At 73.4% G+C, this 113,155-nt stretch carries 104 protein-coding genes (1 of these 104 cut by a window edge); 36 read left to right on the top strand and 68 right to left on the bottom strand.

The window, feature by feature from the left end; genetic code table 11:
* Together ABD671_RS05340 and ABD671_RS05335 are read right to left on the bottom strand one after the other, a co-directional pair.
* Positions 1-32, bottom strand: the 5' end (the start) of a protein-coding gene (locus ABD671_RS05340) for a L,D-transpeptidase (RefSeq protein WP_344732215.1). 640 nt of this gene lie to the left of the window's left edge; the window shows 32 of its 672 coding nt (coding positions 1-32); its start codon is at positions 30-32; the stop codon falls past the left edge of the window.
* A gap of 1 nt (position 33) precedes the next feature.
* Complete coding sequence (locus ABD671_RS05335) at positions 34-822, bottom strand: ParA family protein (RefSeq protein WP_344732214.1); 789 nt, start codon at positions 820-822, stop codon at positions 34-36.
* A 60-nt stretch (positions 823-882) separates the two neighbouring features.
* Here ABD671_RS05335 and ABD671_RS05330 point away from each other — a divergent pair, with 60 nt between their 5' ends.
* Positions 883-1,665 (top strand): SDR family NAD(P)-dependent oxidoreductase, encoded by a 783-nt coding sequence (locus tag ABD671_RS05330; protein WP_344732213.1) that lies wholly within the window; start codon positions 883-885, stop codon positions 1,663-1,665.
* A gap of 18 nt (positions 1,666-1,683) precedes the next feature.
* Here the strand turns inward: ABD671_RS05330 and ABD671_RS05325 are convergent, their stop codons facing one another.
* From ABD671_RS05325 to ABD671_RS05295, 7 genes are all read right to left on the bottom strand, one after another.
* Positions 1,684-2,526 (bottom strand): PHP domain-containing protein, encoded by an 843-nt coding sequence (locus tag ABD671_RS05325; RefSeq protein ID WP_344732212.1) that lies wholly within the window; start codon positions 2,524-2,526, stop codon positions 1,684-1,686.
* Between the two features lie 25 nt (positions 2,527-2,551).
* Positions 2,552-3,229 carry a DUF6758 family protein gene (locus ABD671_RS05320; protein WP_344732211.1) on the bottom strand — a complete coding sequence of 226 codons (678 nt, stop codon included), beginning with the start codon at positions 3,227-3,229 and terminating at the stop codon, positions 2,552-2,554.
* Positions 3,230-3,261: 32 nt separating this feature from the next.
* Positions 3,262-3,822 carry a histidine phosphatase family protein gene (locus ABD671_RS05315; RefSeq protein WP_344732209.1) on the bottom strand — a complete coding sequence of 187 codons (561 nt, stop codon included), beginning with the start codon at positions 3,820-3,822 and terminating at the stop codon, positions 3,262-3,264.
* A 64-nt stretch (positions 3,823-3,886) separates the two neighbouring features.
* Positions 3,887-5,842 carry a CASTOR/POLLUX-related putative ion channel gene (locus ABD671_RS05310; RefSeq protein ID WP_344732208.1) on the bottom strand — a complete coding sequence of 652 codons (1,956 nt, stop codon included), beginning with the start codon at positions 5,840-5,842 and terminating at the stop codon, positions 3,887-3,889.
* Between the two features lie 135 nt (positions 5,843-5,977).
* A complete protein-coding gene (locus ABD671_RS05305) occupies positions 5,978-7,012 on the bottom strand; it encodes a MaoC family dehydratase (protein WP_344732207.1) in 1,035 nt (344 codons plus the stop codon).
* 35 nt (positions 7,013-7,047) lie between these two features.
* Entirely contained in the window at positions 7,048-7,371 is a 324-nt protein-coding gene (locus tag ABD671_RS05300) for a hypothetical protein (protein ID WP_344732206.1), read from the bottom strand.
* 3 nt (positions 7,372-7,374) lie between these two features.
* Positions 7,375-8,562, bottom strand: coding sequence for an acyl-CoA dehydrogenase family protein (locus tag ABD671_RS05295; RefSeq protein ID WP_344732205.1), 1,188 nt, complete (start codon positions 8,560-8,562; stop codon positions 7,375-7,377).
* 153 nt (positions 8,563-8,715) lie between these two features.
* Between ABD671_RS05295 and ABD671_RS05290 the strand changes: the two genes are divergently transcribed.
* A complete protein-coding gene (locus ABD671_RS05290) occupies positions 8,716-9,750 on the top strand; it encodes an endonuclease/exonuclease/phosphatase family protein (protein WP_344732204.1) in 1,035 nt (344 codons plus the stop codon).
* A 28-nt stretch (positions 9,751-9,778) separates the two neighbouring features.
* Here the strand turns inward: ABD671_RS05290 and ABD671_RS05285 are convergent, their stop codons facing one another.
* From ABD671_RS05285 to ABD671_RS05275, 3 genes are all read right to left on the bottom strand, one after another.
* Positions 9,779-10,891: a hypothetical protein gene (locus ABD671_RS05285; RefSeq protein WP_344732203.1), complete on the bottom strand. Its 1,113-nt coding sequence runs from the start codon at positions 10,889-10,891 to the stop codon at positions 9,779-9,781.
* 67 nt (positions 10,892-10,958) lie between these two features.
* A complete protein-coding gene (locus ABD671_RS05280; RefSeq protein ID WP_344732202.1) occupies positions 10,959-12,527 on the bottom strand; it encodes an endonuclease/exonuclease/phosphatase family protein in 1,569 nt (522 codons plus the stop codon).
* Positions 12,528-12,704: 177 nt separating this feature from the next.
* Complete coding sequence (locus ABD671_RS05275; protein WP_344732201.1) at positions 12,705-14,861, bottom strand: acyltransferase family protein; 2,157 nt, start codon at positions 14,859-14,861, stop codon at positions 12,705-12,707.
* Between the two features lie 45 nt (positions 14,862-14,906).
* Here ABD671_RS05275 and ABD671_RS05270 point away from each other — a divergent pair, with 45 nt between their 5' ends.
* Complete coding sequence (locus ABD671_RS05270) at positions 14,907-15,968, top strand: endonuclease/exonuclease/phosphatase family protein (protein ID WP_344732200.1); 1,062 nt, start codon at positions 14,907-14,909, stop codon at positions 15,966-15,968.
* On the opposite strand, the gene ABD671_RS05265 is transcribed toward ABD671_RS05270, so the two are convergent.
* The 4 genes from ABD671_RS05265 to ABD671_RS05250 are packed head-to-tail and all read right to left on the bottom strand — an operon-like array spanning position 15,915 to position 20,283.
* Positions 15,915-17,045, bottom strand: coding sequence for a hypothetical protein (locus ABD671_RS05265; protein WP_344732199.1), 1,131 nt, complete (start codon positions 17,043-17,045; stop codon positions 15,915-15,917). The genes ABD671_RS05270 and ABD671_RS05265 overlap by 54 nt on opposite strands.
* A complete protein-coding gene (locus ABD671_RS05260; protein ID WP_344732198.1) occupies positions 17,045-17,230 on the bottom strand; it encodes a DUF6752 domain-containing protein in 186 nt (61 codons plus the stop codon). The genes ABD671_RS05265 and ABD671_RS05260 overlap by 1 nt, the downstream gene beginning before the upstream one ends.
* Before the next feature lie 17 nt (positions 17,231-17,247).
* The gene (locus ABD671_RS22315) at positions 17,248-18,843 is read right to left on the bottom strand and encodes a methyltransferase domain-containing protein (protein ID WP_425574884.1); all 1,596 of its coding nucleotides are present in this window, start codon (positions 18,841-18,843) and stop codon (positions 17,248-17,250) included.
* A gap of 39 nt (positions 18,844-18,882) precedes the next feature.
* The gene (locus ABD671_RS05250; RefSeq protein ID WP_344732197.1) at positions 18,883-20,283 is read right to left on the bottom strand and encodes a phospholipase D-like domain-containing protein; all 1,401 of its coding nucleotides are present in this window, start codon (positions 20,281-20,283) and stop codon (positions 18,883-18,885) included.
* A 171-nt stretch (positions 20,284-20,454) separates the two neighbouring features.
* Here ABD671_RS05250 and ABD671_RS05245 point away from each other — a divergent pair, with 171 nt between their 5' ends.
* Positions 20,455-21,714, top strand: coding sequence for a magnesium transporter MgtE N-terminal domain-containing protein (locus ABD671_RS05245; protein WP_344732196.1), 1,260 nt, complete (start codon positions 20,455-20,457; stop codon positions 21,712-21,714).
* Positions 21,714-22,256, top strand: coding sequence for a DUF1003 domain-containing protein (locus ABD671_RS05240; RefSeq protein ID WP_344732195.1), 543 nt, complete (start codon positions 21,714-21,716; stop codon positions 22,254-22,256). Before ABD671_RS05245 ends, ABD671_RS05240 begins: the two co-directional genes overlap by 1 nt.
* A 27-nt stretch (positions 22,257-22,283) precedes the next feature.
* On the opposite strand, the gene ABD671_RS05235 is transcribed toward ABD671_RS05240, so the two are convergent.
* Entirely contained in the window at positions 22,284-23,387 is a 1,104-nt protein-coding gene (locus tag ABD671_RS05235; protein WP_344732194.1) for a hypothetical protein, read from the bottom strand.
* Positions 23,388-23,485: 98 nt separating this feature from the next.
* Here ABD671_RS05235 and ABD671_RS05230 point away from each other — a divergent pair, with 98 nt between their 5' ends.
* On the top strand, positions 23,486-24,643 hold the full coding sequence (locus tag ABD671_RS05230; protein WP_344732193.1) for an Mrp/NBP35 family ATP-binding protein: 1,158 nt from the start codon (positions 23,486-23,488) through the stop codon (positions 24,641-24,643).
* Between the two features lie 67 nt (positions 24,644-24,710).
* The gene (locus ABD671_RS05225) at positions 24,711-25,043 is read left to right on the top strand and encodes a sec-independent translocase (RefSeq protein WP_344732192.1); all 333 of its coding nucleotides are present in this window, start codon (positions 24,711-24,713) and stop codon (positions 25,041-25,043) included.
* A gap of 28 nt (positions 25,044-25,071) precedes the next feature.
* On the opposite strand, the gene ABD671_RS05220 is transcribed toward ABD671_RS05225, so the two are convergent.
* The gene (locus ABD671_RS05220) at positions 25,072-25,650 is read right to left on the bottom strand and encodes a hypothetical protein (RefSeq protein WP_344732191.1); all 579 of its coding nucleotides are present in this window, start codon (positions 25,648-25,650) and stop codon (positions 25,072-25,074) included.
* A 117-nt stretch (positions 25,651-25,767) separates the two neighbouring features.
* Between ABD671_RS05220 and ABD671_RS05215 the strand changes: the two genes are divergently transcribed.
* Both ABD671_RS05215 and ABD671_RS05210 read left to right on the top strand, forming a co-directional pair.
* The gene (locus tag ABD671_RS05215) at positions 25,768-26,625 is read left to right on the top strand and encodes a LysM peptidoglycan-binding domain-containing protein (RefSeq protein ID WP_344732190.1); all 858 of its coding nucleotides are present in this window, start codon (positions 25,768-25,770) and stop codon (positions 26,623-26,625) included.
* Complete coding sequence (locus ABD671_RS05210; protein WP_344732189.1) at positions 26,622-27,233, top strand: Rv3235 family protein; 612 nt, start codon at positions 26,622-26,624, stop codon at positions 27,231-27,233. Before ABD671_RS05215 ends, ABD671_RS05210 begins: the two co-directional genes overlap by 4 nt.
* A 92-nt stretch (positions 27,234-27,325) precedes the next feature.
* Here ABD671_RS05210 and secA read toward each other — a convergent pair whose 3' ends face one another.
* The 15 genes from secA to ABD671_RS05135 form a co-directional block, all read right to left on the bottom strand.
* The gene (gene secA / locus ABD671_RS05205) at positions 27,326-30,097 is read right to left on the bottom strand and encodes a preprotein translocase subunit SecA (protein ID WP_344732188.1); all 2,772 of its coding nucleotides are present in this window, start codon (positions 30,095-30,097) and stop codon (positions 27,326-27,328) included.
* Between the two features lie 63 nt (positions 30,098-30,160).
* Positions 30,161-31,387, bottom strand: a complete 1,227-nt coding sequence (locus ABD671_RS05200; protein ID WP_344732187.1) for a winged helix-turn-helix domain-containing protein — start codon at positions 31,385-31,387, stop codon at positions 30,161-30,163.
* 43 nt (positions 31,388-31,430) lie between these two features.
* Complete coding sequence (locus ABD671_RS05195) at positions 31,431-32,108, bottom strand: response regulator (protein WP_344732186.1); 678 nt, start codon at positions 32,106-32,108, stop codon at positions 31,431-31,433.
* A 141-nt stretch (positions 32,109-32,249) separates the two neighbouring features.
* Entirely contained in the window at positions 32,250-32,867 is a 618-nt protein-coding gene (gene hpf / locus ABD671_RS05190; protein WP_344732185.1) for a ribosome hibernation-promoting factor, HPF/YfiA family, read from the bottom strand.
* Between the two features lie 482 nt (positions 32,868-33,349).
* Positions 33,350-34,141, bottom strand: coding sequence for a ComF family protein (locus ABD671_RS05185; RefSeq protein ID WP_344732184.1), 792 nt, complete (start codon positions 34,139-34,141; stop codon positions 33,350-33,352).
* A gap of 81 nt (positions 34,142-34,222) precedes the next feature.
* Positions 34,223-35,995 carry an LpqB family beta-propeller domain-containing protein gene (locus tag ABD671_RS05180; RefSeq protein WP_344732183.1) on the bottom strand — a complete coding sequence of 591 codons (1,773 nt, stop codon included), beginning with the start codon at positions 35,993-35,995 and terminating at the stop codon, positions 34,223-34,225.
* Positions 35,992-37,698: an MtrAB system histidine kinase MtrB gene (mtrB, locus tag ABD671_RS05175; protein WP_344732182.1), complete on the bottom strand. Its 1,707-nt coding sequence runs from the start codon at positions 37,696-37,698 to the stop codon at positions 35,992-35,994. The genes ABD671_RS05180 and mtrB overlap by 4 nt, the downstream gene beginning before the upstream one ends.
* Positions 37,670-38,404 (bottom strand): MtrAB system response regulator MtrA, encoded by a 735-nt coding sequence (gene mtrA, locus ABD671_RS05170; RefSeq protein WP_425574882.1) that lies wholly within the window; start codon positions 38,402-38,404, stop codon positions 37,670-37,672. The genes mtrB and mtrA overlap by 29 nt, the downstream gene beginning before the upstream one ends.
* Positions 38,405-38,505: 101 nt before the next feature.
* Positions 38,506-39,966, bottom strand: coding sequence for an adenosylhomocysteinase (gene ahcY, locus ABD671_RS05165; protein ID WP_425574886.1), 1,461 nt, complete (start codon positions 39,964-39,966; stop codon positions 38,506-38,508).
* Between the two features lie 207 nt (positions 39,967-40,173).
* The gene (locus tag ABD671_RS05160; protein ID WP_344732179.1) at positions 40,174-41,118 is read right to left on the bottom strand and encodes a DUF808 domain-containing protein; all 945 of its coding nucleotides are present in this window, start codon (positions 41,116-41,118) and stop codon (positions 40,174-40,176) included.
* Between the two features lie 78 nt (positions 41,119-41,196).
* Positions 41,197-42,375, bottom strand: coding sequence for an acyltransferase family protein (locus ABD671_RS05155; RefSeq protein ID WP_344732178.1), 1,179 nt, complete (start codon positions 42,373-42,375; stop codon positions 41,197-41,199).
* A 117-nt stretch (positions 42,376-42,492) separates the two neighbouring features.
* Positions 42,493-43,533: a phosphoheptose isomerase family protein gene (locus ABD671_RS05150; RefSeq protein ID WP_344732177.1), complete on the bottom strand. Its 1,041-nt coding sequence runs from the start codon at positions 43,531-43,533 to the stop codon at positions 42,493-42,495.
* Positions 43,534-43,546: 13 nt separating this feature from the next.
* Positions 43,547-43,726: a Trm112 family protein gene (locus ABD671_RS05145; protein ID WP_425574881.1), complete on the bottom strand. Its 180-nt coding sequence runs from the start codon at positions 43,724-43,726 to the stop codon at positions 43,547-43,549.
* Positions 43,723-45,132, bottom strand: a complete 1,410-nt coding sequence (locus tag ABD671_RS05140; RefSeq protein ID WP_344732176.1) for a phosphomannomutase/phosphoglucomutase — start codon at positions 45,130-45,132, stop codon at positions 43,723-43,725. The genes ABD671_RS05145 and ABD671_RS05140 overlap by 4 nt, the downstream gene beginning before the upstream one ends.
* Before the next feature lie 87 nt (positions 45,133-45,219).
* On the bottom strand, positions 45,220-45,588 hold the full coding sequence (locus ABD671_RS05135; protein WP_344732175.1) for a DUF3499 domain-containing protein: 369 nt from the start codon (positions 45,586-45,588) through the stop codon (positions 45,220-45,222).
* Between the two features lie 49 nt (positions 45,589-45,637).
* Between ABD671_RS05135 and ABD671_RS05130 the strand changes: the two genes are divergently transcribed.
* The gene (locus ABD671_RS05130; protein ID WP_344732173.1) at positions 45,638-46,099 is read left to right on the top strand and encodes a metallopeptidase family protein; all 462 of its coding nucleotides are present in this window, start codon (positions 45,638-45,640) and stop codon (positions 46,097-46,099) included.
* A gap of 31 nt (positions 46,100-46,130) precedes the next feature.
* On the opposite strand, the gene ABD671_RS05125 is transcribed toward ABD671_RS05130, so the two are convergent.
* From ABD671_RS05125 to ABD671_RS05115, 3 genes are all read right to left on the bottom strand, one after another.
* Positions 46,131-47,543 carry a DUF5719 family protein gene (locus ABD671_RS05125; RefSeq protein ID WP_344732172.1) on the bottom strand — a complete coding sequence of 471 codons (1,413 nt, stop codon included), beginning with the start codon at positions 47,541-47,543 and terminating at the stop codon, positions 46,131-46,133.
* A complete protein-coding gene (locus ABD671_RS05120) occupies positions 47,540-50,581 on the bottom strand; it encodes a glycosyltransferase (protein ID WP_344732171.1) in 3,042 nt (1,013 codons plus the stop codon). Before ABD671_RS05120 ends, ABD671_RS05125 begins: the two co-directional genes overlap by 4 nt.
* Before the next feature lie 150 nt (positions 50,582-50,731).
* Positions 50,732-50,986, bottom strand: coding sequence for a WhiB family transcriptional regulator (locus tag ABD671_RS05115; protein WP_344732170.1), 255 nt, complete (start codon positions 50,984-50,986; stop codon positions 50,732-50,734).
* A gap of 214 nt (positions 50,987-51,200) precedes the next feature.
* Here ABD671_RS05115 and cofD point away from each other — a divergent pair, with 214 nt between their 5' ends.
* From cofD to ABD671_RS05095, 4 genes are read left to right on the top strand one after another with little or no spacing between them, the layout of a single operon-like run.
* Entirely contained in the window at positions 51,201-52,196 is a 996-nt protein-coding gene (gene cofD / locus ABD671_RS05110; protein WP_344732169.1) for a 2-phospho-L-lactate transferase, read from the top strand.
* Positions 52,196-53,212, top strand: coding sequence for a coenzyme F420-0:L-glutamate ligase (gene cofE / locus ABD671_RS05105; RefSeq protein WP_344732168.1), 1,017 nt, complete (start codon positions 52,196-52,198; stop codon positions 53,210-53,212). Before cofD ends, cofE begins: the two co-directional genes overlap by 1 nt.
* Before the next feature lie 46 nt (positions 53,213-53,258).
* A complete protein-coding gene (locus tag ABD671_RS05100; protein ID WP_344732167.1) occupies positions 53,259-54,017 on the top strand; it encodes a DUF3105 domain-containing protein in 759 nt (252 codons plus the stop codon).
* 22 nt (positions 54,018-54,039) lie between these two features.
* Positions 54,040-54,717, top strand: a complete 678-nt coding sequence (locus tag ABD671_RS05095; RefSeq protein ID WP_344732165.1) for a GntR family transcriptional regulator — start codon at positions 54,040-54,042, stop codon at positions 54,715-54,717.
* Positions 54,718-54,798: 81 nt separating this feature from the next.
* Here ABD671_RS05095 and ABD671_RS05090 read toward each other — a convergent pair whose 3' ends face one another.
* Genes ABD671_RS05090 through ABD671_RS05080 form a run of 3 tightly spaced genes read right to left on the bottom strand, consistent with a single transcriptional unit; the run spans position 54,799 to position 58,363 of the window.
* Complete coding sequence (locus ABD671_RS05090) at positions 54,799-55,605, bottom strand: N-acyl homoserine lactonase family protein (protein ID WP_344732164.1); 807 nt, start codon at positions 55,603-55,605, stop codon at positions 54,799-54,801.
* Complete coding sequence (locus tag ABD671_RS05085) at positions 55,602-56,501, bottom strand: NAD(P)-dependent oxidoreductase (protein ID WP_344732163.1); 900 nt, start codon at positions 56,499-56,501, stop codon at positions 55,602-55,604. The genes ABD671_RS05090 and ABD671_RS05085 overlap by 4 nt, the downstream gene beginning before the upstream one ends.
* A complete protein-coding gene (locus tag ABD671_RS05080; protein WP_344732162.1) occupies positions 56,498-58,363 on the bottom strand; it encodes a family 1 glycosylhydrolase in 1,866 nt (621 codons plus the stop codon). Before ABD671_RS05080 ends, ABD671_RS05085 begins: the two co-directional genes overlap by 4 nt.
* A 59-nt stretch (positions 58,364-58,422) precedes the next feature.
* On the opposite strand from ABD671_RS05080, the gene ABD671_RS05075 reads away from it, so the two are divergent.
* Positions 58,423-59,271, top strand: a complete 849-nt coding sequence (locus ABD671_RS05075) for an NAD-dependent epimerase/dehydratase family protein (RefSeq protein WP_344732161.1) — start codon at positions 58,423-58,425, stop codon at positions 59,269-59,271.
* 102 nt (positions 59,272-59,373) lie between these two features.
* A complete protein-coding gene (locus ABD671_RS05070) occupies positions 59,374-60,351 on the top strand; it encodes an aldo/keto reductase (protein WP_344732160.1) in 978 nt (325 codons plus the stop codon).
* Positions 60,352-60,473: 122 nt separating this feature from the next.
* On the opposite strand, the gene ABD671_RS05065 is transcribed toward ABD671_RS05070, so the two are convergent.
* Entirely contained in the window at positions 60,474-61,694 is a 1,221-nt protein-coding gene (locus tag ABD671_RS05065) for an alpha/beta hydrolase (RefSeq protein ID WP_344732159.1), read from the bottom strand.
* A 14-nt stretch (positions 61,695-61,708) separates the two neighbouring features.
* Positions 61,709-62,593 carry an alpha/beta hydrolase gene (locus ABD671_RS05060; RefSeq protein ID WP_344732158.1) on the bottom strand — a complete coding sequence of 295 codons (885 nt, stop codon included), beginning with the start codon at positions 62,591-62,593 and terminating at the stop codon, positions 61,709-61,711.
* Positions 62,594-62,707: 114 nt separating this feature from the next.
* Here ABD671_RS05060 and ABD671_RS05055 point away from each other — a divergent pair, with 114 nt between their 5' ends.
* A complete protein-coding gene (locus tag ABD671_RS05055) occupies positions 62,708-63,949 on the top strand; it encodes an ROK family protein (RefSeq protein ID WP_344732156.1) in 1,242 nt (413 codons plus the stop codon).
* On the opposite strand, the gene ABD671_RS05050 is transcribed toward ABD671_RS05055, so the two are convergent.
* The gene (locus ABD671_RS05050; protein ID WP_344732155.1) at positions 63,933-64,637 is read right to left on the bottom strand and encodes a hypothetical protein; all 705 of its coding nucleotides are present in this window, start codon (positions 64,635-64,637) and stop codon (positions 63,933-63,935) included. The two genes, ABD671_RS05055 and ABD671_RS05050, sit on opposite strands and share 17 nt — an antisense overlap.
* Positions 64,638-64,848: 211 nt before the next feature.
* Here ABD671_RS05050 and ABD671_RS05045 point away from each other — a divergent pair, with 211 nt between their 5' ends.
* From ABD671_RS05045 to ABD671_RS05035, 3 genes are all read left to right on the top strand, one after another.
* Positions 64,849-65,844, top strand: coding sequence for a sugar ABC transporter substrate-binding protein (locus tag ABD671_RS05045; protein ID WP_344732154.1), 996 nt, complete (start codon positions 64,849-64,851; stop codon positions 65,842-65,844).
* A gap of 112 nt (positions 65,845-65,956) precedes the next feature.
* Positions 65,957-66,949: an ABC transporter permease gene (locus tag ABD671_RS05040; RefSeq protein WP_344732152.1), complete on the top strand. Its 993-nt coding sequence runs from the start codon at positions 65,957-65,959 to the stop codon at positions 66,947-66,949.
* A gap of 9 nt (positions 66,950-66,958) precedes the next feature.
* Complete coding sequence (locus tag ABD671_RS05035; RefSeq protein WP_344732224.1) at positions 66,959-67,786, top strand: ATP-binding cassette domain-containing protein; 828 nt, start codon at positions 66,959-66,961, stop codon at positions 67,784-67,786.
* On the opposite strand, the gene ABD671_RS05030 is transcribed toward ABD671_RS05035, so the two are convergent.
* The 8 genes from ABD671_RS05030 to ABD671_RS04995 form a co-directional block, all read right to left on the bottom strand.
* On the bottom strand, positions 67,720-68,709 hold the full coding sequence (locus tag ABD671_RS05030; protein ID WP_344732151.1) for a LysR family transcriptional regulator: 990 nt from the start codon (positions 68,707-68,709) through the stop codon (positions 67,720-67,722). The two genes, ABD671_RS05035 and ABD671_RS05030, sit on opposite strands and share 67 nt — an antisense overlap.
* Entirely contained in the window at positions 68,706-69,197 is a 492-nt protein-coding gene (locus ABD671_RS05025; RefSeq protein WP_344732150.1) for a lipocalin-like domain-containing protein, read from the bottom strand. Before ABD671_RS05025 ends, ABD671_RS05030 begins: the two co-directional genes overlap by 4 nt.
* Positions 69,194-70,117: an alpha/beta fold hydrolase gene (locus ABD671_RS05020; RefSeq protein ID WP_344732149.1), complete on the bottom strand. Its 924-nt coding sequence runs from the start codon at positions 70,115-70,117 to the stop codon at positions 69,194-69,196. Before ABD671_RS05020 ends, ABD671_RS05025 begins: the two co-directional genes overlap by 4 nt.
* Complete coding sequence (locus ABD671_RS05015) at positions 70,114-71,112, bottom strand: VOC family protein (protein WP_344732148.1); 999 nt, start codon at positions 71,110-71,112, stop codon at positions 70,114-70,116. Before ABD671_RS05015 ends, ABD671_RS05020 begins: the two co-directional genes overlap by 4 nt.
* Positions 71,113-71,200: 88 nt before the next feature.
* Positions 71,201-72,166, bottom strand: coding sequence for a LysR substrate-binding domain-containing protein (locus ABD671_RS05010; RefSeq protein ID WP_344732147.1), 966 nt, complete (start codon positions 72,164-72,166; stop codon positions 71,201-71,203).
* Position 72,167: 1 nt separating this feature from the next.
* On the bottom strand, positions 72,168-73,073 hold the full coding sequence (locus ABD671_RS05005) for an alpha/beta hydrolase (protein WP_344732146.1): 906 nt from the start codon (positions 73,071-73,073) through the stop codon (positions 72,168-72,170).
* Between the two features lie 11 nt (positions 73,074-73,084).
* Entirely contained in the window at positions 73,085-73,597 is a 513-nt protein-coding gene (locus ABD671_RS05000; protein ID WP_344732145.1) for a MarR family winged helix-turn-helix transcriptional regulator, read from the bottom strand.
* A 71-nt stretch (positions 73,598-73,668) separates the two neighbouring features.
* Positions 73,669-75,219: a class I adenylate-forming enzyme family protein gene (locus ABD671_RS04995; RefSeq protein ID WP_344732144.1), complete on the bottom strand. Its 1,551-nt coding sequence runs from the start codon at positions 75,217-75,219 to the stop codon at positions 73,669-73,671.
* A gap of 92 nt (positions 75,220-75,311) precedes the next feature.
* On the opposite strand from ABD671_RS04995, the gene ABD671_RS04990 reads away from it, so the two are divergent.
* The 3 genes from ABD671_RS04990 to ABD671_RS04980 are packed head-to-tail and all read left to right on the top strand — an operon-like array spanning position 75,312 to position 77,810.
* Complete coding sequence (locus ABD671_RS04990; RefSeq protein WP_344732143.1) at positions 75,312-76,205, top strand: CoA transferase subunit A; 894 nt, start codon at positions 75,312-75,314, stop codon at positions 76,203-76,205.
* A gap of 55 nt (positions 76,206-76,260) precedes the next feature.
* Positions 76,261-77,091, top strand: coding sequence for a CoA-transferase (locus ABD671_RS04985; protein WP_344732142.1), 831 nt, complete (start codon positions 76,261-76,263; stop codon positions 77,089-77,091).
* Positions 77,088-77,810, top strand: coding sequence for an alpha/beta fold hydrolase (locus tag ABD671_RS04980; RefSeq protein WP_344732141.1), 723 nt, complete (start codon positions 77,088-77,090; stop codon positions 77,808-77,810). Before ABD671_RS04985 ends, ABD671_RS04980 begins: the two co-directional genes overlap by 4 nt.
* 40 nt (positions 77,811-77,850) lie before the next feature.
* Here ABD671_RS04980 and ABD671_RS04975 read toward each other — a convergent pair whose 3' ends face one another.
* Positions 77,851-78,861: a substrate-binding domain-containing protein gene (locus ABD671_RS04975; protein ID WP_344732140.1), complete on the bottom strand. Its 1,011-nt coding sequence runs from the start codon at positions 78,859-78,861 to the stop codon at positions 77,851-77,853.
* A gap of 169 nt (positions 78,862-79,030) precedes the next feature.
* Positions 79,031-79,798 (bottom strand): IclR family transcriptional regulator, encoded by a 768-nt coding sequence (locus tag ABD671_RS04970; RefSeq protein WP_344732139.1) that lies wholly within the window; start codon positions 79,796-79,798, stop codon positions 79,031-79,033.
* A gap of 142 nt (positions 79,799-79,940) precedes the next feature.
* Between ABD671_RS04970 and ABD671_RS04965 the strand changes: the two genes are divergently transcribed.
* From ABD671_RS04965 to dmpG, 3 genes are read left to right on the top strand one after another with little or no spacing between them, the layout of a single operon-like run.
* Positions 79,941-80,768, top strand: coding sequence for a 2-keto-4-pentenoate hydratase (locus tag ABD671_RS04965; protein ID WP_344732138.1), 828 nt, complete (start codon positions 79,941-79,943; stop codon positions 80,766-80,768).
* Entirely contained in the window at positions 80,765-81,754 is a 990-nt protein-coding gene (locus ABD671_RS04960) for an acetaldehyde dehydrogenase (acetylating) (protein ID WP_344732137.1), read from the top strand. Before ABD671_RS04965 ends, ABD671_RS04960 begins: the two co-directional genes overlap by 4 nt.
* Positions 81,751-82,776 carry a 4-hydroxy-2-oxovalerate aldolase gene (gene dmpG / locus ABD671_RS04955; protein WP_344732136.1) on the top strand — a complete coding sequence of 342 codons (1,026 nt, stop codon included), beginning with the start codon at positions 81,751-81,753 and terminating at the stop codon, positions 82,774-82,776. The genes ABD671_RS04960 and dmpG overlap by 4 nt, the downstream gene beginning before the upstream one ends.
* Positions 82,777-82,870: 94 nt before the next feature.
* Here dmpG and ABD671_RS04950 read toward each other — a convergent pair whose 3' ends face one another.
* Positions 82,871-83,962 carry a mannose-1-phosphate guanylyltransferase gene (locus ABD671_RS04950; RefSeq protein ID WP_344732135.1) on the bottom strand — a complete coding sequence of 364 codons (1,092 nt, stop codon included), beginning with the start codon at positions 83,960-83,962 and terminating at the stop codon, positions 82,871-82,873.
* A 52-nt stretch (positions 83,963-84,014) separates the two neighbouring features.
* Here ABD671_RS04950 and ABD671_RS04945 point away from each other — a divergent pair, with 52 nt between their 5' ends.
* Complete coding sequence (locus ABD671_RS04945; RefSeq protein WP_344732134.1) at positions 84,015-84,767, top strand: TIGR03089 family protein; 753 nt, start codon at positions 84,015-84,017, stop codon at positions 84,765-84,767.
* 30 nt (positions 84,768-84,797) lie between these two features.
* Here the strand turns inward: ABD671_RS04945 and ABD671_RS04940 are convergent, their stop codons facing one another.
* From ABD671_RS04940 to ABD671_RS04910, 7 genes are all read right to left on the bottom strand, one after another.
* The gene (locus tag ABD671_RS04940) at positions 84,798-87,749 is read right to left on the bottom strand and encodes an FG-GAP-like repeat-containing protein (RefSeq protein ID WP_344732133.1); all 2,952 of its coding nucleotides are present in this window, start codon (positions 87,747-87,749) and stop codon (positions 84,798-84,800) included.
* A 345-nt stretch (positions 87,750-88,094) separates the two neighbouring features.
* Positions 88,095-88,913, bottom strand: a complete 819-nt coding sequence (locus tag ABD671_RS04935; protein ID WP_344732132.1) for an ABC transporter ATP-binding protein — start codon at positions 88,911-88,913, stop codon at positions 88,095-88,097.
* Positions 88,910-89,842, bottom strand: coding sequence for an ABC transporter permease (locus tag ABD671_RS04930; RefSeq protein WP_344732131.1), 933 nt, complete (start codon positions 89,840-89,842; stop codon positions 88,910-88,912). The genes ABD671_RS04935 and ABD671_RS04930 overlap by 4 nt, the downstream gene beginning before the upstream one ends.
* Positions 89,839-91,872 (bottom strand): glycosyltransferase, encoded by a 2,034-nt coding sequence (locus tag ABD671_RS04925; RefSeq protein ID WP_344732130.1) that lies wholly within the window; start codon positions 91,870-91,872, stop codon positions 89,839-89,841. The genes ABD671_RS04930 and ABD671_RS04925 overlap by 4 nt, the downstream gene beginning before the upstream one ends.
* On the bottom strand, positions 91,869-93,071 hold the full coding sequence (glf, locus tag ABD671_RS04920; RefSeq protein ID WP_344732129.1) for a UDP-galactopyranose mutase: 1,203 nt from the start codon (positions 93,069-93,071) through the stop codon (positions 91,869-91,871). Before glf ends, ABD671_RS04925 begins: the two co-directional genes overlap by 4 nt.
* Before the next feature lie 6 nt (positions 93,072-93,077).
* Positions 93,078-93,980, bottom strand: a complete 903-nt coding sequence (locus ABD671_RS04915) for a glycosyltransferase family 2 protein (protein ID WP_344732128.1) — start codon at positions 93,978-93,980, stop codon at positions 93,078-93,080.
* Entirely contained in the window at positions 93,977-94,915 is a 939-nt protein-coding gene (locus tag ABD671_RS04910; RefSeq protein ID WP_344732127.1) for a glycosyltransferase, read from the bottom strand. The genes ABD671_RS04915 and ABD671_RS04910 overlap by 4 nt, the downstream gene beginning before the upstream one ends.
* A gap of 103 nt (positions 94,916-95,018) precedes the next feature.
* Here ABD671_RS04910 and ABD671_RS04905 point away from each other — a divergent pair, with 103 nt between their 5' ends.
* The gene (locus ABD671_RS04905) at positions 95,019-95,783 is read left to right on the top strand and encodes an NUDIX hydrolase (RefSeq protein WP_344732126.1); all 765 of its coding nucleotides are present in this window, start codon (positions 95,019-95,021) and stop codon (positions 95,781-95,783) included.
* A 166-nt stretch (positions 95,784-95,949) separates the two neighbouring features.
* Here ABD671_RS04905 and ABD671_RS04900 read toward each other — a convergent pair whose 3' ends face one another.
* Positions 95,950-96,870, bottom strand: coding sequence for an EamA family transporter (locus tag ABD671_RS04900; protein ID WP_344732125.1), 921 nt, complete (start codon positions 96,868-96,870; stop codon positions 95,950-95,952).
* A gap of 73 nt (positions 96,871-96,943) precedes the next feature.
* On the opposite strand from ABD671_RS04900, the gene ABD671_RS04895 reads away from it, so the two are divergent.
* Positions 96,944-97,921, top strand: a complete 978-nt coding sequence (locus tag ABD671_RS04895; protein WP_344732124.1) for a LysR family transcriptional regulator — start codon at positions 96,944-96,946, stop codon at positions 97,919-97,921.
* On the opposite strand, the gene ABD671_RS04890 is transcribed toward ABD671_RS04895, so the two are convergent.
* Positions 97,846-98,691 carry an NAD(P)H-binding protein gene (locus ABD671_RS04890; protein ID WP_344732123.1) on the bottom strand — a complete coding sequence of 282 codons (846 nt, stop codon included), beginning with the start codon at positions 98,689-98,691 and terminating at the stop codon, positions 97,846-97,848. The genes ABD671_RS04895 and ABD671_RS04890 overlap by 76 nt on opposite strands.
* 105 nt (positions 98,692-98,796) lie before the next feature.
* Here ABD671_RS04890 and ABD671_RS04885 point away from each other — a divergent pair, with 105 nt between their 5' ends.
* Positions 98,797-99,258, top strand: coding sequence for an Rrf2 family transcriptional regulator (locus tag ABD671_RS04885; protein WP_344732122.1), 462 nt, complete (start codon positions 98,797-98,799; stop codon positions 99,256-99,258).
* Between the two features lie 24 nt (positions 99,259-99,282).
* Here the strand turns inward: ABD671_RS04885 and ABD671_RS04880 are convergent, their stop codons facing one another.
* The 3 genes from ABD671_RS04880 to ABD671_RS04870 all read right to left on the bottom strand — a co-directional run bounded on the left by ABD671_RS04880 (position 99,283) and on the right by ABD671_RS04870 (position 102,510).
* Positions 99,283-100,230, bottom strand: coding sequence for a co-chaperone YbbN (locus ABD671_RS04880; protein WP_344732121.1), 948 nt, complete (start codon positions 100,228-100,230; stop codon positions 99,283-99,285).
* 88 nt (positions 100,231-100,318) lie between these two features.
* Complete coding sequence (gene meaB / locus ABD671_RS04875; RefSeq protein WP_344732120.1) at positions 100,319-101,269, bottom strand: methylmalonyl Co-A mutase-associated GTPase MeaB; 951 nt, start codon at positions 101,267-101,269, stop codon at positions 100,319-100,321.
* Positions 101,270-101,328: 59 nt separating this feature from the next.
* Entirely contained in the window at positions 101,329-102,510 is a 1,182-nt protein-coding gene (locus ABD671_RS04870) for an acetyl-CoA C-acetyltransferase (RefSeq protein WP_344732119.1), read from the bottom strand.
* Positions 102,511-102,792: 282 nt separating this feature from the next.
* Here ABD671_RS04870 and mce point away from each other — a divergent pair, with 282 nt between their 5' ends.
* The 4 genes from mce (at position 102,793) to ABD671_RS04850 (ending at position 107,401) form a co-directional block, all read left to right on the top strand.
* Positions 102,793-103,245, top strand: coding sequence for a methylmalonyl-CoA epimerase (mce, locus tag ABD671_RS04865; RefSeq protein ID WP_344732118.1), 453 nt, complete (start codon positions 102,793-102,795; stop codon positions 103,243-103,245).
* 120 nt (positions 103,246-103,365) lie between these two features.
* Positions 103,366-104,706, top strand: coding sequence for a crotonyl-CoA carboxylase/reductase (ccrA, locus tag ABD671_RS04860; protein WP_344732117.1), 1,341 nt, complete (start codon positions 103,366-103,368; stop codon positions 104,704-104,706).
* 290 nt (positions 104,707-104,996) lie between these two features.
* Positions 104,997-106,241 carry a coiled-coil domain-containing protein gene (locus ABD671_RS04855; RefSeq protein WP_344732116.1) on the top strand — a complete coding sequence of 415 codons (1,245 nt, stop codon included), beginning with the start codon at positions 104,997-104,999 and terminating at the stop codon, positions 106,239-106,241.
* Positions 106,238-107,401 (top strand): AI-2E family transporter, encoded by a 1,164-nt coding sequence (locus tag ABD671_RS04850; protein ID WP_344732115.1) that lies wholly within the window; start codon positions 106,238-106,240, stop codon positions 107,399-107,401. The genes ABD671_RS04855 and ABD671_RS04850 overlap by 4 nt, the downstream gene beginning before the upstream one ends.
* Positions 107,402-107,678: 277 nt before the next feature.
* Here ABD671_RS04850 and ABD671_RS04845 read toward each other — a convergent pair whose 3' ends face one another.
* A complete protein-coding gene (locus ABD671_RS04845; RefSeq protein WP_344732114.1) occupies positions 107,679-108,623 on the bottom strand; it encodes an EamA family transporter in 945 nt (314 codons plus the stop codon).
* Positions 108,624-108,718: 95 nt separating this feature from the next.
* Here ABD671_RS04845 and ABD671_RS04840 point away from each other — a divergent pair, with 95 nt between their 5' ends.
* Positions 108,719-109,255 (top strand): CGNR zinc finger domain-containing protein, encoded by a 537-nt coding sequence (locus ABD671_RS04840; RefSeq protein ID WP_344732112.1) that lies wholly within the window; start codon positions 108,719-108,721, stop codon positions 109,253-109,255.
* 40 nt (positions 109,256-109,295) lie between these two features.
* Here ABD671_RS04840 and ABD671_RS04835 read toward each other — a convergent pair whose 3' ends face one another.
* Both ABD671_RS04835 and ABD671_RS04830 read right to left on the bottom strand, forming a co-directional pair.
* Entirely contained in the window at positions 109,296-110,105 is an 810-nt protein-coding gene (locus tag ABD671_RS04835; protein WP_344732111.1) for an alpha/beta hydrolase, read from the bottom strand.
* 60 nt (positions 110,106-110,165) lie between these two features.
* Positions 110,166-111,029, bottom strand: coding sequence for an endo alpha-1,4 polygalactosaminidase (locus ABD671_RS04830; protein ID WP_344732110.1), 864 nt, complete (start codon positions 111,027-111,029; stop codon positions 110,166-110,168).
* 164 nt (positions 111,030-111,193) lie between these two features.
* On the opposite strand from ABD671_RS04830, the gene ABD671_RS04825 reads away from it, so the two are divergent.
* Positions 111,194-113,098 (top strand): S8 family serine peptidase, encoded by a 1,905-nt coding sequence (locus tag ABD671_RS04825; protein WP_344732109.1) that lies wholly within the window; start codon positions 111,194-111,196, stop codon positions 113,096-113,098.
* Positions 113,099-113,155: the final 57 nt, after the last annotated feature.

Below are 113,155 nucleotides of genomic sequence, written 5' to 3'. Positions count from 1 at the left end.
CGCGGCCGGACCTGCGCGCGGTGGCGGGCCACGTCAGCCGCGCTTCGCCGTGCCCGCGACCCGCGTGACGAGGTTGGCTGCGACCTCGCGGTAGGCCTGGGCGCCCTTGTTGCTGCGGCTGGTGGCCAGGATCGAGCGCCCCGCGGCCGGAGCCTCGGCGAACTTGATGGTCTTGGGGATCGGCGGTTCGACGACCTCGAGCTCGTAGGTCTCCGCGATCGTCTCCAGCACGGTGCGGGCGTGGTTGGTGCGGCCGTCGTAGAGGGTCGGGAGCACTCCCCAGACCTCCAGGCCCCGGTTGGTGAACCGGCGCACGTCGTGCACGGTGTCGAGCAGCTGACCGACGCCGCGGTGGCTGAGCGTCTCGCACTGCAACGGGATGAGGACGCCGGAGGCCGCGGTGAGGGCGGCGACGGTGAGCACGCCGAGGGACGGCGGGCAGTCGAGCAGCACCCAGTCGTAGGCGACGCCGTTCTCGGCGAGCTGCTCGAGCACGGTCTTCACCACGTGCTCGCGACCCGTGCGGGTGAGCAGGTCGGCCTCGGCGCGCGCCAGCTCGATGGTGGCCGGCAGCAGATCGACGCCGTCGTCGGTGGCGATGATGACCTCGGCGGGGTCGACGCCCTTGGTGAGCACGTGGTGCACGGAGATCTCGAGGTCCTCGGGGTCGATGCCGAGGGAGAACGTCAGACAGGCCTGCGGGTCGAGATCGACGAGCAGCACCGAGTGCCCCAGCTCGGCGAGCGCAGCACCGATCGAGGCGACGGACGTCGTCTTGGCGACGCCGCCCTTCTGGTTGGCGATCGCGAGTGTGGTGGTCATCGGAGCCCATCATGCCGGACGGTGGGCTGCCCGGCGCGGAGGTGCTGCTCTACTGGTCACATGGTCGATGCCTCCACCCCCGCCCGTCCCGTCGCCCTCGTCACCGGACCCACCGCCGGGATCGGGCTGTCCTTCGCCCGTCAGCTCGCCGCGCGCGGCCACGACCTCGTGCTCGTGGCCCGTGACGCGGCCCGCCTGGACGCCGTCGCGGCCGAGCTCGCCGACGCCTACGGGGTCGCGGTGGAGACCCTGCCGGCCGACCTCGCCGACCGCGACCAGATGCGTGTCGTCGAGGCCCGGCTCGCCGACCCCGACCGCCCAATCGAGGTGCTGGTCAACAACGCCGGCTTCGGGCTGAAGGAGCGGTTCCTCGACAACACCGCCGACCAGGAGACCGCGATGCTCGACGTGCTGGTGACCGCGGTGCTGCGGCTCACCCATGCCGCGTTGGGGCCGATGGCCGAGCGCGGTCACGGCGGGGTCGTCAACGTCTCCTCGGTCGCCTCCTTCCTCCCCCGCGGCACCTACAGCGCCGCCAAGGCCTACGTGAACCGCTTCGGGGAGTGGGCGGCCCACGAGTACCGCCCGCGGGGCGTCACGGTCACCACGCTGTGCCCCGGCTTCGTGCGCACCGAGTTCCACGAGCGCATGGGCGTGGCGGCCGACTCAGCGCCGTCCTGGCTGTGGCTCGACGCCGACGACCTGGTCCGCGAGGCGCTCGCGGACTTCGACGCCGGCAAGGTCTTCTCGATCCCGAGCGTGCGCTACCAGGCGATCACCACAGTCGCGCGGGTGGTGCCGACCGGCGTCCTGCAGCGGTTCCAGGCGCTCGGCCGCAAGTAGCGCGACGCCGGTACGCCGTCAACGCGGCGGCACGGGGACGGCGTCGAGCAGCCGCTCGAACTCCTCGGGTGCGGTGGTGTTGCAGCCGAGTTCGTGGGCGATCTTGCCCGTGCCGTGGTGGTCGCTGGAGCCGGTGATCACCAGCCCCAGGTCGCGGGCGATCGCCCGCAGCCGCCGGCGCTGGTCGGCGTCGTGGTCCTCGTGGTCGACCTCGAGGCCCACCAGACCGGCCTGTGCCAGCCCGGCCAGGCTGGCGGCGTCGGGGACGTCGTCGCGGCGGCGTCCCCACGCGTGGGCGAGCACGCTGACGCCGCCGGCCGAACGCACCGCCTCGATCACCCCGACCAGGGGTGCGGCGTGGCGCTCGACGTAGGCCGGACGGCCCGGGTTGAGGTAGCGCCGGAACGCCTCGGTGCGATCGCCGACCACGCCGAGGGCCACCAACGCGTCGGCGACGTGCGGGCGCCCGTGCGCGACGGCGTCGCCGGCCGCTGCATGGACGTCGTCCTCGGTCAGCGGGATGCCGAGCTCGCGCACCCGCGCGATGGTCGCGGGCAGGCGCGCACGGCGTCCGTCGAGGATCCGGTCGAGGTGCTCGCGCAACGCCGGGTGCTCGGGATCGGGCAGGTAGGCCAGCAGGTGGGCGCCGCGGCCCTCGTGCAACGCGCTGATCTCGATGCCGGGCACGAGCCGGACGCCGTACCGGTCGGCGGCCTCCTGCGCCTCGGCCCAGCCGGCCGCCGTGTCGTGGTCGGTGAGCCCGAGGACGTCGAGCCCGGCGGCGGCCGCCGCCTCCACCAGCTCCGCGGGCGACTGGGTGCCGTCGCTGGCCCGGGAGTGGGTATGGAGGTCGATCCGCACGGGTCAAGCCTAGGAGCCGCCGGACTCACCAGTGCGGGCCAGGTCCCCCGAAGGGCAGTTCGACCAGCGGCGGCCCCAGCCCGGAGACGTCGCGCAAGATCCAGTCGTCGCGCAGCAGCAGGATCGCCGAGGCCGGGCGGACGACGATCCACAGCCAGCGTCCCTCGATCTCCCCGGCCACGACCGACCGGTCGAGGTCGCCGGCCGCTCCCGCCACCGAGACCGGCCACAGCGGCACCGCCGCGCGGCCGGTGCGCACGCGCACGAGCGGCGCCTGCAGGCCCAGGCCCGGGCCGGGATCGGCGTGCTCCAGTCCGGCGCAGCGCGCGCCCAGGCCGGTACCCGCCTCCTCGACGACCAGGAGGAGGTCGACGGGCCCGTCGAGCTGACTGGTGCCCGACACGCAGGTGAGGGTGGCCGCCACCGGCGCGCCGTACCCGCCGACGGCGGCGAAGTCGGTGACCCGCCAGCCGGGGCTCAGCGGCCAGGGCAGGTAGGTCGGGAAGCCGGGCGTCGCGACGAGGTGGGCGGCGAAGGCGTCGTAGTCGATCTCGATGCCGCGGCGCAGCGCCGAGGTCAGTCCGTGCTCGGGGCACGACCACACGCCGTCGGCGGCGGCGACCGGCGCGGCGCAGCGCGGACACTGCGGGACGGGATCGACGAACCCACTCGGGTCGGGCTGCTCAGGCGGCTGCGGCGGCACGGGCTCTACCGTGGTCGGGCGGCTCGGGGCCGTCAAGCGTTCCAGCGACGGACGACCGGCTGTTCGCGGTGTCGTCCGAGCACGGAGACGGTCGAGGTGTCGAGGGCGAAGCAGGCACCCTGCTGCACCGGCAGGCCGAGCCAGCGTGCCGTCAACGCCGGCAGCGTGTGGCCGTGGGCGAACAGCAGCGCCCGGCCCGCGACGTCGTCGAGGCGGCGCAGGAGGCCGTCGAGCCGGGCGGTGACGGCGGCGGCGTCCTCACCGCCGGGGCAGGGGTGGGTCCAGACGGTCCAGTCCGGCACGGTGCGCCGGATCTCCTCGGTGGTCACGCCCTCGTAGTCGCCGTAGTCCCACTCGACCAGGGCCGGCTCGATGCCCGCGTCGGGGAAGCCGGCGAGCTCGGCGGTGTGCCGGGCGCGCTGCCGGGGACTGGTCAGGACGACGTCGAAGTCGACCGCGGCCAGCCGCGGGGCGAGCGCCCGCGCGCCGTCCTCGCCGACGGGCAGGAGCGGGAGGTCGGTCACCGAGGTGTGCTTGCCCGCCGTGCTCCACTCGGTCGCGCCGTGCCGCACCAGCCAGAGTTCCTCGGCCATGCCCGCCTCTCCCGCGCCGGTCGGTGCCGGCCCCCTCGGTGCCGGCACCGACCGCCGGATGCGGTCAGTCGTTGGCCAGCACCACGATCCTGTCACCCGGCTGCGGGGTGAGGGTCTGCGACTTGCCGGGATTGACCCGGACGCCGAACTCCGAGCCGTCCTCGGCCAGCGAGTCGGACTTCCAGCCCAGCGCCGTCTCGCCGCGGCGGCTGGCACCGGCCACGACCGTGGCCCAGGTGACCGGCTCGCCGGTGCGGACGTACCACTCGACGGGGCGCAGGTAGATCTCGGCGCCGTCGGCGCTCAACAACTCGCCGAAGACCAGCTCGAGGCGCTCGTCCTCGGACAGCTGGGTGACGATGAGGCTGACGATCTCGCCGCTGACGACGACGTCGTCGATGTCGGCGACCTGGGCGAGCACCCGGTTGCGGTCGTCCATCATCTCGCTGACCACCGCGGTCTGGTGCTCGAAGCCGGCGAGGATGTCGCGCACGTGGAGCAGGGTGACCAGGGTGCGGGCGTCGGCGGCCTGCGGCTCGAGGTCGTCGGAGTAGCAGAGCACGATCACCTGGTCGAGGCCGGGCACCACGTGGGTGTCGAGCACCTCGCGGTCGGTGGTCGAGGCGGCGACGACCTCGACGGCCAGGTTGCTCAGTGCGGGCACGCGCGGCTCGCCGTAGGTGGTGACGACGGTGAGGGTCGACCCGGGCTCGGCGTAGCGGTCGAGCTCGCGCAGCATGATGGGGGCCCGCTCGTTCCAGCCGAGCATCACCGCACGACCGGGGTGCGCGTCGGTGCCGACGGCCTCCCCGAACCGGGAGGCGTCGGGGACGACGGTCGAGCGAACGGGGTTCTCCAGGACGGCGTCGTCCTCGGCCACGACGATGAGGGTGCGCTCGCCCACAATCGCGTCGGGTGCCGGGTTGAGGGTGCTGCCGGTCTCGTCGACGAAGCCGATGACCGAGCCCGCCTCGTAGGCGAGCTGCGCCTCGGCGTAGGTGAGGTCGCCGAACCCGTGGTTCTCGGCGAAGTAGATCTCGTCGCCGTCGAAGTCGAACAGCTCGACGTAGACCGCCGCTGCGCCGGATTGGCGCGAGGTCTGCACCACGAGCTTGGCGACGGTCTCGCGGATGTCGAGCAGCGTGGTGCGCGAGGCGCCGACCAGCCGGGCGGCCTCGAGGTTGCGGGGGTTGCGGATCTCGGCCACGATCCGCGGCCCGTCCTCGCCCTCGTGGGTCAGGGCCAGCAGGGTCTTGATGACCTCGGCGTCGGGGTCCTCGCTCTCGGGCGCGAGCAGGATGACCGAGCGCGCGGTGCGGTGGCTGCTGACGGCGAGCTCGTCGACGTCCATGGGCGAGCCGGAGCGGCACACGATGCGGGTGCCGCGGGTGTCGGGCACCTTGGCGCGGATCTCCTCCTCCATCTCGACCTTGTCCTTGTCGGCGAGGATCACCACGACCGGACGACGGCGGCTCTCGTTGGCGATCGAGAGCTCGCGCAGGATGGTGAAGATCGAGTCCGACCAGCCGAGGACGACCGTGTGGTCGGACTCGAGGACAAGCGACCGGCCGCGCTGGAGTTCGGCGATCTTGGCGTCGATGCCGGCGGCGATCACGCCGATGAGGGCGCTGACGATGAACAGGCCGCCGATGGTCAGCGCCAGCATCGTGAGCAGGAAGCGCCAGGGGCCGGTGTCGCCGGCGACCGTGCCGGGGTCGAGCGCGTGCATCAGGGCACTGAACAGCTCCTTGCCGAAGCTGTCGCTGTCCTCCTCGCGCAGGTTGAGCACCGTGGTGATGACGGCGAACACCGAGATCAGCACCAGCGTGACCACGGTCAGCCAGGCGATGAGGGCAGGGGTGCCGCGCGACATGGAGTTGTCGAAGAGGTAGCGCGCCCGCGCCCGCCAGTCGGGGCGGGGCGGGGCACTGCGGGAGGACTGCGGCGAGTTCGCCGCGGCGGCCCGATCACCCATGGCCTTGGCGGTGCGTCGTCGCATCTGCTGACCGGTACGTCCCATGGGCGTCATGGTCGCGCACCGGACGGCGCGACGTCCGATACTCGCCCGAAATCTCCGGCAGGTTCTCAGGTGCCGAACACCCGAGAACCTGCCGGAGGTCGATCAGACCGCTGTGATCGCGGGATCAGCGCGGGATCAGCGCGGGATCAGGGCCCAGTAGTCGAGGTCGAGCAGGACGCCGTCGGCGTACTTCCCGTCGTCCCCGCGCAGGGTCATCGTCTCGTCGCGACCGCGGGTGGCGACCAGCCGCAACCGCAGCGCACCGACCCCGGGGGCGTCGGTCTCGACGGCGTCGAGCACCTCCGACCAGGCGTAGACGGTGTCGCCGGCGAAGGCCGGGGAGACGTGCGCTCCGGCGTTGATCGCGGCGATCAGCTGGACGTTCGCCAGGCCGTTGAACGACAGCGCCCGGGCCATCGAGATGATGTGGCCGCCGTAGATGAGCCGCTTGCCGTCGGGGCGCGCCTCGGTGTTGAAGTGCACCTTCGCGGTGTTCTGCCATAGGCGCGTGGCCATCATGTGCTCGCTGTCGGTCAGCGTGACGCCGTCGACGTGGTCGATGCGCTCCCCCACCGCGTAGTCGCCGAAGCGATGCGGTTCGCCGGCGGCGGCGAAGTCGTAGGCGGTGAAGTCCAGGCCCGCCGGGATCACCAGGTCGCTCGGGGCGACCACCGGGGCCAGCTCGGGGACGACCGTCTGCGGCGCGGGCGCCTCGGCGTCCCGCTTGTGCACCATCACCCAGCGCGCCCACTCCAGCGCGACCGCGCCGTGCTGGTCGGTGGCCGTCGAGCGCACGTAGACCACGCCGCTGCGGCCGTTGGAGTTCTGCTTGAGGCCGATGACCTCCGAGCGGGTGCGCAGCGTGTCGCCGGGCACGAGCGGGCGGTGGAAGCGGCACTCGGCGTAGCCGAGGTTGGCGACGGCGTTGAGCGAGACGTCGGGCACGGTCTTGCCGAAGGCGATGTGGAAGGCGATGAGCTCCTCGACCGGCGCCGGGCTCAGCCCGACCTGCGCGGCGAACGCGGCGGAGGACGGCAGCGCGAACCGGGTCGGGTAGAGCGCTCCGTAGAGGGCGCGGTCGCCCTCGGTGATCGTGCGCGGGGTGGCGTGCTCGATCACCTGCCCGACCGCGAAGTCCTCGAAGAAGTTGCCGGGGTTGGTCTTGCTCATGCGGGGGCCTCCGGGGCGGGGTGGGATGGAGCGGGTCAGCGGCCGGCGAGGCCGCGACCGGCCTGCACGCCCTTGAGGACGACGGCCGTGGCCTGCCCGGCGGACTTGCGCAGCGAGTCGCCGACCTGGGTGGTCAGCTGGCCGGTCAGCTGGGTGGTGAGCGCGGTGGTGGTGACGAAGGGCGCCACGAGCGCCTCGACCCGCGTGAGCAGGTCGTCGGCGCGGTCGAGGAGGGCCTCGAACCGGTCGAGGACGGCGTCGAAGGACGCCTCGGGCGCGGGCGAGGGGGCCGGGCGGGCCTCCGCCCCGGCCGGTGCGGCCGGGGCGGAGGGGACGCCGTAGGTGTGCTGGTCGCTCACGACTCAGAGCTTGTAGGTCGAGAGCAGCTGGCGACCGATGATCATCTTCTGGATCTCCGCGGTGCCCTCGCCGATGAGGAGGAAGGCGGCCTCGCGGTAGAGACGCTCGATCTCGTACTCCTTGGAGTAGCCGTAGCCGCCGTGGATGCGGAAGGAGGCCTCGACGACCTCGTTGCAGTACTCGGCGGCGAGGTACTTGGCCATGCCGGCCTCGACGTCGTTGCGCTCGCCCTTGTCCTTGATGCGGGCGGCCTTGACCATCATCGCGTGGGCGGCCTCGACCTTGGTGGCCATCTCGGCGAGCTTGAACATGATCGCCTGGTGCTGGGCGATCGGCTTGCCGAAGGTGGTGCGCTGCTGGGCGTACTGGGCGGCCAGCTCGAAGGCGCGGTTGGCCACGCCGGTGGCGCGGGCGGCGACGTTCACGCGGCCGACCTCGACGCCGTCCATCATCTGGTAGAAGCCCTTGCCGGGCACGCCGCCGAGGATCTGGTCGGCGGTGGTGCGGTGGCCCTCGAGCACCATCTCGGTGGTGTCGACGCCCTTGTAGCCCATCTTCTCGATCTTGCCCGGGATGGTGACGCCCTGGGCGGTCTCGCCGAAGCCGGGCTCCTTCTCGATGAGGAAGGTGGTCATGTTCTTGTAGACCGAGTCGGCGCCCTCGTCGGTCTTGGTGAGCAGCGCGGTGAGCGTGGAGGAGCCGCCGTTGGTCAGCCACATCTTCTGGCCGGTGATCTCGTAGCCCTCGGCGGTCTTGACGGCCTTGGTCGAGATGGCCGAGACGTCGGAGCCGGTGCCGGGCTCGGACATCGAGAACGAGCCGCGCACCTCGCCGACGGCCATGCGCGGCAGGTACTTCTGCTTCTGCTCCTCGGTGCCGTGGTGCATGAGCAGGTAGGCGACGATGAAGTGGGTGTTGATGACGCCGGAGACGCTCATCCAGCCGCGCGCGATCTCCTCGACCGCCAGCGCGTAGGTGAGCAGCGACTCGCCGAGGCCGCCGTACTCCTCGGGGATCATCAGGCCGAAGACGCCGAGCTCCTTGAGCCCGTCGACGATCGCCTGCGGGTACTCGTCCGCGTGCTCGAGCTCGGTGGCGACCGGGAGGATCTCCTTCTCCGTGAAGGCCCGCACGGCCTTGAGGATCTCGATCTGGTCGTCGGTGAGGCCGTCGGTCTGGCAGAGGCGCATCGGGCATCCTTCGGGGGTCGTGATGGTCGTCCATCACTTTATTACCGGCTGGTCACTTAGAACACAGCAGCAGCCCACCGGTGAGGACCATCACACCTACAATGGTCGAGCGGACGCCGAGCGGCGGCGTCCCGACCGAGGGGTGGGACACGGGTGCCGGACGGGCGTCGACGTCGCTGGTGGGCCGACCCGGTCACCGCACTCGCCCTCGTGATCGCGGGCCTCCTGGGTCTGGTCCTCTTCCTGCCCGACAGCGGCCCCGCGCCGGTCGACGCCAGCACCCGCGGCGGGCCGGCCGCCGTCGGCACCGTGCAGGAGGTGCTGCCGTCCGGGCCGCCGATCGCGCCGCGCGCCGGAACCCTGACCACCCGCTCCGGCGCGACCGCCACCGGCGGTCGCGCACGCCCCGCCACCGGACGCCGCGCGAACACCTGCGTCGCGGCCGGCCCGCGCATCGCGGTCGCGACCTTCAACATCCACTCCGGCTTCAACCGGGCGCACAACCGGGTCGAGATCGACCGCATCGCCGACGAGATCGCCGCGCTCCAGGCCGACGTCGTCCTGCTCCAGGAGGTCGACCGCAACCGCGCCTGGAACGGTCGCATCGACGAGCCCGGCATCCTCGCCGAGCGGCTGAGCATGTACTACGCCTTCGCCCCGAACGTGGTGCGGCCGGGCGACAGCCAGTACGGCACCGCGGTGCTCTCGAAGTTCCCGATCGTCGATCTCGACAACACCCTCCTCCCCCGCTTCCCCGACGCCCAGCAGCGTGGGCTCCTGCGCGTGCGCATCCAGCCCTACGGCACCACCGTCGACGTCTACAACACCCACCTCGAGGCGAGCTCGGCGGCCAACCGGCTGGCCCAGGCCCGGGTGATCCGCGACCTGCTGGCCTCCTCCACCGTGCCGACCATCCTCGGCGGCGACCTCAACGCCTACCCCGGCACCGACGTGATGGCGACCCTGCGCACGGTGCTGAGCGACAGCTGGGAGCGCGTCGGGGCCGGCGCGGGCTACACCCACCCCGCGTGGAGCCCCCGCGGACGCATCGACTACCTGCTCTACCGCGGCGACGTCACGCCGCTGGACTCGGTGGTCGTGCCGGGCGCGGTCTCCGACCACGCCGCCGTGCGGGGGCTGTTCCAGATCGGCTCCCAGACCGCGGTCTGCCTGCCGAACCTGGGCTGACCCTCCTATCGGCCCTATCGGCTGACGCTCACCTGCGCCGCAGGCGCGCGCCCAGACCCCGCAGGCGGGGTCGGCGGCCGCTCCCGGACCTCGCCGTGTCCCGGTCGAGTTCGCGGGTCAGCCGCTCGGTCACGATCGCGGTCAGGGCGGCCGTCGCTGCGGCCGCGACCTGCTCGTCGGTGACCAGCTGCTCGTCGGGAGCGAAGGACTCCGGCCGCGGCAGGAGGTCGTCGGCGTCGCCGACGACGTCGTAGCCGCCGGACCTCAGGTGCTCGACCTGGCGACGCGCGACGGCCTCGCACCAGTCCGCCTCCGAGGCCGGGAGCAGGATCCGCCGTCCCTCGGCCCCGCCGAGTATCCGGACCGCCAGCCAGCGCTTGCCGACGTTGCCGTAGGCGTCGCGCCGCTTGAGCTCGTCGGGGACCTGCTCGTTCACGCGACGCAGCACCTCGGCCTGCTCCAGGCGCAGTCCCCGGTTCGCGCGACCGGCCACCTCGGCGTCCAGGCGGGTCGGGTCGACCCCGAGCACCCGGCAGAACCGCGAGAGCAGCTCGTCGTGCGGCGCCCCGGCGGGCGGGACGGTGACGACGTGGATCCGCTCCGGCGGGATGTGCCGCGCCCAGCGGGTGAGGACGGCGACCAGGTCGACCTGCCGCCACACCCCACGGGATCGGCCCCGGGCGGCGGCGTCCTCGGTCGCGCGCAGACGCCGGAGGAGATCCGCGAGCTCGATCGAACGGCCCGACTGCAGCCCCTGCTGCCACAGCGACGGGATCTGCCGCGCGGCATCACGACAGGTCACGATCGCGTGGACCTCCCGGCCGCCCAGCGGGCCGAGCAGCCGTTCGATCTGCTCGTCGGTGCACGGCGAGAACGACTCCTCGCTGATGAGGACCCGCGAGCCCCGGGCGGCGTCCAGCCGAGCGGTCAGGCTGGGCAGGATCGCCCGGGCCTGCGGCGGGTCGAAGGGCTGGAGCCGGTCCCGCACGTCGAGCATCAGCTGGAAGGACTCCCCGCGCGAACCGGGCAGCATGTCGAGCCCCTGGGCCGCGAGCTCCTCCTCGTTGGCCCAGAAGATGGTCTGGAGGTAGGAGGTGCCGGTCTTCTGCAGGCCGATGTGGAGGTAGACCGGGGCGCTCACGGGCGTCAGCGTAGTGGCGGCCGGCAGGGTCCGACGCCAGAGCCCGCCGACTCGGCCGACCCCGCGGTCAGCCGCGCGCCGCGGCCGCAGCGGCCTGCTTGAACTGCTTGACCAGCGCCTTGTACCGCTGGGCGGAGACCGCGAGGTCGCCCTCGGCGGGCTCACGGGCGATGGTCGCATCGAGCGCCTTGTCGACGACCATGCTGAAGTTCTCGGTCAAGCCGGTGGCGCTGACCGCGAGGCCCGTCGACGGCAGGCCGCCGGCGGCGTAGGCGGTCGGCCGGAACAGCAGCCAGGACGGCGCTGCCGGGTCGCTGCCGAGCTGGGTCGCCAGATGCTGTTCGACGGCGGTCGGCTCGGCGCTGCCCGAGACCACCCGCACCCGCACACCGCGGGCGACCGCGCGCCGGATCTCCTTGCCGAGGTAGCGGTCGTCGATGCGCGCGCTGAGGATGCGGACCAGGGCACCTTCGGGCGCGGACTTCAGCGCCCGCAACGCGTTGCGCAGGACGGCGCGGCGCGCGAGGGTGACGGTCGAGAGCGGGTCGTTGACGGTGCGCGCCTGGGCGAAGGAGACGGCCGGGCCGGGGGTGGTGGTCACCGGGAGGCCGAGCACCGCGTGCACGATGTCGTGGTCGGAGTAGGCCTCCGTGGCCCCGTGCTCGATGAAGGTGAAGTCCGAGGCGGGATGCAGGAAGATGTAGTCGATCGTGGCGCCGAAGTGGTCGCCGGTCGGGAACCAGGTGCCGGCGATGTCGTAGGTCGGCGTCAGTCCGGCTGCGGTGAGCTCGTTGCGGGGGTACTTCGCCGACTTGTAGTGGCGGTTGAAGTCGCCGGCGACGATGACCGGGCCGGACGCCGAGAGCATCGCGGTCAACGCACCGAGGCGGGCCACCGAGGGGGCCATGAGGTTCTTGGTGTAGGAGTTCTCGGGTGCGAGGTGGGTGGCGACCATCGAGAGCGTCTGGCAGCCGTCGAGCGAGCGGACGGTCACCCAGTTGGCGTACCGCACGCCCCAGTCGACGTGCTGGCCCGGCTCCTTGCCGTAGGTGTCGCTGATCATGGTCGTGCCGCGGGCGATAGCCGTCCAGCGGGCCGCGTTCCAGACGACCGGGGCCTCGCCGGTGTACTTCCCCGGGGTGCGGAAGATCTCGTAGTCGCCGGGTGCGAGCACCGCGTCGCGCCGCAGCGGCACCTCGTTGAAGGCCACGAAGTCGGGCTGCTGCTTGAAGACCTTGCGCAGGTCGGCGGCGAACTTCTTGTCGGCCTCGCCGGACTTGATGTTGGCCTCGACCACGCGGATCGTGCCGCCCGGCGTCGGCGGTGTGGTGGTGGGCGGATCCGTGGGGCTGGCGGTCGGGCTGGCGGTCGGGCTGGCGGTGGGGCTGGACGTGGGGCTGGGGGTCGGGGACGCCGAGGCGGTGGCGCGGCCGCGTCCTGCCGTGGTGGCGGGCGGATCGGTGGGCGTCGGGGCCGGAGCCGCGCACGCCTCGCGGGCCGAACCGGCCTGGAGCACCAGGTCGCCCTCGCCGCCGAGCAGTCCGCGCTGGGCCGCCAGGGGAAGACCCGCCGCCAGGACCGCGAGCGCGAGACCGGTCTGCCAGGTGCGGCGTCGCGGGGCGGTGCGAGGTGACATGGGGGCGATCCTCCGGTGGTCGGGGCGAGGGGTCGGGACCGCGCGCGAGGCGTCGGGACCCGTCGTCCCACCCATCACATCAGTCCCATCTGCACCACGCCAGGTGTTCCGACGAACTACAGATCTGTAATTCGACGGCGTCCTCCGAGCGGGTCGGCGACGGCCCGTACCCGGCTCCTATCGGCCGGTGCGGGCACCCGGTGAAGCCGTCGGCTCGACCAATCCGAGGGCGGCGGCGAGCGAGGGCGCGAGGTGGACGGCGTACTCGGTGGTCATGTGCTCGGAGTCGCGCATCGGGATGAAGTCGCCGATCACCGCCGGGCACAGGCGGCGCACGCAGAACCAGTCCGAGGCGTCGAGCCACTGCGCACCCGCCGCCCGCGCGACCTCGGCGAAGGAGAGCTGCGCGTCGCGCTCGAAGCCGCCCGCCTGCTGGAGGCAGTCGCCGAGGGTGCGGGCCTGCCCCAGGCAGACCGCCTGCTCGCGCGGGAGGTGGGGGGTGTTGCCGAGCACCACGACCGATCCGGCAGCCGAGCGCAGCCGATCGAGCTCGGCGCGCAGCCCGCGCCCGAGGGCCGGGAGGAAGGCGGCCGCGCCGTCGCCGCGTCCGACGACGTCGCCGCCGTCGACGTCGACCACCGGCGAGAGCGGCGCGTTGCTCACGACCGCGAGGTCGGGACGCAGACGGTCGACCTGGTCGAGGGCCCAGTGGACGAAACCCTCGCAGGCCGGCCACGGACGGTCGGTCTCGGGATCGAGGCGGATGGCGAGGTTGGCCGGGCAGCCGGAGTAGACGAACGTGTAGACGCGGTAGCCCAGAGTGCGCCCCAGTTCGACGAACGCCGGGTTCCAGGCCCGGGCGTGGGAGTCGCCCAACAGCACGATCGTGCGGTCGGCGTCCGGGTCGCCCTGCGGGCACAGGCGGGTGGTGCCGGTGCGGTAGTCGCATGCCCCGAGGGGCGCGGTGTCGGAGCGGATGTCCAGCAACCCGGGCACCAGGCGACCCGGCACCGGATGCGCGTCGTCCGCAGCCTGCACCGACGCCTGCACGAGTGCCACGGCCGGATCGCCGCTGAGGTCGCCGCCCCGGTAGTCGGCGACCTGCACCGCCGGGTTGCCGGCGTTGCGATCGAGGCGGTGGTCGACCCACGCGTTCGCCGCGACGATCGCCAGGGCGAGCACGGCGACGCCCGCGGGGTAGAGGGCGACCGCGATGCTCGGCCGACGCCAGCGCCGACCGGTGCGGAAGGGCTGCTCGACCAGGTGGTAGGTCGCCCCGCTCAGCACGAGGACGACGGCCAGGGTGAGCGCGAGCATCGGGGCGTCAAGCTCGCCGAAGCGGGCACGGGCGATGCGCAGCACCGGGAAGTGCCACAGATAGAGCGAGAACGACCAGTCGCCGAGCACCTGCAGCGGTCGCAGGGCGAGCACGCGGGCCACGACGGTGCGGGAGCCGACCGGGTGCGATCCGGCGGCGAGCACGGCCACCGTGCCGGCAACCGGGATCGCCGCCAGCCACCCGGGCACCGGGGTGGCCGGCGTGAACACCAGGGCCGAGACGAGGACGGCGACCGCGCCGCCGAGCGCCACCAGCTGCCGAGGGACGCCGGGCCCCGGGACCTCGTGCGAGCCGGAGCCCGTCGTCCGGCCGTGCACCACCGCGGCGAGCAGCGCGCCCGCACCGAGCTCCCACGCGCGGGTCGCGGTGGAGAAGTAGGCGGTGTCCGGCGAGGCGTGGGTCGCCCAGACCGACCAGGCCAGGGACGCCGCCGAGAGCACCGCCAGCACGCCGACGACCCGGCGGCGCAGATCGCCTCCGCGCCGGCGCAGCGCGACCACGATCACCAGCAGGAGCAGCGGCCAGACGAGGTAGAACTGCTCCTCGACGGCCAGCGACCAGTAGTGCTGGAGCGGCGAGACCGGACGGTCGCTGGCGAAGTAGTCGGTCTGCACGCTGGCGAAGCGGATGTTCGCCGCGAAGAACCCGGCCCAGACGGCGTCCCGGAAGATCTCCGAGGCCCGCACCACCGGGAGGAACAGCGCCGAGGCGACCACAGTGGCGGCCAGGACGACGCTCGCCGCCGGGATGATGCGGCGGGCCCGGCGCGCGTAGAAGTCGAGCAGCCGCACCCGGCCGGTGCCCGCGGCCTCGCGCAGCAGCAGCCCGGTGATGAGGAACCCGGAGATGACGAAGAAGACATCGACGCCGAGGTAGCCGCCGCGCCACCCGGGCAGGCCGGCGTGATCGGCGATCACCAGACCGACCGCGACCGCGCGCAACCCCTGGACGTCGGCGCGCAGCCCCCGGGGTCGGGCGTCCTCGATCGGAGTCATCGGATGCCCTCCCGAGGCTTCGGCGGTTCAGTAGAGTGCACTTCCATGCCAGGACGACACCGCGACCCCCGCAGCATGCGCGCGGGCCGGAGTCTAACCGTCGCCGTCGTCCTCTCCCTCGTCCTCACCGCGCTCGTCGGCGGCGGGATCGCCCTGACCCGGGTCGACCTCCCCTCGATCGGCGGCGACGCCGTCACCGACCTCGCCGCGGCCCCGGCCGCTCCGAAGGCCGCTGCCACACCCGAGCCCGCCCGGATCGTGTCCGGCGTCCGTCTGCGGCCGACGCCGCAGGCCCTGCGTCGGGCCCGCATGGCCGCGCGCGCGGAGCGGCTCGCCTCCCTGCCGGTCACCTTCGTGCTCGCCACCTTCAACGTCCTCGGCTCCAACCACACCGCCCCCGGCGGTGACCGCAGGAAGTTCCCGCCGGCCTCGGCCCGCACCCCGCAGGCGGCAGCCCTCATCCGCCAGCACGGGGTGAGCGTGGTCGGCCTGCAGGAGGTCAAGCCCGACCAGCTGACGACGCTGCAGCGGCTCACCGGTTTCGCCGCCTACCCGGGCTTCGCGTTCGGCAGCAAGGAGACCGACAACTCCATCCTCTACGACACCAGCCGGTTCGAGTTCGTCTCCGGCACCTCCTTCCCCGTGGTGTTCGAGAGCCGGGCCCGCCCGCAGACCGTGCTGCGGCTGCGCGATCGCGCCACCGGCCGCGAGATGTACTTCGTGAACATGCACGTGTCGGCCGGCCACGACGCCCGCGACACCGCCAGCCGCATCGCGGGCCACCTCACCGGGGCCGAGCAGGTCAACCGCCTGATGGCCACCGGGCTGCCGGTCTTCCTGACCGGTGACATGAACGACCGCGCCGAGTTCTTCTGCCGCGTCATCCCGCGCACCGGCATGGTGGCGGCGGTCGGCGGCAGCACGGCGAACGGCTGCGCTCCCCCGGCCCGGATGCCGGTCGACTGGGTCGTCGCCTCTCCCGGAGTGAGCTTCAGCGACTACTGGCTCGACGAGACGCCGGTGAACCGCCGCATCAGCGACCACTTCCTGGTCTCAGCCCGCGCCACCGTTCCGCCGGCGGCCGAGGCGGACCCGACCGAGGACTGAGGCCGGCGCGCGCGGCCCGCCGTCGTCCTCACCACCCTCGACGTCGTCCGCCTCCACGGCGGCGCTCCCCCGGCGCGCGGCGCGCACGTCCTCGAGCAGCACGGCGATGACCTCCGCGCCCGCAGCGGCGATCTCGGCGTCGGTCACGCTGTCGGGCGTGCGCCGCGGCTCGATGACGGTCGGCACGCGGAGCAGCTCGGGATCGCCGACGACGTCGACCGGATGCTCGCGCAGGAAGCGGAGCGTCGCCTCGCCCCTGCGCCGGCAGTCCTCGATCTGGTCCGGGAGCGGCCAGAACCGCTCCCCTCCCCGGGGTACGAGCCGGTCGTCGGCGAGGAAGGAACGGATCCACACGCCGCGGTCGAGCGCGCTGGAGAAGCCGTGCAGGTGGTGGTTGACCCGTCGCAGGAGCTCGGCCTCGACCACGCCCATCGACTGGTTGGAGAACCCGGCGCTGGTGTCGAAGGCGGCGGCGTCCAGGCCGAGGAGGCCGGCGAAGCGGTGCCAGATCTCGTCGCGCGCCGCTCGCGGGTCGAGCGGGAGCACGTGGATGCGATCGGCGGCGACGGCCTTGCGCCACCGCCGCAGCACGAGCCGCAGGTCGAGGGTGCGCCAGTCCCAGATGTCCTCGGGCCGCGAGGACTCCGTGCGGCCGTACTCGGCCATCGGGGTGGTGCCGCGGTTCTTCAGGCTCTCCTGCCAGCTCGCGGTGAACAGGCCGAGCGGCTCGCGGGCGGTGATGACGACATGCACCTCGGCGGGCGCGAGGGCCTCCAGGACGGCGCGCGCCTGAGCGCCCGAGGCCGCTGCGAAGAACTCGTGGCTGATCAGGACGTCGCCGGTCGCGGCGGCGACGTCGTCGAGGATGCGGCGCCACGCCTCGTGCTCACGGTCGGGACGCGGTCGCTTGGGGGTCTCCCGGACGACGCGGCTGGCCCAGAGGTGGTCGCGCCGCTCGCGGCCCGGGAGCGTGAGCCCCTGGGCGGCCGCGACGTCCCGGTTGCTCCACACGATCGTCTGGAGATAGGTCGTCGCGGTCTTCGGCAGACCGATGTGGAGGAAGACCCGGCGGGCCATCACAGACCGTCCTGGAGGCGGGCGATCGCAGCCTCCACTCGCTCCTCGTCACGCTGCGCCATCGGGATGAGGAGCTCCTGCACGAGATCGGCCAGTTCGGCGAGGCGCACCTGGTGGCGCCGCAGTTCCGCGACCTCGGCCTCCAACCGCTCGATGCGCTCGGCCATCTCCCGCTTGCCCTGCATGCCACCGCCTCCGCCGATCAAGCCCACGACGCGATCACCCTTCCCACACTGAACGGGCGCGCGTTGCCGCGAGCACCCGCCTCGAACTCCTCGATCGAGGTGATCCTGCCACCGAACCGCTCCAGGCGACCCACCACCTGCTCAGCGCTCAGCGCCGTCAGGCCGGGCTCGGGCTCCCCGCGGCCGGTCCACCACTCGGCGTAGAGACGACCGCCGCCCCGCAGGGTCATGGCGGCGAAGCGGCCCAGGCCCGAGCGCCCGAAGGTGTCGGTGGCGTCGAGCAGATGCCGGGCATGGATGACCGTCGGGACGGGCGCGGCGTCCGAGGCGCGCGCCAGGCGGGCGCCCTCGCTCATCAGCGAACGCCACTCGTCGAGGTTGAGCGACCTCGCCTCGAAGGGCAGTTCCTCCTCGACCGCGATCCGGGCGGCGCGGGTCAGTGCCCGTGGCACGTAGTCGTAGGCGGTGACGGGGAAGCCCCGGCGGGCGAGCCAGATGGCGTCGCGTCCGCGGCCCGCGCCGACGTCGAGCACGCGGGTGCCGGGCTGCTCGCGCGCCGCGATCTCCTTGGCCAGCGACCTGCCCGTGGTGGTGCCGGGCTGACCCTTCTGCCCCGCCTGCCCCGCGCCGTAGCGCCGCTCCCACTCCTGGCGGTGCACCGCGAGCCCGCGGAACCACTGGTTGAGGGAGTCGCGGGTGCGCTCGGAGGTCTCGAACTTGAACGCGGGATCGGGCACGCGCCAGGAGGGGCCGTAGGTGGCCTCGAGGAGCCGCTCGGGGACGGCAGGCGCCGGGAAGCGGCGTCCGGCGAGCTCGCAGGTGCCCAGCGGGCGGATCCAGGACTCCTCGAACTCGGTGCCGATCTCGCCCATCAGGTAGAGGCGACCACCGTCGAGGAATCCACCGAACACGTCGAGACCGCGGACGCTGCCGTCGCCCTCGATGGCCGCGACCCGGAAGGCGGCGCCGCTGTAGCGGTAGGTGCCGAAGCCGGCGTCGACGACGGCCCGCTGCAGCCGGAAGGACTCGCGGACGACGTCGACCGGTGTGGTGTGGCGCGAGACGTAGCCGAGATCGGCATCGGAGTCGTGGCCGAGGAAGCGGCCCTCACGGACGGCTCCGAGCAGCGTGCCGTAGGCGGGGAACGCCTCCACCCCGGCGCGGGCGAGCACGTCGATCACCTGCTCCATCGTGTCGAGGAGCGGCTCGAGGTCGGCGGCCGTGCGCTCCCCGAAGACCGGCGAGAAGCGACCGGACTTGTCCAGCGCGATGTCCAGACCGCGCTTGTTGACGAACCGCACCCGCTCCCCCGGCTCCGGGTCGCCGAAGGTCAGCTCACCGTCGTGGAGCACCCGACCCGAGACATGCTCGCGCAGGACGATGCGGGTGGTGCCGCGCAGGTGCGGGCGCATGACCGCCGGCCAGGCGACGTGCCGCACCAGGCCGGTGCGGTCGGCGCGCTCGGTGTCGCGGCGCACCCAGAAGGACCAGATGCGCCGATCGTCGAACAGCGCGTCGACCACGGCGTCGGCACCCACGGCGAGCAGCCGGACGCCGTCCTGGTCGACACCGGTGACCCGGGCGATGCGGGCGCCCCGGGGCGAGGCCGTCACGGCCCGGTCCGTCCTTCGGCCGGCGACCCGGCCGGCGGCTCAGTCGAGGTCGACATGCGCGTAGGGGTCGATGAGACCGAGCTGGACCATCCGCTGGGTCCAGGGGCTCGCCGTGCGCCCGGCCGCTCCGCCCGTGGTGCTGCTGCCCGTGCCGGTCGCGTCGTAGCCCGCCGGCGGGTTGTCGAACCAGTAGTCGATGAAGCCCTGGTAGCGCAGCACCCGGTAGCGGGTGGTGAAGATGCCGGTGATCTCGTCGGAGTTCGTCGCCAGGTCGGAGGTGTTGGCCGAGCCGTTGAAGGCCAGGTACGCCGTCCGGTTCGAGCCCATCCGCCCGTTGATGGTCCACACCTTGAGGTGGAAGTAGTTGTCGAACTCGCCGTCGTCGTTGAAGTCCTGCACGAGGTGCTTCATCGGCACCGCACCCCGACCCGAGGGGTTGCGCAGGTAGCGGCGCACGTCGCCGCCCATGACCGTGTAGACGATGTGGACGTCGCACCCCTGCTCCCACAGCGCGCGCAGCTGGCGGGCGGCGGTCATGCCGCGCTTGCCGCGGATGACGTCGGGGCTGGTGCGGATGATGGTGCGGCCGTTGGCGTTGCCGGCGTCGACCGCACCGCGGCAGCGCACCTGGTCGAGCGCGTCGATGATCGGGTCGCTCACCCAGTCGGGGCCGTAGTTCGGCGACATGTAGATGCCGTACCCGCCGTCCTGCACCTGGGAGAAGGCGCGCTTGACCGGCGTGTCCTTCCACGCCTCGTCGAAGCGGTCCTGCATGAAGTCCCAGATGATCGGCCGGTCGACGTAGGTGAAGATCTCGTTCCACTGGTTGTTGGCCATGGCCGCGGTGAGGTTGGCCGAGCCCTGCATCACGACGCGGCGCGAGCTGCCGGTGTGGGAGAACAGGTAGTACTTCGAGTGCGCGGCTCCGCCGCGGCCGCGGCAGGAGTTCTGGCAGGTCTTGGCCGCGCTGCGCTGGGCGTACGGCTTGTTGCCGTTGTTCGCGCGCAGCTCGCGACGCAGACGGTTGAACGGGGGGTTGGGGGTCTCGTCGTTGGCGTTGGCCTGATCGATGAGCACCCGCACCACGGCTCCGCGCTTCTGCGCCGCCAGCAGGGCGTTGGTGGCTTCGTCGGTGAGGTAGTTCCAGGTCATGATCTGGATCGTCGAGCCGTTGCGGGCGTGCCGGATCGCCGCGAGGATCCGGTCGAGGATCGCGCGTCGGGAGTCCCGCCCGCCGGTCGGGTTGTTGAAGGTCACCCCCGGGCTCAGCGAGAAGCGCGTCGGCTGCGGCTTCGCGGCCGCTCGCTCGACAGCGCTGACACCCGCCGTCGCGGCAGGGCCGGAGGCGGAGGCGACCGGCGTCGCGGACGGCAGGAGGAGCGCCGGCGCGAGGACGGCGCCGACGAGGGCGGAGGCGAAAGCAGAGCGCCGGTGTTGCACGGAGTGGACTCCCTCGGTCGTGAGACGCGCGGCGGTCCCGGGAGGAGGTGCCACGGCCGATCGGGGTGCACCCCCGTGATGAGCCGTTGCAGGATACATGTCACCTTGCCCGGTTCGGCGCGCAGCACTGTGCACGCCGCCGCGGGTCGCGGCGGGGTAGCCTGCCTCCTCGTGAGCACCGCACCGGCTCGGGTCTACATCGCACGCCTGGTGGGACTCCCGGTGTTCGATCCGGTGGGCGACCAGGTCGGCAAGGTCCGCGACGTCGTCGCAGCGATCCGCAGCGAGGCCAACCAACCCCGCATCCTCGGCCTCGTGGTCGAGGTCTTCGGCCGTCGCCGGATCTTCGTGCCGATGACCCGCGTGACCGCGATCGACAGCGGGCAGGTGTACACGACCGGCCTGCTCAACATGCGGCGCTTCGAGCAGCGATCGACCGAGACCCTCGTGATCGGCGAACTCCTCGACCGCGAGGTGCGCATCCCCTCGACCGACGTCGGCGGCACCGTCTACGACATCGCCATGGAACAGGCGCGCAACCGCGACTGGGTGCTGTGCCGCGTCGCGGTGCAGGAGCCGGGCAAGGGGTTGCGGCGCCGCGGTCAGACCCACGTCGTCGAATGGCGCGACGTCACCGGCCTCACCGGACGCGACGGCGAGGGGACCCAGGGGGCGACCCACCTCGTCGCGGCGCTCAACGAGATGCGACCCGCCGATGCCGCGAGCATGATCCACGGACTGCCCGCCGAACGGCGCACCGCGGTGGCCGCCGCACTCGACGACGAGCGGCTCGCCGACGTCCTCGAGGAGCTGCCCGAGGAGGACCAGGTCGAGATCTTGGAGAAGCTCGACTCCGAACGCGCCGCCGACGTCCTGGAGGAGATGTCGCCCGACGACGCCGCCGACCTCATCGCCGAGCTCCCGCCGGAGACGGCTGCCGCGCTCCTGGAGCTCATGGAGCCCGAGGAGGCCGAGGACGTGCGGCGGCTGATGTCCTACGTCGAGGACACGGCGGGCGCGATGATGACCTCCGAGCCGGTGATCCTGGGCCCCGACGCCACCGTGGCCGACGCCCTGGCCCACGTGCGCAACCCCGAGCTGACCCCGGCGCTGGCGGCACTGGTCTACGTGTGCCGTCCGCCGCTGGAGACCCCGACCGGCCGCTTCCTCGGCGTCGCCCACATCCAGCGGCTCCTGCGCGAGCCGCCCTCGAGCCTCGTGGCCGGCGCGCTCGACGACTCCCTGGAGTCCCTGCGGCCCGAGGCGAGCATCGACGAGGTCGCCGCCCACCTGGCCACCTACAACCTGGTGGCGGCCCCGGTACTCGACGAGTCCGGTCGCCTGATCGGCGCGGTCACCGTCGACGACCTGCTCGACCACATGCTCCCGGAGAACTGGCGCGACCGGTCGACGCGAGGGGAGGCGCGCTGATGGCCGAGACCCGACGCGCCCGCCTCGACACGCCGCGCGAGCAGCGGCGTCCGCTGGTGCCGCGGCCCAGCTACGACTCCGACACCTTCGGGGTGTTCGCCGAGCAGTTCGCCCGCTTCATGGGCACCGCGAAGTTCCTCATCTACATGACGCTCTTCGTCGCCGCGTGGGTCGCCTGGAACCTCACCATGCCCGACGACCTGGCCTTCGACGCCTACCCCTTCATCTTCCTGACCCTGATGCTCAGCCTCCAGGCCTCCTACGCCGCGCCGCTCATCCTGCTCGCGCAGAACCGCCAGGAGACCCGCGACAAGGTGGTCGCCGAATCCGACCGCCAGGCCAACGCGCGCGCCCACGCCGACATGGAGTTCCTCGCCCGCGAGGTCGCCTCGCTGCGGATGGCGATCAACGACATGGCCACCCGCGACTACCTGCGCTCGGAGCTGCGCAGCCTGCTCGCCGAACTCGACGATCGGGCGATCGAGCGGGAGGGCGAGCGCCGCAGCGAGCTCGAACGGCCCGTCGAGCGCGCGAGCGACTGAGTCGGCCGCTGCCCCCCGACGACCGGGTCAGCTCCGGCGACGCCAGCCCCGGCGGCCGGCGTCGGAGCCGGCGTCGGTGTCCGACCGGGCGTCCGACCGGGTGTCCGACCCGGCGCTGGCGAGCCCGCGACCACCGGGCGAGGTGCCGTGGAAGAACGGCGCCTTCGGCCGGCCCGCGGCGGCTTCGAACCCGGCGGCCAGGACGTCGCCGGCCACCGGCTCGGGAACGCGCGCGGGGTCGCGCGGGCGGAGCGGGTCGGTCTCGACCAGCACGCCCAGGTCGTGCAGCGCCTCGGCGTCCTCGAGGAGGAAGCGCTCGTAGTAGGCCACGATCCGGCGTTCGAGCGCCGCGGGCTCCAGGCCCCGGTTGATGAGGGCGCGCATGGTCGCCGCCGTCGATCGGCGCTCGGCGCGGTAGGAGGCGCGGGGACCGGAGGCCACCATCGCCGTCCACTTCCGGGCGAACTCCTCGGCGGAGTAGGACTCGTAGTGGAACAGCTCGAAGGCCGTCTCGTCCTCGACCGGCTCGAGGCCGACGTGCGCGGCGTCGACGACCTTGTGCAGGGTGAGCCAGACCGGCGCCTCGATCCGGGCCGCGGACTTCCCCATGAGGTGGCCGCTCAGGTAGGCCTGGTTGGTCGGCTCCGCGATCAGCCCCAGACCGTGCAGCAGGTGGAGGTCGGCGTCGGGCAGCAACCGCTTGAACCAGGTCGGCTCGCCGTCCCACGACCGCCGGCTCACCGTCTCCCGGACGGCGAACCGCACAGCGGTCTGCGCGGACGACAGACCGTCGAGGACGCCGCGGTCGCAGCGCAGGATCTCGTCGCCGTCGATGTGGGCCACCCAGCCGCGCAGGCCGGCGTCGGCCAGCACCTGCTTGGCGAGGTTGGCGTTGGTGCACTGCCGCTCGTTGAGCTCGCGCGGCCGCTCCTCGCCCCACCAGTCGACGCCGGCACGCACGCCGGTGGCATGCGGGTGCTCGTCGAGGAAGGCGGCGACCTCCGCCTGACCCGCGCCCCGGGGCCGGTCGAGGAAGACCACCACGTGGTCGGCGCCGCCGGCGAGGTTGCCGGCGACATGGCGGCGGACGTGCTCGACGGTGTCCATGACCGTGCTGACCGCGATGAGCATGGCCCGACCCTAACGGCAGTGCCGCACCGCGCGCCGGTCTCGTCGCCCGCCGCCCGATCAGGGGCGAGCGCCCCTCACCGCCTAGACTTGGCAGCATCATGAGCGCACCCCTCCTCGACCAGGTGAACGCCGCACTGGCGACCGTCAACGACCCCGAGATCAAGCGACCGATCACCGAGCTCGGCATGGTCTCCTCGGTCGAGGTCGGGGGCGACGGCGTCGTCCGGCTCACGGTGCTGCTCACCGTCGCGGGCTGCCCGCTGAAGGACACCATCAACCGCGACGTCACCGCCGCCGTCGGCGGCGTGCCCGGGGTCACCGGGGTCGAGCTGCAGCTGGGCGTCATGGACGACCAGCAGCGCGCCGCCCTGCGCGAGACGCTCGGTCAGGGTGCCGCCCAGCGCGAGATCCCCTTCGCCCAGCCGGGCTCGCTCACCAAGGTCTACGCGATCGCCAGCGGCAAGGGCGGTGTCGGCAAGTCCTCGATCACCGTCAACCTCGCCCTCGCGCTCGCCGCCGAGGGACTCAAGGTCGGCGTCGTCGATGCCGACATCTACGGCCACTCGGTGCCGGCGATGCTCGGCGTGGCCGACAGCCGGCCCACCCAGGTCGACGACCTCATCATGCCGGTGCCCACGGCCTCCGGCGTCTCGGTCATCTCCATCGGCATGCTCAAGCCGCGCCGCGACCAGGTCGTCGCCTGGCGCGGCCCGATGCTCGACCGGGCGCTGGTGCAGATGCTCGCCGACGTCTATTGGGGCGACCTCGACGCCCTCGTCCTCGACCTGCCTCCGGGCACCGGCGACATCGCGATCTCGTTGGGCCAGCACCTGCCCGGCGCCGAGGTGATCGTCGTGACCACGCCGCAGGAGGCCGCGGCCGAGGTGGCCGAGCGCGCCGGCACGATGGCCTCGATGATGCACCAGCGCGTCATCGGCGTCATCGAGAACATGAGCCACCTGCTGCACACCAACCCCGACGGTTCCCAGCAGCGCCTGGAGATCTTCGGCAGCGGCGGCGGCGAGCGGGTCGCTGCGACCCTCTCCCAGCGCTTCGGCTACGACGTCCCCCTGCTGGGCAGCATCCCGATCGATGTCGCCCTGCGCGAGGGCGGCGACGCCGGCAAGCCGATCGTGGAGTCCGACCCGACGGCCCCGGCCGCCCAGGAGCTCACGGCCATCGCCCGCACGCTGGCCGGACGCGGCCGCGGCCTGGCCGGCATGCAGCTCGGACTCACCCCGAGCAACCGGTTCTGACTCCGGATCCCGACGGTTTCCGGCCCACCCGGCACGCCGCCACCGGCTCTCCCCTAGGCTTCGTCCCGTGTTCGGTATCGGCTTCCTGGAGCTCGGCGTCATCGGCGTCGTCGCGATGGTGGTCTTCGGCCCCGAGCGCCTGCCCGATGTGGCCCGCCAGGCCGCGCGCATGCTCAACCAGGCCCGCAAGATGGCGCAGTCGGCCCGCGACGAGCTGCGCAGCGAGCTCGGACCCGAGTACGCCGACCTCGAGCTGCGCGACCTCGACCCCCGCCAGATCGTGCGCAAGCACATCATCGAGGCGATGGAGGACATCGACGGCGAGGACGACGACGTCCCCGCAGGGCTCCAGCCGCTCCTCGAGGGCGAGCGTCCGCCCTACGACCTCGAGGCGACCTGAGCCTGGCATCACCGGTGCGCCGGAGCCGTCAGGCCTCGCTGCTCGCCACCGCGACGATCGCCGACGTCGGCACCAGCACCGTCTCGCGTGAGCGCAGCTCGACGAAGTCGGCGCCGATGCGGGTGAGGACGCCATCGAGCCGCCCGCCGTCGGAGCGGAAGAGCGCGCACGGCGTCCGGGAGGCCGAGAGCCGGCGCAGGAACGAGGCCCAGCCGAGCCGGGCCAGCGGCGACCAGGCCACCTCGGGCACCGCCCGGGGCGACGCCCCGCCGACGGCGCGCACCGCGGCGTAGGGCACCACCCAGTCGCGGTCGGCGCGGGCCAGGTGCAGCCATCCGGCGGCGGCCCGCTCGAGTCGGCCCGCGAGCCACCCCATGCCCAGGACGTCGACGGCGACCTCGGTACCGACCGAGGCGAGCAGCCTCCCCGCGAGCGTCACCTGGGCGTACTCGCTCTGCGCGCGGTCGAGCAGGTCGAGCCCGCGCTCGGCGTCGTAGAGGGCCTCCGCGTGGTGTTCCAGGTCGGTGAGCACGTCCCACAGCCGCGACCATCCGGACTCCGGGCCGCCGGGGCCGCCCGGACCGCTCGCGCCACCGACGTCGCTCATGGCGCTCGCCTGCCCGCTCAGCGGCGCGGGAAACCTGTGGAGCAACCGTTGACGACGGCCACATCGAGGCGTTGACTGAAGCAAACAGACGCAAACGACACGATCTCGGGGTTGTCCATGCGGATCCTTCGCTGCTGCACGGTGCTCATCGCCGCCACGGGGGCTGCTCTCCTCGCCGCCCGTGCGCTGGTGACCTCGCTCCCCCGCGACCCCGGCACCGCCGATCCCGTGAGCGCGGCGATCGTCCTGCTCGCGACCCTCGCCCTGCTCGCCTGCCTGGTGTGGCTGTGGCTGTGCGTCACCGCCGTCGCGATCGACGCCCTCCGCCGACGCCCTGTGGGCGGCCGCTGGAGCCGGCGTGCGCCGGCGGGTCTGCGCCGGGCCGTCCTGGCCCTGTGCGGCGTCGCGGTCGGTACTGGGCTCGGCCTGGGTCTGGCGGTGCCGGCCGGAGCCGCCTCCGGCGGCCCGGCCGCGGGCGACCCCGGCGACCCCGGGCGCCCCGGCCTGCCGGTGAGCGCGCAGGCCACCCCGGCCGCCGCCGTCGATCTCGACGGCCTGCCGCTGCCGGTGCTGCCGCGCACCCCGTCCTCCCACGGCGTCCCCCGCCCGTCGGCGGGCCCGCCGTCGGGCCCGTCGGCGGGCCCGCCATCGACGCCGTCCCGCACGCCCGCGGCCATCTCCCCGACCTCCCCGGCCTCCCCGCACCCCGCACCGACCACCGCCCCGACCACCGGCCCGTCCACCGCCCCGGCCGAGGTGCGCCCGGAGGGCGGCCGGCACCGGGTGCGCCCCGGCGAGAGCCTGTGGTCGATCGCGGCCGACCTCCTCGGCCCGAGCGCCGACGACGCCGCGATCGCCGCGGCATGGCCCGCGCTCTACCGGGCGAACGCCGCCCACATCGGCGCCGATCCCGACCTCCTCCTGCCCGGAACCGACCTCACCCTGCCCGCCTCTCTCGGAAGGACCCCGCGATGACCACCCGACAGCAGTTCGCCCGCACCGGCACCCGCACCGACGCCCCCACCGACCCCACCGTCGTCCCGACGACGGCTCCCGACCGGACCGCCGGGGGCCGGGTCGTCGCCCTGCGCCGTCCGGTGCCCTTCGCGCCGGTGCAGGGCACCCTCGCCCTCGATCTCGGCATCGAGGAGAGCCTGCGCACCGAGCTCGTCGACGCACGTCCGGCGCCGGTCATCACCCTCACCGACCTCGAGGGCGGCGAGGCGATGCGACGCCTCCAGCGCGACGGCGAGCGCTGGGCGCGCCGCTACCTCCAGGCCGCGGTCGAGATCGCAGGCGGGGCCCGCCCCTCCAGCCAGCTGCTGCGCTGGACGACGCGCGAGGTGCACGCCGACCTCGATCGTCGCGGGCAGCTGGTCGCCCGGGCCGCCGGACGTCACCCCGGCGAGCACGGCCGTGCGGCGCTGGCCCCTACGATCATGAGCCTGCACCCCCACACCGTGCGCCGCGGCGTGCTGGAGGTCGCCGCACGGGTGCGCTACGGCGAACGCTGCCGGGCGGTGGCGGCGCGCTTCGAGCTGCGCCAGGAGCGGTGGGTGTGCACGGCCCTGGAGTTCGCCTGATCCGGCCGCGCCGCACGGACGAGGAAAGGCCCCGGACCGATCGGTCCGGGGCCTTCCTGCGTCGTGACGCGTGTCGTGATCGCCGCGGCGGTTCAGCCGTTGACGCGGGCGGTCAGGCCGGTCGGACCGCCCTGCGCGCCGTGGCACTGCTTGAACTTCTTGCCCGAGCCGCACGGGCATTTCTCGTTGCGGCCGGTGCCGGCGAAGGGATCCTCCACGGCCTCGGTGCGCACCTCGGTCTGGCCGGACTCCGTCGGCGCCGAGTAGGCCAGCTGCTGCGGCGTGCTCGGCTGGTCGAGACCCTTCGCCTTGATCTGCGGGGCGCCCTCGAGGGACTCCTCGACCGGCACGATCCCCTCGGGCTCCTCCTCGACGGTCACCTCGAGGTTGAAGAGGAACCCGACGGTCTCCTCCTTGATGCCGTCCATCATCGCGGCGAACATGTCGAAGCCCTCGCGCTGGTACTCCACGAGCGGGTCGCGCTGGGAGTAGGCGCGCAGGTAGATGCCCTCGCGCAGGTAGTCCATCTCGTAGAGGTGCTCGCGCCACTTGCGGTCGAGGACCGAGAGCAGCACGCGGCGCTCGAGCTCGCGCATGACCTCCTCGCCCATCGTCGCCTCACGGGCGTCGTAAGCGGCGTGGGCGTCCTCCTGCAGCAGGGCGATGAGCTCGTCGCGCTCGATGCCCTCGCGCCCGCCCGCGGCCTCCTCGACCTGGGCGACGGTGTGGCTGACCGGCCATAGCTGGCGCAGGTCGGTCCACAGCTGGTCGAGGTCCCACTGCTCGGCGAAGTCCTGGGTGGCGCCGGTGACGTACCCGGTGACGACGTCGTCGATGAAGCCCCGCACCTGCTCCTTGAGGTCGGCGCCCTCGAGCACCTGGCGGCGCTCGGCGTAGATCACCTTGCGCTGGCGGTCCATGACGTCGTCGTACTTGAGCACGTTCTTGCGCGACTCGAAGTTCTGCGACTCGACCTGGCCCTGGGCGTTGGCGATCGCGTTGGTGACGCGCTTGTTCTCGATCGGGACGTCGTCGGGGATGCGCAGCACCTGGAGCACCCGGTCGACCCAGTCGGACTTGAACAGCCGCATGAGCTCGTCTTGGAGCGAGAGGTAGAAGCGCGACTCGCCGGGGTCGCCCTGACGGCCGGAACGACCGCGGAGCTGGTTGTCGATGCGGCGCGACTCGTGTCGCTCGGTGCCGATCACGTAGAGACCGCCGAGCTCCTTGACCTCGTCGTGCTCGGCCGCGACCTGGGCCTTGACCTTCTCGACGGTGCCCGGCCAGGCGGCCTCGTACTCGTCGGCGGTCTCGCCCGCCGGCTCCAGGCCCCGCTTGCGCAGCTCCTGGTCGGCGAGGAACTCCACCGAGCCACCGAGCATGATGTCGGTACCGCGGCCGGCCATGTTGGTGGCGACCGTGACCGCGCCCTTGTGACCGGCCATCGCGACGATCTTCGCCTCGTCGGCGTGCACCTTCGCGTTGAGCACCGAGTGCGGGATGCCGAGCTGCTTGAGCTTGGCCGAGAGGTACTCCGACTTCTCGACCGAGACGGTGCCGACGAGGATCGGCTGGCCCTTCTCGTGCCGGGCGCGGATGTCCTCGGCGACCGCCTCGTACTTCGCCTCCTCGGTGCGGTAGACGAGGTCGGCCTGGTCGATGCGCAGCATCGGCTTGTTGGTGCGGATCGGCACCACGCCGAGGCCGTAGATCTTGTCGAACTCCGAGGCCTCGGTCATGGCCGTACCGGTCATGCCGGACAGCTTGTCGTAGAGGCGGAAGTAGTTCTGGAGGGTGACGGTGGCCAGCGTCTGGTACTCCTCGCGGACCTGCACGCCCTCCTTGGCCTCGATCGCCTGGTGGAGGCCGTCGTTGTAGCGGCGACCGGCGAGCATGCGGCCGGTGTGCTCGTCGACGATGAGCACCTCGCCGTTCATGACGACGTACTCCTTGTCGTTGCGGAACAGCTCCTTGGCCTTGATGGAGTTGTTCAGGAACGAGATGAGCGGGGTGTTCGCTGACTCGTAGAGGTTCTCGATGCCGAGGTAGTCCTCGACCTTGGTGATGCCGGGCTCGAGCACCGAGATGGTGCGCTTCTTCTCGTCGACCTCGTAGTCGACGTCGCGCTCGAGGCGACGGGTCAGCTTCGCGAACTCGGCGTACCACTTCACCTCGTCCTGCGTGGGACCGCTGATGATGAGCGGCGTGCGCGCCTCGTCGATGAGGATCGAGTCGACCTCGTCGACGACGGCGAAGTTGTGGCCGCGCTGCACGCACTCCTCGATCGAGGAGGCCATGTTGTCGCGCAGGTAGTCGAAGCCGAGCTCGTTGTTGGTGCCGTAGGTGATGTCGCAGTTGTAGGCCTCGCGCCGCGCATCGGGACGCATCTCAGGGAGGATCACCCCGGTGGTCAGGCCCAGGAAGTGGTGGACGCGGCCCATCATCTCCGACTGGTACTTCGCCAGGTAGTCGTTGACGGTGACGACGTGCACGCCCTTGCCGGAGATGGCGTTGAGGTAGGAGGGCAGCGTCGCGACGAGGGTCTTGCCCTCACCGGTCTTCATCTCGGCGATGTTGCCGAGGTGCAGGGCCGCTCCACCCATGATCTGGACGTCGTAGTGCCGCTGGCCGATGACCCGCTGGGCGGCCTCACGCACGGTCGCGAACGCCTCGGGCATGAGGTCGTCGAGGGACTCGCCGTTGGCGTAGCGCTCCTTGAACTCCGCCGTCATGCCGCGGAGCTCGTCGTCGGTCATCTTGACGAAGTCGTCCTCGATGGCGTTGACCGCCTGGGCGATGCCCTCGAGCTGGCGGATGATCTTGCCCTCTCCGATACGGAGGAGCTTGTCGAGAATCACGGGCACAGCGAAGACACTCCTAGCAGGTTGGCAGGCCTCACCACTCTACCCACGGGTGGTGGCGCGCACCTACGCGACGGGGTCGGCACCCGCGGCGAGTTCCATCCGCAGCGGGACGGCGAGGTCGCCGCGCTCCCCCACCACGACGTCGTCGAGGCCGAGCCATCCCGCGAGCCGCCGCAGTTCGAGGGCCAGCTCGGCGGCGGTGTCGGGGGGCGCGTCGTCCTCGCCGAACGCCCCCGGCACCAGCAGGACGCCGGCGCGCCGGTCGGCCTTGAGGTCGACCCGGGCCACGAGGCGGTCGCCGAGGAGGAAGGGCAGCACGTAGTAGCCGTGCACCCGGTCGGCGGGCGGCACGTAGATCTCGATGCGGTAGTGGAAGCCGAAGAGCCGCAGGGCGCGCTCCCGCTCCCAGACCACGGGGTCGAACGGGCTCAGCAGCGCCCGCGCCCCGACGCGGCGCGGACGTCGGGCCTCGGCGTGGAGGTAGGCCGGTCGCGACCACCCCTCGACCGCCACCTCGATCAGTTCGCCCGCCTCGAGGAGGTCGGCCACCGCCGCGCGGGTGCGGGCCAGGTCGGGCAGGCGGTAGTAGTCGCGCAGGCAGGGCAAGGTGGCGACCCCGTGACTGCGCGCCGCTCGGCGCACGAGCTCGCGTTCGGCGTCGTCGGCCGACAGCGCCGGCCGCGCGAGGATCTCGGGCGGGAGCACCCGCTCGGGCACGTCGTAGCGCAGCTCGAACTGCTGGTTGCGGCCGGCGACGGCCAGATCGCCGCTCATGTAGAGGAGGTCGAGCGCCTTGCGGGCCTCCGACCAGTTCCAGCCCCAGTGCTCGCGGCTGCGGACGCCGTCGTGGCCCAGGCGCGCCGAGACCTCGCGGGCGGTGGAGGGACCGTGGGCGGCGACGTCGTCGCGTACCCGGTCGGCGAGATCGGCCGGCACCTCGCGCCACCACTTGCCCTGCTGGGCCCGGTAGTGCTCCATCCGATGGGCCATCACCGGCCACAGATCGACCGGCATGAGCGCCTGCACATGGGCCCAGTACTCGACCAGGCGCCGCGGCCTGCTCTCCGCCGCGCGACGCAGCAGGTCGGGGTCGTAGGGGCCCATGCGGGAGTACAGCGGCATGTAGTGGGCCCGCTGGAGCACGTTGACCGAGTCGACCTGGAGGACGCCGGTGCGCTCGACCGTTCGCACCAGGGTGCGCATCGTCGGCGGGTCGTGCGGCCGGTCGCAGAAGCCCTGGGCCGCCAGGGCGATCCGCCGGGCCTGCGCGCGGGACAGCTGCTCGGTCACGGGCGGTACTCAAGCATGCGGCGCCGATGGTGCGAGGAGCCGATCACGGCAGGTCGAGCAGCTTCTCCTTGACCGCGTACATGACCGCCTCCATGCGCGAGTGCAGCTGGAGCTTCTCCAAGATGTTGCGCACGTGGTTCTTCACGGTGTTCTCGGAGATGAACAGCTCCTTGGCGATCTCGCGGTTGTTCATGCCGCGGGCCACCAGGCGCAGCACCTCGAGCTCGCGCTCGGTCAGGCGCAGGCCGGGCACGTGGGAGCGCTCGGGGCGGCTCATCTGCTTGAACTCGTCGATGAGCTTGACCGCCATCGAGGGCGAGATGAGCGACTGCCCGTCGGCGACCACGCGGATCGCCTGGGCGACCTCCTCGATCGAGGAGTCCTTGAGCAGGTAGCCCGAGGCACCGCTCTTGACGGCCTCGTACAGGTCGGCCTCCTCGTCGGAGACCGTCAGCATGATGATCTTGGCGGCCGGCACGGCCTCCTTGATCGCCAGGCAGGCCTCGATGCCGGTGCGCTTGGGCATCCGGATGTCGAGCAGGACGACGTCGGGCGCGGTGGCCGCGGCCAGCGAGGTGCCCTCGACGCCGTCGCCGGCCTCGCCGACGACCTCGATGCCCTCCTCGACGCCGAGCAGCATGGTGAGCCCTCGCCGGAAGAGCTCCTGGTCGTCGACGACGACGACACGGATCTGATCGGCGGGGAGCGGCTCGGACGTCACGGGCGCATCATGGCACGTCCGGGCCCCTCACGGACGCCCGCGGGCCAGAAACCGCCGGTGCCCCGTAGTCCGTTGGGACTACGGGGCACCGTGACGAGGGCTGCCGGGGCCGGTCGGCCCCGGCAGGGACTCAGCCGGGACTCAGCCGTCGACCTCCAGCGCGATCACGCCGTAGTCGTAGCCGCGACGCCGGTAGACGACCGAGGGGCGCTCGCTCTCCTTGTCGACGAAGAGGTAGAAGTCGTGGCCGACCAGCTCCATCTCGTAGAGGGCCTGGTCGAGGGTCATCGGCGCGGCGAGGTGGGTCTTCTCCCGCACGATGAGCGGACCGTCGCCGGTGACCGTGATCGGACCGACCTGGCGCTCGAGCACCGGCTCCTCCTCCATGACCTCGGTCAGGAGCGGGCCCACGTCGGCGAGCGCCTGGCCCACCGAGACCGGGGTACGGCGTCCGCGGTGGACGCGACGCCGGTCGGCGGCGCGCCGCATCTGGGCGGCCATCTTGTCGACCGCGAGGTCGAGGGCGCCCATCTTGTCGTCGGCGGCCGCCTCGGCCCGGATGACCGGCCCCTTGGAGAAGGCGGTGAGCTCGACGTGGACGGCGTGGTCGTGCTGACGGGGGTTGGGTTCGCAGTCCACCTCGACGTGGACCCGCATGATGCGATGGTCGTGCTTCTCCAGCCGAGCGAGCTTCTCGGAGACGTGCTGTCGGAACGAGTCCTTGATCTCGCAGTGGCGTCCGGTGACGACAACTTCCATGAGAACCTCCCTAGCGCGCCGCCATGGCGCGGTGTTGGTGGCGTCGGGCGTACGTCGTCCCTGATGACGACGACGGCGGCGCGCCCGGGACCTGCGTCCCGCGCACGCCGCCGCGTACCCGTGTGGATGGAGTCCGTCCGGCCGACCTGGTCTTCGACCCCACAATCGCCTGCTGAGGCTTCCGCAGCTCATCTGCCACTCTGGGCGCCACTACCGGCCTTCTCCCGGCGCCGGCCATATCTGATGGCCGGGACGAGGCAGGACTTACGTCTAAGCCGCACCGTGATCGGCGGACCCGGGTGACCCCGGCTCGCGCCTTACGTGGACCGTTTCGCCTGCGACTGGCATCGGCTTGCCGCGGGGGCGTCCGGACTCGCCGGCGCGCCCCGACGACGCAACCACGGACCCGAACGGACTCCATGACGAGACGATAGGCGCATCGGGGTGCGGACGGAAGGGACCTCGGCACTCTCCTGCCGTCCTCACAGGTGGTTCTTCGTCGACCGATCGGCCGATGGCGCATCCGCCGGGCTCGCCTGCCGCGGCGGGGAGGGCGGACGGCGTCGCGGGGTCACCGCGATCGCCGCGATGCCGAGCACCGGCACCCCCACCGCGGTCAGGGCGCGGTGCGCCTCGCGCACGGTGCTGCCGGTGGTGAGGACGTCGTCGCACACGACCGCGTAGCCCGCCGTGCCGCCCCGGGCCGCTCGGCGCAGACCGCGGGCGGGACACCAGAACGCCCCGGCCAGGTTGGCCGACCGCGCCTCGACGTCGAGCTCGCCCTGATCGCGCAGACCGGGGCGGGTCGCCAGCAGCGGCGCCGCCCGCACCGGCCGCTGCCCTCGGAGCGACCGGGCGGCCCGGGTGACGATGCGGGCCATCGGGTCGTGGCCTCGTGCCCGGACCGAGCCCGGACGGGAGGGGACGCCGACCAGCAGGAGCGGCGCACCGGGCGGCGCGAGGTCGTCGACGGCGCGGGCGAGCAGGTCGCCCAGCGGAGCGGCCAGTGCGAGGACACCGCGCTCCTTGTGGGCCAGCACGGCGGGCGCGATGTCGGGGTAGGCGAGCATCGCCCGGGCCGGCACCGGCAGGTCGAGTGCGGCGGCGGTCGGCGGGTCGAGGGTCAGCGCGAGCACCCGACGGCGACAGGCGCGGCACCAGGCACGGCCGGGGGTTCGGCAGAACACGCAGTGCTCGCCGCGCACGAGATCGCGGGCGGCGTCGCCGAGCCAGCCGGCGGTGCGTCCGCGCGCCGTCGCCTCCCGCCCCTCCACTCCGCCGATGCCACCACCTCGCGGGAGCGGCGGCAACCGGGCGGCGGCGGCCCTGTGGAGGGGACGGGCCGTGGCCGGCGCTCAGCCGACGTAGGTGAACGCGGCGACGCCGCCCCGCGGCAGCCGGGTGCCGCGGCCGGCCCGACTCAGGTCGACCAGTTCGTCGGCGGTCAGCGCGTAGAGCGCCTGGCTCGGGTCCGGGGAGCCGACGAGGGAGCGTCCGCCGGTGACGGTCGTGCTCAGGCCCTGCGCGCCGGTGGGCGACCCGTCGACGCCGATGGTGTCGACCCGCGTGAGGCCGTCGCCGATCCGGCGCAGCACCGCGAGGGCGTTGTCGGAGTACCAGGCGACGTCGAGGATGCGGCCGGGCTGGTCGTCGGTCGGCAGCGTGCGGGCGGGCAGCACCCGCAGGATGCGGTCGTCGGCGCTGGCGGCCACGCGGGCGACCACGAGGCGCGACCGGTCGCCGGTGCCCACGATGGCGACGATGCGCGAGCCGTCGCGCGAGACCAGCATCCGTCGGACGTCGGCACCGCTGACGCCGGGCACGGTGACCTCCTTCAGCGGCGCCGCCGACCCGCCGCGGCCGGTGAGCACGACCGCCCGGCCACCCGCCCGGTCGACGTCCCACAGGCGTCCGCCGACGGTCCAGGCGGGCGGCAGCAGGTCGGCGCCAGAGGCGCGGTCGGTGACCGGGGTGAGCGTGCCCGAGCGGGTCGGGCCGGTGAGCAGCCGCGTGCCGTCGCCGGTGACGGCGGCCGCGGAGGCGCCGTCGAGAGCGACCGCAACCGAGCGCAGCCCGCGACCGGGCCGGCTGAGCGGACCGTCGAGCAGGTCGAGGGAGTCGGCGGGGCCGGCGACCAGGCGGCCGTCCAGCAGGCCGTAGAGGACGCCGCTGGCATCGGCACTGCCGGCGTCGAAGGAGGAGCCGGTGCCGACCTCGACCCGGTCGGCGCCCCCGGCCATCCGCAGCAGCGTGCCGTTGAGCACGACCTGCACCGCCAGCACGCGGGGATCCTGGCGCATCGTCCAGGCGAGTTGGGCGACCATGAGGGCCGTCTGCTCGGCCGACATCGGGGGCACCTCGCCGGTCAGCGCCACGCGCGCCAGCCCCTGAGCATCGACCGGTACCGAGAGCGCGAGCTCGAGCCCCGCGGGGATGAAGGTCTGCTCGACCCCGGACAGACCCGGCGCCGGGCCGCGCAGCAGGGCCCGCACGAGCATGCTCGCCCGGCTCTCCCCCACCGGCGCGACGACGGGCTCGGGCACGAACGTGCGACCCGCCGGGTCGAAGAAGTAGAGGTCGGCCGGGGTGAACCGCGGCTCGAACCAGCTGCGCACGACGACGAGCGCGTTCGGGGGGTCGGCGATGCGGAACTCGCCGTCGACGTAGGCGAGCCGGAAGCGCAGCACCGCGGCCGCGGGGTCGAGGCGACCGCGCCACGCGCCGGCGGCGTCGTACCGGTCGGCGTCGGTGAGGCGCACCTCGATCTGGCTGGTACCGGTCGGCTCGCTGCGGTCGGCGTAGACGATCGTGCTGCGCTCGGGTTGCCACGAGGCGCGTGCGTCGGGCGTGAGGTACTCCTTGGCCACGGTCGTGGAGACCGGACTGGCCTGCATCGCGTCGAGGAAGCCGCGGACGATCTCACCGGGACCCGCCCCCGGGGTGGGCGGCTCGGGGTCGATCGCCGGCACGCCTTCGGCCAGGACGTCGCCGGGCACCGTGCCGGTCGAGCGGATCGGCCCGCTCTCGGGCACCCGCACGCAGCCCGCGGCGAGGAGCACCGTCAGGGCGAGGACGACGAGCGCGGCGGCGTGACGGCGGCCGCGGGCGCGACGGAGGTGCCGCGTCACGCGACCGGCTCCGTGACGTCGTCGGGCACGAGCGGCAGCGGACTGCGGCGCAGCGGGCCGCGCACGTAGCGCGGCAGCGTGAGGCGGAAGAGGGCGCCCTGGCCCGTGCGTCCCCACGCCTGGAGCCATCCGCCGTGCAGGGTGGCGTCCTCGAGTGCGATGGCGAGTCCGAGACCGGTCCCGCCGGTGGTGCGGGCGCGGGCCGGGTCGGCGCGCCAGAACCGGTTGAACACCATGGCGGCCTCCCCCGGCGCGAGACCGACGCCGAAGTCGCGCACGGAGATCGCGGTGGCGTCGGCGTCGGCGCCCACGCGGATCACGACCGTCGCCGGGCGCTCGGGCGTGCCGGGCCCCGCGTGGTCGATGGCGTTGGTGACGAGGTTGCGCACGATGCGCTCGATGCGGCGTCCGTCGGCCTCGGCCACGCACGGCGTCTCGGGGGCCTCGGGCGCCTCGACGACCAGTCGCACCGACCGCTGGTCGGCGAGGGTCTGGTAGGCGTGCGCGGTGCGCCGGGCGACCTCGGCGAGGTCGAGGTCCTCGACGTCGAGCACGACGACACCGGCGTCGAAGCGGCTGATCTCGAGGAGGTCGACCAGCAGGGTCTCGAACCGGTCGAGCTCGGTCTGGAGCAGCTCGGCGGCGCGGGCGGTGACGGGGTCGAACGCGGCGCGGGCGTCGTGCAGGACGTCGCCGGCCATCCGCACCGTCGTCAGCGGCGTGCGCAGCTCGTGGGAGACGTCGGAGGTGAAGCGACGCTGGACGCGGCTGAGCTCCTCCAGCTGGCGGATCTGACGCTGGAGGTTGGTGGCCATCTGGTTGAACGACATCGCCAGTCGCGCGAGGTCGTCCTCCCCCCGCACGAGCAGGCGCTCCTGGAGCCGCCCGGCGGCCAGGCGCTCGGCGACCTGGCGGGCCATCCGGATCGGCGTGACCACCTGGCGGGTCACGACCCAGCCCACCCCCGCCACGAGCACCAGCAGCAGCGCCCCCGCGGTGAGCAGCGCCCGGGTGACCAGGGCGAGGGTCTTCTGCTCCTCCTCCATCGGGAAGAGCAGGTAGAGGGTGTAGGTGCGCGAGTCGGCCGGGAGGGTGAGCTGGGAGCCGACGACGATGCCCGGCTCGGCGGTGCGCACCCCGTCGATCTCGCGGCGGATCGTGGTGAAGGTCCACGCCGGTGGCGCACCCGGCTCCGCGAACCGCCGCGCCAGGGCGGCCGGGACGCTCGAGCGGTCGAGGCCCGGCGTGTAGGTCGCGCCGCCCACGCCGTCGCCGGTCTGCGGAGCGGCGAGGATGACGACGTACCCGCGGCTCTCGCCGCGCTGGATGATCGGGGCCGCAAGATCCTTCTGCTGGTCGGCGGCGTCGGTGTCGGTGCCCAGGACGGCGGTGAGCCGGGTGCGGGCGTCCTCGGTCTCGCTCGCGGCCTCCGCCACGGCGGTGTCGACCCGCTGGTCGACGAGGCCGTCGCGGGTCTGGCGCAGCAGCAGCCAGCCGACCACGGCGACGATGAGCGCGGAGAGCACCACGGTGCTGACGACGACCCGCGCCTGGATCGACCGGCGCCAGAAGGTCAGGGTGCGGCGCAGGCCCGCACCCCAGGCGCGGCGCGCGACGGTGCGTCCGGCCCGGGCAGGGCCGGCGCGGCCGGGACGCGCCCCCGGGGCCGCCGGCTCAGACGCCGCCGGCCTTGTATCCGACACCACGGACGGTCACGACGATCTCGGGGTTCTCGGGGTCGTGCTCGACCTTGGCGCGCAGCCGCTGCACGTGCACGTTGACCAGGCGGGTGTCGGCGGCGTGGCGATACCCCCAGACCTGCTCGAGCAGCACCTCGCGGGTGAACACCTGCCACGGCTTGCGGGCCAGGCAGACGAGCAGGTCGAACTCGAGCGGGGTGAGGCTGATCGGCTCGCCCTGGCGGGTCACGCGGTGACCGGCGACGTCGATCGAGAGGTCGCCGATGGCGAGCGTCTCGGCCTGCGGGTGCGCGACGTTCTCGAGGCGGCGCACGCGGGCCCGGATGCGCGCGATGAGCTCCTTGGGCTTGAACGGCTTGACGACGTAGTCGTCGGCGCCGGACTCCAACCCGACGACGACGTCGACGGTGTCGCCCTTGGCGGTGAGCATGACGATCGGGACGCCGGACTCCGCGCGGATCTCCTTGCAGACGTCGATGCCGTCGCGTCCGGGCAGCATCAGGTCGAGGAGCACGAGGTCGGGCCGGTAGTCGCGGAACTCCTCCAGGGCGAGGTCGCCTCGGGTGCACATGCGGGAGTCGAAGCCCTCTTGGCGCAGGACGATGGTGAGCATCTCGGCCAGTGAGGCGTCGTCGTCGACGACGAGCACCCGACCCTTGACGGGCAGCTCGGCGCTGCCCGGGGTCGCGGGGTGGGTCATGGTGTCCATCTTGGCATCCGTCCGGCTGGAACGCGTGAGGGGCGGGCCCACCGTGGTGGACCCGCCCCTCACGGAGCCGTGCTGATGCCGGTCGCGACCGGCGTCCGGCGTCAGTAGCGGTACTGGTCGGACTTGTACGGGCCGGAGACCTCGACGCCGAGGTAGGCGGCCTGCTGCTCGCTCAGGGTGGTGAGCTTGACGCCGAGGGCGTCGAGGTGGAGCCGGGCGACCTCCTCGTCGAGGTGCTTGGGCAGCACGTAGACGCCGGTCGGGTACTCCTCGGGCTTGGTGAACAGCTCGATCTGGGCGAGCACCTGGTTGGTGAAGGAGTTCGACATCACGAACGACGGGTGGCCGGTGGCGTTGCCGAGGTTCATGAGGCGACCCTCGGAGAGCACGATGATCGCGTGCTCGTCGCGCTCGGCGGTGGCCGGGAAGGTCCACACGTCGACCTGCGGCTTGACCGTCTTGCGCACGACGCCGGGGAAGGACTCCAGGCCGGCCATGTCGATCTCGTTGTCGAAGTGGCCGATGTTGCCCAGGATCGCGTTGTGCTTCATCTTCGTCATCTGCTCGACCGTGACGACGTCGCGGTTGCCGGTGGCGGTGATGATGATGTCGGCGATGTCGAGGACGTCGTCGAGGGTGGAGACCTGGTAGCCGTCCATCGCCGCCTGGAGGGCGCAGATGGGGTCGATCTCGGTGACGATGACGCGGGCGCCCTGGCCGCGCAGCGACTCGGCGCTGCCCTTGCCGACGTCGCCGTAGCCGCAGACGACCGCGACCTTGCCGCCGATGAGGACGTCGGTGGCGCGGTTGATGCCGTCGACGAGGCTGTGCCGGCAGCCGTACTTGTTGTCGAACTTCGACTTGGTGACCGAGTCGTTGACGTTGATGGCGGGGAAGAGCAGCGAGCCCTCGCGCATCATGTCGTAGAGGCGGTGGACGCCGGTGGTGGTCTCCTCGGTGACGCCGCGGATCGCCTCGGCGACGTTCGTCCAGCGGTCGCTGGAGGTCTTCAGGCTGGCCTGGAGGGCCTCGAAGATGACCTTCTGCTCGGCGCTGGTGGCCGAGGCCGGGTCGGGGGCGATGCCGTTCTTCTCCATGTCCAGACCGAGGTGGACGAAGAGCGTGGCGTCGCCGCCGTCGTCGAGGATCATGTTGGCGAACTGGGGGTCGCCGTTCTCGTCGTCGGGCCACAGGAGGATCTGCTGGGTGCAGTCCCAGTACTCCTCGAGGGTCTCGCCCTTCCAGGCGAACACCGGGACGCCCTGGGGGTCCTCCGGCGTGCCGTTCGGGCCGACGACGACGGCGGCCGCGGCGTGGTCCTGGGTGGAGAAGATGTTGCACGAGGCCCAGCGCACGTCGGCACCGAGCGCGACCAGCGTCTCGATGAGCACCGCGGTCTGGATCGTCATGTGCAGGGAGCCGGCGATCTTGGCGCCCTTGAGCGGCTGGGACTCGGCGTAGCGCGCGCGCATCGCCATGAGCCCGGGCATCTCGTGCTCGGCGAGGGTGATCTCGGCCCGGCCGTAGTCGGCGAGCGAGAGGTCGGCGACCTTGAAGTCCATTCGGTTGTTCTCCTCGATGAGGGGTGTCGCAGCGTCTGCGTCGCGCATCTGCGCATCTGAGGGATCTCCCACGCGGACCCTCCCAATGTAGGGCGACGGTGGAGCCGATGGGGAATCCTCGGCCGCTCCGGCTCCGAACACCATGCGGCGTGGTGGCGAGGACGGCGGGACCTCCGGCGGGGGCTCCCGGCGGGCCCCGCCGACCGTTCAGTGCGAGCGGCGCGGCACCAGGTGCATGACGAGGACGACGACCGCGCCGACCACCAGGCCGACCACCGCGGACGCCGCGGTGTTGGTCAGCCAGCCGAGGACCGCCCCGGCGCCGTGCACCGCGTCGTGGGCCTTCTCCTCGAGGTGGTGCACGGTCTCGTAGGGCCAGTGCCAGCCCAGATCGTCGGCCCCGACGACGAGGATGTGACCGCCCACCCAGAGCATGGCGGCGGTGCCGACGACCGAGATCGCGGCGAGCAGCCGCGGCATGCCGGCCACGAGACCCCGGCCGATGCGCCCGGCCAGGGCGGTGCCGCGTTCGACGAGTCGCAGGCCGACGTCGTCCATCTTCACGATGAGGGCGACGACGCCGTAGACGAGCACGGTGATGGCGAACGCGACCACCACCAGGATCGCCAACCGGGCGAGGAAGGACTGGTCGGCCACCTCGTCGAGGGCGATGACCATGATCTCGGCCGAGAGGATGAGGTCGGTGCGGATGGCGCCGGCGATGAGGGTGCGCTCGACCTCCGCGGGGTCGCTCGCCGCAGCGGCGTCGCCGTGGCTCTCCTCGCCGTGGTGGCCGCCGCCGAGGCGCTCCCAGATCTTCTCCGCGCCCTCGAAGCACAGGAACGTGCCGCCGGCCATGAGGATCGGCGTGAGGGCACCGGGCAGGAACTGCGAGAGCAGCATGGCCGCGGGCAGGATGATGAGCAGCTTGTTGCGCAGGGAGCCGACGGCGATGCGCTTGATGATCGGCAGCTCGCGCTCGGCAGCGACCCCGTGCACGTACTGGGGGGTCACGGCGGTGTCGTCGACGACCACGCCCGCGGCCTTGACGCTCGCGCGGCCGGCGGCGGCGCCGACGTCGTCGACCGAGGCGGCCGCGAGCTTCGCGAGCGCTGCGACGTCGTCGAGCAGGGCGAACAGGCCCCCGCTCATCGCCGCGCCCCGGTACGGCCGCTGGTCGGCTCGCTCGTGCGGGGATCCGGCGTGAGGGTCGGGGCGGCGATCACGCGCTCAGCGTAGTGGGCCGCCCGCCCTCGCGTGGTCGGCGTCGGCGATCCGGTCGCGCAGCTCGCGGCCCAGCCGGTCGGCGTGGCGCCGCGCCGTGGCGGCCGCGTGCGCCTGCTCGAAGCGCTGCTCGGCCAGGCCCAGCGGATCGACGGCGTGCTGGAGGCGGCGGGCCACCGGCGGGGAGGCCAGGAGGAGCGCGAGGCCGATCGCACCGAGGGTGGTGACCACGAACGCGGCGCCGGGGTGGTCGGCGATGCGCTCGGGGTAGCCGCCGTACTCGAGGCTCTTGATGGCGAAGCCGTGGAAGAGGTAGACGACGAGCGTCCACGCGCCCATCCGGGAGAACCAGCCGCCCACGGCCGGCACCAGGCTCAGGAACGACGCGGCACCGATCAGGCCGACCGTCAGGACCCCCGCCCGGATCACCATCGCGTGGGTGTCGCTGACGTCGAGCAGCGCGTAACGCGAGCGGTAGTAGAGCCACTCGGTGCTGGCGAAGCGGTCGGTGAACCGCGTGACCCAGAAGACCCCGGCGAGACCGACGACGCCGGCCACCCGCGCGAGCGGGGTGCGCAGCAGTGCGAGGTGCTCGCGTCGGGCGTGGAGGCCGAGCACGAAGAACGGCAGCAGGCCGACCACCCGCGCGAGGTCGAGGGTGTCGCCGGCGTAGGCGCCGGCGATCAGGCTCACGCCCACTGCGACGGCCACGGCCACGGCCCCCGGCAGCGGCCGGAAGACCGGGGTCAGCAGCCGCCAGAAGAAGAGGGCCGAGAGGTACCACATCGGCCAGTGCGGATCGCGGAACAGATCCTGCAGGTGCTCGCCCCCGACGTAGACCCGGAAGAGCGCGAGGGCCCCCTCGAAGACGACGTAGGGGACGACGACGGTGCGCAGCAGCTGCCACATCCGCGCCGGCGTGTAGGCGAAGCTGCGCGAGAGGTAGCCGGTGACGAAGACGAACGCCGGCACGTGCCAGGCGTAGAGGAAGTCGTAGAGGTGGTCGCGCTGCGGACTGGCCGGCAGCAGCACCCAGGAGTGGCCGACGACGACCAGCGTGACCAGCGCCATCTTGGCGTTGTCGAACCACGGGTCGCGGGGCTGTGCCGCGGGCGTCGTGGCACCCGCCGCCGTGGCGCTCGGGGTCCTCGGGAGCGTCGGGGTCGTCCGGGTCGTCGAGGGCATGGAGGTCTGCCTACCCGGCCCTCCTGAGAGGAAACCGCAGCCCACCCCGAGGTGGACTGTGGGATGTGCCTCACTCCCCCGGTACCGCTCCCCGACGGGCGCGGCCGCCCAGGGGCGTCAGTCGTCGACCAGTCCCACCCGCAGGTACTCGGCGGTGTAGAGGCCGGTCAGCAGCAGCGAGGCGTACCGGCCGACCTCGCTGCGACCGGCGGCGGTCTCGTCGGTGGTGATCCACTCGGTGCGGACGCCGCGACCCGACGCGGTCTCCTCCAGGCGGCGGCGATGGGCGCCCAGCACCGGGTCGTCGCTGCCGTCGTCGAGGATGAGCAGGGTGGGCCGCAGCTCGCCCGAGCCGTCGGCGAACGGGTCGTCGAAGACCGTGCGGGCGCGGGTGGCCTCGAGCACCGGGAGCACCTGATCGACGTCGCCGGCGACCGCGGCACGACCCGTGGCGCGGCGGATCGACTCCGCGACCCGGCGGGCGGCCCGGGCCGCGAGGGCCGAACCGCCCCAGAGCACCGGGTTGGTGTCGGCCAGGGCGATCGCCAGCATCTTGGCCGGGTTGACGTCGAGGTCGCGGTGCGGCGAGCAGGAGATGGCGACGGCGTCCATCGCGGTGGCGACGCTCTCGGCGTCGGTCTGCGGACCGAGCTCGATGCGGCACAGGAACTGCAGCACCAGCACCGCGGTGGCGAGCTGGTCGGCGCTCGAGGTGGGCAGCAGGGTGGTCCAGCGGCCGGTGGCGTGCTCGGCGACCAGCGAGGTGGGCGGACACGCGACGACGACCTGGCACCCGCGGCGCACGGCCTCGGCGACCGCGGAGGCCGTCGCCGGGTCGTCGCCGTCGGGGGCGAGCACGACGACGAGGTCGAGGCTGCCGGCCCATCCGGGCAGCGCCGGGCCGGGCCAGGCGACGAACGGCACCGGGCACCACGGCTCGAGGACGGCGCGCAGCAGACGGGAGTCCGGGCCGGCCGCGACGACGGCGCGGGGCCGGTCGAGATCGCGGGCCCGTGCGACGGCGTCCTCGACGGCGTCGGCGGCCAGGGCGGCCTCGCGGCGCACGCGGGCGCCCGACTCTGCCAGGGTGCGCAGCCGCAGGTCGACCAGCGCGAGCGCGCCGGGGTCGTCGAGTCGCGCTTCGTCGAACCAGGTCACGCCGACCGCCCGATCACGGCCGCCGGGCCTCGTCGACGAGCAGCACCGGGATGTCGTCGCGCACGGGGTAGGCCAGCCCGCAGCCGGTGCACACCAGCTCGGCCGCGGCCTCCTCGACCCGCAGGTCGCCGTGGCAGTCGGGGCACACGATCACCTCGAGCAGGGCGGGGTCGAGGTGCAGCGGCTCGGTCATCGGTCTCCTCCGCGGATGTGGGCCAGGACCTCGTCCCGGATCGCGGCCATGGTGGCAGCGTCGCGGCCCTCGGCGTTGAGGCGCAGCAGCGGCTCGGTGTTCGAGGGTCGCACGTTGAAGGCCCAGTCGGCGTGGGCGACGCTCAGGCCGTCGAGGCGGTCGGTGGTGACGCCCTCGCGCGAGCCGTAGAGCTCCTCGAGGCGCGCGATGACGGCGGCCGGGTCGTCGACGGTCGAGTTGATCTCGCCGCTGAGCGGGTAGCGCTCGTAGGCCGCGAGCAACGCCGAGAGCGGCTGGTCGGTCTCAGCCAGGGCGGCGAGCGCGTGCAGCGCCGCGAGCATGCCGGAGTCGGCGCGCCAGAAGTCGCGGAAATAGAAGTGGCCGGAGTGCTCGCCGCCGAAGACGGCGTCGGTCTCGGCCATGGTGGCCTTGATGAAGGAGTGGCCGACCCGGGTGCGCACGGGGGTGCCGCCGTGCTCGCGGACGATCTCGGGCACCGCGCGGCTGGTGATGAGGTTGTGGATCACCGTGGAGCCGGGCTCCTTGGCCAGCTCGCGGGCCGCGATGAGCGCCGTCAGGGTGGACGGCGAGACCGCCTCGCCGCGCTCGTCGACGAGGAAGCAGCGGTCGGCGTCGCCGTCGAAGGCCAGGCCGATGTCGGCGCCCTCGGCGAGCACGCGGGCCTGGAGGTCGCGGAGGTTCTCGGCCTCGATCGGGTTGGCCTCGTGGTTCGGGAAGGTGCCGTCGAGCTCGAAGTACATCGGCACGATCTCGACCGCGTCATCGCCGAGGCGGTCGAAGACGGCGGGCGCGGTGTAGCCGGCCATCCCGTTGCCCGCGTCGACGACGACCTTGAGCCGCCGCCCCGACACGGGAGCCAGCGACAGCAGGTGCGCGGCGTAAGCGGCCAGGACGTCGTGCTCGCTGATCGAGCCGATACGGCCCGACGGCGGGTGCTCGGCGCCGGCGAGGTCGGCGATCACCAGGTCGCGGATCTCGGCCAGACCGGTGTCGAGGCCGATCGGCTGGGCGTAGGCGCGGCACATCTTGATGCCGTTGTACTGGGCGGGGTTGTGGCTGGCGGTGAACATCGCCCCCGGCAGACCGAGGTGGCCGGAGGCGAAGTAGAGCTGGTCGGTGGAGGCCAGGCCGATCATGACGACGTCGGCGCCGGCGCTCGTGGCGCCGTCGGCGAACGCACCGGCGAGACCGGGCGAGCTGGGCCGCATGTCGTGACCGACGACGACCTGGGTCGCCCCGGTGACCTGGACGTAGGCCCGGCCGGTGGCCCGGGCGAGGTCGTCGTCGAGCTGTTCGGGAACGAGTCCGCGCACGTCGTAGGCCTTGAAGACCGCGGTGACGTCAGCGGATCGTGCGTCGGCGCGCAGGGCGTCGGTGTCGGCCATGGGCCCGACCCTATAGCCCTGCGATGACATCGGTGTTGCCGCCCCGCGAGGCGCACCGAGCGCACCTGGCACCCGCGCTGGCGAGGGTCAGGAGTCGGGGCTCAGCACGCGCAGGTGCCCGCGGCGCGCGGTCTCGCGACCGGTCTCGGCGCCGGGCTCGACCTCCACCCGCTGCGGGCGCAGCGGCCGCGCGGCCTCGCGGACGGCGTCGGCCAGGGCGAGCAGGTCGTCCTCGCTCGGGCCGTGCGCGGCGGGGTCGACGGCGAGACGCAGCACCTCCCAGCCGCGCGGGGCCGAGAGCCGCTCGCTGTGGAACTCGCACAGGTCGTAGGCGTGCGGCTCGGCGTAGGTGGCGAGCGGGCCCAGCACCGCGGTCTGATCGGCGTACACGTAGGTGAGCGTCATCACCGCGGGCCGCCCGCACGCGGTGCGAGAGCAGCGGCGCGTGGAGGTCACGACCCCGACGGTACCGGCCCGGAGCGGGCAGGCCGTTTAGGCTCGCGGCATGACCGCAGCGGCACCCGGCGACCGGACCTCCGACGCGACGCCGCGCCGCACCCGCGACCGTCGCGGTCGCGGCATGCGGGGCCCGGGCGTGCTGCCGCGGGTGGCGGGCACCCCCGAGCTGCGCACCGCGCGGGAGCGGTTCGACGACCTGGTGCTCGCGGTCGTCACCGAGATCGACGATCGCTGGCAGGACCGGCTCGGCCTGGTCGAGTACGCCGTCGAGGACACCCCGCAGGTGCCCGACGACTGGGACAGCGTCACCGTGCCGCTCTCCTCGCTCGTGCGCGGCACGGCCGGGCGCCCGACTCGGCTGGTGGTCTTCCGGCGCCCGATCGAGCACCGCTGCGAGACCCGCTCGGACCTCGAGGCGCTCGTGCGCACCGTCGTGGTCGAGCAGGTGGCCGAGCTGCTGGGCATCGATGCCGAGGACGTCGACCCGCGCTACCGCGGCACGGACTGACCGCCCCGGCTGACCGGCCCGGTTGAACTCCTCAGCCCCGCGGCAGCCCCGGCGCGACGTCCGGCACCAGGCTGCGGCGGACGAGCTCGCGCAGGGGCAGCACCGTGGTGCCGCTCCCCCGCCCGGTGCCGGCCCGGCTGACGCGGACGGCGGCGCGCACGGTGGTGCGCTCCGGGGTCAGGCTGACCGACTGGACGCCGGCGGGCAGGTCGAGGCTGACGCCGTTGCCCGGCACGAGCTCGACGGACCGGGAGAAGGCACGCCGTCCGCTCGACGTCCACCCCACGACCTGCACCACGCCCACGCCGGTGGACCCGGCGATCTCGAGCTGCGCGTCGCCCGGCGGCAGCGCCAGGCGGGTCTCCTCGCTCACGACGGTGGCGGGCACGGTCAGGGCGAGGTCGTCGGCGGCGGTCGATCGCAGGGACGCGGTGACCGCGCCGGTCGCGTTGACCTGGACGCCGAACGCGTCGGCGGCGGCCTTGGTGTCGAGCACCGAGCGCAGATCGACCGTCGCGATGGTCTGGGGATCGACGACGATCTCCTGGGCCGCGGAGGGGGTGAAGACCGAGTCGGGCGTGACGAGCTTGAGGGTCACGCGCACGGCGTCGGTGCCGGGATTGGCCACCGACAGCACCCGGCCGCCGGCGGAGCCGGGCAGGCCGAGCAGCCACAGGGTGGGGGCCGGAGCCGCCTGGCCCGGGAGGTAGTCGCTGCTCGCGGGTGTGGGCCCCAGCGCGTCGTAGGTGTCGAGGACGGCCGCGGCGATGCGGCCGCGGTCGGAGGTGACGTGCAGCGCGAGCTGGCTGCGTCGCGGCAGCAGCGTGGCGAGGTCGAGCCGCACGGTGCCGCGGCCGGGGACGGCGATGCCCTGGAACCGGGGAGCATCGACAGGGCCGGCGCCGCCGAGCACCTGGACGCTCGCGACCGCCGGGCCGGCGTCGGGGTTGGTGAGCTCGAGCACGGACCGGTGGGTCGCGCCGGCGCCGACCCCGGTGAACCACTGGTCGGCGGCGGGGGCGGGGCAGTCCATCGCGGAGAGGCGTGGACTGCCGACCCGCGTGGCGAAGAGGCCGGGGGCCAGGTCGTCCTCGCCGAGCACGACCTGGGCGTCGGTCGCCGCGCCGGGCAGGGAGCCGAGCCGACCGGGTGCGAGGTCGACCTCCTCGCCCTCGCCGTCGCGGCCGTCGTCGCGCGACGCCGTGACCCGGACCGGGCCGCTGGCCGTGCCGTCGGTGCCGAGCAGGACGCCGCCCGCACCGCTGGGGCACACGAGCGTGGCCCGCACCAGGTCGGCGGTGGCCGGGGGCCGCGGCCCGGTGCGGTCGTCGACCCGAGCGTCGGTCAGCAGGCCGGCGAGCAGGGTCAGCAGCGGCAGGACGACGGCCAGCACGCCGAGCGGGTTCAGCGGGCTGAGCGAGGGACGGCGCGGGGTGCGGGTCATCGGATCCTCCGTCCGCGGCGCCCGAGCGCCGGGTCGAGCGCCGGGGCGAGCGCGGGGTCGAGCGCGGGGTCGAGCGCGGGGTCGGCGTCACCGGGGCCCGACGCGCCGCGACGGGTCGGGCCGCACTGGACGGCGACGACGACGAGCGCCGCGCCCTGCACGAGCAGGAGCAGCAAGCGCAGCCACGACCGGTGGCCGGTGAGGTCGCCCTCGGCGACGCCGCGCTGGATCTGCCAGGCGCGGGTGCGCCGGTCCTCGGCGCTGGCCTGGGCGAGCCCGCCGGTGGCGTCGAGGGTGGCCGCGACGTCGCCGTCGGCGGGGGCGGCGAGCACGATGTAGGAGATGCCCTCGCGCGCCAGCTCGGCCACCGAGGCCGGCGAGGGACGTGAGACGAGGGTGCGCACGGCGTCCTCGAAGCTCTGGTCGACACGGGTCTGGTCGAGGATCTCGTCGTCGCCCAGACGCACGCCGTCACCGCGGCGCACGTCGAAGCGCAGGCCGTCCTCGACGCTGCCGCGCAGCACGAGGACGCCGGGCACCCGCCCGCGGTCGACCGCCTGCTCCATGTAGGCGGGGATGCCGGAGTCGACGCCGTCGCCCAGCCGGTTGTCGGGGCCGATGACGAACCAGCCCAGGCCGACCAGGGGCACGAGGGCGACGACCCCGGCGACGACGGCGGCCGCCGTGCGGGCCCAGGCCGGTGCCTGCGGGCCGCGACGGGCCGGGGTGGGGTCGAGGAGCGGCACGAGGGCCTGCGCGCCGAGCACGGCCGCCACCACGAACGCGCCCTGGAGCGCCACGACGAGGAAGGAGGTGCCGGGGGCCACCGACACCGCCGGCAGGTCGAGGGTGACCCAGGAGAGGACGAGCGCGACGACGGCGGCCAGCGAGGCCGCGATCCAGCACACCAGCACCGGGATCCGGCTGGTGCGCGGCAGCAGGGCCGCGAGGGCGGCCACGGCGAGCAGGACGCCGAGCCAGGTGGGCGCGCCCACGTCGCCGATGCGGCCGGCGAGCAGGTCGAGGCCGTGCGGGGCCGGCGCGGGCGGACGCCCGGCGTCGAGGAGCAGCCCCTCGGCGGCGCGGTGTCGCAGCGCGGGCAGCCACCACGGCAGGAGCAGGAGCACCGGCAGGGCGATCGCGGTGGCCGGCGGTCCCCAGGCCGAGCGGTCGGCGATCGCGCCGGGCACGATGCGCAGCGCCAGGCCGGTGACGACGGCGCCGAGGACGACGGCGAAGAACCACGCCGTCGGGGTCACCGAGGTGACGACGCTCAGCAGCAGACCGGCCCGGAACGCCGCGCGCCAGCGCCGATCGGCCTCGGGCTCGGCGAAGCCCAGGGCGGCGTGGGCGAGCCAGGGCAGCAGCGCCGCGGCCACGACGGGGCCGAGTCGTCCGTCGCCGTACGCGCCGCTCGTGACCGGCACGAGCGCGTAGGTGACCGCTCCCCACAGCAGCAGCCACCGCGGCATGCCCTGCGGGGAGACCAGACGGCCCACGACCCGCAGGAACCGCCACGCGCCCCACAGCCCGACCGGCACGGCACCCACGAGGACGACGCTGACGGCCAGGCCGGCGCTCCCGCCGAGGAGGCTGGCGAGCAGGGCCAGCGGCAGCAGGTACGGCGGTGCGGGCACCGGCGTCCCGAGCCCCAGCGGGTGCCAGGAGGCCAGGTAGGTGCTCCACCAGTCGCCCGCTCCGGCCGGGGCCGGGGCGAGGCCGCCCCCGGCCACCGATCCGAAGGCGGCGCGGGCGCCGATGAGCGAGGCCAGCACGACGAGGGTCAGCAGCACCTCGATCGGGTTGGTGAGGAACCGCACGACGAATCCGGAGTCGTCGGGCAGTTCGTCGTCGGCGGCCTGGGCCTGCACCCGCTTCGCGGCGAAGGACGCCGGGTCGCGCTCGGCCGCGGCCAGTCGCCGTCGCTCGGCGACGTCGGCCGCCTGGCTGGTCGCGGCGTCCGCGAGATCGGTGAGGAGGTCGAGGCCGTGGCGGTAGGGCAGCCACCACGGTGCGAGCAGACCGCGGACCTCGCCCCCGGCGCCCCCGGCACGGCCCGACCGGCCACGGCGGGCGCGGCGGGCGGCCAGCAGCTGACCGGGGCTGCCCACCACCGAGACGAGGGCGGCCAGTTCGTCGAGCGCCTGACCGACCTGGCGCACCAGCAGGAAGCCCAGCATCCGCAGCAGCGTGCCGAACCCGAGCCGCAGGATCTGCAGCGGCAGCCATCGGCCCCGGCTGTTCGCCAGCAGCGTGTAGAGCGCGGCCCGGCGCTCCTGGTAGTGGGTGTGGCGGCCCGTGAGCGGCGTGCGGCGGATGCCGCGATGGGCGGCCTCGGCGTGGAACACGACGGCGTCGGGGACGACGAGGGTCGTGTGCCCGGCGGCGGCGGCCCGCCACCCGAAGTCGAGGTCGTTGCCGAAGACGGGCAGCTGGTCGTCGAAGCCGCCGAGCTGGTCGAGGACGTCGCGGCGCACCAGCATGCCGGCGGTGTTGACCGCGAGCACGCGGCGCACCTCGTCGTGCTGACCCTGGTCGTACTCGCCGCGCTCGAGGCCGGTCTCGCGACGTCCGGTGCCCGAGATCGTGACACCGAGCTCGAGGAGGCGCCGCAGCGAGGGCCATTCGCGCAGCTTGGGGCCCAGCACCGCGGCGTCCGGGCGCGCGGCGGCCTGCGCGAGCAGCCGGGCGAGGGCCTCGGGGTGGGGCGTGGAGTCGTCGTGGAGCATCCAGACCCAGTCGACGTCGTCGAGCCGGGCCAGGCCCTCGCGCACGGCGGCCGGGTAGCCGGTGCCCCCGGGCACCGTGAGCACGGTGCCGAAAGCGTCCTCGAGCAGCGCATCGGACCCGTCGCGGCTGGTGGTGTCGACGGCGACGACCCGGTCGGCCGGGCGCTGCTGGGCGCGGATGCCGTCGATGACGGTGGGCAGCCAGCGGGCGCCGTCGTGGCTGACGATCAGCAGGCCGACCCGCGGGGCGGGCGACCCGTCGAGCGCTGCGACCTGCACGGGTGCGGTACCCGGTTCGACTCCCGACACGCCGGAGACCCTAACCGCCCGGGGCCGTGGGAGGGGAAAGCGCGGAGCCGGGCCCCGAGCCGGGCCCGGAACGGCGGAGGACCCGCTGCCCTCGCGGGCCACGGGTCCTCCACTGATGTTCCGCCGAATGCTGCGCCGACGACGCTTCGGTCAGACCGCGCGCTTCTTCAACTTGCGACGCTCCCGTTCGGAGAGACCGCCCCAGATGCCGAACCGCTCGTCGTTCATGAGTGCCGATTCCAGGCACTCGGTCCTGACCTCGCAGGTGAGGCAGACCTTCTTGGCCTCCCTCGTGGAGCCGCCCTTCTCGGGGAAGAACGCCTCCGGGTCGGTCTGAGCGCACAGTGCGCGGTCTCGCCAACCCGCTTCGTCGGCGCTCGATTCGAGGAGAAACAGCTCTCTCACGATGCGCCCCTTTCGACCCTCGTGTTCGTCCGAAGAACACTGCGGGAATTACATGCCTGTCGTACCGCCGAAGTCAAGCCCGGTTCTGATATACGTCCCCTTCGTCCCGACGGCACCGGCCCGCCTGACGCGGCCGTCATCGGGCCGTCACCTGGACGTCATGGGGCCGGACCGCCTGCCGGAGCGGTGCCGCCGGTGGTGCAGAGTACGAACCATGCGCGCGATCACCGTCCTGTCCGGCGGCATGGGCGGGGCCCGGTTCCTCCAGGGCCTCCTCCACGGCATCGCGGCCGGCTCGCTGCCCGGCGTCCCGGCCGACGCCGAGGTCACCGTGGTGGCCAACACCGCCGACGACATCTGGGTGCACGGACTCAAGGTCTGCCCCGACCTCGACACCGTCATGTACACCCTCGGCGACGGCATCGACCTCGAACGCGGCTGGGGACGGCGCGAGGAGACGTGGAGCGTGCGCACCGAGCTGGCCGCCTACGGCGTCGAGCCCACCTGGTTCGGCCTCGGCGACCGCGACGTCGCCACCCACCTCGTGCGCACCCAGATGCTCGACGCCGGCTACCCGCTCTCGGCGGTCACCGAGGCGCTGTGCCGCCGTTGGCAGCCGGGGGTGCGCCTGCTGCCGATGACCGACGACCGGGTCGAGACCCACGTCGCGATCGCCGACCCCGACTCCCCCAGCGGCAAGCGCGTCGTGCACTTCCAGGAGTACTGGGTGCGGCTGCGGGCCTCGGTGCCGGCCGAGACCGTCGTCGTGGTCGGCCAGGACGCCGCCACGCCCGGCCCGGGCGTGCTGGAGGCGATCGGCTCGGCCGACCTCGTGCTCGTGCCGCCGTCGAACCCGGTCGTCTCGGTCGGCACGATCCTGGGCGTGCCCGGCATCCGCGAGGCCGTCGCGGGCACGCCGGCCCCGGTGATCGGCCTGTCCCCCATCGTCGGGGGCGACCACGTGCGCGGCATGGCCGCCCAGATGCTCGCGGCGATCGGGGTCGCCGTGTCCGCCGAGGCCGTCGGCCTGCACTACGGCGCACGCAGCGCCGGCGGCGTCCTCGACGCCTGGCTCGTCGACGAACGCGACGCCGCCGCGCTGCCCGCCCTGCGTGCGGCCGGGCTGCGCGCCGACGCCGTCCCGCTGCTCATGCACGACCCTGCCGCCACCGCGGCGATGATCGCGGCCGGCCTGGCCCTGGTGGGCTGATGGGCGAGGGCAGCGCGATCGGCATCGTCGCCCCCGACGGCGTCCCGGAGATCCGGCCGGGCGACGACCTCGCGGCGCTGCTGCTGCCCCTGCTCGACCTGCGCGACGGCGACATCCTGATCGTCACCAGCAAGATCGTCAGCAAGGCCGAGGGCCGCGTGCGCGACGGCGATCGCGACAGCGCCCTGGCCGAGGAGACCGACCGGCTCGTCGCCCGCCGCGGCCCGACGAGCATCGTGCGCACGCGCCTGGGACTCACGATGGCGGCCGCCGGCATCGACGCCTCCAACGTCGAGGCCGGACGCATCGTGCTGCTGCCGCTCGACCCCGACGCCTCGGCCCGCCGGCTGCGGGAGGCCGTGCTGACCCGCACCGGCCGCGTCGTCGGCGTGATCGTCACCGACACCGCGGGCCGGGCCTGGCGCGAGGGGCAGACCGACATCGCGGTCGGCGCGGCCGGCGTCCGGGTCGCCGAGCCGTACGGGGGACGCGTCGACGCCTACGGCAACGAGCTCGCGGTCACCCTCCCGGCCGTGGCCGACGAGATCGCCGGCGCCGCCGAGCTCGCCCAGCACAAGCTCGGCGCGCGACCGGTCGCGGTGCTGCGCGGGCGCGCCGACCTGGTGCTGCCCGCCGACGACCACGGGCCCGGCGCGGCAGCCCTCGTGCGCCCCGAGGCCGGCGACCTGTTCGGGTACGGCGCCCGCGAGGCCGTGCTGCGCGCCCTCGAGGGTCGCGCGGGCGACGATCGGGGCTTCGGTGCGGTCGCGACGCCCGAGGAGATCGCCGAGGGCCTCGCGCGTCTCGCCCATCACGGTGTGGAGGTCCTGGCGTCCCCGGGCACGGCTCCCGGCACGGCTCCCGGCACGGTTCCGGGGGCGCCGGAGGAGGGCCGCCTCGCCGTCCGCGGGCCCCGCGAGGTGCTGGAGGCGGTGGCGTTCGCCCACCGCTGGCGTGTGACACGAGATGGTGACGATCCCCCGGGGATTCTGCGTCTGCACCCGGCCTCTCCGTAGACTCTGCGCGTCCGTCCGCCGAAGAGAGCTCCGAGGTAGTCCCACCGTGGCCAAGAAGAGCGCCAAGTCCGACCGCCAGCAGGTCCTGGACCAGATCCGCAAGCAGCAGCGCGGTGCCGACCGTCGCCGGGGCTTCGCGATCATCGGTGTCTGCCTCGTCATCGCCCTGCTCATCGTCGGCGCGGCCGCCTACCAGCCGGTGAAGAACTGGTACGACGACCGCCAGTACGCCGACGTCGCGCTGAGCGGCATCGGCCAGGCCGCCTCGGTCTGCCAGCCGGTCGAGGAGAAGAAGGCCGACGGCAACCAGCAGCACGTGCCCGAGGGCACCCCGGTCGACTACACGACCGCTCCGCCGGCCTTCGGCGCCCACTGGAACGTCGCCGGCGTCGCCCCCGACCCGATGCAGCGCAAGCTCTACACCGAGGACGACCGCCCGGCGCTCGAGGCGCTCGTGCACAATCTCGAGCACGGCTACACGATCCTCTGGTACGACAAGACGATCGCCGACTCCAGCAAGCAGATGAGCTACCTGCGCGCGATCGCCGACAAGCTCGCCGGCACCTCGAACTTCCGCACGAAGTTCAAGGCCGTGCCCTGGCTCTCCACCGACGAGGACGGCAAGACCTTCCCCGACGGCGCGCACGTCGCCTTCACCCACTGGACCGCCGGCGGCGTCGGCCAGACCGACACGACCAAGCAGAAGGGCGCCTTCCAGTACTGCTCGGGCGTCAGCGGCGCGGCCCTGTCGTCGTTCATGGAGAAGTTCCCCTACTTCGACAGCCCCGAGCCCGACGGCATGTGATCGGCGCGCGGAGGAGACGCCCATGACGCAGGCCGGAGGTTCCCCGCGTCGTATCGCCGCTCCCCTGCGCCAGGAGGTCGTCGAGGGTCTGCGCGCCGCCATCGTCGCCGCGGAGTTCGCACCCGGCGAACGGCTCTACGAGAACGCCCTGTGCGAACGGTTCGCGGTCTCCCGCACCGTCGTGCGCGAGGCGCTGCGGCAGTTGGAGACCGAGGGGCTGGTCAGCATGGTCGCCCATCGCGGCCCGGTGGTCGCCGTCCTGACCCCCGAGGACGCCCGCGACCTCTACGAGCTGCGAGCGGCGTTGGAGGGCACGGCCGGGGCACTGTTCGCCGAGCGGGCCGGGGACGACGAGCGGCAGGCGCTGGAGGCGGCCCTGGCCGAGGTCGAGGCGGCCTTCGCCACCGGCGACATCACCCTCGAGCTGGCCGCCAAGGACCGCTTCTACGAGACGCTCTTCGCCGGCTCGGGCAACCGGGCCATCACCGCCACGGTGCGCGGCATCAAGGCCCGCGTGCAGGTGCTGCGCGGGCTCTCGCTGCGCACCGAGGGCCGCGCCGCGGTGTCGCTGCAGGAGCTGCGCGACATCGTGCAGGCGGCCGCGGTCGCGGCCGACCCCGAGGCGGCCCGGCAGGCGTGCGAGGCCCACGTGCGCAACGCGGGCGTCCTCGCCCTCGCCGCGCTCGAGGCCTCGGCCTAGACGCCGCCCTCTCCTCCGCCCTCTCCTCCGCCCTCTCCTCCGCCCTCTCCGTCGCCCTTGCGCCGCGGGAGGCCGGAGGCGTCAGAGGATCCGCAGCAGATCCGCGCCGTGCCGCAGCCGCGTGCGCTCGAAGGCCTCCAGGTCGGCGGGATCGTGCCCGGCGACGACACGGACGCCGTCCTCGCGTGCGGTCCGCAGCCGATCGAAGCTGGCGTACATGCGGGGCAGGTCGTCGACGATGAAGAAGGGCCGGTCGTCGTCGAGCTCCTCGTAGTAGTGGGCGGCGTCGGAGGCCAGCAGCACCCGCCGACCGCCGGACTCGATCAGGAGCCCCTGGCTGCCGGGGGTGTGGCCGGGCAGCGCGACCGTGCGCACGCCGGGTGCGACCTCGACCTCCTCCTCGTCGAGCACGAGGCGGCCCTCGCGCCGCACCCGCTCGAGGGCGGCCATCTGATCGGCGTCGGTGAATCGGCGGAAGAGAGCGCGCTCGGCCATCGGCGAGGTCCAGAACTCCCATTCCTCTCGGCGCATCCGCACCTGCGCTCCGGACAGCAGCTCGTGGTTGCCGACGTGGTCGGAGTGCAGGTGGGAGTGGACGACGGTCGTGACGTCGTCGGGACCGAGATCGAGATCGGCGAGTGCCTCGGGGACGCCGCTGAGCCAGGCCACCCCCAGCCGGTCGCCGGCGGCGCGGGTGTAGCCGGTGTCGAAGAGGATCACCTGCTCGGCGCTGCGCACGACCCACAGGTAGAAGTCGCAGATCATCGGGCCGTCGGGTTCGCCGTACTCGGCGAACCGGAGCAGCTCGGCGCTGCGGGTCGTGGGGTAGGTGGCGTAGCGGACGGCGTGCACCTGCCAGTCGGGCGCGGCGAGGGTCGGATCGGTCACGGGGCGTCCTCGGGTCGGGGATGGATGCGGGCGATCTCGGTGTGGTCGCGGCCCGGGCCGAGCGCGGCGCCGACCGACCGCCACCGGTCGAGCACGGCACGCGCCAGCGGCGTCTCGACCCGGCCGTCCTCGGCCAGCGCGAGCGCCAGGCCGAGGTCCTTGACCATCAGGTCGAGTCCGAAGCCCGAGGCATGGGCGCCGGTGAGCACGTGCGGCACCAGCTTGGTCTCGGTGGCGTGATTGCGCCCGCTGCCGGCGTTGAGCACCTGCACCACGAGCTCGGGCGCCAGCCCGTGGGCGGCGCCGATGCGCAACGCCTCGCCGGCGATGGCCAGGCCGGTCGCGGAGACCAGGTTGTTGAGCGACTTCAGCATCTGCCCGGCGCCGAGCGGCCCGCCGTGCAGGAAGGTCGACCCCACGGGCGCAAGCACCCGGATCGCCTCGGCGACGTCGTCGGGTGCGCCGCCGAGCAGGACGGCGAGATCGCCGGTCGCGGCCCGCGCGACCCCGCCGGTGACGGCGGCGTCGACCAGGCGCACGCCGCGGGCGGCGAGCCGGGCTCCGAGCGCGCGGGTCGCGGCGGCCTCCCCCGAGGTCAGGTCGAGCAGCAGCGCTCCGGGCTCGAGCACGGGCAGCACGTCGTCCACGACGGCGGCGACGTCGGCACTGGTGGGCAGGCAGGTCAGGACGATGCAGGCGCCGCGCGCGGCGGCGGTGGGGCTCGCAGCCCGGGTCAGCCCCGGCACGGCGTCGGCCCGTGCGGGGTCGAGGTCGTACCCGACCACCCGGTGCTCCCCCGTCGCCACGAGGCGGCCCGCCACGGGGGCGCCGAGGGCGCCCAGGCCGATGACGGCCAACCGCGGGGGCTCCGGAGCCCCGGATGCACCCGGGCTCACGGCCCGTCCTGCGGCGACGCCTCCCGCACGGTGGCCACGACGACCCGCATCGCGGCGAGCGCAGCCGGGGCACCGGCGTAGACGGCGGTGTGGGTGACCGCCTCGGCGATCTGCTCGGGCGTGCAGCCGTTGCGCAGGGCGCCGCGCACGTGCACGGCCAGCTCGTCGTGGTGGCCGAGGGCGGCGAGCAGGGAGACGGTCACCAGCGAGCGGGTGGGCCGCGGCAGCTCCGGACGCTCCCACACCGTGCCCCAGCAGGCGGTGGTGACGAGGTCCTGGAGCGGTGCCGCGAGCGGGTCGACGCCGGCCGTCGAGCGCCGCACGTGCTCGGCGCCGAGCACCTCGGTGCGGTTCGCCGTCCCGCGCAGCCGCGGGGTCTCGGCGGCGACGAGGTCGCGGTACCAGTAGGCGCTGTCCTTCGGGGTGCGCTGCTGGGTCTCGTAGTCGACGTGCACCAGCCCGAAGCGGCGCTCCAGGCCCAGTGACCACTCGAAGTTGTCGAGGAACGACCAGGCGAAGTACCCGCGCAGGTCGACGCCCCGGTCGATCGCGTCGGCGCAGGCCTCGAGGTGGGTGCGCAGGTACGCGATGCGCTCGGGGTCGGCGACCCGCCCGTCGGCGCCGACCTCGTCGGCGTGGGCCATGCCGTTCTCGGTGAGGTAGAGCGGCGGCACCGGGTAGTCGCGGTGCAGGCGCAGCAGCAGCTCGGTGAGCCCCTCGGGATCGATCTCCCAGCCCATCTGGGTGCGCGGGCGGCCGGTCGCGACGAACTCGACGTCCTCGCATCCGACGTGCGGCGTGGGCTCGGCCGCGGCGGGCGCCTCGGCGTCGACCAGGGTGTCGGCCGCCGGGCTCGCCGAGGCCGCCGACGCCCCCGACGGATCGGCGGCGCGGGCCACGAACCGCCGGTAGTAGTTGACGCCGAGCAGGTCGAGGGGCTGGGCGATGGTGGCCAGGTCGCCGGGGCGCACGAGGTGCTCCCAGTCGACCTGCGGGAGCTCGGCGACCATGTCGGCCGGGTAGCTGCCGCGCAGGATCGGGTCGAGGAAGAACCGGTTGCGCCGCGCATCGATGCGGCGGGCGGCGTCCTGGTCGGCCGCGGCTGCGGTGGCCGCCTCGACCGGGGAGAGGTTGAGGGTGACCCCGAAGCGGTGGTCGGGACGACGCTCGCGCATCGCCCGGAGGGCCAGGCCGTGGCCGAGCATGAGGTGGTGGCCGGCGGCGATGGCGCTCGGCCCGTCGACCACCCCCGGGGCCTGGGTGCCGGCGGCGTAGCCGTAGAACGCCGAGCAGAACGGCTCGTTGAGCGTCGTCCAGTGGGCGATGCGGTCGCCCAGGGCGTCGTGGACGACGAGGGCGAACTCCGCGAACGCCTCGGCGGTCGAGCGGGCCGCCCAGCCGCCGTCGCGCTCTTGGAGCACCTGCGGGAGATCCCAGTGGTAGAGCGTCACCCACGGCTCGACGCCGTTGCGGTCGAGGGCGTCGAGCAGGCGCCGGTAGAAGTCCAGACCGCGCTGCTCGATGCGTCCGCTCCCCTCCGGCAGCACCCGCGGCCAGGAGATGGAGAAGCGGTAGAACCGGGCGCCGAGCCAGCCGAGCAGGTCGGCGTCGGCGGCATAGCGGTGGTAGTGGTCGCAGGTGGTCTCGCCGGTGTCGCCGCCGAGGATGGCTCCCGGGCGCTCGCAGTAGGCGTCCCAGATCGAGGGCGAGCGACCGTCCGCGGCGACCGCCCCCTCGATCTGGTAGGCGGCGGTGGCGGTGCCGAACGCGAAGTCGGCCGGCAGCCGGCGACGCAGGTCGGTCACGGACGGCGGCAGGGTCGCGGCGCTGGCGGCGGTCATGACAGGGGTTCCCTCGGGCATGGGCCTACGCTATCGTCATACGGTATTACGAGATAGTCCCGATCTGCGGAGGAGCACCCATGCCCGTCGTCGCCGTCACCGGAGGGAGCGGCAAGCTCGGCCGCGCCGTCGTCCGGGAGCTCCTCGAGCACGGCTGGACCGTGATGAACGTCGACCAGCGGCCCTCTCCCGACCGCGGCGCCCGGTTCCTGCGCATCGACCTCACCGACTTCGGCCAGGTCGTCGAGGCCTTCACCGGCATCGACCAGGCCCACACGGGCGTCGACGCGGTGGTGCACCTCGGTGCGATCCCCGGCCCGGCGCAGGCTGGCAACGCCGCCACGTTCGGCAACAACATCCTCAGCACCTACCACGTGTTCTCCGCAGCACGGCTGGCCCGCGTGCGCAACGTCGTGTGGGCCTCCAGCGAGACGCTCTTCGGCTATCCCTTCGACGACGCCCCCGAGCGGCTGCCGCTGGAGGAGACCTGCGAACCGCGGCCCAACGCCGACTACGCCCTGGAGAAGCTGCTCGCCGAGACCGCCGCCGCCCAGTTCTGCCGGCGCGACCCCCAGCTGTCGATGACCGGTCTGCGCTTCTCCAACGTGCTCGACGAGACCGACTACGTCGAGATCCCGCAGTGGCAGGACGACCCGATGCTGCGTCGCTGGAACCTGTGGTCCTACATCGACACCCGCGACGGCGCGCGCGCCGTCCGGCTCGCCCTCGAGCAGCCGCGACCCGGCAGCCGGGTGTACGCGATCTTCAACGACGACACCGTGATGGAGCGCCCGACCCAGGAACTTGTCGACCTGTACTACGCCGACGTGCCGCGCGAGCGCGACTTCGTCGGGCACGAGGCGCTGGTCTCCACCGCGCGGGCGGCCGCCGAGCTCGGCTGGCGCCCGCAGCACACCTGGCGCGACTGACTCCCGGCGCCGTCCACCCCGAGCAACCACCCGAGCAACGACCCGAGCACCACCACCGGCCCGACGACCACGGCGGGCGCATCGAAGGGAACGAGGAACCCGATGGAGTACCGACGCCTCGGCGAGACCGGCCTGGTCGTCTCCCGCCTGGCCCTGGGCTGCATGAGCTACGGCGAGCCCGATCGCGGCGGCCACCCCTGGACCCTGCCGCCGGCGGAGTCGGAGGTGTTCATCCGCCGCGCGCTCGACCTCGGCATCACCTTCTTCGACACCGCGAACGTCTACTCCGACGGCTCGAGCGAGGAGATCCTCGGCGACGTGCTCGGCCGGCTCGTGCCGCGCGACGAGGTGGTCATCGCCACCAAGGTGCACGGCCGCATGGGGCCCGGCCCGGCCGGCTCCGGACTGTCGCGCACGGCGATCATCGCGCAGTGCGAGGCGAGCCTGCGCCGCCTCGGCGTCGACCACATCGACCTCTACCAGATCCACCGGTGGGACGACGAGACGCCGATCGAGGAGACCCTCGAGGCGTTGAACGACCTGGTGCGCGCCGGCAAGGTGCGCTACCTCGGCGCCTCCTCGATGTTCGCCTGGCAGTTCGCGAAGGCGCGCTACCTGGCCCGCGAGCACGGCTGGACGCCGTTCGTCTCGATGCAGAACCACTACAACCTGCTCTACCGCGAGGAGGAGCAGGAGATGAACCCCTTCTGCCTCGACCAGGGCGTCGGCATCCTGCCGTGGAGCCCGCTGGCCCGCGGTCGGCTCGCCCGCGCCTGGGACACCACCACCGACCGCGCCGCGACCGACGCCTTCGGCAGCACGCTCTACGGCCGTCAGGAGGACGCCGACCGTGCCGTCGTCGAGGCGGTCGGCCGGATCGCCGAGCAGCGCGGGGTGCCCCGGGCGACCGTGGCGCTGGCCTGGCTGCTGGGCCGGCCCGGCGTGACCGCGCCGATCGTGGGCGCCACCCGGCAGGCCCACCTCGACGACGCCGTCGCGGCCGTCGACCTCGAGCTCAGCGCCGAGGAGATCACCGCGCTCGAGGGCCCCTACGTGCCGCACGAGCGCGCCGGGTTCTGATCCCGGCGCCGGCCCGATCGTCTGCCGGGCGCCCGGGCCGGCCGGATCAGCCGGATCAGCCGGATCAGCCGGTCCGGCCGGATCGGCGGCCGCGCCGGTCGGGCGCCGTCCCATCGCGTCGGTTACCGGCTCGGCGTCGCGATCGCGTAGGAGCCGGCGAGCGGCTCCTCCACGCCGTCCCAGACCGAGGCCCCGGTGGCGGGATCGCGGGAGAAGTGCTTGACGAAGTCCCAGCCCAGCCGGGCGAAGGTGCCGTGCGGCCAGTGCGGGCAGTTCTCGATGGCCACCAGGCGCACCCGCGGCACCCCGTCGGCGGCGCGGAGGCTGACGACGTGGTGCGGGGTGTCGTCGAGCACGATCGTGGCGGCGTCCTCGGGCCGCGCGGCGGGCACCCCGATGGTGCGTTCGGCCGCCCGGTCGTCGGGCAGCCCGACGGTCGCCAGCGCCTCGTCGAGGGCGAAGGGGCGCACCCCGTTGAGCCGGAACCAGAAGTTCGCGTGGTCGAGGGCCTGCTGGGCGCTGCGATCGTGGTCGTGGCCGTTGTTGGTCTCGACGAACTGCTCGTGGTGCACGGGGTAGGGGTGGCCGTAGTCGCAGAGCCCCGTGATGTTGACGATCGGCAGGTGCACCTCTGCTGCGCGGCCGGCCAGCTCCTCCCCCGGCAGGTCCCAGATGAAGGGGTAGAGGTGCGCGTTGAGCAGCACCGCGGCGATGGTCTCGGGGTGCCGCAGGGCGAGACCGACGGCGCGGAACCCGGGGAAGGAGAAGCCGGTGACGTAGACCCGGGCGGGGTCGACGGGCAGCTCCTCCATCGCCCGCTGGAGCACGTGCCACAGGTCGTCGGTGGGCGGCAGGTCGCGCGGGCCGTCGCCGTAGACCGGCTTGGCGAAGTCCTTCACGAAGCCCGGCATCCCGGCGCGGGCCTGCGGGATCACCACGATCGCCTCGTCGTGCGCCGCCTCGAAGGTGTGCCCGTACGTCTCGGCCACGAGGTCGCTCTTGCGGTTGACCTGGAGCAGCAGCGGGTAGCGGCGCTCGGACTCCTCGCGCGCGGAGACCGGCACGTAGGAGTACCAGGGCGTGTCGGTGTCGGCGTCGTTCAACCGCTTGTCGATTCCGCGGCCGTGCCCGGCCCAGAAGGCCAGGACGGCGGGGTCGAGGCCGTCGGCGTGGTCGAGCAGCACGTTGTGCTCGAGGAAGTGCGCACCCTGGGCGGAGCCGATGTAGCGGTCGACGTCGAAGGTCTCATCGCCCATCGCCGACAGCGTGGCCCGCAGGGAGGTGCCCTCGCCGACGAGGCCGGGCAGGGCGAGATCGAAGCGTCGGGTGTCGTGGGTCGTCATGGGGCTCTCCGGGCTCAGGCGGACGGGGCGTGGGCGGCGAGGAAGTCGAGGAGCTCGCGCGTCAGGGCCGGGTCGGTGAAGTAGAGGTCGTCGCCGTGGCCGGCCTCGACCAGCACGCAGCGGCCGTCGACCCCGGCGGCGCGCAGGCGGGCGGCGAGCTGCTCGGCACCCTCGGTGCCGGCGACGGCGTCGTAGCGACCGGCGAGGAGCAGCACCGGCGGTGCGCCCTCTCCGGCGGCGGCGACGGCGCTGGCCGCCTCGGCCACCTCGGCGGCCTCGGGAGCGTCGGGTTCGACGCCGAGGAAGCGCCCCTCGGGGGTCGGCGGGTGGGCCATGTGCTCGAGGTAGAAGCCGCGGATCTCGCTGCCCTCGGCCACGCGCCGCTTGCGTTCGCGCACCGCGACCGCCAGGTCGGGCACGCCGTAGTAGCTGACGACGCCGCGCACGTTCGCGCGGGCGTGCGGGTCGCGCATCGCGGTGAGCAGGGAGAGGTGGGCGCCGGCGCTGTCGCCGAGCAGCACGATGCGGGCGGGGTCGAGGCCGAGGCCGGGGGCGGCCTCGGAGAGCCAGGCGATGGCGGCGGCGACGTCGTCCGCGCCGGCCGGGAAGGGCGCCTCGCCGCTGAGCCGGTAGTTGATCGCGGCGATGGCCCAGCCCCGCCCGAGCAGCAGATCGGCGAGACGTCGCAGGCCGGGCTGTTCGCCGAGCCAGCTCTTGTCGCCGGTCATCCACCCACCGCCGTGCACGTAGACGACGACCGGCCGCGGGGTCTCGGGCCCACCATCGGGCCCACCATCGGGCCCAACGTCGGAACAGGCGTCGGGCATGTGCAGATCGAGGCGGTGCGCGGCGAGGGGGCCGTAGGCGTGCTCGCTCACGACGAGGGCATCGGACTCCACCGGATCACTCCTTCGCGCTTCGACGACGGCGTCGTCGCACCGGCCGCGACGCTAGGACGGCGGGTTATCGCCATTCAACGCCGGAATTGCAACGGGATCCGGCATTATTCGAGGATGCCGGTCGACCGTCTCCCGCTCGACGCCGTCGCGCTGCCCACGCTCCGCCTGCCGGGCAGCGAGGCGGCCGGACCGCTCACGCCCACCGGCGCCGCGCGCCTCGCCCTCCTCGTCGCCAGCGGGCGGGCGGCCTCGAAGGCCGAGCTGGTCACGGCGACGGGATGGCCGCGCTCGACCGTGGCCGGCCACGTGGAGGCCCTGCTGGCGGCCCACGTGCTCGACCGGGCGGGCACCGTGGCCTCCCCCGGTCGTGGCCGACCCGCCGAGCGGCTCACCCTCCACGCCGACGCCGGCGTCGTCGCCGCCGTCGACGTGGGCACCAGCCGCACCCGGATCGCGCTCGCGCGCCTCGACCAGCGCATCGTGGCGATGGAGGAGATCCGGCTCGACGTCGCCCGGGGCCCCGAGGCGATGATCCGGCGGCTGCGCGACGTCCTGCGCGACATCCTGCGCCGCGGCAGCAGGCCCGCCCACCTGCGCGGCGCCGTCGTCGGCATCCCGGCCCGCGTCGACACCACCACCGGGTCGGCGGTGCGGCCCACGACCCTGCCCGGGTGGGACGCCTATCCGCTGACGGCCGAGCTCACCGAGCACCTCGGCTGCCCGGTCGTGGTCGAGAACGACGTCAACCTGCGCGCCCTCGGGGAGTCGGCCGCCCTCCCGCACGACCAGCTGCCGCTGGTGGCGGTCAAGCTCGCCGCCGGTGTCGGCGCGGGCATCGTCGATGCCACCGGCCGGGTCTTCCACGGCTTCGACGGCGGGGCGGGCGACATCGGCCACGTGCCGGTGCGGGGCGCGGACGACGTGCCCTGCACGTGCGGGCGCACCAGCTGCCTGGAGTCGGTGGCCTCGCTGCCGGCCCTGGTGCGCCAGGTCGGCCTGGCCGCCGACGCCCCGGCGTCCTGGGACCCGCTCTTCGAGGAGTACTTCGCCCTCCTCGAGGCGGGCGACCCGACCGCGATCGCAGTGCTGGGCGAGGCCGCCGACGCCCTCGGCGAGGTGCTGATCGGGGTGTGCAACCTGCTGAACCCGCGTCGCATCGTGCTCACCGGCGGCCTGACCGAGTACAGCGACGAACTGCTGGCCCGGGTGCGCGGGTCGGTCTACCGCGGGGCCCGCACCCTCGCCACCCGCAACCTGACCATCGAGCATGCGGTGCTGCGGGAGCGGTGCGGCCTCGCGGGCGGGCTCGTGCTCGGCATCGAGCAGGCTCTCGCCCACGTCATCGGGCGAGCGTGACCGCCGAGGGCATCGGCACCGGCTGCCGCAGGACGCCGAAGGGTTCGGTGGCGATCTCGACCAGATCACCGGGCCGCAGGCGCGGGGTCACCGGACCGCGGGTGCGCACGCCGTGCGGCGTCACCTCGACGACGAGCGGGGCGGGCAGCGAGGCCACCGGGCGGTGGTTGATCCGCATCCGCACGCCGATCCTGGCGACCGGGAGGAGGTCGAGATCCTCGGCCGTGACGACCCAGGGCGCCGTCGTCCGGGCGATGGTCAGCGCACCGAGGCGCCACGCCACGCTCAGGGCCACGGCACGGACGTCTCCGGCGGCGACCGGGCCGCCCGCCGTCCCGGGGACCACGGGGACGACGCGCAGCCGGCACCGCAGCTCACCACCGTCGGGGGTTTCGGGGGCACCCGAGCCGGGGACGCGGGGAGCACCGGCCCCCGGCGCCGTGACCGGCGCCGGCTGATGGGCGGGCAGGGGCGCCAGCGCGATGACGTCGCGCGGGTGGAGGCCGTCCCGGGCGGCGGCGCGGTCGGCGAACTCCTCGCGGCGCTCGGGCTCGGCGCCGAGCAGCGTCGCCAGCTCGGTGCGTCCCTCGAAGGGATGAATCCACCAGCTGACGGGTCCCCCGAGGACCAGACCCCAGCGGCGGCGCGACGGCGGGTCGGCCGGCAGGCGGTAGACGGCCAACCTCATGGCGCCACGCTAGGGATCGCCGGCCGTGAGGATGAACCTCGTGTCGCCGATGGTCGGGCATCGGCGGAGCGGGGGTTCCGCTCCTCGGAGTGACCGTTGTTACCTGTGACCCAGCCCACACGGTGATCCCCGGATCGCCCACCGCTCGGGCGGCCATCCGCCAGCCGCCGACGGCCCCGACCGTCGCGGTCCCGAAACCAGGAGACCCTCCATGACCTCCCTTCTCTTCCGCGTCCGCCGGCCGGTGCTGGCCGGGATCGCGGCCGGATCCCTCGCGCTGCTCGCCGCCTGCGGCGGCTCCACCGAGTCCGCCTCAGGTGACGACCCCTCGGGTTCGGCCGACTCCGGCGCGACGAAGACCATCGCCTTCTCCCCCCTCGGCCTGCAGATCCCGGCGATGGCCGGCCTCGCCGAAGGCGTCAAGGGCTACTCCCAGGGCAAGGGCTTCGACGTCCTGGTCCAGGACCCCAACCAGGACCCGCAGAAGCAGGCGACCGACCTCCAGAGCGTCATCGAGTCCGGCCGGGTCGCCGGCGCCTACACCATCGCGATCTCCCCCGACGCGCTGCGCTCGGTGGTGGCCGAGGCACTCGACCGCAAGGTCCCGCTGGTGCTGAGCGGCACGCCCGACCAGTACGGCCTCGACGGCCTCCAGCCCGGCCTCTCCTTCGACACCATCGACTACGCCGCCCTCGGCAAGGCCGTCGGCGAGGAGCTCGGCAACTGCATCAACGAGAAGCTCGACGGCGAGGCCGAGGTGCTGATGCTCATCAACTCCACCGGCGGTGCGGGCAACGAGGCCACCGAGACGGCGGCCAAGGAGGCGCTCGCGGCCACCGCGCCCGGCGCGAAGATCGTCTCGACCATCACCGGCGACGAGCGCTCGAAGGCCCAGACCGACGTCGGCAGCGCGTTGCAGGGCAACCCGAACATCACCGCGGTGCTCGGCAACAACGACGAGGGCGCGCTCGGTGCCCTCGGCGCGTTCGCCGCGGCCGGCAAGGACCTCCCCTGCATCACCGAGGCGGGCGGCAACGAGGAGACCCTCAAGGCGGCCCAGGAGGGTCGCATCTACGCCGTCGTCGCGCTCCAGTTCAAGGACGACATGGCCCAGGTGCTCGACACCCTCTTCTCGATGATCGCGGACCCGTCGGCCCCCGGCGTCCAGCTGACCATTCCCCAGCAGGTCGTGAAGGCGGGAAGCTGAGCGGATGACCACGTCGCCGCACGCCGCGCCCCGGACCGACGGTCCGGGGCCGGCGCCCTCCGCCTCCGACGCCGAGCCGGGTTCCGGCCGGCGCCTCCGTCCCGGACGGGACATGCCGTGGTCGATCACGCTGCTCGTCCTCGCCCGTGATCGCGGCATCTTCCTGCTCTGGGCGCTCTTCCTGGTGTTCTTCTCCTTCTGGTGCGCGCCCTACTTCGCCTCGATCGACAACGCCCTGCTCATCGCCAACGCCGCCTCACTCACCGCGGTCTTCGCCGCCGGCGTCGGCATCGGCGTCATGACGGGCGTGCTGGACCTCTCCCTGCCCGGGACGGCGGCACTCGCCTCCTGCGTATGCGGATGGCTCCTGACGCACGGCCACGCCACCTGGCTCTCGCTGGTCGCCGGCCTGGCGTGCGGCGTCCTGGTGGGCATGGTGAACGGGCTGATCAGCCTGGGCCGGTTCAACCCGATCATCATCACGATCGCGACCCTCTCGGTGCTCACGGGTCTGGCCGCGGTCGTGGCCGGCGGCTACACCTTCCCCGGACTGACCCAGCTGACGTTCATGGGCACCGACCGGTACCTGGGCGTGCCGGCACCGGTCTACATCGTCGCGGTCGTCTACCTCGTCGGCACGATCTTCCTGACCCGCACGCGCGACGGGTTGCGGCTGATGGCGGTGGGCGGCAACGCCGAGGCGGTGCGCCGCTCCGGCATCCCGACCCCGGTCTACCAGGTGCTCGGCTTCGTGCTCTCCGGCCTCTTCGGCGCCCTCGGCGGTCTCATCGCCACCGCGGTCACGACCGAGGCCAACCCGCAGGCCAGCCCCTCGATCATCTTCACCGCGCTCACCGCGGTCGCCCTGGCCGGCGTCTCGCTCAGCGGCGGCGAGGGCAGCCTCCCGCGGATCCTCGTGGGCTCGCTCATCCTCGCCACGATCACCAACGGCCTGACGATCCGGGGCATCCAGCCGTACTGGGCCACGGTCATCACCGGTCTGCTGCTCCTGGGCTCCCTGGCCGTCGACCGAGCCCTGCACCGGGCGGTCTCCGAGCGCCTGGTCTCCCACGCCCACCTGACGGTCCACGACAAGAAGGCCTGATCCGTGACCATGACCTCCTCCGCACCCGAGACCGCCACCGACGGCACCGCCGTCCCCGCCCTGGAGCTGGCCGGCATCGACCTGCACTACGGCTTCGTCCGCGCCCTGGAGTCGGTCGACTTCCGGGTCATGCCGGGCGAGGTCGTCGGGCTGCTCGGCGACAACGGCGCCGGCAAGTCCACCCTGCTCAAGGTGATGTCGGGGGCGCATCGCCCCTCGGCCGGGGAGATCCGCGTGCACGGCGTCACCCACACCTTCCAGGCACCCAGCGACGCGACGACGGCCGGCGTCCAGATGGTCTACCAGGACCTCGCGCTCGTCGACGCCCAGGACATCTCCACCAACCTCAACCTCGGCCGCGAGGTGCTGCGTCGCGGGCCGCTGGGTTGGCTCGGCTTCGTCGACCACAAGGCGATGCGCCGTCGCTCGGAGGCCGAGCTCGACCGCCTGGGCGTGCGCACCGCGCCGATGACCCGGCCCGTCGCGATGCTCTCAGGCGGGCAGCGCCAGGTGGTGGCGCTCGCCCGCGGCGCCATCCGGGTCAACGGCGAGGACCGCGGCATCCTGCTGCTCGACGAGCCCACCGCGGCCCTCGGCTACGAGCAGACCCGGCAGGTCGAGGCCCTCATCCGCCGGATGGCCGACCAGGGCATCGCCATCGTGCTCGTGACCCACAACCTCCCCCTGTGTCGCGACGTCGCCGACCGGTACGTCGTGCTCAACCGCGGTCGCAAGGTCGCCGACCTCCCGGTCGCCGGCACCGACCCCGATCACGTCGTCGGGTGGATCACCGGCGCCCGGCCCTCGATGTTCCCCGAGGCCGACGGCGCGGCCTGAGCACGGGCGACCCGCTCCAGGCAGTCGTGGAACCACCGGTCCTGCGGGTCGTGCGCACGGGAGCGGTCGAACCAGCAGCACATCGTCAGCGGGATGGGGCCGGTCGGCGGCGGGAGGATCCGCAGCCGACCGCCCTCCGCGGCATGCCGCTCGGCGACCGAGCGCGGCACCAGCGCCACCAGATCGGTGCCGGTGACGACGTGCGGCAGCGCGAGGTAGCCCGCCGCGGTGACCCGGAGCCGGCGATCGAGGCCGGCCTCCCCGAGCGCGCGCTCCTCGGCGGTCAGCAACCCGGGGCCCAGGGACACACCGGCGTGGACGAGCTCGGCGAGCGTCGCGGCCGACGCGTCCTCCGCGAGGGCCGGGTGATCGGCGTCCGGGTCGGCGATGAGCACCATCTCCTCGCGCCACAGCGGACGGCGCAGACCCGGCAACCCGACCTCCGCGGGAGCCAGGACGACGTCCGCGTCGTCGAGGATCCGCTGGGGCGTGCGCTCACCGGCCGCCAGCGGCGAGACCACGACCCGGACGCCGGGCGCCTCGCGGCGCAGCAGGTCGAAGAGACCGGGCAGCAGGCGCACCTCGACGTCGTCGGTGGTGGCCACCCGGAACACCCGGTCGCAGGTGCGCGGGTCGAAGGCGCTCTCGACGTCGAGGGCCACCGCGAGCAGCCCCACGGTGTGCTGCACCCGCGGCAGCAGCTCCCGCGCGAACGGCGTCAGCTCGTAGCCGCGCCCCGCCTTGACCAGCAGCTCGTCATCGAAGCGGCGCCGCAACCGGGCCAGGGCGGCGCTCATCGCCGGCTGGCTGAGCGAGAGCCGGCGTCCGGCCCGGGTCACGTTGCGCTCCTCCAGCAGCACCTGCAGCGGCAGCAGCAGGTTGAGGTCCGCTCCGCCGAGGCCGTTCGGCGGCCCGCCGCTCACAGCGCGGCCCCGGCCTCGAGACGGCGCCACGCCAGCGCGGCGGTGCGCTCCTCGGCGGTGCCCACCTCCAGGTGGGCGAGCAGCCGCAGCTCCTCGCCGTCGAGGACGGCGGCCCGCTCCTGCACACCGCCGATCCAGCCGGGGTAGAGCGAGACGTCGACGTGGTGGCGCACCCACAGGCCCTCGGGCCGGGTACCCCACTCGTAGCGTCCGGCGTAGGCGAGGCACTCGTCGTAGGCCCGGGCACGATCGGCGAGCGGCGCGTCCCACTGACCGCCCTCGCCGAACGGCGTCCGCAACCGGCGGGTGATGAGGCACTGCATGCGGCCCTCGGCGTAGGTGATGACACCGGTCGGCGCGGGGCCCATCGGCTCCAGCACCCGGCCGTCGCGGTACTCCTGGGTCCAGGAGATCAGCACCCAGGTGCCGGCCACCGGGTCGATCACCGGGTCGATCACCGGGTCGTTCACCGGGTCGGCCGGGCTCACGCGCTGCTCCCGACCGGTCGGGCCAGGAAGTCGCCCACGACCTCGAGGAAGGCGGCCGTCTGCTCGATCTGCACCCAGTGGCCGCAGTCGGCGATCGGCACCAGGCGGGCATCGGGCAGCAGCCCGACCAGCCGCTCGGAGGCGGTCAGGGGGATGACGCGGTCGTCGCGGCCGTGGACGACGAGCACGGGCGCCTCGATGCCGGCCAGGCGTTCGGGCGGCAGCGCGAGGGCGTCGACCCAGCGCTGGCGCGGCGCCGGGAAGAGCGCCGCGAAGCGCTCCTGGACGCCGGGGCGCACGCTGGCGCGGTAGCGCAGCTCGACGAGGTCGTCGGTGATCGCCGAGGCATCGGCCACGAACACGTCGCGCACCAGGTGCCCCATGGCCGGCACCGACGGCTCGTAGCCCCACACGGCGTCCAGGCCGTCGGTCAGCTCGAAGGCGACGCCGACCGGGCCCATCAGCACCAGCGAGGCGACCCGCTCGGGGTGCCGGTCGGCGAGGTGCAGGGAGACCGCACCGCCGAAGGAGTTGCCGATGAGGTGCACCCGCTCGAGGCCCAGACCGTCGAGGAGGGCGAGGAGCTGCCCGACCCACCGGTCGAGGTCGAACCCGACCGTCGGGGCGTCGGTGTAGCCGAAGCCGACCATGTCGGGGGCGATGACCCGGCGCCGGTGGGCGAGCTCGGGGATCACCAGGCGCCAGTTCGCCCAGGCGGTGACCCCGGGGCCCGAGCCGTGCACCAGCAGCACCGGGACGGCGTCCTCCCCCGTCCCGGCGGACGGTCGGCCGGACGGTCCGGCGGCCGGTCCCGCCACGTCGTGGTAGTTGATCGCCACCTCGCCCCAGGAGAAGCGCGAGCCGATCTCCGGGGTCCCCGGCGTGCCCGGCGTCTCCCGCATCTCGGGGACGGCGTTCACAGCGCGTCCTCGGCGACGTCGTGGTTGCCCGGCCGCACGTGCACCGGCGCCCGCACACCGCGCTGGGCGGCCGCGACCTGGAGGTCGTAGGCCACCCGACGCGCCTCGGGCGGCAGCCAGAACCGTTCGTGGCCCCACAGGCTCGGCCCGTCGAGCAGTTCGCAGGGCTGCCAGGTGCGGTCGTCGACCGAGCGGCCGCCCCAGCCGTACTCGATGAGGAAGTCCGAGGGCGTGCGGGTGTAGAAGGAGAACATGTGGTCGTTGGAGTGCCGGCCCAGCGTCACCCCGATGCTGTCGGGCTCGGCGAGCGCGAGGTCGTAGGCCTGGCCGACGTCGTCCATGTGGTTGAGCTCGACCATCACGTGGTGCACCCCGACCCGATCGGTCTCGATGATGGCGAGGCTGTGGTGGCGGGCGTTGAGGCGCAGGAAGGTGGCCCGGAAGGGCTGGGTCGTGTAGTCGCTGAGCCGGAACCCCAGCACGTCGACGTAGAACGCCACGAGCGCGTCGTAGGCCGGCGTCGTGAGGACGGCGTGCCCCAGGCCGAGCGACCCGGTGCGGAACCCCGAGTGGGTGCGCCCGGGCCGGAAGGGCTCGTCGTCGACGACCGGACCCCACGCCACCTCGACCCGGTTGCCGGCGGGGTCGCGGAAGGACAGGCCGGCGGTGACGGCGCGCAGCGCGCACTCGCCGGCGCTGAGTTCGTGGACGCCGATGCCGGCCGCGTCGAGGGCGTCGGCGATGGCGTCGAAGCGGTCGCGTTCGGCGACCTCCCAGCCGAAGAACCCGCGCGCGCCGTCGTCGGTCACGATGAGGCGGGCCCGGCGTTCGTCCATGCGCAGCGCCCGGGTGGAGGCCGATCGCTCGCCGGCCTGCATGCCGAGGCGACCGGTGGCGAAGCTCGTCCAGTCCTCGAGCCGTTCGGAGCTGACGCCGAGGTAGCCGAGGCTGCTGAACGCGGGTTCCGGCGGAGCCGGGAGGGAGGCGGTCGTCACTCCCGCAGTCTCCGCCCGCCGACGGCGTCGGCGGCGGGGTCGCGGTCCGCTCACCGGACCTGGGCGGGAGCCGGGCGCGGGCCCCGGTTCAGGAGCCCGGCACGGTGCCCGCGAGCACCGGTGCGACCCCGGGCCGCCCGATCCCGGAACCGGCCCCCGCACCGATCTCGGCAGCTGTCTCCAGGCTCGCTCCCACCTCGGCCAGGACGCCGCGCAGCCACCGGCCCGAGGGGTCCTGCTCGCGGCGGGCGTGCCACATCGCGCTCGCGACGAGCGCGCAGGCCGGGAACGGGGTCTCGACGACGGCGATCAGGGCACCGGCCCGCTCGGCGAGTCGGCGCGGCACCAGCGCCCAGGCGTCGGCGGCGACGACGAGGTGCGGCAGGCTGAGCAGGCTGGAGGCGAGCAGCGGACGCCGGTCGGGCGCCAGCGGCAGGTGCTCCCCCGGGACGACGGCGCGCGGCATCGCGGCGAGCGCCTCGCGGGTCAGGACGCCGGCCGCCGCGGCGGGGTGCGCGGCCGGGACGATGCAGACGAGGTCTTCGCGGAACACCGGCCGGGCGCGACCGGGGTGGGCCTCGTGCTCGGGCCCGACGAGCAGGTCGCAGCGCAGCAGCGCGCCGTCCCAGTGCTCGGTGGCCGCGGCCGGCAGGGTCTCGACCCGCAGGGTGCAGCCGGGCGCCAGGTCGCGCAGACGGCGCAGCAGCGGCGCGGTCAGCACCGTCATCGCGTACTCCGACATGCTGATCGTGAACTGCTTGGTGCTGGTGGCGGGGTCGAAGCCGACGTCGTCGCCGAGCAGCGCGGCGGCGGCCGTCACGGCGGCGGTCACGTGGGGCAGCAGGGTCGCCGCGAGCGTGGTGAGCTCGAGGTGGCGTCCGACGCGCACGAGCAGCGGGTCGTCGAAGTGGCGCCGCAGCCGGGCCAGCGCGCTGCCGACGGCCTGCGGGCTCATCGAGAGCCGTTCGGCCGTGCGCACGACGCTGCGCTCCTCGAGCAGGGTCAGCAGCACCGGCAGGAGGTTCGCGTCGACGGCGTGCAGACCCTCGTGCATGTCAGGCTCCGACCGTGCGCAGGGCGGCCTCGCGACCGGCGTCCAGGCCCGCGACGAAGTCCGCCACAAGCGGGCCGAGGGTGTCGATGCCGCTGCCGGGCTCCGCGCCCAGGCTGAGCACCGGGCTGAGGTGGTTGTGCCCGGCGAGCCGCTCCAGCGGCGGGTAGGTGCCTCGTCGCGCCCCCCAGGCCGCGACGAGGCCGAGGGCCTGGCGTTGGAAGTCGGGCTCGTCGAACTCCGAGACCGTCAGCAGCAGCGGGACGTCGGTGGCCAGCAGGCCCTCGAGGGCCGAGGCGCGTGCCCACGTCGTCGGGTCGGGGCCGAGGTAGGCGCGCTGGAGCGGGTTGTCGACCGCCGTGCCCACGTCGTAGAGGCAGGAGGAGAGCACCGCGCCCGCGACCTGCGGCGCCTCGCCGGCCTGACCGGCGAGGTAGCCGGCGACATGGACGGCGCCGGCCGACTGGCCGAGCAGCACGATGCGATCGGGATCGCCGCCGAGCGAGGCCGCCTCGGCGCGCACCCAGGCGATCGCGCGGGCGACGTCCTCGCTGCCGGCCGGCCAGGCGGCCTCGGGCGCGAGGCGGTAGGTCATGGTGATGCCGAGCAGACCCGAGCGCACCGCCCACCAGCCGATGTTGTCGTAGAAGGGGGTCTCGCCCAGCGTCGTCGAGCCGCCGACGAAGCCGCCGCCGTGCACGAAGACCAGCACCGGCCGGGCCGGGGTCGGGTCGGCGTCGTCGCGCGCACCGAAGACGTTGAGGCGGTGGTGGCGGTCGGGGCCGTAGGCGAGGTCGCGCCGCACCTCGCCGGGGCCGGGCGGGCTCGCCAGCGGCTCGAGCAGGGCGAGGGTGGCGCGGTACATGCGCGGGTTGAGGTCGGGGCCCAGCGTCGCGATGGCGGCGCGCACCCCGGCGTCCATCACGACCCGCCCCCGGAGCGGCGGCGTCCGGTGCGGTGGCGCAGGCGCCCGGCGCCGGCCTCCCCCTCCTCGAGGGTCGCGATGAGGACGTCGAGGACGCGGTCGAAGGTGGCGGCGTCCTGGGCCGGCACGGCCTCCATGAGGTGGCCGAGGGCGGCGGTGCGCTGGGGGTAGATCTCCTCGTAGAGCCCGCGGCCGGCGGCGGTGGCCTCGAGCAGCACGCTGCGGCGGTCGGCGGGGTCCTCGAGCCGGACGGCGAGGCCGCGCTCCTCCAGCACCGTGCCGGCCCGGCTGGCCTCGGAGCGGCTGATCGAGAGGGCCTCGGCGATCGAGCGGACGGTCGCGTTCTCGACCGTGACGATCTGGGCGAGCACCCGCCACTCCACGATCCGGATGTCGTGGGCGTCGAGCAGTCGGGCCGTGCCGCCGTCGAGGAGCCGCAGCAGCCGCACGAGGCGCTGGGTGAGCAGTTCGGTGGTGCGGGCGGCGTGCGGGACGGGGTTCGGGGCCACCGTCGCATTGTGCCGAGGCAGCAGCGGTGTCACCGTGCTCGCCGCGCGGACGGCGGCCGGGTTCGCCGCGCTCATCCCAGCGCCTCCACGACGGCCCGCTTGAGGATCTTGCCGGTCTCGCCCTTCGGCAGGGTCGTCACCAGGCGGTACTCCTTGGGGCGCTTGTACCCGGCGAGCCGGTCGGTGCAGTGGGTGCGCAGGGCCTCGAGGAGCACGTCGGCGTCCGCGGCGGCACCGGGCTCGGGGACGACGACGGCCACGACCTTCTCGCCCCACTGCTCGTCGGCGATGCCGACCACCGCCACCTCGACGACGTCGGGGTGGGCGGTCAGCACCATCTCGACCTCGGCCGGGTAGACGTTGAGGCCGCCGGACTTGATCATCTCCCGCTTGCGGCCGGCCATGTAGACGAAGCCCTCGGCGTCGCGGTAGGCGAGGTCGCCGGTGTGCAGGCGTCCGTCGCGCAGCACCTCGGCGGTGGCCTCGGGCAGCCCGAGGTAGCCGGCGAAGAGGGACGGCGCGGAGATCACCAGCTCGCCGACCTCGCCGTCGGGCACCGGGCGGCCGTCGTCGTCGAGGCACTCCACGAGGCAGAAGGGGGCGTCGCGCCCGATCGACTCGGTGCGGCCGGCCAGGGATGGGTCGTCGAGGGCGCGGTCGATGTCCTCGGGCCGGTTGAAGGTCACCGACCCGCCGGCCTCGGTGGAGCCGTAGGCGTTGAAGAAGCGGCCCCGCCAGGTGGGGTTCGAGCGCAGCAGCCGGAACCCGGACGCGGCGTCCTTGCCGGGGCTGTTGGCGTACATGAGGCGCACGCTGGAGAGGTCGCGCTCGAGGAGGCCCTCGGTGCGCGTGAGCCGGGCGAAGGTCGACTCGATCGCGTAGACCAAGGTGATGCGCTCGCGCTCGACCAGGTCGAGCAGCGCGTCGGCGTCGAACCGCGGCAGCACCCACATCGGGATGCCTGCCACCACGTAGGTGTGCAGCAGCGCCACCCCGAGCCCGGCCGCGAGGGGCGAGGAGAGGGTGGCGCGGTCGGTGCGCTCGAGGTTCATCTCGGTGAGGTAGACCGCCGCGGCCCAGGCGAGCCGGTCGTGGGTGGTCAGGCAGCCCTTGGGGGCTCCGGTGGTGCCGCTGGTGTAGCGGATCGAGGCCACGGCCTGGGGGTCGACGACGATGCCGGGGTCGTGGGTCGGGGCGGCGGCTGCGGCCGCGGCGTAGTCGGTGCCGACTCCGGCGGCCCCCTCGTGACCGACCACCAGGAGGGGCAGGTCGGGGAAGGCGGCGGCGAGCCCGGCGGCGCCGTCCGCCTGGCACAGCAGCACGCGCGCACCGGCGTCGCGGACGACGTGCTCGATCTCGCGCTGCACCGAGACCGGCAGCAGCGGCACGTACACCGCGCCGATGCTCAGGCAGGCGAGCTGGGTCTCGACGAGCTCGCGGCTGTTCGCCAGCACGCTCACGACCGGGACGCCGGGGCCGGCGCCGTGGGCGAGCAGCACGTGCGCGGCGCGGTGGACGCGTTCGCGCAGCCCGGCCCAGGTCAGCGTCTCGCCGCCGACGCTCAGCGCGGGCTCGTCGGGACGGGCGGTGGCGTGCCGGGCCAGGGCGTGGGCGAGGAACATGCGGTCATCTAAACATTGCTGTAGCAATGTTGCAATAGCAATGGTAGCGTCCGGCGGCGTCACGCCCCACCGCAGGACAGGAGTCCGCACCGATGACCGACCAGACCTTCACGCTCCCCCAGCGACGCAGCAAGGAGATCTCGCTGGAGGAGGCCGGCGCCCTCATCGCCCAGCGGAAGCGGCTCGCCTTCGGCAACGAGCCGATGGCGCTGGTGCGGGCCGCGCTGCGCGCCGGCGCCGAGGGCCTGACCGTCATCCCCCCGGTGACCACCTCGCTGTCGACCGACCTGCTCATCGCCGCCGGCGCGGTGGAGTCGCTCTACGTCTGCTACATCGGCTTCGAGACCCTCGGCATGGCGCCCGCGTTCCGCCGCGCCGCCGAGTCGCGCACGATCGAGGTCGTCGAGGCCGACGAGATCACCGTCATCCTCGGCACCCGCACCGCCGCCGGCGGGATGCCCTTCGCGCCCGTCGCCAACATCTACGAGGCCACCGACCTGCCCCGCCTCAACCCCGACAACCTGCGCCGGGTCGTCGACCCCTTCACCGGCACCGAGACCTACGCGATCCCGGCGCTGCGCAGCGAGATCTGCCTCATCCACGCGCAGGAGGCCGACATCTACGGCAACGCGATCTGCCTGGGCAGCAACAACCAGGAGGCCGACAAGGCGCTGGCCTCGGACTTCGTCATCGTGCAGGCCGACCGCATCGTCAGCACCGACCGCATCCGCGAGCAGCCCTACCGCACGAGCCTGCCGAGCAACCTGGTGGACGCCGTCGTCCACGCCCCCTTCGGCAACCACCCGCTCGTCTCGGGTCGGCACTACCAGATGGACGTGCCCCACGTGCGCACCTACCTCTCGATGGTCAAGGAGGGCCGCGCCCAGGAGTACCTCGACACCTACGTCTACGGCCCGAAGGACGAGTGGGCCTACCTCGAGCTGATCGGCATGCACGACCTGCTCACCCTCCAGCGCGGCGTCTGAGCGCGCCGATCCCCCACCCCACGATCCGACGACCCGAGACCAGCCAGGAGCCCGCATGGCCGCCCCGCGCATCGCCCACCCCGGTACCGACGACTACTCGATGGCCGAACTCATGGCCGTGGAGATGTCGCGCAACCTCGCCTTCGACAACGGCCTCACCGGCGGCGTCGGCACCTCGGCGACCATCCCCATGGCCGCCGTCCGGCTCGCGACCCTCACCGTCGCCCCCGACCTCACCTGGTTCTGCGGCGCCAGCGCCGGCATCAACCCCACCTTCAGCGAGCTGCCGCTGAGCGCCCACGACCCGACGGCGTTCGTCGGTGCCGAGGCACACGTGCCGATGATGCGCACCGTCGACCTCGGCATGCAGGGCGCGCGCTGGGGCTTCGGGTTCAACGGCGGCATCCAGGTCGACCGCTTCGGCAACTGCAACATGATCGGCATCGGCCCCTACGACAGCCTGAGGATGCGGGGCCCGGGCACGGTCGGGGTCATCTGGGCCGCCTCGATGTGCCACTGCTACCTGTACTTCAACCACCACTCGACCCGCACGCTGGTGGAGAAGGTCGACTACATCTCCTCCCCCGGCTACAACTACGACGGCAGCGGCCGCTGGGCCGGGCTCAAGCCCACCTCCACCGGCCCGCGCCTGGTCTACACGCCGCTGTGCGTCATGGACTTCACCGAGGACACCTGCGAGCTGCGGCTGCGCTCGGTACACCCCGGCTACACCGTCGAGGACGTGCTGGAGAACAGCGGCTGCTCGATCGTCGTCCCCGACGAGGTGCCCACCACCGCGCCGCCGACGCAGCTGGAGCTGATGCTGCTGCGCACCCAGATCGACCGCACCGGCACGCTGCGCGACTTCCAGGTCACCTACGGATGACCACGCTCCTGCTGCTGCACGGGCTCGGCGGGGACGGCGGCCTGTGGGCGCCGCTCCTCGCCGAGGCGCGGTGGCCCGGCCCGGTCGTCGACATCGACCTCGACGGCCACGGCGGCCGGCCCGCACCGCTCCGGCCCGCGATCGGCACCCTCGCCGCCGGCGTCGCCGCGCGGGAGCTGCCCGGCGACGACGTCGTCGTGCTCGGCCACTCCCTGGGCGGCGCCGTCGGCGTGCTGCTGGCCACCGGCCTGTACGGCGTCCGCGTGCGGCGGCTGGCGATCTTCGGGGTCAAGGACGACTGGGACCCCGATCTGGTCGCGCGGCTCCATCGCGGCGCCGACGCGCCCGCCCGCACCTTCGCGACCCGCGAGGAGGCCCTGGAGCGGGCCGCCCTGCTCGCCGGCGTGCGCGGCGAGGTCGAGGGGACGCCGGTCACCCGCGGCGTCGCGGAGAACGGGGACGGCACCTGGTCGACCGGCTTCGCGCCGTCCTCGAACCTCGTGGCCGGTCAGCGGGTGGCCGCGCTCGCGCCCGCTCTCACGTGCCCCCTGCTCGTCGTCCGTGGCGGCGACGACCCGCTCGTCACACCCGCCGAGGCGGCCGCGTTCGGCATCGACCCGGTGACGATCGCGGGCGCCGGGCACCACCCGCACCTGACGCATCCGGCCGACCTGTGGGCCGAGGTCGGCCCCTTCCTGCGCGAGGGCCTCGACGCCTGAGCCGTCCGGAGGCGTCGTCGAACAGGGGCAGGAGCGCACCTCAACCGCGCAGCAGGAACACCTCGTCCCAGTCGGGCATCTGTGCGATGGCCCCCTCCAGCAGGAGCTGCTCGGCGAAGGCCTCCAGCACCGGGAGGTTGGCCTCCACGCCGTAGGACCAGAAGCCCTCGCCCAGGGCCGCGTCGACCTCGGCGAGGTCGTCGAGCAGCCAGGGCAGCATCGTCGAGAGCGCCCCGGTCGAACGGTGGTGCTCCCACGCGAGGTCGCGCGAGCGCACGCAGGCGTCGTAGAGCAGCGCCGCCAGATCGGGCAGCTCCTCGACCAGGTCGCTGCGGACGGCGAGCGTGTGCATGATCGGGAAGATCCCGGTCGCGCGGTGGTAGTCGAGCTCGACCGCGCGGTGGTCGGGGAAGAGCCGCACGACGTCCTCGCTGGCGTGGAAGGAGTCGGGCACCCAGGCGCCGATGATGGCGTCGATGCCGCCCGCGGCCAGCTGCTCGCTCAACGTCTGTCCCGGCTCTCCGGCCCGCAGGGTCTCGACCGCGAGGTCGCGCGGGCCGGGCCGCTCGACGGTCACATCGCCGGCGCCGGGGTTCACCGGGCCCTCGACCCAGGTGACGCCCGAGAGGTCGACGCCGAACTGCGTGCGCAGCGCGCTGCGGATCCACACCGCGGCCGACATGCCGTGATGCTGGACGCCGATCCGGCGACCCGCCAGGTCGGCCGGGCTCTCGATGCCGGCACGACGGTCGACGAAGACGTAGCCGTGCCGGAAGCAGCGGGAGGTGAAGACCGGGATGGCCCGGAACGGCGCGTCGGGGCGACCGGCCGCGCGCACGGTCTGGCTCAGCGACATCTCGGCGACGTCGAAGGGCCGCTCCCCGATCATGCGGCGGAAGATCTCGGTCGGCCGGGTGATCGGCACCGGCCGGATCCGCACGCCGTCCACGGGCACCTCGCCGACGAGCAGCGGCGTCAGCCGGTCGTAGGGCGCGCAGGCGAAGCTCAGCTCGCGCTCGACCGGTGGCGCGGTCGGGATCATGCTCGTCACGACAGGGGCCTCTCGCAGGGGCGGATGCACGGCGGGGTGCGCGGCGAGCGTAAGGAGACCGCGGGGCCGAGCATCACGACGGCGGTCCGGTGAGCGGTCCGCCGTCCCGGTGGGTCGGGGGCCGGCCCGGCAGCGGGTCGGCAGCGGATCGGCGGCGTGGCCAGTGGGGTCAGCGGACCTCGGGGCTCCAGGCCTGGGCACCGGCACGCGGCGCGATGCGGGCGGCCGCGCGCTGGAGGTCGTGCACCGAGCGGGAGGGATCGAAGCGGCCGTAGCGCCCGGCCATCGAGATCGCGGCCACCACCCCGTCGGCCAACGTGCCGATCGGCACCGCGAGGGCGCAGTACCCGACCATCCACTCGTCGTGCTCGAAGGCGACGCCGCGCTGGCGGATGCGCACCACCTGGTGGTGCAGCCGGGTGGGGTCGGTGATGGTGTGCGGGGTCAACGCCTCCAGCCGCGAGGGCGCCAGCAGCGGGAGCAGCGTCTCGTCGGGCACCTGGGCCAGCAGCGCCTTGCCCAGCGCCGTCGCATGCAGCGGACGCCGGGTGCTCGGCGCGCTGCGCGACTCCCGCGCCCCGTGGGCGACCCGCTGGATCTGCAGCACCGTGCCGGCGTCCAGCACCCCGAGGTGCACGACCTGGCCCTCGTCGGAGAGCTCGCCCATCACCGGCAGCGCGGCGTCCTGGAGCCGGCGCGGGATGCCGACCGCCGACCCGAGCGCGAACAGCCGCATCCCCAGTGCGTACAGCTCGCCCTTGCGCACCACGGCCCGCTGCTCGACCAGCTGACCCAGCAGCCGGAAGGTGGTGGCCTTGGGGATGCCGGTGGCGGCGGCGATGTCGGAGAGGCCCATCGGACCGTCGGCGCGCTCCAGCACCCCGAGGAGCTCGAAGGCACGCCCGAGCACGGACGGCGCGTCGGTGGAACCGGCCACAGGGCCCCCTTCTGGAATCGCGACCAGGATAGGGCCCGGGAGACTCCCCCGCTGGCCCGTGCGCCGCCGGGAGGGCGGGAGCGTTCCACTCACCGGGCCGCTCCTCGGGTCGCGTCGTCCCTCCAGGCCCCAGGCTCACGCCATGGCACCGATCTCCAGCACCTCGCCGACGACGGAGGCGAGCGCCGGCAGCTCCGCGGTGAGCGCCGCCGCCCGCCGCCTCCAGGACGCCGCCCGCAGCGGCCGCCCGTGCGCGCCCGTGCGCGACCTCATCGGCCCCGAGGACGGCGCCGCCGCCTACGCGGTGCAAGCGGACCTCGCCCGCGCCCGCGTCGCGGCCGGCGCGCGGATCATCGGCCGCAAGATCGGACTCACGTCGGCCGCCGTCCAGGCCCAGCTGGGCGTCGACCAGCCCGACTTCGGGGTGCTCCTCGACGACATGGAGGTCGCCCACGGTGGCACCGTGCCGCCGGGACGTCTCCTGCAACCGCGCATCGAGGCCGAGATCGCCTTCCTGCTCGGCACCGACCTCGACGGGGCGGTCGAGGAGCTGACCGACGAGCGGGTGCGCGGTGCCGTGGTCGGTGCGTGCGCGGCGCTCGAGATCGTCGACAGCCGCATCGCCGGCTGGGACATCACCTTCGCCGACACCGTCGCCGACAACGGCTCCAGCGGCCTGTTCGTGCTCGGCCCCCGCAGGGTCGCCCTCGCCGAGGTCGATCCGCGCGCGGTGGTGATGACGCTGCAGGAGGACGGCGTCGCCGTCTCCCACGGCCGCGGCGAGGCCTGTCTCGGCGATCCGCTGCTGGCGTTGGCCTGGCTGGCCCGCACCGCCGCCGGGCACGGCGACCCGCTGCGCGCCGGGGACGTCGTCCTCTCCGGTGCCCTCGGCCCGATGGTGCCGCTGCGCACCGGAGCCCGTTACCGGGCGAGCATCAGCGGCCTGGGCGATGTGGAGGTGACGGCGTGAGCACCACGCATCGCACCCCCGTGGCCATCATCGGCTCGGGCAACATCGGCACCGACCTCATGATCAAGGTCCTGCGGCACTCCGAGCATCTCTCGATGGGGGCGATGGTCGGCATCGACCCGGAGTCGGAGGGCCTCGCCAGGGCCGCGCGCCTCGGCGTCCCCACGACCGCCGACGGGCTCGACGGTCTGCTGGCCCTGCCGGGCTTCGCGGACATCCGCATCGTCTTCGACGCCACCTCGGCCGGCGCCCACGCCCGGCACGCCGAGGCGCTGCTGCCGCACGGCGTCCGGATCGTCGATCTGACGCCGGCCGCGCTCGGGCCGTTCGTGGTGCCGGCGGTCAACCTCGCCGAGCACCTCGGCGCTCCCGACGTCAACATGGTCACCTGCGGCGGGCAGGCCACGATCCCGATCGTGGCCGCGATCGGCCGGGTCGCGCCGGTCGCCTACGCCGAGATCGTCGCCTCGATCTCCTCGCGGTCGGCCGGCCCCGGCACGCGCGCGAACATCGACGAGTTCACCGAGACCACCGCCGGCGCCATCACGGCGGTCGGCGGCGCCGAGCGCGGCAAGGCGATCATCGTGCTCAACCCCGCCGAGCCGCCCCTCATCATGCGCGACACGGTGCTCGCGCTCGCCGACCTCGACGACGTCGGACCCGACGTGAACGGCGCCGCGGATGCCGTGCGGGCCTCGGTGCGGGCGATGGTCGCCGAGGTCGCCGGGTACGTGCCCGGCTACCGGCTGACCCAGGAGGTGCAGATCGCGCCGATCCCGCCCGACCAGCCGGTCGAGACCCTGCTGGCGCCGGGACGACGTCGTCCCACCCATCAGATCTCGGTGTTCCTCGAGGTCGAGGGGGCCGCGCACTACCTGCCGTCCTACGCCGGCAACCTCGACATCATGACCTCGGCGGCCCTGCGCGTCGGCGAGGCGATCGCCACTGCGGCGGTGCCCGCACCGGCAGGAGGACGGCCCGCATGAGCACCCCGACCAGCATCTACGTCCAGGACGTCACACTGCGCGACGGCATGCACGCGGTGCGTCACCGCCTCCACCCCGACGACGTCGCCCGCATCGTGCGCGCGCTCGACGAGGCCGGCGTCGATGCGATCGAGGTCGCCCACGGCGACGGCCTGGCGGGCGGGTCGCTGACCTACGGCCCCGGCTCGCACACCGACTGGGCGTGGCTGGAGGCGGCGGCCGGGGCGATCCGGCGCGCGCGCCTGACCACGCTGCTGCTGCCCGGCGTGGGCACCGTGCACGAGCTGCGCCGCGCCTACGACCTCGGCGTCCGTTCGGTGCGCATCGCCACCCACTGCACCGAGGCCGACATCTCGGCCCAGCACATCGCGGCCGCGCGCGAGCTCGGCATGGATGTCGCCGGGTTCCTCATGCTGTCCCACCGGGCGGGGCCCGAGGAGCTCGCCGCCCAGGCGCGGCTGATGGAGACCTACGGCGCCCACTGCGTCTACGTCACCGACTCCGGCGGCCGGCTCACCATGGCCGATGTCGCGGCCCGGGTGCGGGCCTACCGGGACGTGCTCGACCCGGCGACCGAGATCGGCATCCACGCCCACGAGAACCTCTCGCTGTCGGTGGCGAACTCGGTGGTGGCCGTCGAGCACGGCGTCCGCCGGGTCGACGCCTCCCTCGCCGGCCAGGGTGCGGGCGCCGGCAACTGCCCGCTGGAGGCGTTCATCGCGGTCGCCGACCTCATCGGCCTCGACCACGGCTGCGACCTCTTCCGCCTCCAGGACGCCGCCGACGATCTCGTGCGGCCGCTGCAGGACCGCCCCGTGCGGGTCGACCGGGAGACCCTCACCCTCGGCTACGCCGGCGTGTACTCCAGCTTCCTGCGTCACGCCGAGGCGGCGGCCGAACGCTACGGCGTCGACGTCCGGCTGATCCTGCTCGAATGCGGTCACCGCGGCCTCGTCGGCGGCCAGGAGGACCTCATCGTCGACATCGCCCTGAACCTGGCCGGAGCCGCGGCGTCGGCCTGAGGGATGCCGCGGCCACCGGTCGTCGAGGTGCGTCGAGCGCCGGCGAGGAGACACGAGACCCCAGCAGCCGCAGGCGGTCCGGCACCCGCGCCCGTCAGGTCAGATCGGTGCGTCCGGCCTCGGTGAGCGCGGCGACGACGGCCTTGACGTCCTGGGCGCGGGCCCGGGTCGTCACCAGGACGGCGTCCGGGGTGTCGACGACGACGACGTCGTCGAGCCCGACCACGGCCACCAGCCGCTCCCCCGCCACGACGAGACCGCTGGCGTCGACCCCGTGCACGAGGTCGGCGTCGCCGAGCACCGCGAGCGTGGCGTCGTCCCCGCCGAGGAGGCCGGCGAGGGAGTCGAAGTCGCCGATGTCGTCCCAGCCGAAGCCCGCGGGCACGGTGGCCACCTTGCCGGCGGCGGCCGCCGGCTCGGCGACCGCGTGGTCGAGGGCGATCTTGGGCAGCTGCGGCCACAGCTCCTCGAGCCTTTCGAGGTCGGCGGCGAGCGTGCGCAGCTGGGCGGCGAACTCGGGGTGCCAGGTGCCGAGCAGGTCGAGGAGCACCCCCGGACGCACCACGAACATGCCCGCGTTCCAGCGGTAGCCGCCCTCGGCGAGGTAGCCGGTGGCGACCTCGACGCTCGGCTTCTCCACGAAGGAGGCCACCACGCCGACGCCGTCGTGGCCGGGCAACGCGTCGCCGGAGCGGATGTAGCCGAAGGCGGAGGAGGGGAAGGTCGGCTCGATGCCCAGCGTCACCAGCCAGCCCTCGCGCGCCACGGCGACGGCCCGTGCGACGGCGGCGGCGAACGCCGCGGGCGGGGAGATGACGTGGTCGGCGGCGAACGAGCCCATGACGGCGTCCGGGTCCTGCCGCTCGAGCACCGCGGCGGCGAGCCCGATCGCGGCCATCGAGTCGCGCCCCGACGGCTCGGCGAACACGGCCTCCCCCGGCAGCTGCGGCAACTGGGCCAGGACGGCGGCCTCGTGCGCCTGACCGGTGACGACCAGGAAGCGGTCCTGGGCCAGCGGGGCGAGCCGGTCGTAGGTCTCCTGGAGCAGGGTGCGACCGCCGCCACGCAGGTCACGCAGGAACTTCGGCGCGGTGCGACGCGAGAGGGGCCACAGGCGGGTGCCGGCGCCACCGGCCGGGATCACCGCCCAGAAGTGGTCGATCGGGCTCACGACGGACTCGCTCATGGGCGACACCCTAGGGGCGCCGGACCGTGCGGCAGGTCCCTACGCTGTCGGAGTGACGACCTTCTCAGCGGTCCTGTCCGATCTGCTGCGCCGCGACCCCGGGCGCCCGCTCGTGACCTTCTACGACCACGCCACCGGCGAACGGGTCGAGCTGTCGGTCACCACGTACGCGAACTGGGTCGCCAAGGCCTGCTCGCTGCTGGTCGACGAGCACGGACTCGAGCGCGGCGACCGGGTGCGCATCGACCTCCCGCCGCACTGGCTGGGGCACGTCTTCCTCGGCGCCGCCTGGTACGCCGGGCTGGTCGTCGACCTGCGCGGGGACGTCGCCGGCCCGACCGACCCGTCCGACCTGCCCGGGGCCGTCGTCTGCGGCCCCGACGGCCTGGACCGGTGGGCCGAACACGCCGACGACCTGCCCGTGCTCGCCTGCTCGCTGCTGCCGCTCGGCGTCCGGTTCGCGACGCCGTTGCCGGTCGGCGTCCACGACGTCGGCGTCGAGATCTGGGGCCAGCCCGACGCCTTCGCCCCGTGGGAGCCCGCGGAACCCGACGACGCGGCCGTCCTGCTCACCGACGGCCCGCTCTCCCAGGCCGCGATGTGGGAGGCGGCCGCCGCCGGGAGTCTCCTCTCCGACGGCGGCCGTCTCCTGGCGGTGTCGAACCCGGCTTCCCCTCCGGGGTTCTCCACCTTCACCGAGCCCCTCGCGAGGAGCGGTTCGGTGGTGCTGGTCGCGCATCCCGACCCAGATCGGCTCGGGTCCACCGCCCACGACGAGCGTGTGACGGTGCGCGAGGACGCGTGACCTGCGGATGTCGATGATGTCGGCGCCGGGTCAGCCGGCCAGGTCGTAGACCTCCATCCCCTGCGCGAGCAGGCGGGGGGCGCCGAAGCCGGACGCCGTGGCCGGGATGAGGTAGAGGTCGCCGGTGCCGGTGCGCCGCGCCAACAGGGCCGGGCGGCTGCCGAGCGTGGCCGAGCTGATGCCGACCGTCCAGTCGTAGGGAGACAGGTCGAGCTTGAGCCTGGTGGGGTCCGTCAGCCCGCCGGGCCCGTTGCCGGGGTAGAGCGTCACGGTGCTGCCCTTGCGGAAGAGGCTGTCCGGCGCGCCGTCGGCGTCGTAGCGCCCCAGGGCGATCTGGCGGGAGGCCGAGATCGCGCTGTGGGCGGCGTAGCTGGTGCCGAGGCCGTCGAGGCCGCGCCCGGGGTAGATGCGCATGGAGCCGCCCGAGGGCTGACCCATGAGGTCGGGCCATCCGTCGCCGGTCATGTCGCCGACCGCGGCGAGCAGCTTCACCCCGCTGAAGTCCTTCGCGAGCACGGTGGCCGGCCCGAGGTGGCCCTGCCCGTCGCCGCGGCGCAGCAGGAGCCGTCCGGTCTTCGCCGAGCGCAGGATGACGTCGCCGTTGCCGTCGCGGTCCCAGTCGCCGGCCGAGAGGACGACGTCGGCGTCGGTGGCGGTGACGCCCGTATCGATCGGGGCGCCGGCGTTGAAGGTGCCGCGGTTGGAGTACAGCGTGAGCCGGCCGCCGCTGAAGGAGTAGAGGTCGGGCATGGCGTTGCCCGCGACATCGCCGCCGCCGATGAGGCCGGAGGCCTTGGCCAGCGCGGGGAACGGACCGATGAGGCGACCGAAGCCGCCCTCGCCGCGCCCGAGGACCGCGTAGGCGGCACCGCTGCGGGTGCGCACCACGAGGTCGGCGACGCCGTCGCCGCTGACGTCGCCGCGACCGGCGACCTCCTGCACGGCGGTCGAGACCTGGATCGGGGTCGGGTCGGCGTACCCGTCGCCGGTCGAGCGCGCCCATGCCAGGGTGCCGTCGCCGCTGACGAGGGCGAGGTCGTCGCGACCGTCGCCGTCGAGGTCGCCCGCGCCGGCGAGGTCGGTGACGTCGCTCCAGTCGCCGGACAGCGTGCGCTTCTTGGCCAGCGCCACCGAGTTCGCCGGCTTCTTCGCGCCGGGCTTGCGCCCGCGGAAGAGGTCGAGACGGCCCGTCTCGCTGTTGCGCGCCACCAGGTCGTTGCGGCCGTCGCCGTCGAGGTCGCCGGCGGCCGTCACGAGGTCGTGACCGCTGAAGCCGGACAGCTTCTGACCGGCGGCCGCGAAGCCGCCCTCGCCGTCCCCGCGGTGCACCTCGACCGCGCCGGAGGCCGTGCGCACCACGAGATCGGCGGCACCGTCGCCGGTGAGGTCGGGAGAGACCTGGACGGCGTCCGCGTCGCTCCAGTCGCCGCTGACGGTCGTGCCGGCGGCGAACCCGCTGAGGCCGCCGGTCGGCACGATGAAGAGCCGCTTGTCGGAGGCGCGGCGTACGACGAGGTCGGGGTGCGGTGTCGAGGCGAGGTCGGACTCGAGCTGGCGTCCGGCCCAGCCGCGTTGGGCCTGCGCGGCGATGCGGCGGATGTCGGGGATGCGGGCGTAGAGATAGCGGCCCGGGCAGGCCGTCTTGGCCGCGTCGCGGTGGCCGTTGATCGCCTCGAACATGGTGGGCCCGACCTGCTGGGAGGTGGAGGCGGCGTTCACCCCGTGCAGCGACAGCTTCCAGGCGAACAGCGCGCCGTAGGCCTCGACGATCGCCTCGGAGGGCTGCTTGACGTCGTAGTTGCCGATCGCCGACATCGCGAAGGAGTAGTCGTTGTAGTTGAGCGTGTGGGCGCCCACGACGGGCCGGTCGACGCCGCCGTAGCGGCCCTCCCACACGCGACCGAAGCGGTCGACGAGGAAGTTGTAGCCGATGTCGGACCAGCCGCGGGACTTCACGTGGTAGGCGTAGATGCTGCGGATGATCCCCGGCACCTCGTCGCGCGTGTAGTCGTTCGCGTTGACCGTGTGGTGCACGAAGCCGGCGTGCACCTCGTAGTAGTGCAGCGAGGACTTCTCGCGCAGCGACTCGTCGGCGCCCCACTGGGCGCGGGAGTAGATGACCGGCTTCGGGGTGAACACGGCGGCGGCCGGGGTGGCGGTGGCGGCCGAGACGAGGGACGCCGCGTCGGAGCCGGCGGCCGCCGGGGCGACGGCGAGGTTCTCCACCGAGTCCGACCCGTCGTCGCCGTCCATCGTGGCGGTGTCGATGCCGGCCTTCTCGGTGGCGGTCGGCGTGGTGCCGGGATCGATGACCGCGAGCGTCATGTCGTCGGGCACGGCGGCGTCGCCCGTGGCGGTGGCGCGCACCTGCACGTCGTCGACCGTGCCGATCAGCAGCGGGTCGGTGCCGGGCCGGGCGTGCTTCGCCTCGGCGCTGCCGGGGTCGGGACCGTGGTCGTCGTGGTAGGGCAGCGTGAGCCACTTCCCCCACACGCCGTCGGTGCGGGTGCGCACCCGGAAGGCCAGGTCGGTCTCGGGGATGTCCTCACCGTGCGCCCAGGTGACGCCGACGGCGCCGTAGCCGGTGACCTGCTGCGGGGTGCTGGTGACCACGCGGGCCACCCCCTCGGCCGTCCGGCGGGTGGTCACCCGCGCCTGCACCGGCCCGCTCGACAGCCGTCCGAGGCGGGCCGCGGGACCGGTGGCGCGGGCCGCTGCCGCGGTGGGCGGGGTCAGCGTGATCTCGCGGACGTCGGGGTCGACCGGCGCCGTCGCGACCGTCGAGGGCCGCTGCGCCTCGCGGACGTAGGCGGCCAGGGCACCGGAGACCTCCGGGGTCGGCGCCGCCGCGCCGTCGCTCGGCCGCTCGCGCACGATGTCCAGGGTCACCACGCCACTGGCGGGCACCAGCACAGCCAGCACCACCGCCAGAGCCAGCAGCTGCTGGCACAGCGTGACGAAACCTGCCTTGTTGCGAGACATCAGTGGTCGACTCCAGAGCGGGGGAAGGTCACTCGGTCGTCGCAACTTTCACATGCGTCACACCCGTCACGGAAGGTTTCGTGAGTAACTACAAAGCTGTAATTTCCAGTCGACACGCCGATGACCCCCGGGATTTCTGGCTCTCGGAGCCCAGGATCGGCCGCTCGCGGCCGGATCTGCGCGGATCGGGGGCGCGAGCCCACCCGGTCACTGAGGTGTGGGCGGAGCCTCGACGTGCCCGCACCCGGAAACCCTCCGGTACCGCCAGCACACAGCGACGGGGGTTTCGAGGCCCTCGCCCAGGGGCTCGGGCACCTCGACCACCGCCGCCCCGATCAGGACGCCTCAGATGTCGGCGCCGAGGTCCTCGTCGTCGTTCTCGCCCTCGAGCTCGGGGTCGTCGGCGTCGCTGTCGTACTTGAGGAACTTGATGCCCTCGTCGGCGGGGCCGTCGAAGGCGAGCTTGCCGGAGTCGAGCACCAGCACCCGGTCGCACATGCGCCGCACCGAGGCGGCCGCGTGGCTGACGTAGAAGAGGGTGACGCCGCTGTCGCGGATCTCCTCCATCTTCTGCTTGCACTTGCGCTTGAACGGCTTGTCGCCGACCGCCAGCACCTCGTCGGCCAGGAAGATGTCGCAATCGACGTGCACGGCCACAGAGAAGCCGAGGCGGGAGAACTGGCCCGAGGAGTAGTTGCCCACCGGAGCGTCGAGGTGGCGGCCGATGTCGGCGAACTCGACGATCTCGTCGAACTTCCGGGCGGTCTCCCGCTCCCCCATGCCCATGATCGCGGCGTTGAGGTAGATGTTCTCCCGGCCGGTCAACTGCGGGTGGAAGCCGGCGCCGGTGGCGATCAGCCCCGACACCCGGCCGCGGGTGAGCACCCGGCCGCGGTCGGGTCGCATGACGCCGTTGATCATCTTCAGCAGCGTCGACTTGCCCGAGCCGTTGAGGCCCATGAGGCCGATCGACTCGCCCTGCTCGACGGTGAAGGTGACGTCGTCGACGGCGGTGAAGGTGTCGCTGACGTCCTGGCCACGCAGCATCGCCACCGACACCTGCTTGAAGGTGCGGTGGTAACGCAGCGTGAAGTCCTTGCTGACGTTCTCGACGACGATCGAGGTCGTCGACGGGTACGTGCGCGGGCTGGCGGCGGCGGTCACGAGAGACGCTCCGGGATGCGGTCCTGGAGGCGGCTGAAGATGAGCTGTCCGATGCCGAGGAACACCAGCGAGACGACGATCGCCAAGAGGGCGTACCACGTGAGCGTGCCGGGGATGTGCTTGGCCTCGACGTAGGCGGGGTCGTCGGTGGTACCGACCCAGAAGGCGCGCTGGAACAGCAGCACGGCGTCGGCGATCGGGTTGTAGAGGTAGTAGGCGGCGAAGCGACCGAAGCGGTCGTGCACCAGCGTGTAGGGGTAGATCATCGGGACGCCGAAGCGCACGAAGTTCGTCAGGATGCTCGCCACGTTGGAGACGTCGCGGAAGAAGACGTTGGCCGCGCTGAACATCAGCGCCAGCGCGGTGCCGAGGGTGGCGATGATGAGCAGCGCCATCACCAGCGAGACCATGCCCATCACGGTCGGCGTCCAGCCCAGGACGAGGCAGACGATCACCATGATCACCAGTTGGGGCAGCACGTGGTAGCCGGAGACGAGCATCGAGGCCACCGGGAACATCTCGCGCGGCAGCGCCATCTTCTTGACCAGCGCCTTGTTGCGCACGATGGAGCGGGTGCCGGCGTTGAAGGTCTCGTTGAAGAAGTGGACGATGATGATGCCGCAGAACATGTGGATGGCGAAGTTCGGCACGTCCTTGTGGAGCCCGAAGAGCACCCCCATCACCACGTAGTAGATGAGGAACTGCGTGAGCGGGTTGATGTAGCTCCAGATCAGGCCGAGCGCCGAGCCCTGGTAGCGCGCGCTGATCTCGCGGCGCACCAGCAGCTGGAGCAGGTAGCGGTTCTGGAACACCCCGAGCAGGCCGGTGGTCGCCGAGGGCGCCACCAGCGGGGCGTCGACGACGCGCTGGGCGCGCCGCGGCGGTTCGGGGACGTCGGCGGCCGGGCCGGGCGCCGTCAGGTCGGTCATGGAAGGTCCTTGGGGTCCGTTTCCTCGCCGGCGGACTCGGGCAACCACGGCGCGAAGGTCCGCTGCCAGGCCTCCGGCGAGGTGATCTCTGCCAGGGAGTCCCGGTAGCGGGCGGCCAGCTCGGGCCACTCGCGACGCAGCCGCTCGTGGAGCTCGAGCGTCCGCTTCATCAGCTGGAGGAAGGTGGCGTGGTCGCGCTGGTAGAGCGCTGCGGAGGTGCCGTCGTTCATCGAGACGACTGCGGAGTCGAAGCTCGCGAGGCGGTACCACTTGGCGTCCATGGCGCGGATCTCGACCTCAGGGTACTCCCGCGAGAGCGGTCGGGGCTTCTTCAGCTGCCGCAGCGGCGCCAGGCCCGCGGTGATCAGCTGGCTGCGGCGGCTCGGCACCTCGGTGAGGTCCTTGCCGCGCTTGGGCGGCTTCGCGCGCCGCACCGGCGGGAAGACGTCGGGGTCGGACTCCAGCCGCGCGTCGCTGAACTGCTTGCGCAGCGCGTTGACGTCGCCGAGCCGCGTCGGCAGGAGCTCGTGCAGCCGCTGCGGGCCGTCGAGCACGTCCTCGAGCGCGAGCAGGCGCATCTCGGCGGTGGAGTACTGCATCGAGACCAGGTGCGCGATCTGGTGGTTGAGGCTCTCCCGGATCAGCCGGCCACCGCGCGGGTACGTCGAGTGCAGGAGCGCGGCGACGAAGCGGTTGCGCAGGTGGAAGTAGGCCTGCCAGTCGACGGCGTCGTTCTTGTCGGTCCACGGCACGTGCCAGACCGCCGCGCCCGGGAAGGTGACGGTCGGGTAGCCGGCGGCCTTGGCGCGCAGGCCGTACTCGGAGTCGTCCCACTTGATGAAGAGCGGCAGCGAGAGCCCGATCTCGGCGATGACCTGCCGCGGGATCAGGCACATGAACCAGCCGTTGAAGTCGACGTCGACCCGCTTGTGCAGCCACCGGGCCGAGCGGATGTTGCGCGCGGCGAGGTCCCACTCGGGGTAGGTGTCGAGCGGCGACATCCACCAGAACCGCCACGGCTGCACGATCTCGCCGAAGCTGTGCAGGGTCGCGCGGGCGTAGAGGCTGAACATGTGGCCGCCGACGATCGTGGGCCGCTTGGCCAGGTCGCCGAAGGTGACGGCGCGGACGATGCCCTCGGGCTCGCAGACGACGTCGTCGTCCATCATCATCGTGTAGGTGGCGGTGCCCTTGTGCAGCGACTCCATCTGGCCGCGGGCGTAGCCGCCCGAGCCGCCGAGGTTGCCCTGCTCGATGATGCGCAGCCGTTCGCCCAGCGCCTTCTCGGCGCGGGGGAAGCGCTCGGAGTCGGCGACCTTCTTGGTGCCCTGCTCCATGACCAGGATCTGGTCGAGGTAGGGCGCCAGTTCGTCGTCCTCGCCGAGCTGGGTGAGCAGGTCGGCGCAGAAGTCCGGCCGGTTCATCGTGGTGATGGCGATGTCGAGCGTGCCGTGCTCGGCGCGGTCGGCGGGCACCTGGGCGGTCCACTCCGCGCCGGTGACCACGACGTCCTCGTCGGCGGCCACGACGTCGTACCAGTACCAGCCGCCGTCGATGAACGGCGTGAGGGTGAGGTCGAAGACGACCGTCTCCTCAGGCCCCGTGGTCGTGGTGGAGTCGACGCGCTGCGAGCGGCCGTTGGCCATCGACTTGTAGACGATGACGGTCGCGCCCGCACCCCGGACGCCGACGCTGAGGCGCACGTCGTCGACGATGCTCCAGCGGCGCCAGTAGCTGGCCGGGAAGGCGTTGAAGTAGCTGCCGAAGCTGACCCGCTCCCCCGCCTCGATGCGCAGCGCGGTGCGGTCGAGGATGTGGTCGGGGTTGATGGTGCGACCGGTCGAGGTCGACTGCCGGATCGCGGCGTTGTTGAGCTCCTTGGCGCCCTGCGTGCCGCCGACCTGGTACTTGTCGGCGTCGAGGCTGGCCTCCTCGAGGTCGATGTAGAGCGGCAGGACGTCGAGGTCGCGCCCGATGGGCATGATCTGGCGCTGGAGGCGCCGGGTGACGGTGCCGGTCGGGGTGCTCATTCGGCGACGCCTCCGCTGGTGAGGGCCGCGCCGTCGCGGAAGTGGGGGCGCAGGCGGTTCTCGAACATCGAGAGCGCCGAGGCGATGGCCATGTGCATGTCGAGGTACTGGTAGGTGCCCAGGCGGCCGCCGAAGAGCACCATCGGCTCGGCCTTGGCCAGGTCGCGGTACTTCAGCAGGGTGGCGCGGTCCTCGGGGGTGTTGACCGGGTAGTAGGGCTCGTCGCCCTCCTCGGCGAAGCGGGAGTACTCGCGCATGATCACGGTCTTCTCGCCGGCCCGGGCGTGGTCGCGCTCGGGGTGGAAGTGCTTGAACTCGTGGATGCGGGTGTAGGGCACCTCGGGGTCGGGGTAGTTCATCACCGGGCAGCCCTGGAAGTCCTCGACGTCGACGACCTCCTCCTCGAAGTCCAAGGTGCGCCAGGCCAGGCGTCCCTCGGCGTAGCCGAAGTACTCATCGACCGGGCCGGTGTAGACGATCGGCACCCGGCCCTTGTACTGCTCGGCGACGGTGAAGAAGTCGGTGTCGAGGACGACCTCGATGTTGGGGTGGTCGGCCATCCGCTCCAGCCACGCCGTATAGCCGTCGACCGGCAGGCCCTCGTAGGTGTCGTTGAAGTAGCGGTTGTCGTAGGTGTAGCGCACCGGCAGGCGGCTGATGATGTCGGCCGAGAGCTTCTCGGGGTCGGTCTGCCACTGCTTGGCGGTGTAGTGGGCGATGAACGCCTCGTACAGCGGGCGGCCGATGAGGGAGACGCCCTTCTCCACGAAGTTCTCCGGCTCCTTGCCGCCCAGCTCGGCGGCCTGCTCGGCGATCAGCGCCCGGGCCTCGGCGGGGCTGTAGGCGGCGTCGAAGAACTGGTTGATGGTGCCCAGGTTGATCGGCAGCGGGTACACCTGGCCGCGGTGGGTGGAGTAGACCCGGTGCTGGTAGCCGGTGAAGGCGGTGAACCGGTTGACGTACTCCCACACCGTGGCGTTCGAGGTGTGGAACAGGTGCGCGCCGTAGCGGTGCACCTCGATGCCGGTCTGCTCCTCGCGCTCGGAGTAGGCGTTGCCCCCCAGGTGCGAGCGGCGCTCGAGGATGCGCACCTTCAGGCCGAGGTCGGCGGCGCAGCGCTCGGCGATCGTCAGTCCGAAGAAGCCGGAACCGACGACCAGCAGATCGGGCAACTGGTCGGAGCTGTGGGGTGAGGACACGATCGGTCAGTCTACGGACGACGACGGCAGCGACCGCATCCCACGCGCGGAGCGGATGGCGCGGATCACGTTCACCGCCTCCGACCGGCCGCCGCGGCCGGGGCTGGAGAGCACGACGCCGAGGGCGATCACCCACGGCTTGGCCCGCACCAGCGCGTTCGCGCCGTAGCGGAAGTGCACCGCGAACAGGTTGCGGTACATGTAGAAGCCCTTCCACCCCGCGAGGTCATGCTGCTGGTCGAAGTCCAGCTGCCGCACCAGGACGGCGTCGCGCACCGCCCAGATCCGCCAGCCCGCCCGCCGGGCCCGCAGGGCGAAGTCGACGTCGTCGTAGAAGATGAAATAGGAGGGGTCGGGCAATCCGATCGCCTCGACGACCCGGCGGCGCACCATGAAGCCCTCGAAGGCGACGTTCTCGATCTCGATCAGCGGCGGCATCGCCGCGCGGGTGCCGTAGTCGGTCTCGACCATGCGGGTCTTCGGCCGCAGCACCCAGGGCCGGGTCAGGTCGAAGCGGGTCGCGGCCTTCTCGCACAGGCGGCCGTGGCGGTCCTCGCGCACCGCCATCAGGCAGTCCTCGTCGACGGCGAGCATCCGCTCGAGGCAGTCCACGGCGGGGATGACGTCGTCGTCCATGAGCCAGATGCGGTCGTAGCCGCCCTCGTACGCCGTCCGGACGCCGAGGTGGAAGCCGCCCGCGCCGCCGAGGTTCTCCGGTGCCGAGACGATCTGCAGACCGGGGAGCGTGGAGGCGGCCAGCACCGCGGCGGTGTCGTCGGTGCTGGCGTTGTCGACGACGATGACGGCGTCGGCCGGACGACGCAGCAGGCCGAGCCCGGCGAGCATCGGCTCGAGCAGGTGGGCCCGGTTGAAGGTGACGACGACGATCGCGACGCTCTCGCGGCTCACCGCAGGTACCTCCGATGGCCGGTGAAGTCGCCACGCAGACCGGCGAGGGCCGCGCGGGCGCTGGTGGCGATGCGCGCGGGGCGCGGACGGGTGAACGCGTAGAACCACAGGGTCTTCACCCAGAACGCCAGCACGAACACCGCACCGCGGTAGGTGCGCAGGTTGACGGTGTTGTTGCGCGCCATGCAGTAGTGCTTCAGCTCGCTCGGGGTGTGGTTGTAGGTGGTGCGCCCGAACATCATCGGGGTGCCAAGGTCGTCGGTGGCCGGGTTGGAGAACCGGGCGGCCACCACGGTGGCGATGCGCGCACCGGCGCGCTCTGCCCGCCACAGATACTCCACGTCGTCGCCCCAGATGAAGAACTCCGCCCGCGGGAACCCGATGCGCTCGACCAGGTCGCGGGTCACCAGCACCCCGTTGAAGGGGATGACGACCCCGGGGATCAGGCCGTCGACGGCCGCGGCCTCGACGTCGGCCAGGTCGTGGACGACGCGGGTACGGCCGGGCAGGCGGATCGGGAAGCAGAGCCGACGCTGCGGATCCTGCTCGGCCACGACCGCCGGACCCCAGAAGTCGAGATCGTCGCGCTCGAGCAGCAGGTCGAGGCAGCCGGGCAGCGGCACGGCGTCGTCGTCCATGAGCCAGATCAGGTCGGCGTCGCGCTCGAGCGCCCAGGCCATGCCGTCGTGGAACCCGCCGGCTCCCCCGGTGTTCTCAGCGCTGGTGCGGGACAGCACGCGCGGCTCCCCGAGGCCGGCGAGCCAGGCGCCCGTGCCGTCGGTGCTGGCGTTGTCGACGACCAGCACCTCGGCCACCCGGGGCTCGGCGAGCAGCACGGGCAGCAGCCGCTGGAGGAGCGCGAGCCGGTCGAAGGTGACCACCACGGCGACGATGCGACCGCGCGGGTCGGCTGGCGTCGGGGAGGCGTCGGGCACGGCGTACACCCTAGAGGCCGTGAGCGGATCGACCCGATCCGCGGCCCTCGGGCGGGCTCCCGCCGGCCGCAGCGGACTGGTCGCGCCTGGCTAGGGTGGTCGCGTGAGCGAGCGACCCGCGCCGATCCTGACGACGGTCTCCGAGGGCACGGCCCGCATCAGCTGGCACCCCGGCGAGTCGGTCGACGTGGTGCGCCGCGAGGTCGCCGAGGCGCTGGGCACCCATCAGCGGGTCGAGGTGTGGGTCGACCCGGACGACGAGCACGGTCAGCGCATCGCCACCTGGTCGGGTATGCACCGCGAGGGCGTGGCCCGCGGCGTCACCGTCGACGGCAGCGCCGTCGACCGCATCGTCTACGCCCGGCTGGCCACCGACAACGCCCTGGACTCCCCCGACGGCTTCCGCTCGCTGCTCAACTCCTTCCTCCCGCGCAAGCGGGCGATCAGCCAGATGCTGCTGCGCGACCCCGACGACCGCGTGCTGCTGTGCCAGCTCACCTATAAGCAGGACTGGGATCTGCCCGGGGGCGTCGTCGAGGTCGGCGAGTCGCCCCAGCGGGCCGTGGCGCGCGAAGTGGAAGAGGAGCTCGGCCTGCAGGTGCCGGCCGGGCCGCTGCTGCTCACCGACTGGCTGCCGCCCTGGGGCGGCTGGGACGACGCGCTCTGCCTGGTCTTCGACGGCGGGGTGCACGAGGCCTCGGTGCTCGACCGCGTGGTCAAGCAGGCCCGGGAGATCCGCTCGGTCGCCTTCTGCACCCCCGCCGAGGCCCGGGAGCGCTGCACCGACTTCACCGCCCGCCGCGTCGAGGCGGCGCTGGCCGCCCTCGCCGACGGCGGCTCGGCCTACACCGAGTCCGGGCGCGGGTAGGACGCCGACCGGCACCGGCCGGCGTCCGGCTCACCGGGTCTCGCGGCTCGTCGCTGGCGCTCCTCGCACCTCGACCACCGGAGCCCTCCCGGTCCCTGAGGTGCGAGCGAAGCGAGCCTCGAAGGGCCCGCACCCGACCACCCACCGGCACCGGCCGGCGTCCCGCTCACCGGGTCTCGAGGCTCGGCTCCGGGGCGCCTCGCACCTCCGGCGATCGCACCGGCGGCGCAGGTGCCGCGCCGGCCGTCGAGGCGACGAAGACCCCGGCCACGACCAGGACGGCGCCGGCCACCTCGCCGTGGGTCGGCACGTCGCCGAAGCTCAACCAGGCCGCCAGCATCGCGACCGGCGGCGCGAGCAGGATGAACGGGGCGACCCGGCCGGCGGGGTTGCGGGCGAGCAGGCGGCTGAAGACGCCGTAGCCGACGAGGGAGGCCAGCACCGCGGTGTAGAGCGTGGAGACGATCGCCTTCCAGCCGATCGCGGCGAGGCCGTCGGCCACCCCCTGCGGACCGTCGAGCAGCAGGCTCAGCACGAGCAGCGGCCCGGGCACGGCCAGCGACGACCACACCACCAGCGGCAGTCCGCCGGCCGCGCCCGACCAGCGGGTCAGCACGTTGCCGCAGCCCCACGAGACCGCGCCGAGCAGGCACAGCGCCAGGCCGAGGAGCGGGACGTCGCCGCCCCGGCCGACCCCGACGACGACCAGACCCGCCAGCCCGAGGCCGACGCCGACCAGCTGGGCGCCGCCGGGTCGCTCCCGCAGCACGAGTCCGGCGCCGAGCACGGTCACCAGCACCTGGGCCTGGAGCACGAGCGCGGCCAGTCCGGGCGGCAGGCCCACGGCCATGCTCAGGTAGAGGAAGCCGAACTGGCCCAGCGAGAGCAGGGCGCCGATGCCGAGCAGGTGGCGCCACGGCAGGTCGGGCCGCGGCAGAATCGCCACCAGCGGCACGAGCACCACGAGGAAGCGCAGGGTGAGGAACAGCAGCGGCGGCACGTCGCCGCGCCCCCACTCGATGACGACGAAGTTGACGCCCCAGACCACGGCGACGGCGCTGGCGAGGAGGCGGTCACGCAGGCTCATGGGAACAGCCTGACCGGCCGCGACCGTGCAGCACCAGCGAACGATCCTGAACCGGATCGTTTAGCATCGCTTCATGATCGATGTCGCGGCCCTCAGCAGCCTCCGCGCGGTCGAGCAGCACGGCTCGGTCATCGCGGCCGCCGCGGCGCTCGGCTTCACCCCGAGCGCGGTCTCCCAGCAGGTCAAGCGCCTGGAGCGCCAGGCCGGCGTCCCGCTGCTGGAGCGGGTCGGGCGCGGCGTCGTCCTGACGGTGCACGGCCGCCACCTCGCCGAGGAGGGGGCCCGGGTGCTGGCCGAGCTCGAGTCGCTGGAGGCGACCCTGCATCGACGCAGCGGCCAGGTGTCCGGCACCCTGCGCCTGACCGCCTTCTCCACGGCCATGCGGGGCCTGGTCGCGCCGGTCGTGCGCGATCTGCACGCCGCCCACCCCGATCTGCGGGTGCGGCTCGGCGAGCGCGAGCCCTGGGACGCCGTGGAGGACCTCGCCGCGGGCCGCGCCGACGTCGGCCTGGTGCACCGGTGGGGCGATGTGCCCCTGGCGGTGCCCGACCACCTGCGGGTCACGCCGATCGGCCTCGATCTCGCCGACGTCATCGTGCCCGCCGGCCACCGCCTGGCCGACCGCGCTCAGGTGACACCCCACGACCTCGTCGAGGAGGAGTGGATCGCCACCCCGCCCGCCACCATCTGCCGCCAGTGGCTGGGCCGCATGTACGACGGCACCGGGCGCCCCCCGCGGGTGGCCCACGAGTCGATGGAGTTCGCCTCGCACCTGGCCCTGGTCGAGGCCGGGCTCGGCATCGCCCTCATCCCGCGCCTGGGGCGCCCGCCCCTCGGCGCCGGACTGCGGGCGATGCCGGTGGTCGACCCGGTGCCGACGCGCTCGATCGACGCCCTGCACCGGCGCAGCATGGCCGACTCCCCCGCCGTCCGCGCCGTGCTCGGGGCACTGGCAGCGGCGGCGGGGGCGGTCGATCAGATCGCGGCCTCCAGCGGCGTCGGGGTCACGCCGCCGACCTCGGCGACCACGTCGGTGACGGTCGCGAGGTAGCCGCCGCGGGCCGCGGCGCCGAAGGAGGTCAGCAGCGGGGCGATGACGTCCGGCACGCCCGCCCCGACCAGCCCGGCGGTGTAGGCCTCGTCGTCGACCGTGACGACCTCGACCGCGCGGCCGCTGCGCTCGGCGGCGAGGGCGGCGAGGTCGGCGGCGGTCCAGGCGCGCGGTCCGGTGACGTCGTAGGCACGCCCCTCGTGCCCCTCCCCCAACAGGACGCCGACGGCCACCGCGGCGCAGTCGGCGCGGGTGACGTAGGCGGTTGCCCCCTCGCCCGCGTTCGTCACGATCGTGCCGGTCGCCGCACCCTGGGCGAGGACGCCGTCCTGCATGTCGGCGTAGAGGTTGTTGCGCAGCATCGTCCAGGCCACGCCGCTCGCGCGCAGGGCCTCCTCGGTCGCCGCGTGGTCGGGGACGACGCCCGCCGGGTTGGCCGGCACCGGCTCGGGCACCGAGGTGTAGGCGATGTGGCCGACCCCGGCGGCCTTCGCGGCCTCGATCGCCGCGACCTGGCCGGCCACCCGCGCACCGATGACGTCGGTGGAGATGAGCAGCAGCCGATCGACGCCCGCGAAGGCGGCGGGCAGGGTCTCGGGGCGGTCGAAGTCGGCCTCGCGCACCTGCGCGCCCTGCTCGGCGTAGGAGGCCAGCCGCGACGGGTCGCGGCTGAGCAGGACGACGGAGGCGGGGTCGGTGCTCGCGAGCAGGCGGTCGGCGACGAGCCGGCCGAGCTGGCCGGAGGCGCCGGTCACGGCGACGGTGGTCATGGGAACTCCTGGTAAATTGTCATCACGCTGATTGCGTTTCTGTCGATGAATGTAGTCACCACGATGGCGATTACGCAAGACATGCGGCACCATGGAGGTGTGCCCGTGCCCACCAACACCCGCTTCGCCGTCGCCGTCCACGTGCTCGCCTATCTCGCGGGCATGGCGGCGGTCGGCCGCACGACGCCGGTCGGCTCGGAGGAGCTCGCGGGCAGCACCGCGGTCAACCCGGTGCACGTGCGCAAGGTGCTCGGCCCGCTGCGCGCTGCCGGACTGCTGCGCTCGCGCGCCGGCGCGCACGGCGGCTGGGACCTCGCCGCCGACCCGGGCGACATCACCCTGGCCCAGGTCTGGCGGCTGCTCCAGGGCGACGACCCCGTGCTCGGGCTGCACGGGCCGAACCCCGCCTGCGGCGTCGGTCAGGCCGTGCAGCGCGCGTTGGTCGACCTCGACGCCGACATCCGGGACGTCGTCGAGACCCGCCTCGCCGCCGTCACCGTCGCCGACCTGATCGCCGACCCCGACCTCGTCGCGCAGATAGCCGCGGTCGGAGCGCTCCTTCGCTGAGCCCGACTCGGCCCCCGTGGCGATTCAGAAGAGCGCGGAGGCCAGGTTCTGGCGGCCTCGGAGCACGCGCGGGTCGTCGTTGCCGACCGCGGCGAAGAGGCCGATCAGGTGCTCGCGGGCCCGCGTGCGATCGGCGTCGGCCGTGCGCCGCACCAGGTCGATGAGCCGGGCGAAGGCCTCCTCGACCTGGCCGCCGAGCAGGTCGAGGTCGGCGACCATGATCTGGGCGTCGACGTCGTCGGGAGCCGCGTCGGCGGCCGCCCGGGCGGCGTCGAGGTCGACCCCGCGGGTGCGCTGGAGCACCTGGGCCATCGCGAGGCCGGCGGCCGCCTCGGCGTCGGCGGGGTTCGCGGTCACGAGCTTCTGGTACTCCGCGACGGCGGTGTCGATGTCGCCCGCCGCGATGGCGGCGTCGGCCGCGGCGTAGCGCGGGTCGACGACCTCCTCCCCCTCCTCGCCGACGGTCTCGACGTGGCGGGGCTGGTGCCGGCCGGTGATGCCCTGCACGGTGAGCTGCTGCATGACCTGGGTGAGGCCGGGACGCAGCTCGGCCAGCGGGACGACGTCCTGGAAGAGCGGTGCGGGACGACCGTCGACCACCGCGACCACCAGCGGGATCGAGGGGATCTGCATCGCCTGGGCGATGGCGGGGGTGGCGTCGATGTCGACCAGGCCGACCAGGAAGCGGCCCTCGAACTCGGCGGAGACGGTGACCATGTCGTCGGCCAGCTGGCCGCTCTCGGGCATCCGGCTGCGGGAGAAGAACACGAGCAGCACCGGTGCGGTCATGGAGGACTCGATGACCTCTTGGAAGTTCTGCTCGGTGACCGTCAGGGCGTAGGACGACGTGTCGGCGGCGCCACCGGGTGCCGACGGGGCGGCCGAGGCGGCGGGAGCGCCGGCGGGGGCGGCCGGGCGCTTCAGGGCGGACAGGTCGATCGCTCCGGGGCGGCTGAACGGTCGCTGCGTCATGGCGCCATCCTAGGGACGGCGCGGACGCCCGTCGCCGCGGGCCGGGGTGCGGCCGAGGCCGCGGTCGGGGGCGCGGCCGGCGGTGCGCTCAGGCCTGGCCGGTGCCGGGGTCGCCGAGGTGGGCCTCGAGCAGCGCGTCGGCCGCCGTGTAGGGGTCGGTGGTGCCGGCCGCGACGCCGGCGGCCAGGGTGTCGAGCTCGCCTCGGACGCCGACGCCGGCCCAGCGTCGGCGCAGCTCGGCCACGGCGATGGCCTCGACCTCGAGGCGCGCCCGGCGGGTGCGTCGGCGGTGCAGTTCGCCGGTCTCGGCGAGGAACGCGTGGTGGCGGTCGATCTCCTCGACCACCTCGGCGAGCCCCTCCTGGCGGGCGGCGCTGATCTTCACGATCGGCTGGCGCCAGGCGTCGTCGCGGCGCTCGGCCAGGTTGAGCATGCCGCGCAGGTCGCGACGCACCTGGTCGGCGCCGTCCCGGTCGGCCTTGTTGACCACGTAGAGGTCGCCGATCTCGAGGATGCCGGCCTTGGCGGCCTGGATGCCGTCGCCCATGCCGGGCGCGAGCAGCACCAGGGTGGTGTCGGCCTGGCCCGCGATCTCGACCTCGCTCTGGCCCACGCCCACGGTCTCGACGAGGACGACGTCGAAGCCCGCGGCGTCGAGCACCCGGATGGCCTGGGGCGTGCTCCAGGAGAGGCCGCCGAGGTGGCCGCGGGAGGCCATGGAGCGGATGTAGACGTCGGGGTCGCCGGCGTGATCGTGCATGCGGATGCGGTCGCCCAGCAGCGCTCCGCCGGAGAACGGCGAGCTCGGGTCGACAGCGAGGACGCCGACCCGCTTGCCGGCGCGCCGCAGCTCGGCGATCAGCGCGTTCGTCGTGGTCGACTTCCCGACCCCCGGCGCGCCGGTGAGCCCGATGACGCGGGCATGGCCGGTGTGCGGCGCCAGCGCCTGCATGACCTCGCGCAGCAGCGGCGAGTCGTCCTCGACGAAGGAGATCAGCCGGGCGACCGCCCGGGGCTGGCCCTCGCGGGCGGCCGCCACGAGATCGGGGACCGACGCCTGACGGCGCCGGCCCCCGACCGGAGTGTCGTGACTGATGGTCAGGCCTTCGGCACGCGCACGATCAGCGCGTCGCCCTGGCCGCCACCGCCGCACAGCGCGGCGGCACCGATGCCGCCGCCGCGACGCTTGAGCTCGAGGGCCAGGTGCAGCACCACGCGGGCGCCGGACATGCCGACCGGGTGACCCAGCGCGATCGCACCGCCGTTGACGTTGATCTTGGCGTCGTCCAGGCCGAGGTGGCGGGCCGACTCGATGCCGACGGCGGCGAAGGCCTCGTTGAACTCGACGAGGTCGAGGTCCTTCGGGTCGATGCCCTCCTTGGCGCAGGCCTTGGCGGTGGCGTTGGCCGGCTGCAGCTGGAGGCTGGAGTCGGGGCCGGCGACCATGCCGTGCGCGCCGATCTCGGCGAGCCACTCCAGGCCGAGCTCCTCGGCCTTGGCCTTGCTCATCACGACGACGGCGCAGGCGCCGTCGGAGATCTGGGAGGCCGAGCCGGCGGTGATGGTGCCGTCCTTGGAGAAGGCCGGGGGGAGCTTGCCCAGGGACTCCACGGTGGTGTCGCCGCGCACGCCCTCGTCGGTGCTGACGACGACCGGGTCGCCCTTGCGCTGCGGGATCGAGACGGGCACGACCTCCTCGTCGAAGACGCCGTTCTTCCAGGCCAGCGCGGCCTTCTGGTGCGAGGCGGCGGCGAAGGCGTCCTGCTCCTCGCGGGAGAGCTTGTTCGCGTTGATCTGCTCGGTCAGCCCGCCCATGGCCTGCTTGGTGGCCTGGTCGTAGAGGGCGTCGTAGGCCATGGAGTCGACGAGCTTGGTGTCGCCGAACTTGAAGCCCTCGCGGGACTTCGGCAGCAGGTGCGGGGCGTTGGTCATCGACTCCATGCCGCCGGCGACCACGATCTCGGCCTCACCGGCGCGGATCATCTGGTCGGCCATCGCGATGGCGTTGAGGCCCGAGAGGCACACCTTGTTGATGGTGATCGAGGGGAGGTCCCACGGCAGGCCCGCGGCCAGACCGGCCGAGCGGGCCGGGTTCTGCCCGGCGCCGGCCTGGATGACCTGGCCCATGATGAGGTAGTCGACCTGGTCGCCGGAGACGCCGGCCTTCTCCAGGGCGCCCTTGATGGCCACCCCGCCGAGGTCGGCGGCCGAGAGGGACTTCAGGCCACCGAGGAGGCGGCCGATCGGGGTGCGAGCACCGGCGACGATGACGGATGACATGGGCGGTTCCTCCAAAGAGCGGGACGAAGGCGGGCGGACGGCACATTACTCGCGAGTCACATCGGGAGGGCCGGACCTCAGCCGCTGAGACGGGCCTCACGAGATCAGGCCGCCTGCCGCAGTCTGCCGCGCCGACGTCGCCGGCGCGCTGCGGCCTACGTCACATCCTGCGCGCGCTCCTGCGGCGGCGCCACCCCGGCACCCGTCCGGAGCCCACCCGGAGCGGAGGCATGGTGGTGAGATGCGTTGTCCTCGCAACGTCGGAGCGGTCACGATGCCCTCATGACTGCGGACCTCTCCATCCCCGAGCACCTGTTCACCGCCATCGACCACGTCGGCATCGCCGTGCGCGACCTCGACGAGGCGATCGCCTTCTACGAGAAGACCTTCGGCATGCGGGTCGCCCACGAGGAGGTCAACGAGGAGCAGGGCGTGCGCGAGGCGATGGTCGCCGTCGGCGACTCCGGCTCCTTCATCCAGCTGCTGGCGCCGTTGAACGAGGAGTCGACGATCGCGAAGTTCCTCGACCGCTCCGGCCCCGGCGTCCAGCAGATGGCCTACCGGGTCACCGACGTCGACGCCGTCAGCGCGATCCTGCGCGAGCGCGGCGTCCGCCTCCTCTACCCCGAGCCCAAGCGCGGCACCTCGAACTCGCGCATCAACTTCGTGCACCCCAAGGACGCCGGCGGCGTCCTGGTCGAGCTCGTCGAGCCGGCCGCCGACGCCCACCACTGACCCACCCGCCCCGGGCGGCCCACGGTGAGACGGGGGCCACACCCGGGACCACTCCCACGATTAGTTACCGGCCGGTATCTTCCGACGGAGCCCAGCCGCCCGCCTTCTTAGGAGACCGACGTGCAGCACATCCTCGATGCCATCACCGCTGACGGCACGACCAGCGAGGACTTCGCGAACCTGACCCTCCCCGAGTCCTACCGCGCCGCGACGGTGCACAAGGACGAGGTCGACATGTTCGAGGGCCTCGCCACCCGCGACAAGGACCCGCGCAAGTCGCTGCACGTGGAGGAGGTCGCCCTGCCCGAGCTCGGTCCCGGCGAGGCCTTCGTCGCGGTCATGGCGAGCGCGATCAACTACAACACCGTGTGGACCTCGATCTTCGAGCCCGTCTCGACCTTCGGGTTCCTCGAGCGCTACGGGAAGATCTCGCCCCTGACCAAGCGCCACGACCTGCCCTACCACATCGTCGGCTCCGACCTCTCCGGCGTCGTCCTCAAGGTCGGCCCCGGCGTCACCAAGTGGAAGCCGGGCGACCGCGTCGTCGCGCACTGCCTCTCCGTCGAGCTCGAGGCCGCCGACGGCCACGACGACTCGATGATGGACCCCGAGCAGCGCATCTGGGGCTTCGAGACGAACTTCGGCGGCCTCGCCGACGTCGCGATGGTCAAGGCCAACCAGCTCATGCCCAAGCCCGAGCACCTCACCTGGGAGGAGGCCGCCTCCCCCGGCCTGGTCAACTGCACCGCCTACCGCCAGCTGGTCTCCAAGAACGGCGGCAACATGAAGCAGGGCGACAACGTCCTGATCTGGGGTGCCTCCGGCGGCCTCGGCGGCTTCGCCACCCAGTACGCCCTCAACGGCGGCGCCAACCCGATCTGCGTCGTCTCCAACGAGGAGAAGGCCGAGATCTGCCGCAAGATGGGCGCGGAGATGATCATCAACCGCTCCGAGGAGAAGTGGCAGTTCTGGAACGAGGACAACACCCGGCAGAACCCCAAGGAGTGGCAGCGCCTCGGCAAGCGCATCCGTGAGCTCACCGGCGGCGAGGACATCGACATCGTCTTCGAGCACCCGGGCCGCGAGACCTTCGGCGCCTCGGTCTACGTCACCCGCAAGGGCGGCACCATCACCACCTGCGCCTCGACCACGGGCTACATGCACGAGTACGACAACCGCTACCTGTGGATGAACCTCAAGCGCATCGTCTCCAGCCACTTCGCCAACTACCGCGAGTCGTGGGAGGCCAACCGCCTGGTGATGCAGGGCAAGATCCACCCGACCGTCTCGAAGGTCTACAGCCTCGAGGAGGTCGGCCAGGCCTCGCTCGACGTGCACAAGAACCTGCACCAGGGCAAGGTCGGCGTCCTGTGCCTGGCCCCCGAGGAGGGCCTGGGCGTGAAGGACGAGGAGAAGCGCGCCCAGCACATCGACAAGATCAACCTCTTCCGCGGCGTCTGATCCGGCTCGCGGCTACGCACCGCGACCGCCAGGGCACCCGCCACGGCATTCCGCCACAGCATTCCGACAGGGCCCACCGGCAACCCCGGTGGGCCCTGTCGCGTCCGAGGTCCGGGACGCGCGGCCGCCCGGTCGCGCAGGTCTCGACCACCGGCGGGGCGGGATGCGCCGCCCTGGTGCGGTGGGAGAGGATGAGCAGGACCCCCCTGCGGGGGACACTCCCCCGGGTATCCCCCTGTTGCAGCCCCGCCGACGACCACCCGCCACAGCACGGAAGAGGTTTCCTCGACATGAGTGACCAGGGCCTGTCCATCTTCGACGACGACCAGGCCGGTGCCGGCTCCGACGACGAGCGCACCCAGGTGATCCCCGTCCAGAAGGCGGCCGAGGACGCCGCTCCGGCAGCGCCGGCAGCGCCCGCCACCCCGGCTGCCCCGGCTGCCCCGGCCCCGCAACGCACGCAGACGGCCCCGGCCGTGGCGCCGACCCCGGCGTCGCAGCCGATCGCCCAGCCGGTCGCGCGGGTCGTGCCCGGCACGCCCCCGCCGGCGTTCCCGGTCGTGCGCCGCGGCGGCTACGACATCGCGGCCGTCGACGCCCGCGTGCAGCAGCTGGCCGCGGAGAAGGCCGGCCTCGGCGCCAGCCTGAGCGAGTCCGAGCGGCGCGTCATCGAGCTCGAGGCCGAGGTCCGCGCCGTGCGCGAGGAACTCGCCGAGATCGAGCGCCCCAGCTACGCCGGCCTCGGCGGTCGCGCCTCGGCCATGCTGCGCCTGGCCGAGGAGGAGGCCGACGAGATCCGCACGGCCGCCGAGCGCGACGCCGCCGAGATCCGCGCCCAGGCCACGCGCGACGCCCGCGCCACGCGCGCCGACGCCGCCCGCGAGGCCGAGGACATGCGCGTCGTCCAGCTGCGCGAGCTCGAGGAGCAGCGCACCCGCGTGCTGGCCGACGCCGAGCAGGAGCGCACCCTGGCCAAGGCCGAGGCCGACGACCTGCTCGCCGCGGCCCGCCGCGAGGCCGACCAGGTGCGACTGGCAGCCCACCAGGAGGCCACCGAGATGCGCACCTCCGCGCAGCGCGAGGTCGAGCAGGCCCGCGCCGCGGCCGACCGCGAGGTCACCGAGGCACGCCGCACCCTCGCGGTGGAGAAGGAGCGCCTCGCCCGCGAGGCCACCGACCACCACGCCAGCGCGATGGCCGAGACCCAGCGACTGGTCACCGAGGCCGAGGAGCGTGCAGCCCAGGCCGAGGAGCGCGCCCGCGCGGCCACGCAGCACGCCACCGAGCAGCGCCAGGGCGCGCAGACCGAGGCGGAGGCGCTGCTGACCCGGGCCCGCCGCGAGGCCGAGCAGATCGTCGCCGCCGCCCGCACCCAGGCCGAGCAGGTGCTCAGCTCCGGCGATGCCGAGGCCGAGCGCGAGCGCTCGGCGCTGCGGGCCGAGGTCGACCGGCTGGCCCGTCGTCGCGACGCGATCACCGCGCAGCTGGCCCAGCTGCGCGACGTCGTCGCCGGGTTCGGCGAGGACGAGAGTTGAGCGAGGGATCCGACGGCGACGCCGGGCAGGTCCCCGACGTCGCCACGGATCCCGGGGCGCTCGGCGACGCCGCCGACCAGACGGTGGGCCTCGTCGCCGATCCCTCCGAGCTCGGCGAGCCGGGTGCCCCGCTCGACCGCCGCGCGCCGTTCTACGTCGGCTTCGTCGGCGGCCTCGGCCTGCTGACCGCGCTGGCGCTCGGGACGGCGCTCGCCGCGATCAGCGGCACCATCGTGCTGATCGTCGTCTCGTTGTTCATCGCCGCCGGCCTGCACCCGGCCGTGCTGTTCTTCGAGCGGCGCGGACTGCGGCGCTCGCACGCCGTCCTGGCCGTCATCTCGATCTTCCTCGTCGCGCTGGTGCTGTTCATCGTCGCGATCGTGCCGGTGATCGCCGACCAGATCGCCTCGATCACCGACAACGCCCCCGGCTGGCTCGACCGGTTGGAGAACAGCCAGCGCATCCGCGACATCGACGCCGAGTACCACATCATCGACAAGATCAAGGAGTACGTCGCCAACGGCGACTTCGTCTCCAGCCTCTTCGGCGGCGTGCTCGGGTTCGGCATCGCGGTGCTGGGCGCGCTGTTCAACGCCTTCATCGTCATCGTGCTGACGCTGTACTTCCTCTCCTCGCTGGAGACCACGAAGGCCGCGCTCTACCGCCTCGCCCCGGCCTCGCGCCGCGACCGGGTCACCCGACTCGGCGACCGGATCCTGGCCGGCATCGGGGGCTACGTCTCGGGCGCGTTCATCGTCGCCCTGTGCGCAGGCCTCTCCTCGCTGGTGTTCCTGCTGGCGATCGGGTTGAGCCAGTACGCCGTCGCGCTGGCCTTCGTCGTCATGCTCCTCGACGTCATCCCGATGATCGGTGCGACGATCGGCGCCGTCATCGTCACCGCGATCGCGCTGGCGACCGACACCCACGCCGGCATCGCCTGCCTGATCTTCTACGTGCTCTACCAGCAGATCGAGAACTACGTGATCTATCCGCGGGTGATGGCCAAGTCGGTCGACATCCCCGGTGCGGTCACGGTGATCGCCGCGCTCATCGGCGCCGCCCTGCTCGGCGTCGTCGGTGCCCTGCTGGCCATCCCGACGGCGGCCGCCATCCTCATGCTCGTGCGCGAAGTGTTCGTGCGCCGCCAGGACGCCGCCTGACCGACTCCCCCGCACCCGTGATCGGGGTGTGCCCGGTGGTCGAGGTGCGAGGCGCCCCGGCGCCGAGCCGCGAGACCCGGCGACCTGGGCGCCGTCCGGTACCGCTCAGGGGGCAGGTGCGGGGTCTTCGAGGCTCGCTTCGCTCGCACCTCAGCCACCGGATCGGCTCGCTTCGCTCGCACCTCAGCCACCGGATCGGCTCGCTTCGCTCGCACCTCAGCCACCGGTGGTCGAGGACGCCCGAGGACGCCGACGGGTCCCGCGGGGAACCGACCGATCAGGCGGCGGCGTCGAGGTCGCCGGCGATCGGCAGCGGCTCGATCTCGGCCGTGCGCGGCTCGCCGAGCTTGACGCCGACCACGCCGAGCAGGATCAGCAGTCCGCCGGCGAACTGCATCGGGCCGGGCAGTTCGCCGAGCAGGACCCAGGCGAAGACCACGGCCGCGACGACCTCGAGGAGGGCGACGAAGGAGGCCAGGCGCGAGCCGAGCAGGCGGCTGGCCTGGATGCCCATCGTGTAGGCCAGCGCCGCGGTGACCAGACCGAGCAGGCCCATCGGGATCCACCACGCGATCGCGTGACCGGCGTAGACGGTGTCGACGGTGGTGGCGTGGAGCGGCAGCAGACCGGCGAAGCCGAGCGCGCCGAGCGAGACGGCACCGACGGTCAGGCCGCCGGCGGCGAGGCTGATCGGCGGGAGGCCGTTGTCCTCGTCGGCGGAGATGAGGAAGTAGGCGGCGCAGCCGACCATCGCGGCGAGCGCCCAGGCGACGCCGACCGGGCTCACCGACGCGCCCGAGGCGAGGTCGAGCACCAGCACGAGGCCCAGCGCGGCCACCCCGGCGCCCGCGAGGGTGATCCAGCTCGGACGCTGACCGTCGCGCAGCCACAGCCACACCACCACCGCGGCCGGCGCGGTGTACTCGATGAGCAGCGCCGGCGCGACCTCCATGTGCTGGACGGCGGAGAAGTAGCAGAACTGCGCGGCCGCGACCGCGAGGATGCCGTAGAGGCCGATGGTGAGGAGGTTCTCGGTGACGAGGTGCCACCGGCCCTTGAGGGCGCGGATGCCGAAGGGCAGCACGACGACGGCGGCGAGGGCCACGCGCACGAGGACGGCGGCGCCCGGCGTCCAGCCGGCGTCGAGCAGCGGGCGGGCCAGGGCGCCGGACATGCCGAAGGACGCCGCCGAGAGCACGGCCCACAGCAGACCACGGCTCATCCGCGACAGCGGAGCAGCGGAACCGGGGGTCGTGATGTCATGAGCCAACGTCGTCATGACACATGACAGTACGTGTCGTTTGGTAACCTGTCAAAGTGGCGTTCACTCATGACACCGAGATGGCGCTCCTCGCGGCCGTGACCCTGGCCAACACCGCCGAGGAGCCCGACACCCTGGTGACGATCGCCGACCTCGACAGCTTCTTCGAGGAGCACGAGTACACCGGTCGCCGCGACGGCACGCAGGCGGAGTTCGAGGCGGTGCGCGCCGTGCGCCACGAGCTGCGCGACCTGCTCACCGCCGACCGCGACGGCGCCGTCGAGCTGGTCAACCGGTTCCTCGCCGAGGCCCGCGCCGTGCCCCAGCTCGTGCGCCACGGCGACTACGACTGGCACATCCACGCCACCGGCCCCGACGAGGCGCTGGTCACCCGCATGAAGGTCGAGACCGCGATGGCGATGATCGACCTGATCCGCGCCGACGACCTCTCCCGCCTCGGCATCTGCGCCGACGAGGACTGCCGCGCGATCGTGCTCGACCTCTCCCGCAACCGCTCCAAGCGCTTCTGCTCGACCACCTGCGGCAACCGCAACGCGGTCGCGGCCTACCGGGCGCGCCAGGCCGGCGCCTGAGGCGGGTCTCCCCGGAGCACTCCCCCGGCCACTCCCCGGATCACTCCCCCGGTTGCGGCACCGGGACGTCGCTGTACGCGGCGAGGTTGTGGGCGTTGTAGGCGGAGGTGTCGGCGGTCTCCATCGGCCCGGACCACTCCCGCGGCAGCGGCACCGGCACCTGCGGAGCGACCCGTTCGACGATCGCGTCGAGCACCCGCTCGGCGTCCCCGACCCACAGGTGCTTGCTGCCGGCGAACGGCACGACCTCGGCCTGCGGGATCGCCGCGAACCGCTCGCGCGCCTCCTCGGGCCTCAGGTAGTCGTCGAGCTCGGGGATGAACGCGCTGAGCGGTCGGCCGTCGGCGGCCCAGGCCGCCAGATGCTCGGGCCGGGAGAACCGCAGCGGCGGAGAGAGCAGGACGGCGCCCTCGACACCCGGCTCGAGCCCGTACATGAGCGTGAGGTCGGTGCCGAAGCTCCAGCCGACGATCCAGATGTTCGGCAGGTCGGCGAACTCGGCGTACTCGACGGCGGCGGCGACGTCGTACCGCTCGCCGCGCGCATGGTCGAAGGCCCCCTCGGAGGTGCCCTGTTGCGACCAGGTGCCGCGGGAGTTGTAGCGCAGGACGGCGATGCCGGCCAGGGCCGGCAGCCGGAAGGCGGCCTTGCGGAAGAGGTGGCTGTCCATCATCCCGCCGTGGGTCGGCAGCGGATGCAGGCACACCAGGGTCGCGACCGGCTCGCGGTCGACCGGCACGGCGAGCTCGCCGACCAGGTGCAGCCCGTCGGCGGTCTCGAGGCGCAGCGGGGTGCGCGTGGCCGGCAGCACGGAGTTCGCGCGGATCTTCTGGGCAGCCTCGTGCGTCACGGCGACGACGGTAGTCCGAGGCGCGGGGCCCATCGGCACCGGCCCGTCACGACCGGCCCGTCAACACCAGGCGTGGACGCCGTCCGGACTGAGGTCGCGATCGCGCAGCACCACGGCGTGGTCGGCGCCCTCGTGGCGGCAGGTCCAGCGGAAGTCACGCCGCCGGTACTCGATCATCAGCACCTGCGGGCCGTAGACGTCGGTGTAGGCCGCGCACTCGCGGTACCGCCCGCACTCCTCCGCGATCGCGAGGTCGAAGCCGATCGCCGTGCCGTCGTAGCCGGCGAGGTTCTTCTGAGCTGCGGCCAACCCGGCGGCGTGGGCTCTCGCGACGAGGTCGGCCGCGTAGGCCAGGGCCTGCGCGCGCGTGATGAGCCGGTGGGAGCGGGTGAAGGAGTCGAGGTTGTCGAACTCCACGGCATCGAAGCCGTCGGCGGCGCAGCCGTCGATCCAGGCACCGACGATGCGCAGCAGCGCCGTCCGCTTCGCGGGGGTGCGGACGTCGAGCAGCCACTCTCCCCAGGCCTCGTCGACGACGCGGCGGCCGCCGTCGTGGAGCACCAGCCGTTCATGGCGCTTCCAGAACGCCCGCGCGTCGGGCTGGGTCTGGAACGCGTTGACGTAGCAGACGTTGTAGCGGCCCTCGAGCGGCTCCGCGGTGCGGTCGCGCACGACGATCCCGACATGGTCGGGCACCTCGGCGTCGCCGCCGAGCTGGTAATCGACGTCGGTGCCGGTCGGCGGCGGCGTCCAGCCGTCGGCGGCCGGCGTGGTGGTCGGCGTGGTGGTCGGCGTGGTGGTCGGCGTGGTGGTCGGCGTGGTGGCGCCCGCCCCGGGCTCGGCGAGGGACGCCGCCGCCAGCAGCCCGACGACCAGCCCGACGACCAGCCCGACGACCAGCCCGGGGAGGGCACGGGTCCGCACCCGCCACCGACGGCGCCGTACCCCGGCCCGTACCCCAGCCCGTATCGGTGCGGTCGTCGGACCCGGCTCCGGCGTGATCGGCGTCTCCCCCACGGCTCGACGGTACGCGTAACCCCACCGCCCGCGCGGGCGTTGGTGGGTCATTCGTCTGCGAAAGGTCACCCATGCCTGCTCCCCGCCGCCACCGCCTCGCCGCCCTCATCGGGGCCGCCGCGCTGTCGTCCGGACTGATCGTCCCGGCCCTCCTCGACGGCGCCGCCGCCGATGACGCCCGCCCCGCCGAGGCCAACGCCTCGGCCCTGGCCGCGACCCGGCCCGGCCTCGCCCGGCTGCTCGCCGGCGGCACCCTCGGCCGGGAGGCGATCGTGCGCCTCGACGGTCGACCGACGGCGAGCGACGTGCGCGCGCTGCGCTCCCTGGGCCTCACCGTGCAGCCGATGCGGCGCCTGCCGCTGGCCCTGGTGGCCGGTCCGGTCAGCGCGCTCGTCGCCACCGTGACCGACGGACCCGCGCTCGACGTCTACCCCAACGAGCAGCTCCAGTACTTCGACACCGCCTCCACCGGCGCGACGTCGTCCTCGGCCGCGGCCGCCGCGGGCCTGCGCAAGCGGGGGCTGACCGGCAAGGGCGTGACGGTCGGCGTCATCGACTCCGGCTGCGACGCCACGCACCCCGACCTGGCCGACCACGTGACGACCAACGTCAAGCTGATCAGCCCCGAGTACGTCAACCAAGGGACGACGCCGACGCTCGTCGTGCCGATCGACCAGGGCCCGTACGACAACTCCGACATCGGCGGCGGCCACGGCACCCACGTGGCCGGCATCATCGCCGCCGACTCCAGCTCGGTCTCCGACGGCAGCCGTTTCGGTGTCGCCCCCGACGCGAGCCTCGCCTGCTTCTCCATCGGCGAGGGCCTGTTCACCACCGCCGTCGTGACGGCCTTCGACCAGATCCTGGCCGAACCCGACCACTACGACATCGACGTCATCAACAACTCCTGGGGCAACAGCTTCCGCCAGTTCGACCCGAACGAGCCGGTCTCGGTGGCCACCCGCGCCGTCACCAGGAAGGGCATCACCGTGGTGTTCGCCGCGGGCAACGCCGGCAGCGGCGAGGTGCCGATGAGCCTCAACCCGTTCTCCCAGGCGCCGTGGGTGATCTCGGTGGCCGCCGGCACGGTCGACCGCGTGCGCGGCGACTTCTCCTCCAACGGCCTCGTGGTCGACAACGCGCTGCCCGCGCCCATCGGCGCCGACGGCCACACCTCCTTCACCGGCGACCGGATCGGCGTCTACCACCCCGACATCACCGCCCCCGGCGTCGACATCAGCTCGACCTGCGACTCCGTCGGCGTCATCATCGGACCCTGCGCGCCCGGCGACAACGCCAACGCGTCGGGCACCTCGATGGCCTCCCCGCACATCGCGGGCGTCGCCGCCGTCCTGCTGCAGGCCCAGCCGAAGCTCACCCCCGAGCAGGTGCGGCTCGCCCTCCAGGCGACGGCCACCCCGGTCAAGCGGGCCGACGGCACCGGCCAGGCGCCGTTCTGGCAGGTCGGCTACGGCTTCGTGAACCTCGACCGGGCGATCGCCCTGGTGACCGGCCCCTCGTGGCAGCAGCGCCTCGCCGCGGCGTCGCGGAAGGCCGACCGCCGGGTGCTCGCCGCCGACGGCCGTCGCGTCGTCCGCTCGGACCTGTTCACCTACGCGCCGCTGCCGGTGACGGTGCTCGGCCTGGACTCCGCGGAGTACACGGTCGAGGTCGGCCGCGGCATCGACGCCCTCGACCTGAGCCTCGCCTTCCCCAACGCCGGCACGCTGGCGATCTCGGGCTTCGAGTACACCGTCACCGTGGTCGGCCCCGACGGGTCCACCGTGGCCACGAGCACCACCGACGTCACGGCGGGCTCCGGCACCGCGCTGGCCACGGTCAGCAAGCCCGCGCCCGGCACGTACACGCTCCAGGTGAGCGGCCTCTACGCCGTCTCCGACCCCGACACCATCGACAGCGACTCCGCGCTCGGACGCCAGGTGACGCTGCAGGCGGTGCAGACCCGCAAGGGCTGACCGTGGGTTGACCATGGGTTGACCATGAGCTGAGCACGGGCTCGCATCGGCGGCCGG

The organism is Nocardioides fonticola, from assembly GCF_039536805.1.
In the GTDB taxonomy this organism is placed as follows: Bacteria; Actinomycetota; Actinomycetes; order Propionibacteriales; family Nocardioidaceae; genus Nocardioides; species Nocardioides fonticola.
Note: the sequence above shows the minus strand (reverse complement) of the source record. Positions and strands in the feature narration are given on the sequence as shown.

What these genes read in the sequence shown, in the direction of transcription:
- ABD671_RS04940 (WP_344732133.1), bottom strand. Translation starts at nt 87,749, where the DNA reads ATGTCTCGCAACAAGGCAGGTTTCGTCACGCTGTGCCAGCAGCTGCTG.
- ABD671_RS05045 (WP_344732154.1), top strand. Translation starts at nt 64,849, where the DNA reads ATGACCTCCCTTCTCTTCCGCGTCCGCCGGCCGGTGCTGGCCGGGATC.
- ABD671_RS05155 (WP_344732178.1), bottom strand. Translation starts at nt 42,375, where the DNA reads ATGCCCTCGACGACCCGGACGACCCCGACGCTCCCGAGGACCCCGAGC.
- ABD671_RS04825 (WP_344732109.1), top strand. Translation starts at nt 111,194, where the DNA reads ATGCCTGCTCCCCGCCGCCACCGCCTCGCCGCCCTCATCGGGGCCGCC.
- ABD671_RS05160 (WP_344732179.1), bottom strand. Translation starts at nt 41,118, where the DNA reads ATGAGCGGGGGCCTGTTCGCCCTGCTCGACGACGTCGCAGCGCTCGCG.
- ABD671_RS05080 (WP_344732162.1), bottom strand. Translation starts at nt 58,363, where the DNA reads ATGCCCGAGGGAACCCCTGTCATGACCGCCGCCAGCGCCGCGACCCTG.
- ABD671_RS04995 (WP_344732144.1), bottom strand. Translation starts at nt 75,219, where the DNA reads ATGTTCCTCGCCCACGCCCTGGCCCGGCACGCCACCGCCCGTCCCGAC.
- ABD671_RS05280 (WP_344732202.1), bottom strand. Translation starts at nt 12,527, where the DNA reads ATGTCACCTCGCACCGCCCCGCGACGCCGCACCTGGCAGACCGGTCTC.
- ABD671_RS04895 (WP_344732124.1), top strand. Translation starts at nt 96,944, where the DNA reads ATGATCGATGTCGCGGCCCTCAGCAGCCTCCGCGCGGTCGAGCAGCAC.
- ABD671_RS05235 (WP_344732194.1), bottom strand. Translation starts at nt 23,387, where the DNA reads ATGCTCATCGCGGTCAGCACGGTCATGGACACCGTCGAGCACGTCCGC.
- ABD671_RS04900 (WP_344732125.1), bottom strand. Translation starts at nt 96,870, where the DNA reads ATGAGCCTGCGTGACCGCCTCCTCGCCAGCGCCGTCGCCGTGGTCTGG.
- ABD671_RS04950 (WP_344732135.1), bottom strand. Translation starts at nt 83,962, where the DNA reads ATGAGCGAGTCCGTCGTGAGCCCGATCGACCACTTCTGGGCGGTGATC.
- ABD671_RS05215 (WP_344732190.1), top strand. Translation starts at nt 25,768, where the DNA reads ATGCGGATCCTTCGCTGCTGCACGGTGCTCATCGCCGCCACGGGGGCT.
- ABD671_RS05130 (WP_344732173.1), top strand. Translation starts at nt 45,638, where the DNA reads ATGACCGCAGCGGCACCCGGCGACCGGACCTCCGACGCGACGCCGCGC.
- ABD671_RS04845 (WP_344732114.1), bottom strand. Translation starts at nt 108,623, where the DNA reads ATGAGCCGTGGTCTGCTGTGGGCCGTGCTCTCGGCGGCGTCCTTCGGC.
- ABD671_RS04965 (WP_344732138.1), top strand. Translation starts at nt 79,941, where the DNA reads ATGGCACCGATCTCCAGCACCTCGCCGACGACGGAGGCGAGCGCCGGC.
- hpf (WP_344732185.1), bottom strand. Translation starts at nt 32,867, where the DNA reads ATGGAAGTTGTCGTCACCGGACGCCACTGCGAGATCAAGGACTCGTTC.
- ABD671_RS04925 (WP_344732130.1), bottom strand. Translation starts at nt 91,872, where the DNA reads ATGAGCACCCCGACCGGCACCGTCACCCGGCGCCTCCAGCGCCAGATC.
- ABD671_RS04985 (WP_344732142.1), top strand. Translation starts at nt 76,261, where the DNA reads ATGGCCGCCCCGCGCATCGCCCACCCCGGTACCGACGACTACTCGATG.
- ABD671_RS05230 (WP_344732193.1), top strand. Translation starts at nt 23,486, where the DNA reads ATGAGCGCACCCCTCCTCGACCAGGTGAACGCCGCACTGGCGACCGTC.
- ABD671_RS05305 (WP_344732207.1), bottom strand. Translation starts at nt 7,012, where the DNA reads ATGAGCAAGACCAACCCCGGCAACTTCTTCGAGGACTTCGCGGTCGGG.
- ABD671_RS05335 (WP_344732214.1), bottom strand. Translation starts at nt 822, where the DNA reads ATGACCACCACACTCGCGATCGCCAACCAGAAGGGCGGCGTCGCCAAG.
- ABD671_RS04980 (WP_344732141.1), top strand. Translation starts at nt 77,088, where the DNA reads ATGACCACGCTCCTGCTGCTGCACGGGCTCGGCGGGGACGGCGGCCTG.
- ABD671_RS04880 (WP_344732121.1), bottom strand. Translation starts at nt 100,230, where the DNA reads ATGACGCAGCGACCGTTCAGCCGCCCCGGAGCGATCGACCTGTCCGCC.
- ABD671_RS05040 (WP_344732152.1), top strand. Translation starts at nt 65,957, where the DNA reads ATGCCGTGGTCGATCACGCTGCTCGTCCTCGCCCGTGATCGCGGCATC.
- ABD671_RS05330 (WP_344732213.1), top strand. Translation starts at nt 883, where the DNA reads ATGGTCGATGCCTCCACCCCCGCCCGTCCCGTCGCCCTCGTCACCGGA.
- ABD671_RS05095 (WP_344732165.1), top strand. Translation starts at nt 54,040, where the DNA reads ATGACGCAGGCCGGAGGTTCCCCGCGTCGTATCGCCGCTCCCCTGCGC.
- ABD671_RS05035 (WP_344732224.1), top strand. Translation starts at nt 66,959, where the DNA reads ATGACCTCCTCCGCACCCGAGACCGCCACCGACGGCACCGCCGTCCCC.
- ABD671_RS05295 (WP_344732205.1), bottom strand. Translation starts at nt 8,562, where the DNA reads ATGCGCCTCTGCCAGACCGACGGCCTCACCGACGACCAGATCGAGATC.
- ABD671_RS05075 (WP_344732161.1), top strand. Translation starts at nt 58,423, where the DNA reads ATGCCCGTCGTCGCCGTCACCGGAGGGAGCGGCAAGCTCGGCCGCGCC.
- ABD671_RS04930 (WP_344732131.1), bottom strand. Translation starts at nt 89,842, where the DNA reads ATGACCGACCTGACGGCGCCCGGCCCGGCCGCCGACGTCCCCGAACCG.
- ABD671_RS05220 (WP_344732191.1), bottom strand. Translation starts at nt 25,650, where the DNA reads ATGAGCGACGTCGGTGGCGCGAGCGGTCCGGGCGGCCCCGGCGGCCCG.
- dmpG (WP_344732136.1), top strand. Translation starts at nt 81,751, where the DNA reads ATGAGCACCCCGACCAGCATCTACGTCCAGGACGTCACACTGCGCGAC.
- ABD671_RS05125 (WP_344732172.1), bottom strand. Translation starts at nt 47,543, where the DNA reads ATGACCCGCACCCCGCGCCGTCCCTCGCTCAGCCCGCTGAACCCGCTC.
- ABD671_RS05010 (WP_344732147.1), bottom strand. Translation starts at nt 72,166, where the DNA reads ATGCACGAGGGTCTGCACGCCGTCGACGCGAACCTCCTGCCGGTGCTG.
- ABD671_RS05310 (WP_344732208.1), bottom strand. Translation starts at nt 5,842, where the DNA reads ATGGGACGTACCGGTCAGCAGATGCGACGACGCACCGCCAAGGCCATG.
- cofE (WP_344732168.1), top strand. Translation starts at nt 52,196, where the DNA reads ATGGGCGAGGGCAGCGCGATCGGCATCGTCGCCCCCGACGGCGTCCCG.
- ABD671_RS04855 (WP_344732116.1), top strand. Translation starts at nt 104,997, where the DNA reads ATGAGTGACCAGGGCCTGTCCATCTTCGACGACGACCAGGCCGGTGCC.
- ABD671_RS04870 (WP_344732119.1), bottom strand. Translation starts at nt 102,510, where the DNA reads ATGTCATCCGTCATCGTCGCCGGTGCTCGCACCCCGATCGGCCGCCTC.
- mtrA (WP_425574882.1), bottom strand. Translation starts at nt 38,404, where the DNA reads ATGGACACCATGACCCACCCCGCGACCCCGGGCAGCGCCGAGCTGCCC.
- ABD671_RS05065 (WP_344732159.1), bottom strand. Translation starts at nt 61,694, where the DNA reads ATGACGACCCACGACACCCGACGCTTCGATCTCGCCCTGCCCGGCCTC.
- ABD671_RS05140 (WP_344732176.1), bottom strand. Translation starts at nt 45,132, where the DNA reads ATGGCCGACACCGACGCCCTGCGCGCCGACGCACGATCCGCTGACGTC.
- ABD671_RS04890 (WP_344732123.1), bottom strand. Translation starts at nt 98,691, where the DNA reads ATGACCACCGTCGCCGTGACCGGCGCCTCCGGCCAGCTCGGCCGGCTC.
- ahcY (WP_425574886.1), bottom strand. Translation starts at nt 39,966, where the DNA reads ATGGACTTCAAGGTCGCCGACCTCTCGCTCGCCGACTACGGCCGGGCC.
- ABD671_RS05265 (WP_344732199.1), bottom strand. Translation starts at nt 17,045, where the DNA reads ATGGCCCGCCGGGTCTTCCTCCACATCGGTCTGCCGAAGACCGCGACG.
- ABD671_RS05050 (WP_344732155.1), bottom strand. Translation starts at nt 64,637, where the DNA reads ATGAGGTTGGCCGTCTACCGCCTGCCGGCCGACCCGCCGTCGCGCCGC.
- ABD671_RS05275 (WP_344732201.1), bottom strand. Translation starts at nt 14,861, where the DNA reads ATGACTCCGATCGAGGACGCCCGACCCCGGGGGCTGCGCGCCGACGTC.
- ABD671_RS05070 (WP_344732160.1), top strand. Translation starts at nt 59,374, where the DNA reads ATGGAGTACCGACGCCTCGGCGAGACCGGCCTGGTCGTCTCCCGCCTG.
- ABD671_RS05210 (WP_344732189.1), top strand. Translation starts at nt 26,622, where the DNA reads ATGACCACCCGACAGCAGTTCGCCCGCACCGGCACCCGCACCGACGCC.
- cofD (WP_344732169.1), top strand. Translation starts at nt 51,201, where the DNA reads ATGCGCGCGATCACCGTCCTGTCCGGCGGCATGGGCGGGGCCCGGTTC.
- mce (WP_344732118.1), top strand. Translation starts at nt 102,793, where the DNA reads ATGACTGCGGACCTCTCCATCCCCGAGCACCTGTTCACCGCCATCGAC.
- ABD671_RS05270 (WP_344732200.1), top strand. Translation starts at nt 14,907, where the DNA reads ATGCCAGGACGACACCGCGACCCCCGCAGCATGCGCGCGGGCCGGAGT.
- ABD671_RS05145 (WP_425574881.1), bottom strand. Translation starts at nt 43,726, where the DNA reads ATGACCGAGCCGCTGCACCTCGACCCCGCCCTGCTCGAGGTGATCGTG.
- ABD671_RS04990 (WP_344732143.1), top strand. Translation starts at nt 75,312, where the DNA reads ATGACCGACCAGACCTTCACGCTCCCCCAGCGACGCAGCAAGGAGATC.
- ABD671_RS05240 (WP_344732195.1), top strand. Translation starts at nt 21,714, where the DNA reads ATGGCCGAGACCCGACGCGCCCGCCTCGACACGCCGCGCGAGCAGCGG.
- ABD671_RS05260 (WP_344732198.1), bottom strand. Translation starts at nt 17,230, where the DNA reads ATGCAGGGCAAGCGGGAGATGGCCGAGCGCATCGAGCGGTTGGAGGCC.
- ABD671_RS05055 (WP_344732156.1), top strand. Translation starts at nt 62,708, where the DNA reads ATGCCGGTCGACCGTCTCCCGCTCGACGCCGTCGCGCTGCCCACGCTC.
- ABD671_RS05315 (WP_344732209.1), bottom strand. Translation starts at nt 3,822, where the DNA reads ATGGCCGAGGAACTCTGGCTGGTGCGGCACGGCGCGACCGAGTGGAGC.